Genomic DNA, 109,723 nt, shown 5'->3' with positions numbered 1-109,723 from the left:
CGCATCGGTATGAGACCCCGATTCGTCGGTCGGTTGGGCCCCGCCGACGTGGTCACCGCCGGGAACGCGGCGCTCGGGTTCGTCGCGGCGGTGCTGACCGCGGTCGACGTGCGCCTCGCGGCCAAGGTCATCCTGTTGGCCGCGATGGCCGACGGTCTCGACGGCGTGGTCGCCCGGCGCTACGGGGGAACCGACGCGGGGCCGTACCTCGACTCCCTCGCGGACGTGGCCTCCTTCGGCGTCGCTCCCGCCCTGCTCGTCGTCACCGTCGTCCGCGAGATGTGGGGCTTCGACCGGCTTCGGGTCGGTGCCGGCGTCGCCGTCGCCGCGCTGTTCGTCGCGGCCGCGGTCGTCAGACTGGCGCTCTACACCGCCTACGACAGCGGGTCCGACGAGACGGTCGGCGTGCCGACGACGCTCGCCGCGACGATTCTGTCGGCGGGCGTCCTCGTTGGCTTCGTCGAGCCGATGTTGCTCGTCGCTCTCTCGGCGATTATGGCCGCGCTGATGCTCTCGGACGTGACCTACCCGGACCTCCACGCGCAGGACGCGCTTGTCATGGGCGTGGTGCAGGGGCTCGCAATCCTCTGTTCCGGGACGCTCGGCGAGGGATTCTCGTTCGGCCTGCTGTTCTTGGCGCTCGGCTACCTGTTTTTGGGCCCGCGCTTCTACTGGGGCTAATCGGTGCGGCGGCGCGAGACGCGTCCGGTCCGGGCTACATCCCCATGTCGGCCGCGTCTTCGGGGACCGGCAGGTCGTGCGGCGAGACGCCGAGGAGTTCCGCGGCGTGGTCCAGCGCCATGTCGAAGCCGTAGTAGCGTTCGAGTTCGTCGCCGTCCGCGGTCGGGCGGACCTTCAGCATGGCGTAGCCGTCGATGTTCTGAGCCACGGCGGCGGTTCGGCCGTCGCGGTCGAATTCGAGGACGCGCTCGGAGTCGGTGACGTAGTACCGCGCGGTGACGCCGTTCGCTTCTGCGGTTGCGTCGGTCATGCGAGGCGCTAGGGAGTAGGGCCTGTCTAAACTACCGGTTCCGACGGGCGGGTCGGCACGGCGGGCCGCCGGAACGAAAGTGACGTGTGTCTCTCAGCCGAGGGGTGAGCTATGTGGTTTCAGAGCGGCCGCCGGCGCGACCTGTGTGCCATCCTCTACGACGCGGGCGAACTCCGCGGACAGAAACTGAAGACCCGACTGGAACGCTACTACGACCTCCGAATCGACCCCCAAGCGTTCTACGGCACGCTCGACGCGCTCGTGGAAGCGGGCCATCTCCAACGGCGCACCGAGGGAATCTACGACGTGTACGGCCTCACCGACGCGGGCGCAGAGCGGGTCGAATCGTACCACGCGTGGCTCGCAGAGCGGATCGAAAACGGGGCGCATCGGGCGGCCGACGCGGACGAATCGGTCGTCGACTGACGGTTACTTCTGGAGCCAGTCGCCGATGGTGTTGCGGAGAATCTCGCTCGTCCCCTCGTAAATCTCGTTGAGCTTCGCGTCGCGGTAGTAGCGCTCGGCGGCGAAGTCCTTGGTGTAGCCGTAGCCGCCGTGAATCTGGATGCCCTCGTTCGCCACCTCGCGGCTGATTTCGCTGGCGTAGAGCTTCGCCTGTGCGGCCTCCTTGATGAACGTCTCGTCGCGCATCTTCAGGTCCGCGGCCTTGTGCATGAGGAGCGTCGCGGCCTGTATCTTCGTGTCCATGTCGGCGAGTTTGTGCTTGATGGCCTGGAAGTCGCCGATGGGCTGGTCGAACTGCTCGCGCTCGCCGGCGTACTTCACGGCGTCGTCGAGGGCGGCGCGGGCGATGCCGATAGAGCGCGCCGCGATGGTGATTCGGCCGCCGTTGAGCGTCTTCAGCGCCTGCACGAAGCCGTCGCCCTCGTCGCCGAGAAGCCGGTCTTCGGGGATGCGCATGTCGTCGAAGCGGAGTTCGGCGGTCGGACAGCCCTTGTCGCCGAGTTTGTGCTCCGTGCCCTCGACGACGAAGCCGTCGTCCTCCTCCGGGCGGACGACGAACGACGAGATGCCCTTGTTGCCCGCATCGGGGTCGGTCTTGGCGAAGACGACGACCGTGTCCGCGACCGAGCCGTTCGAAATCCAGAGCTTCCCGCCGTCGACGACGTACTCATCGCCGTCCTTGACGGCCGTGGTCTCCATGGCCGGCACGTCGCTTCCCGCGCCGGGTTCGGAGAGCGCGAACGCGCCGATGTCGGTGCCCTCGTTGAGCGGCGTCAGGTAGGTCTGCTTCTGGTCTTCGTTCCCGAACTCGTAGAGCATGTTGCCGGCGAGGCTCGTGTGGGCGGCGACGATAGTTCCGAGGCCGCCGGAGCCGCGGGAAATCTCCTCGAGGCCGATGGCGTAGGAGTGATAGTCGAGGCCGGCACCGCCGTACTCCTCGGGGAAGGGCATGCCCATCAAGCCGAGTTGGCCCATCTCGCGCACGAGGTCGGCGGGGAACTCGTCGGTCTCGTCTATCTCCGCCGCGCGAGGTTTGACCTCCTCGTCGACGAACTCCGAGACCATGTCCTTGATTTGCTTCTGCTCCGCAGTAAGCGCGAAGTCCATACGTGAGTCTGTCATCGACTATGCTTATGATTTTCTCCTGCGCCGTCACGGGGTGCGCTCCCCCACGAGACTTTTTATCCCCCCTTCCGTAATACCGGTACGCTTCGAATGTCTCGACACGCCGATGCCCGGCCACCGGCAACTGATGACGACCTCGATTGGTGTCACGATGCAGTTCAGGGGGTCTCTCGAACCTTCGCCCTCACGGTCGACGTCCTCGACGAACCGATGGCGTCGCACATCTGTATCGGATATCTCCTCTGTCGAATCGCCGACACCGTGGAGGATTCGTCTTCAATCGCGCCCGACGAGCAGGCACACCTCCTTCGACTCTACGACCGCGCGCTCGACCCCGACGACGACACCACCGTCGACGAGTTCGTGACCGCAGTACAGCCGCACCTCCCCCCGGAGGGCGAACAGTCCGACGACTGGATGGTCGTCGCCAACACCGCTCGGGTCTTCCGGACGTTCGAGGCGCTTCCGGAGGACGTGCGAGAGGCGGTCACGCCGCCGGTCCGCGAACTCGTCTCGGGCATGGCGATGTTCGTCGAACGCTACTCCCAGACCGGCGGGCTCCGCATCCAGTCCCGCGAGGAGTTAGAGGAGTACTGCTACTACGCCGCCGGCACCGTCGGCAACCTCATCACGAACCTCGTGACCCGCGGCAACATCGACAGCGAGCGCCGCTCGCGGCTCTACGACACCGCCGAGGAGTTCGGCCTGCTCCTCCAACTCGTGAACATCGCCAAGGACGTTCACGACGACTACACGGCGGAGAACAACGTCTACCTCCCCGCCGACTGGCTCGCCGACGCCGGCGTCCCCCAAGAGGAAGTCGTCGACCCCGAGCACAACGACCGGGCGGCCTCGGTGGTCAAGCGGACCGCCGACCACGCCAAGTCGTTCCTCGACGACGCTCAGACCTACTTGGAGACGGTGCCGCTCCGCGAGGGCAACACGCTCGCCGCGTGGGCGATTCCGTTCCTGCTCGCGGTCGGCACGCTCCGCGAACTCGTCGCCAACCCCGAACACGCGGTGACCGGCGAGGGCGTCAAAATCTCCCGCCAAGAGGTGTTCGCCGTCGTCTCCGAGATGAACGGCGCGAGCTCCGAGTCGCTCGCCGAGATGCGCGAAATCATCTCGCGCAAACCGTTCCACCGGGCGACCACGAACGTCGACTGAAGACGCCGCCGCGCCGTCGGCCGGGCCTCGGTTCCGCTTTCTGTTCTCTTCTCCGTCTGTCCGCTTCGAGCGCCGCCGAACGCGGCGGTCGGGCCGTCTCTCGCGAACGCCGCGCGTCGCGCCCGCCGCGTCCCCGTCGGAACCGAGTTCGAGGGCCATGCGGTCCCGTGACGAACGCAGTTTGGGAGGATTTTTAGTAACCCAAGCATAACGGGCGTCTATGAGTACCGAAGAAGCACACGACGACCACGGCCATCACCTGCCGGCGGTTCAGGACTGGCCGCGCGGCTTCGGCGAGGCGAGCTGGTGGCCGTTCGTCACCGCCGTCGGGGGCGCGGGCATCTACGCCGGTGCCGGGCTGTACGTCATGGGACAGGACGGAATCGTCGGCCAGACGGCGGGTCCCGCCGTGTTCATCGGCAGTATCTTCCTCTTCCTGGCCGGGCTCTACGGCTGGTTGTACCACGCGTTCGTGAGCCACTTCTGGTCGCGCGACGCGAGCCAGAAGAGCGCATCGAAGCTCCGCTGGGGCATGATTGCCTTCCTCGGCTCCGAACTCGGGACGTTCGGCGCGCTGTTCGCGTACTACTTCTTCATCCGCGCGGGGACGTGGCCGCCGCAGGAACTACCGCACCTCACGGGCTCGTTGGTGTTAGCCAACACCGCCATCCTCATCGTGTCCAGTTTCACGCTCCACTGGGCGCACGTCGCCATCCGCGAGGAGAACCACCGTAACTTCATCCTCGGCCTCGCCGTCACGCTCCTGCTCGGCGCGGTGTTCATCGGCGGGCAGGTCTACGAGTACTACGAGTTCATCGTCCACTCGAACTTCTCCATCACCGACGGCATCTTCGGCTCGGCGTTCTACGGCCTCACCGGCCTGCACGGCCTCCACGTCAGCCTCGGCGCGGTGCTTCTCGGTATCGTCTTCGTCCGCGCGCTCCGCGGGCAGTACTCCGCCGAACGCCACGTCTCCGTCAGCACGGCCTCGATGTACTGGCACTTCGTGGACGTCGTCTGGATCTTCCTCGTCGTCGTTCTCTACGTCGGCGCGGAAGTCGGCGCGTAACTGTCCGTCGCCGCGACGCGACGCAACCGATTCTTTTTAGCCGACTCCTCCGAGAGCCACGGACGCCGGCACGTCCTGTCGAGGGACGGTAACGGGCGTCCACTGCCATGGGTTGTTCGGTCCACGTCCCGGACGCGACGTGGACGTGTCGGACTTCTCGACCGCCGAGCGGCGGGTCCGCTACACGACCGAGAGCCGCGACCGCGTCCGAATCATCGCTGCACCTGAATCCTCGGTCACATCCGAATCCTCGGCCGCATTCGAATCATCCCCGCATCCGAACCCCGCCAGCGGCCGCTCACCCGAACTGTTCGTTGAACCGGTAGATGTCTTCGTCCACGCCGGCGACGACGAGGTCGTCGTCGGCTTCGACGCGGAACTCCGGCCCGATTTCGGTGACGAGCGTCCCGTTTCGCTCGACGGCGATGATGGTGCAGTTCGTTCGGGCGCGAACGTCGGCCCCGGCGAGCGTCCGCCCCACGAGGCCGGGCGCGTGGGTCCGGACGATTTCTATCTGGGACTGCGGCGCGATGACCTCCTCGTCGAGCACCGTCGAGGCGAGCATCCGGCCGGCGACCGTCGACAGCGCGAGCACGTAGTCAGCGCCGGCGCGGTAGAGTTTGGCGATGCTCTCGGTCTCGTTGGCGCGGGCGATGACCTCCGTCTCCTCGGAGACGCGCTCGGAGACGAGCGTGGCGAAGACGGCCGTGGTGTCGTTGTCGAGCGCGAGGAGGACGCCGCGGGCCTCCGAGACGTTCGCCTCGGTGAGCGTCTGGGGTTCGGTGATGTCGCCCACGAGGTCGACGCCGGGCTTGTCCTGTTTGTCGACGACGAGGTGCGGGACGCCGGCGCTCGCCAGCGTCTCGGCCGCGGTCGACCCGACCTCCCCGTATCCGGCGACGATGACGGTTCCGCGGCGGAACCGCCGCGCCGACGACAGCGTCAGCGCGCGGAGTTCTTCGAGTTGCTTCTCGCGGCCGACGACGAGCAGGATGGTGTGTTCGTCGATGACGGCGTCCGGTGCGGGCGGCGAGACGAACTCGCCGGTGAACCACGCGCCGATGACGTTGACGCCGGTGACGCCACCGATGCCGCTTTCGGCGATAGTCCGGCCCTCGACGGGGCTTCCGCGCTGGACGAGCAGTTCCGCGACTTCGAAGTCCTCGCCGATTTCGATGGCGTCGCCGAGTTCCGAGGAGATAGACGTGGTCGCCTTGCTGGCGAGGCTCTCGCCGAGGAGCCGGCGCGGTGAGACGACCCGGTCGGCCCCGGCGTAGCGGTGGTAGTCCGCGACCTCGGGGTCCTCGATGAGGCTGACCACGCGGGCGTCCGGCGCGGCCTGCTTCGCGGCGAGGATGATGCTCGCGTTCGTCTCGTCGTCGTCGTCGGCGACGATGGCGAGCGCCTCGGCCGCGTTCGCCGCGTCGAGCGACTCGATGGCCTCGGGGTCGCCGTGGACGACCTCGTAGCCCTCGCCGTGCAGTTCCTCGGCGCGGTCGCGGTCGGCTTCGAGAATCACGTAGGGAACGTCCATCGAGTCGAGTTCGTCCACGAGGGCGTCGCCGCGGGGGGTGAACGTACAGATGACGACGTGGTCCGTGTGGGTCGAGGTCGTCGGCGGCGCGGTCCGCAGGGCGTCTTCGACGAGCGGGACGAGAAACAGCGGGAGCGTGAGGAAGACGGTCGTGACGCCCGTGAGTTGCATCAGAATCGACAGAATGAGCAACGGCGGGTGGTCGACCCAGAACCGGGTCTGTTCGCCGTAGCCCGTCGTCGTGAACGTCTCGACGACGACGTGGACCGCCTGCAGGAAGGTGATATCTTCGCCGGCGAAAAAGCCCGCCGCCCACTGGTAGGCGATGGAGAACGCGAGCATCAACAGCCCGGCCCCCGTGAGATAGCGACCGAGTCGTCGCTTCGCCTTCGACAACCCGGGGCCGTCGCCCGAAATAGACATAGTCGGGCTATGTGCGCCGGTGGCTAAAAGCGTCCTGACACGGTAGTGCTCTCATGACTCGCCGACGGGACGCCGCGCTCGCGGGAGTGGTTCTTGTCCCCGTCGCGACCGCGGCGGCGCTCCTGCGAACGCCGGTGACGCTCGAACCGGTCCTCGTCGGCGTCGCCGGGGCGCTCGCACTAGAAGCGGCGCTGTCGCTTCGGGCGTCGGTCGTCCGCAGACTGTGGGAGCGGCGGGGTGTCCGAGCCGCGTCCGTCGTGCTCGCCATCGTGGGGACCGTCCTCGGCGTCGCCGTCTTCGGGCCGGCGTCGTTACTCGTCGTCGCGGCCGGACTCTCGACCTATCTGCTCCTCCTCGGCGCGGTCGAACTTCGGAGCCGCAACCCCGACCACACGCGCCGTCCGTGATTCGGCCGCGGACCTGTTACCCGAGGAATACTTAACCGACATCCGTCCCCCAGTACGGGTATGTGTAGCACACCGTCCGACCGCCGAGGCGACAGTCGGCGACCGTGACGCTCTCGACCGACGGCGGGACCTCGCCGACGACCCGCCGAACGAGACGCCGCGTGCTCGAAACCGGCGGCGCGGCGGCCGCGGCCACGCTGGTGTCCGGCGTGCTCCTCGCGACCGAGTGGGTGTGGCTCGTCTCGTGGGCCGACCCCTCGCCCGAGACGGCCGCGGCGACGTGGGCCGCCGGGACCCTGCTCGTCGTCGTCGGACTCTGCGCGTACGCCTACGCGAACGCGGACGAGAACGTCGCACCCGAGGGTGGTCGCGCGTCCGAGTCGGCGGAACCGGGTCGCCCTTACGACGGCCTGGGCGTGCCGACCGCCGTCACGCTCGCCCGCGGATTCCTCGTCGCGGGCGTCGCGGGCATCGCCGGCGTGGCGCTCCACGGCCCGCTGAGTCCGTCGTGGGCGTGGGCCGCCGCCGTCGGCTACGGGGTCGCCGCCGCGCTCGACGCGCTCGACGGGGCGCTCGCCCGCCGACTCGACCGCGTCAGTCGCCTCGGCGCGCGACTCGACACCGCGGTCGACGCCTTCGGCCTCCTCGTCGCCCCCCTCGCGGGCGTCCTCCTCGGAGAACTCGCGTGGTGGTACCTCTCGGTCGGGGCGGCGCGGTACGTCTTTCTCCTCGGGCTCAGGGTCCGCGAGCGGGCGGACCGGCCGACGTTCGACCTTCCGCCCCGCGCCTCGCGGCGCGTCCTCGCCAGCGTCCAGATGGCTGTCGTTCCACTCGCGCTCGCACCCGGCGTCTTCGACTCGTGGATGCCCCTCGTGACCGGGGTCGCGGCGGCGGCGCTCCTGCTCGGGTTCGCTCGGGACTGGGGCTACGTCTCGGGACGACTCGGGAGCGAGGGCGACGGAGACGCGTCCGCCCCGGAATAATCAGTCGAGTTCGGCCAACACGTCGAGGTTGTGAGCGACGTACGCGAGTTCGTCGCCCGCGAGGGCGTCGTGTCGGGCGTCGAGCCAGCCGTTGAGCGTCGCGCGGTCGACCGCGCCCGACGCGCCGACGGACTCCTCGACGAAGCCGAGGATGCGGTCGAGGAAGATGCGCGCCTCGTCGTCGTGCGGCGGGTGGACGACCCAGTCGGAGCCGCCGGCCGCGACGACCGGCGCGCCGAGTTCCGGGAGGGTAGAGAGGAGGTCGGAACCGGTGTCCGGCCCCGCGCGGTCGTCGCCCCGCATCGTCCCGTGGTACGCGCTGAGCACCACGTCGTCGGCGGGGTGCCTCGGGCGGAACGCGGTTCTCCCGTCGAACGTGATGGGCGCGTAAAAGAGGCCCTCGTCGGTCAGCCGCGAGAGGAGCGCGTCAACCGCGCGGCGGAGCGGGAGCACGTCGAGGACCGCGTGCGCGACCACGAGGTCGATCGCCTTCGGGAGGACCGTCATCGCCTCGAAGATGTCGCTCGTCACGTAGGTGAGCGAGACGCTTCGACCGTGGCGGTCGATACGGAAGCCGTCGGGTGTCGGCTCGGCGGTCCAGCCGGCGGCGCGCGCCCACTTGGCGAACGCCGCGGCCGCGTGGTCGGCCATCCCGCGCGTCCGGTCGACCATGACGTACTTTATCTCGTCGTGCGCGTCGAAGACGCCCCACGAGAGGAGCCGCCGACACATCGCGCCCGTCCCCGCGCCGACCGAGACGACGCGGAGCGGCTCTCCCGACCGCGACTCGGCGCGCGCCTCCAGCCGGTCGATGAGGCTCGCGAGGGTCGGTCGGTGGAGCGCGCGGTCGTCCACGGACTCCTTCGCGCGGAGGTAGTGGACGAACCGGTCGTCGTGACTGGTCACGACCGCCCCGTCTCGGCGGACTCGTATAACCGTTCTCCCGAGGACGGCCCGACCTGACCCGACTCGGTCGAACCGGTCTGACCGACTCAACCCGAATCCGAACCGACCGGCCCGACAGACGTGGCAGACGCGAGCGAATCGGTCACAGCGGGCACGCTGAAATGTGAACTGTGCGAAACGTTCGCTCGATTCGCCCGGAAAGTATTTGATTCGGTTCCGGTGATGTAACGCCAAATGGATAGCGAGATTATCGACGCGGTGACCGGGTGGGATTCCGCGCCCGCCGAGCGAGGCTACGGTGGCCTCCGGTCGCTCGCGGACGGCGGCTTCACAGGAGCCGTCGTCGCAGGCATGACGTGGGGATTCATGCTCAACGGCCGTCTCCTCGGGGTTTTCGACGGGATGGTCGCCGATTTCGAGGGTGAATCGTTCGAGGCGCACCGCGCACCGGACCCGGCGCTGCCGCTTCTGTACGCGATGCGGGAGACCGGCGGCGACATCCGCGCGCAGTACTACACCGAGGAGACGCCGCTCGAGGACGCCGACGGAACGCTCTCGGCGGGCGGCTTCACGGGCTACGTCGAACTGTCCGAGAACGTGCTCTCGGGCGACTACTTCGTCGTCTACCACGGGGGGAAGTCGATGAGCGCCGCCTTCGTCGGCAACAGCAAGCGGCTCATCACCGGCGACGAGGCGTTCGAGCGCGCGAGCGACGAGATTGGCATCTACAAGGTCTACGACGTCGACATCGACCTCGTCGATATCCCCGAGCCCGAATCCGACGAGGAAGACGACGACACGGCCGGAGTCGCCGCCGCGGGCGGCGTTTCGGGGTTGGAGGACGAAGCCAACGCCACGGACCCATCCGACGACACGGCCGCGGCGACCGCGACCGACGAATCGGGGTCGACCGGCGCGACCGACGACGCGGCGTCCGAGACGACCGCCGACGCCGATGTTGACGGCGACAGCGACGGCGGCGAACCCGTCGGCGACGAGCCGACGGTCACGGACGTTCCGGCGGACGACGACCCGAGTCCCGCGGAGGCCTCGGCCGACGCGGGTGTCGACGACGCGGAGCCATCCGCGTCGGCAGAGCCGGACGACGGCTGGACCGAGACGACCGCCGACCCGTCTGCGGCCCCGGCCCCGGCCGAATCGCAGGCCTCGGAGTCAACCGAGTCGGAGACGGCGGCATCGAGGGCGGCCGAGGGGCCGGTCGTCACCGACGCCCCGAAGAAGAACGGCGAGGCGGCGGCTCCGGACCCGCTCGCCGAGGACGGCGCAACTGGCGACGACGTGTTCTCCGCCGAGGCACAGTGGCGAAACGCCCGGTCGATTCCCTCGCTCGACCCCCGCGACGCCAAGGGCGAGTCCGTGGACGACCGCCCCGGAACGCCCCGAAGCCACCGAGGGAACACGACGCAAGCGACGCATCACCGTCCCTCGCGGGGCGGAGCGGGCGGCGAGTCGCGGCCGTCGCCGAACGACCAGAGCCAGCGGTCGAACCAGCGGCAGGCTCAACCGTCCGAACAGACGCCGAGCGAGTCCGCCGTCGACCCGGCCGAGGCCGAGTCGCTCAAAGAGCGGGTCGAGGCGCTGTCGTCCGAGCGCGACCGGCTCGAATCCGAACGCGACGCCCTCCGCGAGGAGCGGGACGAACACCGCTCGCGCGCCGAGGAGCTGGAAGACCGCGTCGCCGAACTCGAATCCGAGGTCGAACGGCTCCGGGGACAGCTCGACGAGGCGGGCATCCGGTCGACCGACCGGACCATGTCGGCCGACGAGGCGCTCCGCGGGACGAACCTGTTCGTCCGCTACGCCCGCAAGGGCGAGGCGACGCTGGAGAAGGCCCACGACGGGCAGGCCTCCCGCGAGGAGGTCGTCGAGAACCTCCGGCTGGAACACCACACCACGTTCGACGCGGAGGGGCTGGGAATCGACGGCCAGCCCTACGAGGAGTTCCTCCACGAGACGCCCGAGTACGGCTTCGCCAAGTGGGTCGTCACCGACCTGCTCTACGAAATCGGCGAGACGGGCAACCGGTCGAGCCTCGCCGGCGTCTTCGACTCGATTCCGAAGGCCGACCGAATCGAACTGTACGGGAGCGTCTCGGTTCCCATCGGCGACGGCGAAAGCGAGTCACGGCAGTTCGACGTCATCGTCCGCGACCAGATGGGCGAGCCGCTGTTCGTGGCGAACCTGAACGACTCGCGGGACCCGGCGACCCAGCCGATGGTCACCCAACTCATCAAGGACTCGAAGGCCGTCGCCGACGCGAAAGAGACGCTCGGCTCGGCGTTCATGGTCACGAAGAGCTTCTTCGAACCGGGGGCGCTGGAAGCCGCCACCGAGGAGACCGGCGGCGGTCTCTTGAGCCGGTCGAAGCGCAAGAGCTTCGTGAAACTCTCGCGGAAGCAGGGCTACCACCTCTGTCTGGTGGAGGCCCGCGGCGGCGAGTTCCACCTGAACGTCCCCGACCTCTGAGTCGGGAGTCGGCGGCCGCTCGCGTCGGGCGGCGCTGTCGCTGTTTTGCTGTCTTTGTCTGCCGGTCGCGCGCGGAGCGCCGCGGCTGTCGGCGTTACTGAGCGATAGTGAAACGACCGCGGGGCTCGGAGAGCGACCGCGGCGAGTGTCCGTGGTGTCGTGTCGGAACTGTTCGGTGCCGACCGCATCGAAGCACGGCTAACGCGGTCGGTCCGATGTCGTGCCCGGAAAGACTCGTCGGACGAAACAGGATAGAACGACCGCGTGCGCCTGAAGTGTGGTTAGTTCTCGATTTCGGCCGCTTCCTCGATCTTCATCGATTCGAGCTTGCCGACGATTTCGTCGAGCTTGTCGTCGAGTTCGTCGACGAACTCCTGGGTGCGCTCGGTGGTGATTGCGCCCTGGCTGGAGGGTTCGATGAGGTTCTCTTCTTCGAGAACGCGGAGGGAGTAGCGGACCTTGTGGTGCGGGTAGCCAGTCTCGTTGGACATCTTTACGATGCCGATTGGCTCACTTTCGATGACCATCTTCAGGACCTGGAGATGGCGCTCCAACATATCGACTTCCTTCTCAAGTCGGTCTATCATGCCATTTGTTAACTCTTCTTGGGAGGCTTTAAGCCTTGCCCTCCCGGTCGGCGAATAATGAGATAACGCGACCTTAACGAGGACACTAATTAACCGTTGTGTTATCCGTCGCCACGCCAATGCGTGTTCATGGCGTATTTCTCGGCGACGCCGAGAGAATTAGGCACAAACGTGCATTGGTCGTCGGCCGCGACCGTAATCTGTTTAGTCCGGCGCGGGGAACGGCCGACGTATGACTGTTACCATCGTCGGTTCGCAACTCGGCGACGAGGGCAAAGGCGCGCTCGTCGACCTGTGGGGCGGCGACGCTGACATCGTCGTCCGCTATCAGGGCGGCGACAACGCCGGCCACACCGTCGTCGAAGACGGCGAGGAGTACAAGCTTTCGCTCGTCCCGAGCGGGGCCGTCCGCGACAAGGTCGGCGTCCTCGGAAACGGCTGTGTCATCAACCCTCGGACGCTGTTCTCCGAGATTGACGACCTCCGCGAGCGCGGCCTCGACCCCGACGTTCGCCTCGCCAAGCGCGCGCACGTCATCATGCCGTACCACCGCCGCCTCGACAACATCGAAGAGGAGGCGAAGGCCGACTCGGACCTCACCGTCGGCACGACCGGTCGCGGCATCGGCCCCACCTACGAGGACAAGGCGGGCCGCCGCGGCATCCGCGTCGGCGACCTGCTCGACCCCGACGTGCTCCGCCAGCGACTGGAGTACGTGGTTCCCCAGAAGAAGGCGCTCATCGAGGACGTGTACGGCCTCGAAGCCGGCGAGGAGTGCGACGTCGAAGCGCTCGTCGAGGAGTACACCGAAATCGGCCGCCGCCTCCGCGAGGACGACATGGCCGTCAACTGCGGCGACTTCCTCGCCGAGCGCCGTGAGGCCGGCGACAACGTGATGTTCGAGGGCGCACAGGGCACCCTCATCGACATCGACCACGGGAGCTACCCGTACGTGACTTCTTCGAACCCGACCGCGGGCGGCGCGGCCACCGGCACCGGCGTCGGCCCGACCGTCGTCGGACAGGGCGAGGTCGTCGGCATCGTCAAATCGTATCTCTCCCGCGTGGGCGAGGGCCCGATGCCGACCGAACTGAAAGACGACGAGCGCGAGGAGGAACTCGCGGACTTCATCCGCGAGAAAGGCGGCGAGTTCGGCACCGTCACCGGCCGCCCGCGCCGCATCGGCTGGCTCGACATGCCGATGCTCCGCCACGCCGCCCGCGTCAGCGGCTTCACCGGCATCGCCGTCAACCACCTCGACGTGCTCGCCGGTCTCGACGAGGTCAAAGTCGGCCACGCCTACGAACTGGAAGGCGAAGAACGCCTGACCATGCCCGCGACGACCGAGCGCTGGGGCGAGTGCGAACCCGTCGTCAAGGAGTTCGACACGTGGCCGGAAGTGGACTGGGCGGCCGTCGCCGAGGAGGGCTACGACGCCATCCCCGACGCCGCACAGGACTACCTCGAATACCTCTCGGACGAACTCGACGTGCCGATTTACGCCGTCGGCGTCGGCCCGGGCCGCGAGCAGACGGTCCACATCGAAAACCCGTTCGACAACTGAGCGCCGAGCAGTCGGCCGACCGATGACGGCCCGCCGCCGTCCACCGAGCACCGCGGCGACGGCGGCGAACCCGTACGCTTTTACTTCGCGCAATCCACCGTCACGACAATGAAAGAATCCCTGATGGACATCCTCTGTGACCCCCTCGACAAGAGCGAACTCGAGCTGGAAGTCGACGAGCGCGACGGCGACGAAATCCTCGAGGGGCGGCTCATCGGTACGGTCACCGGCGAGGTGTACCCCATCGAGGACGGCATTCCGAACCTCCTGCCGCCGGACATGCGCGACTGAGACGCGGCACCGCACCTCGTCGGACCTGAACGTTTTTCTATTCTCGTATCGACGGTGAAGCCGTGTCGAACGCGCCGCTCACCGTCACGCTGAACGACGAGCGCCCCCACGACCTCTCGGTAGCGCCGTCGTTCTCAACGAACGGCCCGTTCTCGGTCGAACTCGCGAACAGCGGACAGGCGGTGCACGTCCACCTCCACATCGACGACGAGCTTTCGCGCGCGGCGAGCCTGTCCGAAGGAAATCACTTCGTCGACGGCGGCCAGACCAAGACCGTCGAGGTGTTCGTCACCCCGCCGCCCGAGCCCGTCTCGGGGAAGCTCAAAATCGTCTCCGGCCACGGCTCCGAGACGAGGTACGTCGACGTGACCGTCGAACCCGGCTCGGGCGGCAAACCGCCGGTCGACGTGGACGAGACGCTGTCGAAGCCCAAGCAACCCGAACCCGAGCCGAGCGTGACCGAAAGCATCGCCGACGTGTTCCCGAGCGTCGACCCGCGGGCCGCCCCGCTTTTCGGCCTCGCGCTCGTCGCGCTCGTCCTCGCGGTGGCGCTCGCCTCGGTGTTCGAGAGCTTCGCCATCACCCTCGGTGCCGGCGTCGTCGTCGGCGGCGTCCTCGCGGCGCTGGTGCTGACGATGCGGTGACGGCATCGGAAAACGAAACGCGGAGCGCCCGCGGCACGACCTACTCGTCGTCGGACGCGTCGGTCGGGACGCCGCCGAGGTTGCTCTCGTCGTCGAACAGTTTCGCGCGCAGGAACCGCGCCCGGTAGCGGTTCGCACCCTCGTACACGTCGGCCTCGCGGATGTCGTCGGTGCGGTCGTCCGCGACGGCCTCGATGATGTCTTCGACCTGTTCCTTCTCGGAGGGCGTGAGTTCGAACTCGTAGGTCTGGGTCTCTTCGCCCTCCAGCCGCGTCCACTTGCGGGACGCCGCGATGACGACGGAACACGGCTCGCGGCACGGGAACGCGCCGTCGCCGCCGTCCACGTCGAGGTCGGTCTCGTCGTCGTACTGCCACTCGCGGCGCTTGACGCACTGACTGTCGTCGCAGCAGGCCTCCGCGACCCAGTTGACGTGTTCGTGGCCGTCGCCGCGGTTCCACGTCTTCACGACGCTGTACATCCCGGTCTGGCGGCCGATGGCGTCCTCCCAGTGGGCCACGTCGAGTTCGCCCCGGCGCTCGCGGTACCAGTTCGGCACCGACGCGGGGTAGAACGTCTCGACGGTTTCCACGAGGTCGCGGCCGTCGAGGTCGGGGAACACCCAGCCGCCGGCGAGGTTGTTGCCGGTCTTCAGCGGGCGGTACCGCCCTTTCTCGTCGTAGGTCGCCAACTGGCGGGCCGCGAGCGGTTCGTGGTAGGGGTCGAGGTCGTCGCGGTCGGCGTCGGCCTCGTCGGCGTGGCGGAGTTCGTAGGACCGCTCGCCGTGGTCGTCGACGGTAACCGTGACGAGCAGTTGGCCCCACTCGCGGCTGACGCCGTCTCGGAGGGCGTCGTAGCGCTCGGGGACGGAAGCGGCGTCGTTGTCGCCATCGACGTCGTTGTCGCCGCCGGCTTCGTCTCCATCGCCGTCACCGCCCGCATCGACGGACGCGCCCTCGACCCAGCGGAGGAACGCCCGGCGCTGGGGGCTGGACTCGCCGACGACTTCGGACCAGAAGTACCAGTTCGTCGCGTAGTCGTCGCAGTCGGCGAGGGCCTCGCGGAGACCGCCTTCCGTGAGTCCCGAAAGCGTCGAGTCGGGCGTTTCGAGGCGGAAGCCGGCGTCGTCGTGGACGACGGAGAATCCGTCGAGCGAGACGCCGTCGCCGGTCGCCGCGGCGTCGACGAGGGCGTCGAGATGGTGTCCCATCAGTTCGCCTCCTGCGGCGTCTTCCGAGTGCGTTCGCGCACGACTTCGAGGCTGTTACCGATGTCGGCACCCGCGTCGGCGGCGCGTTCGAGCACCACGTCGGCCATGAGGCCCTCGGTTCCGACCGCGCCGGCGTACCAGAGGCGGTGGCCGTCGACCTCGGCGGGCACGTCGTAGCCCGTGCGGTAGTCGTCGGTCAGGCCCATGTCCTCCGGGATGTCCTCTTGGGTGTGGAAGCCGTCGGCGATAAACAGCGGGACGACGACCACGTCCTCGGAGTCGAAGTAGTCGGTCACGTCGTCGACCTCCGGTTCCTCGTCCATGTAGAGCGCCTGCACCTCGTCGAAGCGGTCCATCTCCCGGATTCGGTCGGCGTGGTACTCGATGGCCTTCGCGGAGTTCTCGTTGCGCTCGGTCCCGTGGCCGACGACGGCGAGGCCGAAGCCCTCGCCGACGTTCGGGTCGCCGGTGACCGTCTCGGCGCGGCGGACCAACACGTCTGTCATCGCCGCGTGGGTTCCGACCGGCCCGCAGTAGTGAATCGTCTTCTCGGGCACGTCCGTCGCGGTGAGCGTGACGTGCGACGCCGACAGGCCGTCGGAGTCCCAGTCGGCCACGTCCCACCCCTCGAGGCGGAGTTCGCGCGGGATGACCTGCTCCGTGAAGTAGCCCTCGCTGATGAAAAGCGGGACGACGTACACCTCGTCGGCCTCGACGGTCCGGAGCACCTCGCGAATCGACGGCTCTTCCTTCCAGAAGCCGGTCCGCACCTCGTCGAACGCACCCACCTCGCGGACCGTGTCCGCGTGGTCGTAGGTGGGGGCGCTCGAATCCGGGTTCAGGTGCGACCCGTGCGCCACGATGACCAGGGCTTGCATGTCCGGGGGTTACGAGGCGACTGTCTTATGAACTTCGCATCGAAGAAAGGAATCTTCGGGTTCGGCCAACTCGCGTTCACCACTCGTTCAGGGAATACGACGCGGCACGCGGAGGGTCGCGACCCGGGGACGACCGCGACAGCGCCCGGCGAGCGGCGCTTTTTTGCGCGCGCCCGACGACCCGGAAGACATGTCCCTCGCCGCCGACGCGCGCGACGCAGTCCGCGAACGACCGTATCTCCTCGCCGCGCTCCGCGCGGGCGTCGTCAACTACGCCGCCGCCGCGGCCGAACTCGACCTCGGCGACGACGAGGCGGTCGCGGCCGCGCTCCGCCGGTTCGCCGACGACCTCCCGCCGCTCGAAGCCGACCCCCGAGACGCCGCCGTGACGATGCGAAGCGGCGTCGGCCTCGTGGGCGAGGACGTCGAGGAGACCGACGGGGACCCCGTGCTCTCGGTCGCCGGCGTCGACCTCGCCGGCGGCGGCCCGCTCACGGCTATCATCGCTGAGGGCGAGGTGGACCCGACCGTCCTCACCGCCGTCCTCTCCCGACTCGACGCCGAATCCGTCGTCGTCGACGCCGCGGGCGTCGCGGGCGACGCGCTCGCGGTGGTCGTTCCGCGCCGACAGGGGGCCGCCGCCCTCCGCGTCGTCGAAGCGGCCGTCAGCGATTTACACGTCTGATTCCCGGCTATCAGCCGTGATAGTCGGCGGCCGGCGCTTATTACCCCGGAGCCGGTGAGTACGTCAATGGTTTCGCCCAGCCCCCGCGACGACGACGGCAACATCTCGCGTTCATCCACGGAACTCCTCGCCGAACTCGACCTCGACGCCGACGAGTTGGGCTGGCGGCAGTCGTTCGTCGGCTTCGACGACGAGGACGCCGCGCGTCTCGCCGACCTCCGGGGCGTCGTCGAGGCCCGCGACGAGGCGCTCGTCGACGGCTTCGTCGAACCGATTCTCGCCAACGAGCGGACGACGGACGTCATCGACCGCTCGAAGACCGACGTCGACGGCCTCCGTGCGGTCGTCTCCGGCTACTACCGCTCGTTCACCGACGGGAACTACGACCAGAATCACTACGCGGCGCGCACGCGAATCGGCCTGCTCCACGACAAACTCGACATGCCGCTGCACTACTTCGGCGGGATGTTCGCCAACGTCACCGGCATCTTCGCGGACGAACTCCGCGGCCGCGCCGTCGCCGACGCCACCGAGTCGCTGTCGGGCGAGGACGCCGACCGCGTCGAACACGCCGTCGAGGAGGCGTTCGCGGACATGATGGCGGTCGTTCGCGGGCTCAACCTCGACCGGCAGGTCGTCAACGCGACCTACCTCTACTCGTACTCGCTGGACGTCCGCGAGGAGGTCCGCCGGGCAAGAGAGAGCCGCGGGGACCTGGAGTCGGTCGCATCCCAGCTCCACGAGGAGACCGCCGGCACGAGCGAGAGCATCGCGGAAATCGAGGGGCTGGCGGCCCGGCAGGCCGACATGACCGAGGAAATCGCCGCAGAACTGTCGAACCTCAGCGCGACCGTCGAGGAGGTCGCGGCCACCGCCGACGACGTGTCCTCGCGGAGCGACGAGGCCACCACGCGGGCCGAGGAGGGCCGCGCCGAGGCCGGCGAGGCAATCGACGCGATGCGGCAGGTCGGCGACGACCGCGACGAGATAACCGTGAACGTCGAGGCGCTCGTGGCCGCCATCGACGAGATTCAGAACATCGTCGAGGTCATCGACGAGGTGGCCGACCGGACGAACCTGCTCGCGCTCAACGCCTCCATCGAGGCCGCCCGCGCGGGAGAGGCCGGTTCGGGCTTCGCCGTCGTCGCGGACGAGGTGAAGTCACTCGCCAACGAGTCGAAGTCACAGGCCGAGCGCATCGGTCAGATGATAGAGGACGTGACCGACCACATCGAGGACACCGCCGAGGCGCTGTCGTCGGCCGACGAGAACATCGACCACGGCATCGAGCGGGTCGAATCGACCGTCGAGAGCCTCGACGAGATAACCGACTCGGTCGCCGACGTGACCGACGGCATCGACGAGGTGGCGCGGGCGACCGACGAGCAGGCGACGCTCACCTCCGACATCGCCACCTTCGTCGACGACGCGGCGACGCAGGTCGACGAGGTGACCGCCGAGATAGACCGCATCTCCGAGAGCGTCTCCGAGCAGGCCGAACAGGCCGCCGACCTCGACACGGCCGTCGAGGACTTGGACCGCGAGGCCGACCTCGAATCGTTCCGCCGGCGCGCGGAGACGACGACCGACGGCGGCGTCGCCACCAGAGGCGGGCACTACGCGCTCGCGTCGGCGGCGAACGCCGACCGCGCGGTCAGCAGAGAGATGGGAGCGACGGGCCCGGCGGGCGACCGAGTCGGCGGCGCGGGTTCCACCCCGACCGACGGCGACGCGACCGACGACGACCCGACCGACCGGATTCCGGCGTTCGTCAAGCGACTGCTCTCGGAGGAGACGCTGGCGAAGATTCGCCGGGGCGAGGCCGACCGCCCGGAGTGGACGAAGTAGCCGCCGAGAGGAGGTGACGTCGGCGCGGCGGTCGCCCCGTGAGGACGGCGGCGAACCGGCCGCGCTTCCGACGGCTTGAAAGTGGTCGCGGGAGTAGCCGAGTGCGATGACCCTGTCCGTGACCAACACCCTGACGGGAGAGCGCGAGGAGTTCGAGTCGCACGGCGACGAAGTGTTGCTCTACGTCTGTGGACTGACGGTCTCGGACCACGCGCACCTCGGCCACGCCCGCCTGTGGATGCACGCCGATCTGATGCACCGCTGGCTCGACTACGAGGGCTACGACGTGCGCCACGTCGAGAACTTCACCGACGTGAACGAGAAGATAGCCGCCCGCATCGGCGAGAACGACCTCGGCGACGACGAGGCGAGCGTCGCCGAGCACTTCGTCGGCGACGTGATTCGCGACATGCGCGGACTCAACCTGAAGCGCGCCGAGGTCTACCCGCGCGTCTCCGAGCACGTCCCCGAGATTATCGACCTCATCCAGACGCTCGTCGACCGCGGCCACGCCTACGAGTCCAACGGCTCCGTCTACTTCGACGTGTCCACGTTCGACGACTACGGGAAGCTCTCGAACCAGAAACTCGAGGAACTGGAGTCGCGGGCGTCGTCGGACGAGCGCTCCGAGAAGCGCAACCCGACCGACTTCGCGCTCTGGAAGGCCGGCGCGGTCGACCCCAAGACGGCCGCCGAACACCGGAACCCCGACCTCGAACCGCTCCACGAACCGTGCGGCGAGACGTGGGAGTCGCCGTGGGGCGAGGGCCGACCCGGCTGGCACATCGAGTGCTCGGCGATGTCGATGACGCACCTCGGCGACACCCTCGACATCCACGTCGGCGGGCGCGACCTCGTGTTCCCGCACCACGAGAACGAAATCGCCCAGTCGGAGGCGGCGACCGGCCAGCAGTTCGCCCGCTACTGGCTCCACGTCGGCCTGCTCCAGACGGAGGGCGACAAGATGAGTTCGAGCCTCGGCAACTTCTTCACCGTCGGCGACGCCCTCGACGAGTTCGGCGCGGACGTGATTCGGACGTTCTACCTCTCGACGGCCTACGGCTCCGAACAGACGTACTCCGAGGAGACCATCGCCGAGGCCGAAGAGCGCTGGGAGCGCCTCGAACGCGCCTACGAGGCTGCCGTCGACGCCGCCGACAGCCCCGACGCCCGGACGAAAGTCGAGGCGACGGACCTCCGCGAGACGGTGCCCGCGACCCGCGAGAACTTCCGCGAGGCGATGAACGACGACTTCAACGTCCGCGAGGCGATGGCCGAACTGCTCGGCCTCGCCGGCGCGGTCAACCGCCACGTCGCCGACGCCGACCACTACGACTACCGCGCGCTCCGCCGGGCGATCGAGGCGTTCGAGGACCTCGGCGGCGAGGTGTTCGGCCTCTCCTTCGGCGACGCGGGCGAGGGCGGCGACGTGTCGGTCGCGGAGGACCTCGTCCAACTCGTCTTGGACGTGCGCGAGGCCGAGCGCGAGGCGGGCAACTACGAGCGCGCCGACGACCTGCGCGACGACCTGACGGCGCTCGGCGTCGACGTCGAAGACGGCCCCGACGGCGCGACGTTCCGGTTCGAGTAGTCAGTCGAACCGAAACAGCACGACTGCGACGTCGTCTCGCGCCGCATCTCGCGCCCCGTCGTCAGTCGCGGTGCGACCGCCGACGGTCTCGGAGATACCGAGTTCGCCAGCCAACAGGCCGTGCGCCGCGGCGTAGCGGTCGAGCAGGTCCGCGGCGAACTCGCCCGTGACGACCTCGCCGGTCGCCTCGCGCCGCTGGCCGCGGTACCACAGGCGGCACGCCATGGGCCGGCGGAAGTTCTTCCACCAGTTGCTCTCCGCCTTCGGCGTGACGGCGACGATGCCGCCGCCCGCGACGGCGTAGGCGACGGGGAACCAGTACCGTCGGCCGCTCTTGGGGCCGACGTAGGAGACGAGCACGAACCAGCGACTGGCGAGTCGATGGAGCGGCGAGCGGAGCACGCGACGCAGAAACGGGTTGGCGAACCGCTGTTCGAGCGTTCGCTGTGCGTCCGAAACGCGGTGAGGGGCGGCGGTCGGGGACATCTGTTCGCGTGTCGTACGCGCCCGTCGGAGAAAAGTCAGTCACACGGCGAACAGGAATGAGGCAGGTCACATCGTGAACAGGTGCGAGTCGTCGGGGATGTCGAACAACCCCATTCTGACGCCCGCGTCGAGCCAACCGTAGCCGTACGAGAACGACGCCAGCGCGTTCACCCAGTCGTCCGCCTCCTTGAAGTGCCGGCCGTCGTCGAGGTAGGACTCGGCCATCTCCAGACAGTCGGCGGCGGCGTCGCCGAGGTGCGTCTCGTCGGGGACGGCCTGCACCGCCTCGTCGAGCGCGTCGGCGAGCATCCCCTCGTAGCGGTTCGTCTTCTCCTGTAGGTCGGCAGCCATGCGGAGTGATGCGTCGGCGACGGATACCGGTCTTTCGCTCTGTGCGCCGTCGGCGCTGTGGCATGCGATATCGTGCCGGTGTTGTAGCGCTCCTCGCAATACAGCGAAACCTTAAGACACCGGTGTAGCGAACTATCGGACATGACAGAGGACGCCGATTCGTTCGTGGAACACAGGAAACTCATCATCGCCGGCTCGGGCATCTCCGGGCTCTCGTCTGCCATCTACGCGGCCCGCTCCAACAACGAGCCGCTGGTGCTTGAGGGCGACGAGCCGGGCGGACAGCTCACGCTCACGACCGAGGTCGACAACTACCCCGGCTTCCCCGAGGGCATCTCCGGGCCGGAGCTCATCAACAACATGAAAGAGCAGGCCGAGCGCTTCGGCACCGAGATTCGCCACGGCATCATCGAAGACGTGGACGCCTCCGAGCGCCCGTTCACGGTCACGCTCAAGAACGGCGACGTGTACACCGCGGACGCCATCATCGCGGCGTCGGGCGCGTCGGCCCGCACCCTCGGCATCCCCGGCGAGGAGAACCTGATGGGATACGGGCTTTCGACGTGTGCGACCTGCGACGGCGCGTTCTTCCGCGGCGAGAAAATCATGGTCATCGGCGGGGGCGACGCCGCCGTCGAGGAGGCCAACTTCCTCACCAAGTTCGCCTCGACGGTCTACCTCGTCCACCGCCGCGAGGAGTTCCGCGCCGAGGACTACTGGGTCGACCGCCTGATGGAGAAGGTCGACGAGGGCGAAATCGAGCTCATGCTCAACACGGAAGCGACGGAGCTTCACGGCTCGCCCGAGGAGGGCGTCGACCACGTGACGCTCGTCCGCAACCCCGAGGGTCACCCGAGCGACAAGCTCGACGACCCCGAGACCGAGGAGTTCGACTTCGACGTGGGCGCGGTGTTCTACGCCATCGGCCACACGCCGAACGCCGACTACCTCGACGGCACGGGCGTCCAGCGCGACGACGACGGCTACATCGTCGCCAAGGGCGGCTCCGGCGGCGGCCAGACCGCGACCGACGTGCCCGGCATCTTCGCGGCGGGCGACGTGGTCGACTACCACTACCAGCAGGCCGCGACGGCCGGCGGCATGGGCGTGAAGGCCGCTCTCGACGCCGACGACTACCTCGAAGAGCTCGAACGCGAGGAGAAGCAGGCGGCCGCGGGCGCGGCCGAATAGGCGGTATCGAGCGCTCGCGCTCGGCGTTCTGTTTTCTGACTCTGCCTTCCGTTCGGTGCTCCCTACGTCAGCGACCGCAACAGCCACGCGAGGATGAAGCTAATCGCCACGAAGACGAGGTAGACGCCCGGCGAGAACCGCACGTCTACGACGCCGGCCGCGTCCACGACCGCCACCGCGAAGAGGACGAGACCGACGCCGACGAGCCCGTTCCCGAGGATGTTCGGGACCCCTCGTTTGGTTTCCATACCCCGCGGTTGGACTCGGCGAAAAATAAGCGTACGGAGCGTTCCCAGCGGGTGAAAGGGTGCGTGGTCGGCTCAGTCGGCCGCGCCCGGGCTCGCGTCGGCACCCGCGCCGCGCTCGTCGGGCGTCAGGTAACACTGCGGGTCGGGCCCGAACAGTTCGCCCGTCGCCGCGAGCGACCGAAGCCGCGAGGAGCCGCGGCAGACGTCCTGATACTGGCAGGTCGCGCACTTGCCGGTCAGGTGTGCTTCCCGCTCGCGGAGTTTGGCGAGAAGCGGGTTCGACTCGTCGTCCCAGATGTCGCCGAACGGGCGGTCCCGGACGTTGCCGAGGCTGTAGCCCTGCCAGAACTGCGTGAGATGGACGTCGCCGCGGTAGTCCACGTCGGCGACGCGCTCGCCGGTCGGGTCGCCGCCGTTGACGCGGAGATACTGGTGAATCCGCTCGGCGTGGTCGCGTCCGAGTTCGTCTTCGGCGTACTCGACCACGTAGGCGGAGTCGGCGTAGTTGCCGACCAGAAGCGTCTCTATCTCCTCGCCCTCGGCGTGGTACTCGCGGGTCATGTCGAACAGCCGGCGGACGGCGCGGCGCTGGGCCTCGTCGTCGAGGTCGGCGTCGGCGATGTCGCCGCCGCGGCCGCCGTAGTCGAGGTGGTAGAAACAGAAGCGGTCGACGCCCACGTCGTACAGCAGGTCAACCACGTCCTCCATGTCGGCGGCGTTGTGCTCGGTGATGGTGTACCGGAGGCCGGTTTTGAGCCCCACGGACAGGCAGTTTTCGATGCCGCGGACGGCGGCGTCGAACGCGCCGTCTTTCCCGCGGAAGCGGTCGTTGCGCTCTTCTAACCCGTCGACCGAGACGCCGGCGTAGGAGAGTCCGGCGTCGCGGAGCGCGCGCGCCTTCTCCTCGGTGATGAGCGTCCCGTTGGTCGAAAGCACCGCCCGGATGCCGGCGTCGGTCGCGTAATCGACGAGTTCGACGAGGTCTTCGCGGACGAGCGGTTCGCCCCCCGAAAACAGGAGCACCGGCACGTCGTAGGCCGCGAGGTCGTCGATGAGCCCCTTCGCCTCGGCGGTCGAGAGTTCGCCCTGCGCGGGGTCGAGGTCGGCCCCGGCGTAGCAGTGTTCGCAGTAGAGGTTACAGCGCCGCGTCGTGTTCCAGACCACGACCGGGCGTTTCTGTTTCTCCTCGCGTATCTGGTCGATGTCGGCGTCGGGGTCGTCGTAGCGGAGGCCGTCACCCTCTGCGCCCTGTCCGCAGAGGAGTTTGCTGATGGAAATCACTCGGCCGACACCCCGTTTTCGGCACCGCGGGCGTCTCCCCCGGCGTCACGGTTCTCCGCCCCGCCGCTCGACCCCTCGCCCTTCGCCGCGAGGTCGTTCCCGCCGAGACGGAGGAACTCGTCGGCCGGCGCGAGCCAGAGGTCCGCGTCGCCGTCGCCGAACAGCGTTCGCGCCTGCTCGGTCGCGAGGTCCTCGGAGGGCGCGCTCACGCTCCCGACGTGGCGCATCGGCTCGGCCGACGCGTCGCGGTAGAACACTTCCCACTGGCGGCTGCCGTCGATTCGCGGTCGTCGCCTCGGGTCGTCGTCGTCCATGCCGTCGCCTTCGGGCGGGACGGCCACGCTCGTTTCGCCCGTTTTCAGCGCGTGGGAATCGAAGCTTTCGACTTGTTCGGCCACTCACTAGCGCCAGCTAATGACGCAACGGGTCTCCCGGCGGTCGTTTCTCCACGCAACGGCGGCTTCGACAGGTATCGCGCTTCTGGCGGGCTGTTCGAGTTCGTCCGGCGACGGCTCCGGCGGCGCGGGCGGGGACGGCGACGGCTCCGCCGACGGGGAAGGCACCTCTGAACACGAGATGCGGGACTTCGACGGCTGGTTCGACCGGACGGGGAACTACGACGGCGTCCACGACCTGACCGGACAGGACACCGTCACGGTCGCGGTCGGCGCGGCCGGCAACGGCGGCGGCTACGCGTTCGCCCCGGCCGCGGTGCAGGTCTCGCCGGGGACGACGGTCGTCTGGGAGTGGACCGGCAACGGCGGCACCCACAACGTCGTCAACCGCGAAGACGGCCTGTTCGAGTCGGAACTCACCGTCTCGGAGGGTCACACGTTCGAGTACACGTTCGAGGAGTCCGGCGAGTACAAGTACGTCTGCGTGCCGCACGAGACGCTCGGCATGGTCGGCGTCGTCGTCGTCGAGTAAGCGTCCGTCGTCGCGCTCGCGTCGTCGCGGGCGAGTGAACCCCTCAGTCCGCGGGCAGGCCGGCCGGCGTCGGCGTCACGCGGACCGGAGGGCGTCGTTCAGCGGCGCGGTACAGAGGACACAACCGGTCTCCCGGAGTGTCCGCATCATCGGCTCGTTGACCCGGTAGCGCTCGCCGCACTCGGGACAGGTCACGTCGAACTCGCGCATCGTTGCTCACCGGTTAGTGGTACGCCGCGGAGGCCCGAGGGGGCGCACCCTGCATTCGGGGGGGACTGATACCCCATCGACACGTCTCATCTCGTCACTCCTGGAGAATGGCACCCATGAGCTTCTTTTGCGCCATGGCGAGGTGCTCGGAGAACGTCGAGGTCGTGATGCCGAGTTCGGTGGCGACCTCGCCTTTGTTGGCGCGCCGCGGGTGGTCGAAGTAACCCATCTCGTGGGCCGTCTCCAACACCTCGCGCTGGCGGTCGGTGAGTTGGCCGCGTTCGACCAACACGAGGTCCCGCGACTCGTCGGACGACGACTGGAGCAGTCGGCGCACGTCCACGGAGCCCGACGACTCCCGGAGGGAGGCGACCACGTCGCGGAGCGTCTCCACGTCGGGCGCGTGGAAGGTCAGAAACAGCGCGCCGTCGCGCGTCTGCACGTCCACGACCGGGCAGTCGAACGCCTCGACGCGCTCGCAGGGACAGCCGATGCCCCCCTCGCGGTCGAACCGGTAGACGCTGCCGTCGCCGTACTCGAACAGCTGTTCCATCTCCTCGGGGACGTCGGTGTCGTCGTCGAAGACGAACTCCTCTATGACCGACCCGCGCTCGTTTGGAGCCATGCTCCGCGAGAGCGCGTAGCCCGAGGTGTCGCCCTCGGAGACGGTCGCGACGGGACAGCCATCCGGCCCCGTCACCTTCAACTCCGCTCTGATACCCGCTGCGCTCGTCATAAGAGTATGCAGTCGCTCCAGCCCCTGATATAAACACCCCCGATACACCGGGCCTTTATATTGTGGTTCGTTTCCCCCGCCCCTCGTCGCCACGCGGCCCGCGGCCGGTCGCCGAGGCTATAAAGCGCCCTGTATATTCTGGGTGCCCTTCGACGGGCGACGCGGGCGAATCTACGGGTGAGCATGCAGACCGGCCTCAGACGCAAGCCGACCGGACCGAAGCCCGCCGAACTAGAGGCGGAACAGGTGCTGGAAGCGCTCTCGGACCGCGCGTGCCGGCAGATTCTCACGACCCTGCAGGGCGCGACCGAGCCGATGACCGCACAGGACCTCTCCGAGGCGTGCGACGTGCCGCTGTCGACGACCTACCGGAAGGTCGAACAGCTCTCGGAGGCGGCGTTGCTCGACGAGACGCTCCAACTGCGGGCGAACGGGACGCACACCAACCAGTACCGGTCGAACGTCGAGTCGGTCACAGTCTCGCTGAGCGACGACCGGGGGCTGGAAGTCGCCCTCGGCGGGGACCGCTAATGGGGTCAGAACCAGCACATCCGCCGGATTCGGGGAGGGAACACCCCGTGCGCCCGCGGCTCGCGTCTCGGCTGACTACCCATCCCGACGGCCGCGAGGAGTGCACGATTTACCCGGTCGACGCGACGCCCGAAGAACAGCTGACTCGATGGATTTCGGCGTTCGAGGGGAGCTTCGTCGAACTCGACTCGATGGAGTAAGCGCGGCGTTACAGTCGGTCGGCGTCGACGCCGTCGTCGTTCCTGCTCCACGGGCGCGGACTGTCGAGCGCCATGAGGTACTCTTCTAAGAGGGTCGGAAACGCCCGCCCGCGGAGGTTTCGAAGGCCGAAGTCGGCGGCCCAACTGATGATGCCGGTGTCTTCGGTGACGACGCCGGCGTTGAGTTCGCGGGCGAGGATGAGGAGGTCGAAGTCCTCGCGGGAGTCGAGGACGCCCTGTCTGAGCGCGCCGCGGTAGTCCTCGCGGAGGTCGGAGATGACCTTGTCCACGTCGGAGAGCTTCGACCCCCCGTTGGACCGCTGTTTCGACTCCTCGGCCTTGCGGACGGCCTTCTCGGAGACGCGGAGGCCGCGGTTGACCCGGTCGGACATCTCGTCGATGAAGCGGTAGACGACCTCCGCGGGGATGTACACCTCGTAGCGGTCGGGGTGTTTCTTGATGACCCACGTGTCGAGTTTGCCGAGTACGTCCTCCGAGACGCCGCGCTCGCGCAGGATGTGTTCCAGTTCCGCGGCGATGGAAGGCGGCATGTAACACGAGATGTTCAGGTCCAGCCGCGCGGCGGCGATGGTGTCGAGGAGCCGTTCGATTCCCTCCTCGAACGTCTCGTCGTCGTCTCGAATCTCCTCGGAGAGAAACAGCGAGGTGTCGAGCACGAACCGTTGTTTCAGCGGGTACTCGGCCATCGTTCGTCAGTTGGTACCGCGGCACTATGACCCTTCCCCGTCGCCGGGGGCGAGAGAAACCGCGCCCGAGAGGCTCAGAACAGCGGGTCGATGTGGTCGTCGCCGGTCGAAATGAGGTCGTCGAGCGACGCCGCGCTCGACTCGCGCTTGGCGAGCATGTCGCGTTGGGTCTCGATGGCGACCGCCTGCAGTTCCTTCACCCGCGGCACGTCGTAGACGCCCGACAGGAGCACGACCGCGGCGACGAAGTTCGACCCGACGGGGTAGTCGCCGCCGCGAATCTCCATCGTCCCGGTCTCGTCTTCGAGCCACGTCCGCGCGCGCTCGATGCCGCGGCGCGAGAGCACGTCCGACGGGCCGGCGACGACGACGAGGCCGCGCTCAGCGCCGGCAATCTCGCAGGGCATCGTGAGCCGGCCGAGCGCGGCGCGGCGCACGAGGCTGGTGATTCGGTTCGTCGAGTCGCCGCCGTCCTCGGCGTCGGCCTTCCCGCCGGAGAGCCGGGAGAACAGGCCGCGCTTCGGGCGGTCGAGTTCGACGGCGGCGTAGCCGATAGTCGAGATGCCGCCGCTCCCGAGCGTGTTGATTATCTCGGAGGCGTCCACGACGGACTCCGCAACCGCGCCGGAGCCGTCGCCCTCGCCGGCGCTGAACAGCACGCCGAGACGGCGGGCGAGTTCGGCGTTGAGACTGCCGTAACCGGCTTCGAGCGACTCGCCGGTCTTCCGCCAGGCGTCGTTGTCGAAGACGATGAGGTTGTCCACCTCGCGGACGAACGTCTGGAGCGACCGCGCGGCGTTCAGCGTGTAGATGCCGCCCTCGTCCCGCGCGGGGAGGATGCCGAGCCCGTAGACGGGTTCGGTGTAGATGTGCTTCAGTTCGCGCGCGACGACGGGCGCGCCGCCCGACCCAGTGCCGCCGCCGAGGCCGGCGACGACGAGAAAGGCGTCTATCTCGTGGACCGGGAGGTCGTCGACCATCGAAAGCACGTCGCCCACGTCCTCCGCGGTCACCTCCGCGCCGAGTTCGTTGTCCGCGCCGACGCCGTGGCCCTTGACGCGCGTCAGGCCGACGAGCACCTGCCGCGACTCGGGGACGTTTCGGAGCCCTCGGAGGTCCGCGCGAGCCGTGTTGACGGCGATGGCGTCCACGACGAACCCCGTCTTCGCCTGTCGCTCGTAGTCGACGAGGGCGTCGACGACCTTGCCGCCTGCCTGTCCGATACCGATGAGTGCGAGTTTCATGTCCGTGTTCCTCTCAGAAATCGAACCACTAGACGCGCGCTCACGCCTTGAATATGCTGTGCGTAGCGCTGTGCAACGACAGCTTAACCGGAGAACAAGTCGGCCGCTCGGCCGTCGCCGACGGCGTCGTCGTCGGTCGATTCGGCGTCGGTTTCGGGGGCGTCGTCGGCGCTCGAACCGCCCTCGCCGGAATCGGAGTCGGAGTCGGGGCCTGAGCCGGAGCCGGAGTCGGCCGTACTGTCATCGCGCTCGCGGAACGAGTCACAGGCGAGTTCGCCGACGACCGAGAGCAGGTCGTCCGGTTCGACCACCTGCCCGTGCTCCCGCAGGCGCTCGTAGACCGCGAAACCGTCGTCCCCGGCGTAGTTCCGCTCGGTGAACGGGCGCTCCTCGACGAGGACGAGGCGGTCGGCCTCGGCCGCGGCTTCGAGGTTGGCGAGGTTGCCGTCTCCGACTTCCACGTCGGCGACGACGGTCACGTCGGCGGCTTCGACCCGCGATTCGACCGCGGCCCGCGCGGCGTCGTCGACCGGCGAGTACGGCGGCACGGTCACGAGGTCCGCGCCGACCCGGCGGGCCGCCTCGGCGTCGGTGTCGCCCTCGTTGAGCGCGCCGGCGGACAGCGCGTAGCCGGCGGCCGACAGCAGGTGAAGCGCCCGCGCGCCGGTGCCGCCCCCGCCGACGACGTGGACGCGGCCGTTGGCGTCGTCCGAAGACGGCGGGAGGGCGGTCACGTACACCGAACCGGTGACGGGGTGCCGCGAGACGACCGCCTCGGCGTCGAACGCCTCCCGCAGGTTCCCCTCGGTGAGCACCGTCGCGGGGTCGCCCGCCGAGAGGATGCGCCCGCCCGACAGGAGCACGAGCGCGTCGCAGTAGTGGGCCGCGAGGTTGAGGTCGTGGATGGCCGCGACCGCGGTCGTCCCGTCCGCGACGAGGTCGGAGACGAGTTCGAGCGTGCGGACCTGGTGGTTGATGTCGAGGCTGGCGGTCGGTTCGTCGAGGAGCAGGACGGGCGTCTCCTGTGCCAGCGCGCGGGCGATGAGGACGCGCTGGCGCTCGCCGCCGCTGACCGCCGTGACGGGCCGGTCGGCGAGCGACTCGACGGCGGTCCGGCGCATGGCGGATTCGACGGCCGCGTCGTCGCGCTCGCGCCAGCCCTCGAAGCGCCCGCGGTGCGGGGTCCGGCCCATCTTGACGACCTCGCGGACGGGGAAGTCGAAGGTGACGCTCGTGGTCTGGGGGACCGTCGCCACGAGCCTGCTCGCCGCCTTCGACGACAGGGCGTGCACGTCCTCGCCGGCGACGCGGACCGCGCCCTCGTCGGGCGCGAGCGCGCCGTTGAGCGTCCGGAGGAGCGTCGTCTTCCCCGCGCCGTTGGGGCCGATGAGTCCGACGAAGGAGCCCTCGCCCACGTCGATTGAGACGGAGTCGAGAATCCGGGTGTCCCCGAGCGAGAGCGAGACGCCGTCGAGGCGAATCGCCGGGTCGGCGTCGCTGAAGGGGCCGGAACCGGAGTCGGAGTCGCTCACGGCGAACGCACCTCCCGCGTGCGGAGCAGGTAGAGGAAGAAGGGCGCGCCCACGGCGGCGGTGACGACGCCGACCGGTATCTCCGCGCCGCCGGAGCGGGCGACGGTGTCGGTGGCGACGAGGAACGACGCGCCCGCCAGCGCCGACGTCGGGAGCAACACCCGGTGGTCGGGGCCGACGAGGAGCCGAAGCATGTGGGGGACGACGAGGCCGACGAAGCCGATGACGCCGGAGACCGAGACGGCCGCGGCGGTGACGACGCTCGCGGTGGCGAGGAGTAGCTGTTTCGTCCGCTCGACCTCGATGCCGAGGGCGTGGGCGTCCTCCTCGCCGAGCAGCAGGACGTTCAGGTCGCGGGCGTGGACCACGAGGAGGAGAAAGGGAAGCGGCAGGACGAGGGTGAGCATGCCGACCTCGCTCCACGTCGCGCCCGCGAGGTGGCCCATGAGCCAGAAGACGACCTGTCGGAGGCTCTCGCCGCTCTGGAGGAGGAGAAACGAGATGACTGCGCCGAGGAACGTCTGGACGGCGACGCCCGCGAGAAGCAGGGTCGCCACGGGCGTCCGGCCGTCCTCGCTGGCGAGGAGGTAGACGACGAAGGCGGTGACGACGGCGCTGACGAAGGCCGCGCCCTCGAGACCGAACGGAATCGAAAGCGACAGCACGATGGTCGCCACCGCGCCGACGGCGGCCCCCGAGGAGACGCCGACGATGGAGGGGTCGGCCATCGGGTTGCGGAAGAAGCCCTGCATCACGGTTCCCGCGGTGGCGAGCGCGAAGCCGACGAGCGCCGCGAGGAGGATGCGCGGCAGGCGGACCGAGAGGACGATGATGCGGGCGGGCCTCGGCACGGAGAACGCGAACGGGGAGACGAACTCCAGCGTCGGCGTCGGGACCGCCCCGAGGACGGGGAGGACCGTCGCGCCGCCGAAAGAGACGCCGACGGGGACGGGAACCGCGTCGGCGAGGATGGCGGCGACGGTCCGGGGCGGGATGGTCACGGCCCCGATGCCGGCGCTCACGACGACGACGAGAAGCAAGAGCCCGGAGAGGCCGAGCGACCACGTGGTCGCCCGCGTTCGAACGCTCATTGAACACAACCGCGCTTTCAGTAGGTAAATATTTATTGAACAGTCGCTGAGGCCACTACCGTGAACCGACAACTCGTCGTCGCCCTACTCGCGTTCGCGACCGTGCTCGCCGGGGTTCCGGCACCGGCCGCGGCCGCGGTAGACCAGACCGCACAGCAGCAGACCACACAGTGTACGTTCCCGATGACCGTCACCGACGCCACCGGGACCGAGGTCACCATCACCGACGACCCCGAGCGGGTCGTCACGACCAACCCGAGCGCCGCCCAGACCATGTGGGAACTCGGCGCGCGCGACGAGGTCGTCGGCGTCTCGCAGTACGCCATGTACCTCGACGGCGCGTCGGAGAAGGGGAACGTCTCCGGCTCCGGCGGCCTCAACGTCGAGGCCGTCATCGGTCTCGAACCCGACCTCGTGCTCGTCCCGAACTCCTCGTACAACGCCGAGCCCGACCGCATCGGTCAACTTCGCTCGGCGGACATCTCGGTCGTCGTCTTCGAGTCCGGCGAGTCCCTCGGCGCCGTCGCCAACAAGACCGAGCGCATCGGTCGCATGACCGGCAACTGCGAGGCCGGCGTCGAGCGTGCGGGCGAGATGCGCGATTCGATGGCTCACATGGAGCAGGCGCTCGACGGCGTTGAGCGCCCGGTCGGCCTCAACTCCTTTTTCGGCTACACCTCCGGCTCCGAGACGTTCATCTCCGACCTCATGACGACGGCCGGCCTGCGTAACGGCGCGGCCGAGGCGAACCTCACCGGCTTCGCCCCGATTAACGAGGAACTCGTCGTCGAGATGAACCCCGAGTACATCGTCGTCCCCGACCACGCGCCGGTACCGAGCAGTCCGGCGTACAACAGCACGACGGCGATACAGGAGGACAACGTCATCGTCATCGAGGCGCACAAGCTCCAACAGCCCGCCCCGCGGGCCATCGAGGCGAGCGAGGAGATTCTCGAAGTCGTTCACCCCGACGCCTACGAGCGCTACCAGCAACTCGAAAACGAGTCGGCGACGGAGTCCACCGAGGACGCAACTGAGACGACCACAGCCACGGACGCGACTGAAACCGACGCCGCAGGATCGACCGCGACGACTGAGTCGTCTGAGTCCACGACAGAAAGCGACGCACCCGGATTCGGCGTCGTCGCCGGCCTCGCCGCCATCGGCGCGGTCGTCCTGCTCGCGCGTCGCCGATAACCGCGCAGCGACCCACGCCGTCTCCGTTTTTCTACCGCACGCTCTCGGCTCCGTGAGACCACAACCGTATTACCGTCGGGTGGCAGACACACGGGTATGGTCGAGAACGTCATCTACCCCGCCTACCTCGACGCCTCTCTCTCGCGCAGCGAGGGTCGGCGGGTCGCCGAGTCCGCGGCGGTCGAAGAACCGACCGTCGACGAGATTGCGAAGGCCGTCCAGCAGGTCGGCTACGACGCCGTCATCGAACGGGACAAGCGGTACTCCCGCGAGTTCGAAACCCGCGGGCGCGTCCTCGTGAACAACGCCGACGACGCCACGAAAAACGACATCGTGCAGGCGGTCGCCGCCTACGTCGGAATCCTCCGCGACTAATGCGGCGAATCGGCACGGTCTCCCGGACGGCGCAGGGCCTCGCTATCGTCCGCCTCGACGACGACGACATGCCGGACATCGGCACGATGGTCCTCGACGAATCGCTGTCGACGGTGGGTCGCATCGTGGACGTGTTCGGTCCGGTCGACCGCCCCTACGTCGCCGTCACGGCGGACGACGGCTCGCCCGCCCGCCTCGTCGGGAGCAAGCTCTACGCTCGCTGACGACTCCAGAGCGCAACCCCCATACCCCTCGGGTGGGAACGCCCCTGCATGTCACGCCGCGCCTATCGGGGGGTCGCCCTCGCCGCCCTCATCTTCCTCGTCGTGCAGGTGGGTGCGCTCGCCCTCGTGCCGACGTTCTTCGAACAGGGGTACCAGACGGTCGAAGACCCCACCGACCCGACGAACAGCCTCCTCTACATCGGCGCGATTCTCGCCATGACCGCGTTCATGCTCGCGGCGTTCAAGTACGACCTCGACCAGGTCATCCGCCTCGTCATCGTCTTCACGAGCGGCCTGCTCGCGTGGTACGTCTTCGCCGTTCTCGTCCCCAACGGCCTCGTCGCCATCGCTCTCTCGGCGGGCGTCTCGCTCGCCTTGCTCGTCTACCCCGAGTGGTACGTCATCGACGCCGCTGGGGCGCTCATGGGCGCGGGAGCAGCCGCCCTGTTCGGCATTAGCTTCGGCCTGCTGCCGGCCATCGTGCTCCTTTCCGTCCTCGCCATCTACGACGCCATCAGCGTCTACAAGACGAAACACATGCTCGACCTCGCGGAGGGCGTGATGGACCTCCGCATCCCGGTCGTGCTCGTCATCCCGACGACGCTGTCGTACTCGCTTCTCGACGACGACTTCGCCCGCGACGCCAACGAGGTCGGCGACGGCGAGAACGCGACAGACGGCGGCGAGCCGGCGGAGACGGTCGATACCGATACGGAAACTGAAACGGCCGACGCCAATGACGCCGCCGATGCCGACGACTCCGACCCCGCCGACCGCGACGCCTTCTTCATCGGTCTCGGCGACGCGGTCATGCCGACCGTGATGGTCGCCTCGGGCGCGTTCTTCTCCGAAGCGCCGTCGCTCGGCTTCGGTGCGCTCCCGGCGCTCAACCTCCCGGCGCTTCTCGCCATGGTCGGGACGTTCGCCGGGTTCAGCGGGCTGATGTGGGCCGTGATGAAGGGCCGGGCGCACGCCGGCCTGCCGCTTCTCAACGGCGGCGCAATCGGCGGCTACCTCGTCGGCTCGGTCGTCGCGGGCGTCCCGCTCGTCTCCGCGCTCGGCCTCGCGCCGTACCTCTGAAACGCGGGTCCGTCGAAGTTCTCTGGCGGTGATTGTTTGTTGCGGCTGTGCTGAATAGAGCGCGAATCGGTCATGGGAACTTGCCGGGCTTCGGCCGTCCGAATCGGTAGATAGAGAGCGCTATTCTTCAATCGTGAGTGTATAGCTCCACTCAAACTCTTCCCATGTCGTGTCTGCTCTAACTTTCGGCACAAATGATTCGGTAAAGTGGTGTTCCCCTGCGGGAAGACAGCCCATATCTTCGGGCCGATTGCTCACCCACTTGTCCATCGTGGTCTCCAATATTTCCTGCTCCGGGTAATGCAGTACAGTATAATCGGTCTGAATGCACTCCCCCGCATCGAGTGACTTCCATCTAAGCACGTCAGGAAGAACGAAGTGGACAAGATTTGTCTGCCAGCAACCCTCGATCGGGCGGTCCGGAATAATCTGTTCGTCTGTTCCGAAGGCGAGTTTCTGTACCTGACGGTCACTCGGAATGAGAACAAGCCATCCTTGGCCTTCACTCCAAATACTGGAGTACGGCTGGATTGAGCCGAAGCCAACTGTTTGCTCTTCAGAGGAAAGATTCTCAAATGAACCCCGAATCTGAGCAGGTGCATCGGATGAGAAATCGCGTAGCTTCTCCATAGTGAGCTGGAAGGGTTTCTTGCTGGGTTGAGGGCCTTCAGTAACCGTGATACGGGGGTAGCGCCCAGAAGCCATAGAAAATCACGACGCCCCAATCAAGTAACATTATTGAACCGATTTGGGCGAAATCAGTACGCTAAGACGGTAGTTGATACGGACCCCAACTGAATGAGAGGTTTAGAATGTGGTCTGTGGGTAGAGCCTCTTTGTCGTGCTGAACTCACCCTCTACGTCTCACACCCCATCTCTCCCACCTCTCTAGAATCCCAACAGCGACGTACCGCCCGAGTTCCCCGACTTCACCTCACACTTCGTCTGCGCCTTCGCGGACGCGAACCGCCATCCCCGCGTCGAAATCGAGCATCGCGTCCGCGGAGAGTTCCGCGCGACCGACCCCCAGCAGGTCGCCGTCGGGGCCGACGACGCACACCTCGTCGCCCGAGCGAACCGCCGGGTCGGCGTCGGTGACGAACTTCGCGAACGCGTTCTTGCCGTCGCGGACGAACGGAACCGACTCGTCGCCGACGCGGACGACGTAGGCGTCCCCGTCGAGAGTGTCGTAGAGGCGTCGGCCGCCGGCGAAGCCGAGAGTGAATCGGCCGTCGGTGCCGTAGGAGGTGACGCGGTCGCCCTCGACGTACACCTGTCGCGGGCGGCCGCTCCGCGAGCGGGAGAGTTCGATGTCCGCGTCGGCTGGGAACAGCGCGTCGCCCGCGCCGGCCCCGAACTGGTAGTCGGCGACGACCCGGAGGTCGTCCAAATCGGTCGCGTGGCCTTCGGTCATACCCCGCCGTTCGACCCGCCGGCTAAAGTGGGTCGCGGTCCCGTTCGAGCGCGTGCGCCGAGCTACCACGCACGTTCGAGACGGAAAGCCCTAAGTACGGGACAGACCGCCCTCGGAGTATGTCTGTGGACGTTCGACTCGCCGCCGTGGGAACCGTGCTGCTGCTCGCGAGCAGTATGCTTCTCACGCAGACGGCGCTCGACTGGCGGCTCCCGACGGTGCTCGCCGCCATCGCGGCGCTCGGCGCGGTCGCCACCGTCGCCCGACTGGCGACGCCGACGGCCTGACTTCCGCTCGCGGACCCGGATACGGACCCGACCACGCCGGCGTCTCGACCCTCCCGTTTTACGTATTATCGCATCGACAGGTCGAGGTATGGCCGCGATTAGCTCCCTCCAGACCGCCCTCCGTGGCATCCGGTCGAATCCGGTGTTGTTCCTCGGCGGGCTCGCGCTGGGCCTCATAGCGCTCCCGCAACTCGCCACGCAGTTGGCGCAGATACCGTTCGTCCCGACTATCCTCACGGCGGTGATGTTCTTCGTCACGCCCTTCGTCGCCGCCGGCCTCTACGGGATGGCCGACGAGGCGGTCGACCGCGATGGCGGAGGCTCGACCTCGCTGTCGACGCTCACGGCCGTCGGCCGCGAGAAGTACGTCCCGATGCTCCTGGCGAACATCGTCCAACTCGGCATCGTCCTCGCCTTCGGTATCGTGTTCCTCATCGTCGCGGTCGTCATGGCCATCTCGCTCGGTCTCGGCGGCCTCGCAGCCGGCGGCGACGTCTCCAACCTCGCCCTCGGCGGCGGCTTCCTCGTCGGCATCGCCGTCCTCGCCCTGCTCGGACTGGTGTACGTCGTCGTCATGTTCCTCGTCCAGTTCTACCCGGTCGCGGTCGTCGTCGGCGACAAGGGCGCAATCGAGTCGTTCGGCGAGAGCTACCGACTCGTCCGCAACAACGTCGTCCCCTCGCTCGGTTACTCGGTCATCCGGTTCGTGGTCGGCCTCGTCGTCAGCATCCCCGTCACGGGGTTCATCGTCTTTCGGACGTTCCAGAACGTCCAGCAGATACAGGGCGCGGCGAACCCGGCGGCGGCACAGGCCGGTCTCGGCTTCTCGCCGACTGAAATCGCCGCTATCGCCGCCATCTCCATGGCGACGCAGATGATTCTCGCGACGTTCCAGTACGTCTACGCGGTCGCCTTCTTCGAGGCCCACGACTCGGGCGGAGCGGGTCCGGCCGGGACGGCCGGCCCCGACATCGACGGCGACTCGGTGATTCCGCAGTTCGAATAGCCGGCGGAGATTACAGCAGGAACGTCTCTTTTCGCTCGGAGAGGTCGATGAACGTGTCCGCCGCCTCGACGAGTTCCTCGGCGGTGGACTCCTTGAACGCCATCACCTCGACGCGGACGCCCTCGTGGCGGAGGTGGGTACAGAGCCGCTCGAAGTCGCCGTCGCCCGAACAGAGGACGACCGTGTCGACGTGGTCGGCGAGGCTGACCGCGTCGAGCGCGATACCGAGGTCCCAGTCGGCCTTCTTCGACCCGTCGCCGAACGTCTTGATGTCCTTGATTTTCGTCTCGAAACCGATGTCGACGAGTGCATCGAAAAAGCTCACCTCGTCGGGCGAATCCGCCCGGATGACGTAGGCGATGGCGCGGGTGAGCGCGCGCCCTGCCGTCCCTTTCTGGAGGAGCGACGAGTAGTCGATGTTCCGCGAGTACAGGCTCTGTGCCGTATGGTAGAGGTTCTGCGCGTCGGCGAGGATGGCGACGCGTTGGTCGGGGTGAATCTCGGTCATTCGTACGACGCTTGGGCGGCGCGGGCTAATAACCGTCCGGGGAGACGGGGGGTGCGGCGGACGGGCGTCCACCGTCGCGGCCGGGAACCGGACGGAGAGCGCCGCGAATCGTGCCTCAGCCCGCCCGTCGGGTCCGGCAGGTCCTGCAGACGACGCAAGTTATATTACGCTTCCAGCACCTGCATCCGGTGTGAACGACGCGACGCGGCTCTCGCAGGTCACCACACCCTCGACAGCGTCGCGTGCCGCTTTCTTTTCGAAAAAACGTGCGTACTGAATCGCTCGTTGCGGGAGTAGCGACCCCGTCTCGGGCGGCCTTCGGCTGACGCACATCCCGGTCACACGACCGATATCGACGCTCCCACGACCGTTACCACACCCACCAACGACACATGACATCACTCGACTTCCGCGGCGTCTATCCCGCGATGACCACGCCGTTCCACGAGGACGGCAGTATCGACTTCGAACAGTTCCAAGCCGACGTGCGACGCCTCGAAGAAGCCGGCGTCGACGGCATCGTGCCCGTCGGTTCGACCGGCGAGTCCGCGACGCTCTCGCACGACGAACACGTCGAGGTCGTCGAGGCGGCCGTCGAGGCCGTCGAGGACGTGCCCGTCATCGCCGGCTCCGGTTCGAACTCGACCCGCGAGGCGCTCGAACTCTCCCGGCGCTCCGCCGACGCCGGGGCCGACGCGCTGCTTCTCATCTCGCCGTACTACAACAAGCCCGAGCAGAGCGGTCTCGTCGAGCACTACCGGACCATCGCCGACGAAATCGACCTGCCGCAAATCGTCTACAACGTCCCCGGCCGCACCGGGAGCAACATCCTGCCCGAGACGGCCGCGACGCTCGCCGAGCACCCGAACATCACCGCGTACAAGGCCGCCAGCGGCGACCTCGGACAGATTTCTGAGGTCGTCGAGCGAACCCGCGACGAGGAGTTCGCGGTGCTGTCGGGCGACGACGCGCTCACGCTCCCGATTCTCTCGGTCGGCGGCGTCGGGGCCATCTCGGTCACGGCGAACGTCGAACCCGCGCGCGTCGGCGCGATGGTGCACTCCGCCCTGCAGGGCGACTACGAGCGCGCCCGCGACATCCACCACGACCTCGCCCCGCTGAACCGACACCTGTTCTCCGAGACGAACCCCATCCCGGTCAAGGAGGCCATGGAGATTCGGGGCTACGGCCCGGCGCGCCTGCGTCCGCCGCTCACCCGCCTCACCGAGGAGAACACCGAGGAACTGCGTCGCCTGCTGTCCGACCTCGAAGCCGAACAGGCGATTCCGGACGGGGGTGCTGCCGAGTGACGGTCTCCATCGGCGTCACCGGCGCGACCGGCCGCATGGGCGGGGAAGTCCTCGCCGCGGCCGCCGACCGCGACGACCTGTCCGTCGCCTTCGCGGTCAGCCGCTCGCCCGGCGACGAGGTCGAAGGCGTCGCCGTCGAAGACGCGGCCGACTTCGCCGACCTGCTCGCCTCGCACGACCCCGACGCCGTGGTCGACTTCACCGGCCCGGCGTCCTGCATCGAGTACGCGTCGGCCTGCGCGGAGGCGGGCGTCGCCTTCGTCACCGGCACGACCGGCCTGAGTGAGGGCGGTTTCGACGCGCTCCGCGAGGCCGCGTCCGAGGCTCCGGTGCTGTACGCCTCGAACTTCTCGCGCGGCATCGCGGCGCTCCGCCGGGCCGTCCGCGAGGCGGTCCCGGCCCTCGACGGCTACGACATCGAACTCACGGAGACGCACCACAACGCCAAGCGCGACGCCCCGAGCGGGACGGCGCTGACCATCCTCGACGACATCGACGACGTGCGTGGCGACTCCGAGCGCGTTCACGGCCGTGAGGGCGAAGCGCCCCGGTCTGAGGGCGAAGTCGGCGTCCACGCTCGCCGGGCGGGGGATATTGCCGGTGAGCACGAGGTATTACTGGCTGGAAATCACGAGTCTCTTTCACTCACGCACCGCGCGGGGTCGCGGGGGGTCTTCGCCGCTGGCGCACTCGACGCCGCGGCGTGGCTCGCCGACCGCGACGCCGGGTGGTACGACTTCACCGAGGTACTCGAATGAATCTGGAATCCGACGTACGAGACCTGTGGCAGCGATACGACGACGGCGACGTAGACGCCGCGTCGGCGACCGTCGACGAACTCGACACGCTCGACGCGTTCCTCGACGCCCTCGAGGCGGGCGAGGTGCGCGCCGCCGAGAAGACCGGCTCCGACGTGACCTCGTGGGAGGCCAACGAGTGGGTCAAGCGGGGCATCCTGCTCAACTTCGGCCTGCGCGAGACGCTCGCCCGCGAGTACGGCGACGTCCGCTACCACGACGTGCTCCCCCTGCGCGACACCGAGGACCTCGGGGAGCGCGGCACGCGCAACACTCCCGACGGAACCGCCATCCGCCGCGGCGCGTACCTCGGCTCCGACTGCATCATGATGAGCCCCTCGTTCGTGAACGTCGGCGCGTACGTCGGCGACGGCACGCTCGTGGACTCCTGTGACACCGTCGGCTCCTGCGCGCAAATCGGCGCGAACGTCAAGCTCGGCGCGAACACGCTCATCGGCGGCGTGCTCGAACCCGTCGAAGATGCGCCAGTCGTCGTCGAAGACGGCGCGGCGCTCGGCGCGGGCTGTCGCGTCACCTCCGGCTTCGTCGTCGGCGAGAACTCCATCGTCGGCGAGAACACCCTTCTCACGCCCCGCATCCCCGTCTACGACCTCGTGGACGAGGAGATTTACTACGGCCACCTGCCCGCGAACCGCCGCGCCTTCACGCGCTTCGTGGAGTCGTCGCTCGGCGACCACGACCTCTTTGCCGGCGGCGCGTACAAGCCCGCGGTCGTCGCCCTCGACATCGAGGACGACACCCTCGACGCCACCCGTCGGGAGGAGGCGCTGCGCGAATGAGCGGCGGCGGGCCGGCCGTCCGGCGGCTCTCGGACTGGGACCGCGAGCACCTGCTGTCGCTCGCCGACGAGTTCGGCTCGCCGCTGTACGTGACCGACCTCCGTCGCGTCCGCGAGAACTGCGTCCGACTCCGCGAGGCGTTCCCCGAAGCGCACGTCAGCTACGCCGTCAAGGCCCATGCCGGCCGGGCGGTGCTCGAAACCGTCCGCGAGGCCGGCGTCGACGCCGAGTGCGCCTCTGCCGGCGAAGTCGAGCGCGCCCTCGACGCCGGCTTCCCCGGCGAGCGCGTCCGGTACACGGCGGTCAACCCGCCGGACGCCGACCTCGACCACGTCGTCTCGCGCTGGGAGTCGAACCCCGAGATGACCGTCACCGTCGGCGCGGCGGACACTATCGACCGCCTGCGCGAGCGCGGCTTCGACGGTCGGCTCTGCCTCCGGGCGAACCCCGGCGTCGGTGCGGGCCACCACGAGAAGGTCACGACCGGCGGGCACGCGAAGTTCGGCATCCCCATCGACCGCGTCCCCGACCTCGCCGCCGACGTGCGCGACGAGTTCGACCTCGTCGGCATCCACGCCCACGCGGGAAGCGGTATCTCCGGCGACGACCTCTCGGCGCACCGCGAGTTGGTCCGCCGGATGGGCGACCTCGCCCGCGAGGTCGGCGACCTCGAATTCGTCGACGTGGGCGGCGGCTTCGGCGTCCCGTACCGCGAGGACGAACCGCCGCTCGACCTCGACGCCGTCGCCGACGCGACCCGCGAGGCGCTCGGCGAGGTGGACGCACAACTCGCAATCGAACCCGGCCGCTACGTCGTCGCCGACGCCGGCGTGCTCCTCTCGCGGGTCAACACCGTGAAGGAGGTCCCCGAGACGACCGTCGTCGGCATCGACGCCGGCATGACGACTCTGCTCCGACCGGCGATGTACGACGCGTACCACGCGATTTCGAATCTCTCTCGGCCCGACGCCGACCCGGTTTCGACCATCGTCGCGGGCCCCGTCTGCGAGACGAGCGACGTGTTCGCCGACGGCCGCGAACTCCCCGAACCCGAGCGCGGCGACTGTCTCGCGCTCGGCAACGCGGGGGCGTACGGCTACGAGATGGCGAGCACCTACAACTCTCGACCGCGCCCCCCGGAAGTCGTCCTCGACGCCGACGGCCCCCGACTGGCCCGCCGGCGCGAGACCCTCGACGACGTCACCGCACTCGAACGAACCGCATCCGAGCACATCCCCAACTGACCAAGCACCCACACAGAACCATGAGCGTACTCAACACCGTTCCCTTCGAAAAGTTCCACGGCACTGGAAACGACTTCTTCGTCGTCGACGCCGACGACCCGGTCCCGGACCGCCCCGCCTTCGCCCGCACCCACTGCGACCGCGAGGCCGGAATCACCATGAGCGAGAGCGAGCGACGCGGCGCAGACGGCGTCCTGTTCCTCGCGCTCGAATCGCGCTACGACCCGCCGCGGGTCGTCATGACCCTCGTCCAGCCTGACGGCTCGGTCGCCGCCATGTGCGGTAACGGCGCTCGCGTCGCGGCCGCGTGGGCCGCCGAGCGAACCGGCACGGACGAAGTCATGATAGACACGCCCGCCGGCACCCGCCGCGCGAGCCTCGACGGCACCGACGTGACCGTCGAGATGGGAGAGCCCTCCTTTTCGCCCCGCGACGTGCCGCTCGCGGCCGACGACGAACTCGTCGAGACCGACGTCGAGGGCCTGACCGTCACGGCCGTCAACACGGGCGTCCCCCACGCCGTCGCCTTCGTCGACGACGTGGACGCCGTGGACCTCGAATCCGTCGCGCCGGCGGTCCGCCACGCGTCGGTCTTCCCGGAGGGCGCGAACGTCACGCTCGCCTCCCCCGACGGCGAGGGCGGCTTCCGCCAGCGCACCTTCGAGCGCGGCGTCGAAGGCGAGACGCAGTCCTGCGGCACCGGCGCGGTCGCCGTCGTCGCCGCCGCGAAGCGACTCGGTCACGTCTCCGGCGACGACCCCGTAACCGTCACCCCGCCGGGCGGCGCGCTCTCCGTGACCGTCCCCGACGGGGGGGCGGCGCTCCTCGGCGGCCCGGCCGTCTACGAGGGCGACGGCGAAGCCGACATCGTCTTCCGCGAGCGATGAGCGGCGACGCCGACGGGTTCGACCCCGTGGCGTTCCTCGAACGGGCCGTCCCCGTCGCGTCGAACGACGACGTGGGCGAGATGCGCGACCTGCTGGTCGAGACGCTCGAAGCCGAGGGTGCCGACCCGACCGTGGACGACGCCGGCAACACCGTCGCCTCGAAGGGAGCGACGGAGCCGACGACGCACCTCGTCCTCAACACGCACATCGACACCGTCTCGCCGCACGTCCCGTACGAACGCGACGAGGGCGTCATCCGCGGCCGCGGCTCCTGCGACGCGAAAGGGCCGCTCGCGGCGCTTCTCTCGGCGTTCTTCGCCGCCGACCCCGGCCCCGACGCCCGAGTGACGCTGGCAATCACGCCCGACGAGGAACTCCTCTCGACGGGCGCGGCCGCCCTCGACGTAGATGGCGACATGTACATCGTCGGCGAGCCGACCGGCCTCGACGTCTGTACGGCCGCGAAGGGTCGGTTCGAGGGAACGGTGTCGCTGTCGGGCGTCGCCGCGCACGCGGCCGAACCGCAATCCGGGAGCAACGCCGTGGACGCGCTCGCGCCGGTCCTCGACGCCCTCCGGTCGTTCGACGACGACCGGGAGGTGCACCCCGACCTCGGTCCGGCGACGCTGACGCCGACGATGGTCGACGGCGGGGCGAACTCGAATCAGGTGCCCGCCGACTGCCGACTCGTGGTCGACCGCCGGAGCGTCCCGCCGGAGACGGCCGACGGCTTCCGCGAGGAACTCCAATCGACGCTTCGGGCCGTCGTCCCCGACGACGTCGGCGTCGACTTCGCGCTCACGGAGCGCCCGACGCCGTTCCTCGAAGCGTTCGCGACCGACCCCGACCACGAACTCGTGACGACGGTCGCCGACGCCTCCCGAGACGCCGGCGGCCGGGCGGACGTTCGGCCCTTTACGGCCGCGACCGAAGCCTCCTACTTCTCGCCCGCGCCCGTCGTCGTCTTCGGTCCCGGCGACCTCGCGGACGACGAGGGCGCAGTCGCGCATGCCGACAGGGAGTACGTGCGCACCGACGACGTGCGAACCGCGGCCGCCGCGCTCCGCGCCGCGGTCGCCGCGCTCGTCGCCTAAATGTCGACTAATCAAAACGTACTTGTTGTCCGAACGATACGTTTCGGACGATGCGCCCTCCCCACCTCGTCGTCGCCCTCCTCGTCGTGGTCGCGCTCTCGCTTCCGGGAGCCGCCGCCGACGGCACCGTTATCGACCACTCCGGCGAGGGACTCACACTCGACGCGGCCGATGGCGAGCACATCCACGGGTCGACCCCCTTCGAACCCGGGACGCTCATCGGCGTCCGCGTGCAGTCCGTCGGTGACACCCACTCGTTCCTCATCTCGAAGGTCGTCCGCGTCGGCGAAAACGGCACGTTCGACGTGACGTTCGACCTCTCCGAGTTGGCCCAACTCCGCGGCGGTCCGGTCCGAGTCTCGATTCGCCGCAATCAGCAGCCAATCTACCAAGAAAACGCGACGCTCGTGACGTACGACATGCCCGCGAACTCGACGCTCACCCCCGACGTCGAAGACGCCGAGACGACGACCGAAACGCAGCAACCGTCGACGACGACGACCGAAACGCCCGATTCGCGGTCCGGGTTCGAGGTGCCCGGATTCGGTGTCGGCGCGGGCATCGCCGCGCTCCTCCTCGCGTCGCTCGTCGCGTACGCCCGCTTCTGACACTCGGGCTCTCGGCCGCCCACCCCGTCCATCCCGCCGCCCCGGAACGCAACGCCCTTTTCCCACCCGTTCTTGTGTCGGCGTATGTACGAGGCGGTCTACGCCCATCCCGACGGCGAGAGCACGGCCAGTCGCGCCGCCGTCGCCGCCGGTCGGTACGACTACGACGGCGTCGTCGTCCGCGCGCTCGACGCCAGCCCCGACTACGACCGCCTCCGCGAGGCGCTCGACGTCGACCTCGTCGACGCCGTCGAAATCGACGCGTCGAACCCGGAGCGCGCCAGCGGCGCGGTCGGCAATTACCGCCCGCAGCGCGAACTACTCATCCTCCGCGGCGGCACGAACGCGCTCAACCGTTTCGCCGTCGAACAGCCCCGAGTGGACGTGCTCTCGCGCCCCATGGAGGGCAACGGCAACTTCAACCACGTCCTCGCCAAGGCCGCCCGCGACAACGGCGTCCGCGTCGAGTTCGACTTCGGGCCGGTGCTCCGAAGCGACGGTGGGACCCGCGTGCAGGCCATCTCGGCCCTTCGGAAGCTCCGCGAACTCGTCGAGTACTACGACGCCCCCTACGTCGTCTCCGCGACCCCGTCGTCGCACCTCCAACTGCGGAGCCCCCGCGAGCTGGCGGGACTCGGCGAGGTCATCGGCTTCGACCGCGAGCAGGTACTCGACGGCCTCCGCGAGTGGGGCCGCCTCGCGGCGCGCAACCGCGAGCGCATGTCCGAGTCGTTCATAGCCCCCGGCGTCAAACGGGGACGGTATGAAGAAGACGATTGAGGAACACGCCGCCCGCTTTTCCCACATCGCCGCGGAGTACGACGATTCGCAAGACAGCGATGAGTACCGCGCGTGCGTCTCGCTCGTCGTCCACTACGCCGACCCCTCCCCCGAGGACGTGGTCCTCGACCTCGGCACCGGCACGGGCGCTATCGCCCTCGCGCTCGCGCCCGACGCGAAGCGCGTCATCGGCCGCGACATCAGCGAGGGGATGCTCGAACAGGCCCGCACCAAGGCCGCCGAAGTCGGCATCGAGAACGTCGAGTTCGGCGAAGGCCGGTTCCGCGAACCGAACGTGGACGACGACGAGCAGGTGGACATCGTGGTCACGAACTTCGCCATGCACCACCTCTCCGACGAGGAGAAACGCGAGGCCATCGGCGTCATCGCCGACCTCGAACCGCGCCGGTTCGTCCTCGGCGACGTGATGTTCTTCGGGACGCCCGACCCCGACGAGCCGTTCTACTCGCCCGAGGTGGACGACCCCGCGACCGTCGGCTTCCTCGCCGACGCGCTCACGGACGCCGGGTTCGTCCTCACGGCCGTCGAGTCCGTCCACGAGCAGGTGGGCGTCCTCGTCGCCGAGCGAGCGCCGAACCCCGACGAGTGAGCTGAGCCGATGAAACACCTGCCCAAACACCTCCGGCCGCGACGACGCTACCTCGCCGTCGAAATCGAGACGTGGCCCGACGCCGACCTCGCCCGCGGGCCGTTCCAGCGCGAACTCTGGTACGCCGCCCAGAACCTCTACGGCGACGCCGGGAGCGCCGACGCCGACCTGACCGTCCTCGGGTTCGACTACGCCGACGGCATCGCCGAGACCATCGTCCGCGCCCGGCGCGGTCACGTCGAAGACGCCCGGGCCGCGCTCGCCTGCATCGACGCCGTCGGCGGCGACCCCGTCGGGGTGAGAGTGCGAGGCGTCTCAGGGACAGTGCGTGCCTGTTCGGAAAGGTATTTACACGGCCGGGCCGGAATTTCTGAGGAGAGAACCGTCGTGTTCGAGAACGAATCCCGAACCGCTGTCGTCCGCGACTCACTCTTGGACGTCGGCGGCTCGGACGGGTTCACGGGCGCGACGCAACTCGATTTCGAGTGATATTCCATGCAGGGACAAGCGCAACAACAGGCGTACGACCGCGGGATTACGATCTTCTCGCCGGATGGTCGACTCTATCAGGTCGAATACGCTCGTGAGGCCGTCAAGCGCGGCACCGCGAGCATCGGCGTGCGAACGCCCGAGGGCGTCGTCCTCGCGGCGGACAAGCGCTCTCGCTCGCCGCTGATGGAACCGACGAGCGTCGAGAAGATTCACAAGGCGGACGACCACATCGGCATCGCGAGCGCCGGCCACGTCGCCGACGCCCGCCAGCTCATCGACTTCGCCCGCCGCCAGTCGCAGGTCAACCGCCTCCGCTACGGCGAACCCATCGGCATCGAGACGCTGACCAAGGAAGTCACCGACCACATCCAGCAGTACACGCAGGTCGGTGGCGCGCGCCCGTTCGGCGTCGCGCTCCTCATCGGCGGCGTCGAAAACGGCACGCCCCGCCTCTACGAGACGGACCCCTCGGGGACCCCCTACGAGTGGAAGGCCGTCTCCATCGGGGCCGACCGCGGCGACCACCAAGAGCACCTCGAAGAGAACTTCCGCGAGGACCTGACCCTCGACGAGGGCATCGAACTCGCGCTCGAAGCCATCGCCTCGACCAGCGAGGAGGGCACCGCGCCCGACGGCGTCGACGTGGCGACTGTCTCCGCGGAGACCGAACGCTTCGTCGAACTGTCTAACGACGAAATCGAGAGCTACCTCGAAGCCAACGACCTGTTGGCGACCGAGGACGACGAACAGTCCGAAGAGTAAGCCGCGTCCCGCGGTTTCCCTTCTCGCGCGTTCTTCTCCGACCCCCGCCCGGCGAGCGACCGCGCCGTCGTCTCGGACGTGACGGGGAGCGGTCGCGTCGCTCGCGGCCGGAAACCGAGGCGGGAACGGGAAAAACAAAAACCGAAACAGAATCGGGAAAGCGGTCGTCTATCGAGCCACAGAGAGACTGCGGGCGGCTCAGTACTCCTCGTAGGCGAGGTTCATGAGCCACTGCGAGAAGGCGTTGCTGTTGGCGTTAATCTCCTCTTCACCGATGAGCGGCGAGAGCATGTCGCCCGCCATCAGCATCGAGAAGTCGAGGTCGCGCGCGGCGGGTTCGAGGTAGTAGGTGGTGTGGCCGTTGTAGACGGTCTCGGTCCGCTTGATGAGACCGAGCGACTCCAGCACCTCGGCGATGCGGCTCCCCTTCCGGGAGGAGATGTCGAGTTCTTTCCAGAAGTCGCTCTGGTGGATGCCGCCCGACTCGCGGATGAGTTCCAGTCCCGCGTGCTCGTCGGAAGAAAGGTCTTGCTCGGCTTCGCTCGCGCTCATACCACGTACACGTCGTGCGAGCGGTTTAATCCTGACGTTCGACCGGTTCGAAGGCGGTCTGACACGGCGGGCCGTCGGCGAATTCGTACGCGAATTCCGCCTCGCCGAGCGTGATGACCGACGACGAGCGCGTGCCGAACCGACCCTCCGGGTCGTGGACGCAGACGCCGAAGTCGTGGTCGCCCAGCGCCGCCTTCGCCCGCTCGCGCCACGCCGTCACCGACTCGCTCGGCTCGGGCTGAAGTGCCTCCTCCAGCCGCCGGGCGTTGTCGGCCTGCGTCTCGCCTACTTCGGGGCGCCGCTCGGGGACGAACCACGAATCGGGCGTGCCGACGTTGACGACGACGCGGACGCCCGGGTCGAAGTTCCGAACCGACAGGCTCCCGTCCCACTCGAGGAACAGCGCGGCGTTCTCGTCGGCGACGACGAGGTTGAAGCCGTCGTAGGTGTGGTCCTCGACCGCCCGCTCGACGAACCGGGCGGCGTCTTCGGCGGTCTCGCGGCGGAGCGCGTCGCGGACGAGGTGGCCTCGGGAGCGCTCGCCGCCGCCCGCGACCTCGACCCAGCGGTTGGTGATGCCGACGAAGACGCCGGCGTCGTTGTAGCCGACCCACGTGCCGCCGGCCTCGGCGTCCCGCGGAGCGACGACTGCCGGGCCGTCGCCGTTTTCCCACCGCCGGGGCGGTTCGGCGGGCCTGCCGAGTTGCTCGTCGCGGTTGGCGGCGACGACGACCGGCGCGTCCTCGAACACCCGCCACGCGAGGATGAGTGTGCACACGAGGTGGGGGTAGGCACTCGGCGCAGAAAAACATCGGTTTCACCCCGACGCGCCGGGCGTCGGTTCTCAGTCCTCGCGCTCGGAGCCGTCTTCGAACCGACTCGGGTCCCGCGAGGCGAGCGCGACGTTCACGGCCGCGACGTTCTCCGGCACGTCGTGGACGCGGACGATGTCGGCCCCGCGGTCGGCGGCGATGGCCGTGCCCGCGACGGTCGCCGCGAGGTTGTCGCCGGGCTCCTCGCCGACGAGCGAGAACATCGACTTGTGGGAGTGGCCGACGAGAATCGGACAGCCGAGCGCGGCGAACTCGTCGGTGCGCCCGAGGAGTTCGAAGTTCTCGGCCTTCGACTTCCCGAAGCCGAGACCGGGGTCGACGATGATGTTCCGCCGCGGGATGCCCGCCTTCTCGGCGAGCAACACCAGTTCGGTCAGTTCGTCGATAACGTCCTCGACCACGTCGTCGTAGTCGACTTCGCGGTCGGGGTCGACCGGCGCGTCGATGCTGTGCATCACGATGACCGGCGCGTCGCGCTCGGCCGCGAGGAAGCGCATCTCGGGGTCTTCGAGGCCGGTCACGTCGTTGAGGATGTCCGCGCCGGCGTCGAGGGCGGCCTCGCCGACGGCCGCCTTGCGGGTGTCCACGGAGACGAGCACGTCGAGGTCGGCAATCGCCTCGATGACGGGCGCGACGCGGCGAATCTCTTCGTCGACCGGGACCTCGTCAGCGCCGGGGCGGGTGCTCTCGCCGCCCACGTCGATGATGTCGACGCCGGCGTCGACCATCGCCCGCGCCTGCTCGACGGCGTCGTCGATGTCGTAGAACTCCCCGCCGTCGTGGAAACTGTTCGGCGTCACGTTCAGGATACCCATGACCGCTGTGCCGTCGTCCCACGGGTAGTCGTCGGTGTCGTCGCCGCCTGCACCGAACTCGAGCGTCTCGCGAATCTCCTCGGCGACCCCCGCGAGCGCGTACGGCCGGTCTTCGAGGCTCGCCGTCAGCCGTTCGAACTGGTCGAGCGTCCCGGTCAGGACCACGTCGACGAGTTCGCCGCCGAACTCGTGGCCCGAGACGGCGCAGTCGCCGCCGACGGACAGCAGTTCCTCGCGGAGAACCCGGGCCTGTCGGCGCTGGACGCGGGTGTGGACCGTTCGGTTGACCGCCCGCTTCGCGCGCTCGCACCGGTCGGCGGCGTCGGCGACGTTCGCGCGGGCGAGGGTCCGACGGGCGTCGTCGAGAGTGCGGTGGGCCTTCGGGACGACCGCCCGCGTCCACGTGGTTCGCGCCTCGGCGACGACGTACAGCGAGCCGACGACGAGCACGCAGTCGTCGGGGTCGGCGCGGGCGCGCGCCTGTTCGAGCGCCGAGGCGACCGCGCCGCCGGTCTCGACTGCGGGGCCGTCGAGTCGCTCGAAAACGGACGACAGTATCTCGGGGTCTTCGCCGCGCGAGATGTCTGCCTTGCAGGTGACGACGGACGCGACCTCCGGGAGCGCCCCGACCATCTCGCCGTGGTCCTTGTCGTGCATCGCGCCGTAGACGAGGTGGAGGTCGTTGTAGTCGAACTCGTCGAGGACGGTGGCGACCTGCGCGCAGGCGTCGGGGTTGTGCGCGCCGTCGAGGACGACCGTCGGCTCCGTGCCCATGACCTCGAAGCGACCCGGCCAGTGGGCGTTTCGGAGGCCGCGGTGAATCGCCTCTTCGCCGATGTCCGGGCGGACCTGTCGGGCGAGCGAGACGGCGATACCGGCGTTTCGTGCCTGATACGCGCCCAAAAGCGGGATTCGAACGTCGAGCGCCTCGGCGTCGGTCTCGACGGTGACGGCGGCCTCCTGGTGGTTGACGCGGCCGCCGTAGGAGGCGCGAACGTCGGCGTCTGAGTCGGCGTCGCCGACGGTCAACACGTCGCCGACCTCCTCGCGGATGACCGACAGCGCCTCGCCGGTCGTCCCGGTCACGAGCGGCGCGTCGGCGGGCGCGACGGCGGCTTTCGTCTTCGCGATTTCCGCGACGGTGTCGCCGAGGACGGCGGTGTGTTCGAGCGAGACGTTGGTGACGGCGCTGGCGATTGGGTCGACGGCGCTCGTCGCGTCGAGTTCGCCGCCCATCCCGACTTCGAGGACCGCCACGTCCACGTCCGCGCGGTCGAAGTACCACAGCGCGAGCGCGGTCACGGTCTCGAAGAAGGTCAGCGGCTCGCCGTCGGCGGCCCGCTCGACGAGGTACGGCTTGGCTTCGGCCACGAACGCCGACAGCGCGGACTTCGGAATCTTCCGGCCGTCGACGCGGATTCGCTCCCGCACGTCGTCGAAGTGCGGCGAGGTGTAGAGGCCGACGTGCGCGCCCGACTCGCGCAGCATCGCGTCGACCATCCGGGCGGTGCTTCCTTTGCCGTTCGACCCCGCGACCTGCACGAACGACACGTCTTCGTAGGGGTCGCCGAGGTGAGAGAGCAACCGCTGAATCGACTCAGTCCCCGGCTTGACCTGAAACCGCCGGAGGTCGAAAAGGAAGTTCACCGCCTCGTGGTACTCCATACGCGTGAGAAACCGGACGGTGGGCTTAGGCCTAACGCTCCACGTCACTCCTGCGACACGACGCCGGCCGGGGTCACCCCCGGTGGCCGCCGCCGACGCTCCGATACCCGCTCGATAGCGCCGCGCTCAGTCGATATGAACGACGAGCACCGGTCGCTTCGCGTTCTCGATGACGCGCTCCGTGACGCTCCCGAGCGAGGTGAGTTTGTCGCGGCCGGTCCGCCCGTGGGTCCCCATCACGACCACGTCGATGTCGTGTTCGTCGGCGTAGTCGAGGATGACTCGGTGGGGCACGCCGTCTCGGACCGCCGTCGTCGACGAGGCCTTCCCCTCGCACTTCTCGGCGCACCGCTCGACCGCCTGTACCGCGTCGTCGCGGAGCGACTGGATGACGGCGTCTTGCTGGTCGCCGCCGGCGGCGAGGTAGACCCGCTGGTCGACGACCGACAGTACGTGGACCGTCGACTCCGCCCCGGCGAGTTCGAGCGCGTGCTCGATTGCTTGCATCGTTCCCTCGCTCCCGTCAGTCGGCACCAGGATATCTTCGTACATATCTCTGTGTTCGTCTCGCCGACACTTGAAGGGACACCGTCGGTGTTAGGACGTGGGAACGGTCTCGGGGCGTCTCAAACCGTGTCCGGGTTACACCCGGCCACGAGTTTCAGGCACTAATCGTGACGGAAATCGCGTGAGACTCACTTCGTTCGTCTCACTGACTTCCGCAACTCCTTCGCTTCGCTCAGTCGTGACGGAAGCACCGTGTCCGCGCTACGCGCGGCCACGAGTTTCCGGCACTAATCGTGACGGAAACACCGAAGCACTCCCTCCGGTCGTGCTTCGAGCTTTAGACTCTCCTTTGCTTCGCTCAGTCGTGTCTAAAGCACCGCTGCCCGGTGAACACCATCGCAATCCCGCGCTCGTCGCAGGCTTCGATGACGTCCTCGTCGTTCACCGAGCCGCCGGGCTGGATGACCGCCTCGATGCCCGCGTCGGCCGCCTTCTCCACGCCGTCCGGGAACGGGAAGAACGCGTCGGAGGCCATCACGGCACCCTGCGCGTCCTTGCCCTCGGCGTGTTCCTCGGCCTTCATCGCGGCGAGTTCGACCGCGTCGACGCGGGAGACCTGCCCCATGCCGACGCCGACCGTCTCGGTGCCCTTGGCGAAGAGAATCCCGTTGGACTTCACGTGCTTCAGGACCTTCCACGCGAACAGCATCGTCTCCAACTGCTCGTCCGTGGGTTCGGTCTCGGTGACGACTTCGAGGTCGTCGAGCGTCGGCGTCCAGAGGTCGCGCTCCTGGACGAGTCGCCCGCCGACGAGCGCTTTTTCCGTGTACGTCTCGGTCCGGTCGCCGAGTTCGCCAACATCGCCAGACTGCGTCTGGCTGCCCGGCAGATGTAATCTGCCGACGTCGAGAACGCGGAGGTTCTTCTTCTCGGTCAGCACGTCGAGCGCGTCGTCGGTGTAGCCGGGCGCGACGACGACTTCCTTGAACGAGTCGATGATGAGTTCGGCCGTCTCGGCGTCGCACTCGCGGTTGAGCGCGACGATGCCGCCGAAGGCGCTCATCGGGTCGGTGGCGAGGGCGTCGGCGTAGGCCTCCGCGAGGGTGTCGGCGGTGGCACAGCCGGCGGGGTTCGTGTGCTTGATGACCGCCGCGGCGGGCTCGTCGAACTCCTTGATGATGTTCAGCGCGCCGTCGGCGTCGTTGTAGTTGTTGTACGACAGCCCCTTCGCGCCCTCGTTGAGCTGGGGCGCGCCGACGACCGACGCCTCGTCGCACGTCTCGTCCACGTAGACCGCGGCGTCCTGGTGCGGGTTCTCGCCGTACCGGAGCTCGTCGTAGCGGTCCTCGGAGGTGACGCGACGCTCGGGGAGGCCGGCGTCAACGTCGCCCTCGACGGTGACGGAGCCGTCTTCGACCGTCACGCGGTCCTCGGCGAACCAGCGGACCGCGCGCGGGTAGGCCTTGAACTCGGCGTCGTAGAGAACGCGCGATTTGAGGTCGTCGGCGTCGTCGTCGGTGTAGACCGGAACAGCCTCCTGCGTGACGATGGGACCGGCGTCGACCTCCTCGTTGACGACGTGGACCGTACAGCCGGTCGTCTTGACGCCGGCGTCGAGCACCTGCTCGTGGGCGTCCATGCCGGGGAACGCGGGGAGCAGCGACGGGTGGACGTTGAGCGTCGTCGGCGCGGCGTCGAGGAACGTCGAAGTGAGCACGCGCATGTAGCCGTCGAGACAGACGATGTCGAAGTCGTAGTCCGCGAGGGCGTCGAGGATGCGCTCCTCGTGGGACTCGCGGGACTCGTCGTCGCCGCGTTCGACGACTTCGCTGGGGATACCGTGTTCGTCCGCCCAATCGAGGACGGGCGCGTCGGCGCGGTTCGAGACGACGACGCCGAGTGCCGCCCCGCCGGGGGCGCGGTCGGCGATGTTGCGCAGGTTTCGTCCACGGTTGCTCGCGAGACCGGCGATGGTGACCATGTGGTGAGAGCGTCCCGCGGCCCTCAAAGTGGTTGCGGTCCTCGACGCCGACATATACTCAATTGTGTATATGTGCTCCCAGACTCGACCGGAGAACGCCGCTGAGTGCGCACAGTCGTGCCTAACTGTCGGACTCGCGGCGGCGACGAACCCCCGGCGTTTAACCTCCCCCATCGTGACGACTCAGACATGACCGACGCCGACCGGAACGACCCGCTGTACGCGGTGTCCCCGCTCGACGGGCGATACGCCTCCCGAACCGCATCCCTCGCGCCGCACGTGAGCGAGGCCGCGCTCATGCGCGCCCGCGTAGAAGTCGAAGTGGAGTACCTCCTCGCGCTCGCCGACCTCGACGCGACGCCGCTTTCGTTCGCCGAGAGCGAGCGCGCCGACCTCCGAGCGCTCTACGAGGAGTTCGACGCCGACGACGCCGACCTCGTGAAGCGGCTCGAAGTCGAGGGCGCGGAAGGCTTCTCGGCGACGAATCACGACGTGAAGGCCGTCGAGTACTTCATCCGCACCGAGACCGACGAGTCGGTCCACCCGTGGATTCACTTCGGCCTCACCTCCGAGGACGTGAACAACCTCGCCCAGCGCCTCATGGTGAAGGGCGCGGTCGAGGAAGTCATCGTCCCCGAACTCCGCGACACCCGCGACGAACTCGTCGCGCTCGCACAGGAGTTCCGCGACGTGCCCATGCTCGCGCGGACCCACGGCCAGCCCGCGACGCCGACGACGTTCGGCAAGGAGATGGCCGTCTACGCCGCCCGCCTCGGTCGGACGCTCGCCCGCGTCGAGGCCGCGACCGACGACCTCGCCGGCAAACTCGCGGGCGCGTCGGGTGTCTACGCCGCCCACGTCGCCGCCTACCCCGACGTTGACTGGCGGGCGTTCTCCCGCGAGTTCGTCGGGTCGCTCGGCCTCGACCACACCGCGCTCGCCACGCAGGTCAACCCCTGTGACGACCTCGCGGCGCTGTTCGACGCCGTCCGCGGCGTCAACAACGTCCTCGTCGACCTCGACCGCGACGCGTGGCTGTACGTCTCCGACCGCTACCTCGGACAGGAGGCCGTCGAGGGCGAAACCGGCTCCTCGACGATGCCGCACAAGGTCAACCCCATCGACTTCGAGAACTCCGAGGGCAACCTCTCGAAGGCCAACGCGGACCTGACGTTCCTCGCCGACTACGTGACGACCTCGCGCCTCCAGCGCGACCTCTCGGACTCCACGGTCAAGCGCAACGTCGGCGCGGCGTTCGCCCACTGCCTCATCGGCTACAAGAAGACCCAGACCGGCCTCGGGAAAGTCGTCCCGAACGAGCAGGTCATGCGCGACGAACTCGACGACACGCCGGCCATCATCGGTGAGGCCGTCCAGACGATTCTCCGCCGCGAGGGCGACACGCAGGCCTACGAGCGGGTGAAGGAACTCACCCGCGGCCGCGAGGTGACCCTCGACGACTTCCACGACCTGTTTGCGGACCTCGACGTGGACGAGGAGACCCGCGAGGAACTGCTCGCGCTCACGCCCGCGACGTACGTCGGCCTCGCGGACGAACTCGTGGACGACATCGACAACTGAACCACCAGCCGGGTCGTCGGGTCGGCAGGTAGCGCCCCGACGAAGCGACGCGCCCTTTTTCTGCGGTCGGTCGAACGCGCCGCTGAGTCGAGCGAGCGTCAGGAGAAAACCGAAACCGCCTCAGAAGCCGACGGGCACGGGATATCGGCCTCGGTGCGGTTCAGGCACGGGTTCGGCGAGCGCCGGCACGGTTGGGCTGGACAGGCTGGTCCGCGCGGTGCGGTTCGTCATGGGCTGGTGCGACGACGCAGGGCGCTCACCGTGGCTGAATTATTTACTCATCATAGAATAAGTCTTTTGGTGGGGTGGTGCATTGGTGGGGGTATGAAAGCAATCGCCGTCAAGCGCGGGGAAGACAAGCCGGTCGTCATCGAGAAGCCGCGACCGGAACCCGACGCCGGGGAGGCGCTCGTCCGAACGCTTCGGGTCGGCGTGGACGGGACGGACCACGAGGTCATCGCCGGCGGCCACGGCGGGTTCCCCGAGGGCGAAGACCACCTCGTGCTCGGCCACGAGGCGGTCGGCGTCGTCGTCGACCCGAACGACACCGAACTGGAGGAAGGCGACATCGTCGTGCCGACAGTCCGCCGCCCGCCGGCGTCGGGGACGAACGAGTACTTCGAGAAGGACCAACCCGACATGGCCCCCGACGGGATGTACGCCGAGCGCGGCATCGTCGGCGCGCACGGCTTCATGTCCGAGTACTTCACCAGCCCGTCGGACTACCTCGTCCGCATCCCGCGCTCGCAGGCCGAACTCGGCTTCCTCATCGAGCCCATCTCCATCACCGAGAAGGCGCGCGAACACGCCTACGCGAGCCGCTCCGCGTTCGACTGGAACCCCTCGTCGGCGCTCGTCCTCGGCAACGGGAGCCTCGGGCTCCTGACGCTCGCCATGCTGAGAGCCGACGACAAGGGCTACGAGAACCTCTACTGCCTCGGTCGGCGCGACCGCCCCGACCCGACTATCGACATCATCGAGAAACTCGGCGCGACCTACGTCGACTCCCGCGAGACGCCGGTCGAAGAGATTCCGGGCGCACACGAGGACATGGACTTCATCTACGAGGCGACCGGCTTCCCCAAACACGCCATCCAGTCGGTGCAGGCGCTCGCGCCGAACGGGGTCGCCGCCCTCCTCGGCGTTCCGAGCGACTGGGAGTTCGAGGTCGACGCCGGCGCGTTCCACCGCGAGATGGTGCTCCACAACAAGGCGCTCGTCGGGAGCGTCAACTCCCACGTCAAGCACTTCGAGGCCGCGACCGTGACGTTCACCAAGCTCCCCCGCTGGTTCCTCCGCGACTTAGTCACCGGCGTCCACCCGCTGTCCGAGTTCGAAGCAGCATTCGAAGACGACGACACCACTATAAAAACCGCCATCGAATTCGGTACTGTATGAAGAACGTCGACGACCTCATCGCCAGCGCGGCTGAGCTCGCGGACCGTGGCCTCTCGAAAGGCGAGATTGCCGACGAGCTGAACGTCTCCCGCGAGACCGCCAGCTGGCTGGTCGAACGGAGCGGCGCGGCGACCGAACCCGAACCCCGTGCGGAACCCGAGGGCCCCGACGACATCCACGTCGATTGGAACGCCATCGGGAGCGGCGGCAAGCGCCTCACGTACGTCGGGCGCGCGCTCGCCGACCTGCTCATGGAGACGAACGGCGAGGCCGACGTGACCGTCGGTATCGAGAAGGCGGGCGTCCCCCTCGCGACCTCCGTCTCGCGCGAACTCGAAACGACCCTCGCCGCCTACTCGCCCGCGAAACACCAGTGGGACGAAGGCGACATCGAGGACCTCGGCGGCGGCTTCTCCCGGAACTTCTCGCCCGTCGAGGGACGCAAGTGCTTCATCGTCGACGACACGGTGACGAGCGGCACGACCCTCCGCGAGACCATCGACGCCATCCGCTCCGAGGGCGGCGAGCCCCTCGCGTGCGTGGTCATCGTCGACAAGCAGGGCGTCGAAGAGATTGACGGCGTCCCCGTCCACTCCCTCATCAACGTCGTCCGCGTCGGCGAGCAGTAAGCCGTCGTCACCGCCGGCACAGCACGGCGGCACCGACCCGACCGCGACGCAACTCCTTTGTCCGCCCGGCCGTTACTTGGGAGCATGACTTTCCAACCGGAGAGCCTCGACCCCGAGGAAGTACAGTCCCGCGTCGACGAGGCGGTCGGGAACAACCACGTCGTCCTGTTCATGAAGGGCAACCGCCTGATGCCGCAGTGCGGCTACTCCGCGAAGGCGGTCGACCTCATCTCTCAGTACGTCGACGAGTTCGAGACGGTCGACGTGCTGCCCGCGCTCCCGCACTACCGCGAGGCGCTCAAGGAGAAAAGCGACTGGGAGACCATCCCCCAGACGTTCGTCGACGGCGAGTTCGTCGGCGGCAGCGACATCCTCGAAGAACTCGACGAGCGCGGCGACCTCGAAGCGACGCTGACCGGCGCGAACTGACCCCCGAAGCGTCCCGACAGACCGCCGGACCGCGGCCCGACGCCGACTTCTTATCTCTCGCCTAACGAGAAGGGGAGGCCATATAAGCCTCGAACTCGTACATGCACACAGGTATCGCCATCCGGGTGCGCCCGCACCGTGGCTCTCGTCGATACCGAAGCCAACAATGTCAGGCCGCGTATATCGACTCCATTCGACGTTGGAACTGCCACTCGAAGACGTGATGGACTACTTCGAAAACGACCCAGAACTTCCGCCTGAGGTCGAGAACGTAGACATCACCCGCCGAAACAACACTCTCATCATCAAAGCCGTCTCCGCCGACGACAACCTCAGCAAGTACACGCCGACGGCCCAGTTGAAAGCGAGCGTAACGGAAAACCGCGTCTACGAAGAAGAGCCACCCCGCGCGGGTGCGCCCAACTGGGGAGATGAAGAAGAAGAGGAGATTCCCTCCGAACTCGTCGAGTTCGCCTGCTTCAAAGGCGACCTCGAAACCGTGCTCCAGAACACGGCGCTCCAGTACCCGATGTTCCTCGTCCTCCGCGAGATTGCGATGCTCTCGGAGAAGGGGACGCTGACCGCGATCACCGAGGAAAGCGACGAACTGCAGGCGACGCGCATCGTCGAAGGCGAGGTGCGTGCCGCCTCCGTCGAAGTCGTCGAGAATCCCCAGCAGAACGGTTCCTCGGACAGCGGAATCAACTGGCGCGACAACAAGTTCATCTCCTAAACGCGTCGTATCTCCTCATCCCGTCACCGCCGAGCCACGTGAGTCAGCGGCCCAAATCGTGTTCGGCGGTATCACGCGTCACACTAGTCCTCGGGCAAAAAGCATTTACACCGCCTAATTAGATGTAATTACACATCATGTCGGAAGCCGAATCCTTCCCGGACTACCTCGACGTCGACTACACCGACGGCGAAGGTGAGACGCCGGAGGACTACCCGAGTATCGAGGACAAAATCGAGAAGGCCATCGAGGTCACGAAGCAGGGTCTCGAGCAGTACGAGAACCCCGCCGTGATGTGGACCGGTGGCAAGGACTCGACGCTCACGCTCTACTTCATCAAGGAGGTCGCAGAGCGCTACGACCTCGAAGTCCCGCCGGCAGTCTTCATCGACCACTACCAGCACTTCGACGAAATCATGGATTTCGTCAAGCACTGGGCCGACGAGTGGGACCTCGACGTCATCTGGGCGCGTAACGAGGACGTCGGCGCGTACGTCGACGAAAACGGCCTCGAACCCGGCGACGACATCCCGGTTTCCGAACTCTCGGAGCACAACCAGCACCACATCCGTAACATCCTCGAGTACGAGGAGGACACGTTCCCGTTCCTGCTGGACACCTACGTCGGCAACCACCTGCTGAAGACCGTCGCGCTCAACGACACCCTCGAAGAGTACGACATCGACGGCGTCATCTCCGGCGTCCGCTGGGACGAACAGGAGGCCCGCGCCGACGAGACGTTCTTCAGCCCCCGTCACAACCCCGACATCTACCCCCCGCACGACCGCATTCAACCCATCCTCCAGTTCGAAGAGAGCGCCGTCTGGGACGCCTTCTGGTACTTCGCGGTCCCGGACACCGTCGAGAACTACCCCGAGGACGGCTACGTCCCGACGAGCGACACCGACCTCCCCGAGGGCGTCACGCAGGAGGACGTGCCCGTCTCGCCGAAGTACTTCGCCGGCTTCCGGAGTCTCGGCAGCGAGGTCTCGACCGACAAGTCCGCCGAGGAACCGGCGTGGCTGCAGGACATGGAGAACACGACCGAGCGCGCGGGCCGCGCCCAGGACAAAGAGGACCTGATGGAGCGCCTGCGCGACCTCGGCTACATGTGAAGTCGGCCGAAATCTGACGCGAACATCGCGCCGCGGCCACTTTTTCGCGGACTCGATTCCGACAGCGACAGCGACTGTCTCGCATCGGAAACAGGGATATCCTCCGCGAGCGACGCCTGTCGTATGAGTCTCACGTTCCCCGACTACCTCGACCTCAACTACGCCGACGGCCGCGAGGGGACCGCCGCCGACTACCCGACGCTCGAAGACAAACTCGAAAAAGCGGTCGCAGTCACTACGACTGCGCTCGAACAGTACGAGCGCCCGGCCGTGATGTGGACCGGCGGCAAGGACTCCACGGTCGTCCTCTACGTCGTCCGCGAGGTCGCCGCCGACATGGGCGTCCCCGTGCCGCCCGTCGTCTTCATCGACCACTTCGAGCATTTCGACGAGACCGAGGCGTTCGTCCGCGAGTGGGCCGACCGCTGGGACCTCGACCTCGTCGTCGCCCGCAACGAGGACTTCGCGCGCCTCGGCGCGTCGCCCGGCGACGAGATTCCCCTCTCGGCGCTCGGCGACGACACCCGCCGCGAACTCGACCGCCTCGGCTACGAGGGCGAGACCGTCGTCCTCGACGCCGACAGTTTCGAGGGCAACCACCTCTTGAAGACCGTCGCGCTCAACGACACCCTCGAAGCGCGCGGTTTCGACGGCGTCTTCTCGGGCGTCCGCTGGGACGAACAGGAGTCCCGCGCCGACGAGACGTTCTTCAGCCCCCGCCACGACTCCGAGAAGTACCCGCCGCACGACCGCGTCCACTCCATCCTCCAGTTCGAGGAGACCGACGTGTGGGCGGCGTTCTGGAACTACATCGTACCCGACTCGGTCGAGGGCTACCCCGCGGGCCACGTCCCCACGTCCATCGACGACCTCCCCGACGGCGTCGAACCCGCGGACCTGCCCGTCTCGCCGAAATACTTCGAGGGCTACCGCTCGCTCGGCACCGAGTCCGGGTCCGCGAAGTCCGACGACCGCCCCGCGTGGGTGCAGGACCTCGGCGCGAGCGCGGAACGCGAGGGGCGCGCACAGGACAAAGAGAACCTGATGGGTCGGCTTCGCGATTTGGGCTACATGTAATCACGGGGGTCGATCGAAACGAGTCCGCGGCGCGCACACCGTAGCGCCTAACTCCTCCAACACGCTATCGCCTCCATGACATCCGAGTGGGTCAGCCTCTTCTCCGGCGGAAAGGACTCCTCGTGGGCGCTCTACCGCGCGCTCGAAGCGGGTCTGAACGTCACCCGCCTCCTGACCGTCCACCCGAGCGACGACTCGTACATGTACCACGTCCCGGCGACCGACCTCGCCAGTCTCGCCGCCGAAAGCACCGGCATCGAACTCGTCGAGGTCCACCCCGGCGACCTCGAAGCGACCGACGCCGACGACTCGGGCGCGCAGGGCGACGCCGAACTCGAACCCCTCGAAGCGGCGCTGTCGGACCTCCAGTCGGAGATCGACCTCGCGGGCGTCACCGCGGGGGCCATCGAAAGCGAGTTCCAGACCAACCGGATTCAGGCGATGTGCGACCGCCTCGACATCGACCTGTTCGCCCCGCTGTGGCAGGAAAACCCCCGCGAACTCGGCGACGCCATGCTCGAGGCGGGCTTCGAAATCACCATCATCCAGGTCGCGGCCCACGGCCTCGACGAGTCGTGGCTCGGCCGGACGCTCGACGCCGACGCGCTCGACGAACTCGAAGCGCTCAACGAGCAGTACGGCGTCCACATCCTCGGTGAGGGCGGCGAGTTCGAGACGCTCGTCACCGACGGCCCGCACATGGACCGCCCCATCGAACTGGAGTACGAGACGGAGTGGGAGGGAACCCACGGCAGACTCCGCATCACCGACGCGTACCTCGGCTGAGAAAAAGCGCCCGAGGTCCGAGTTGCGGTTCGAACCGAACCGCGTTACTGGCCGTTCGTCAGCCGCGAGTGCGCCCCGATGAGGGCGTTCGAGAGGTCGAGGCTCTCGATGTGCGTCTCCTCGTCGACGATGGAGCTTTTGAGCTCCGCGTTTCGGATGACCGCGCCGGGGAACACCACGGACTCTTCGAGGACGGAGTCTTCGACCACCGCGTTGGCCATGACGTGGACGTTGGTGCCGACTTCGGTGTTCGTGAGCGTCGCCGACTCGTGGACGAAGTTCTCGCCGTCGAGGTACCACGCCACGGCGTCGAGGTAGCTCTGGGGCGTGCCGATGTCGAACCACGCGCCGTCGAACGTGTAGGCGAACACGTCGCCGTTCTGCTGGAGCCACTGCATGAACCAGCCGGGCTCGTCGGGGTTGTTGTCACCGGAGAGATACTCGTCGAACTTGGGCAGGTCGTCCGCCGGGAAGGCGTAGCAGGCGATGGAGACGAGCGTGCTCTTGGGGTCTTCGGGCTTCTCCTGGAAGTTGATGACGCGGTCGCCGTCGAGTTCGACGAGACCGTAGGACTTCGCGCGCTCTTTGTCACCCACGTCGTAGGCGGCGAGACACGGCTCGTTTTTCTCGTAGAAGAAGTCCACGAAGTCGCCCACGTCGAAACTGATGAGGTTGTCACCCGCGATGACGACGAGGTCTTCTTCGACCTCCTCGCGGTCGATGAGCTGGGCGAGTGCGCCCACGACGCCGAACTTCTCGTCTTCTTCGCTCGTGTCTTCGACCGACAGCGTCGGCTTTTCGAACGGCGACTCGTCGATGTACTCCTCGAACGCACCGGCGAAGCGCTCGTTCGTGCTCACGAACACCTCCGAGACCCGGTCGTCGGCTTCCAAGTCTTCGAAGATAGTGTCGATGACCGTCTGGTCACCCACGGGCAAGAACATCTTGGGTCGATGTTTGGTAATCGGCCACAGACGCGTCGCGTAACCACCGGCAAGGACGACTGCCTTCATACACCCCAAATCCCCCCACGTGGACAAGGCCTTTTTGCATCCTCTCTATCTTGCTGACATTTTTTGACGCGAGGCGGCGCAAGGGATTTTCCCTTCGACTCCCAATCGAGCGATATGACCACCCGGGAGTCCGACACCACGGCCCGCCAACGCATCGCCGACGCCCTCCGCGACGACCCCGCGACGGCCTCCGAACTCTCGTCGAGCGTCGGCGTCTCGGTGTCGTCGGTGTACGGCCACCTCCAGCACGTCGCCCGAACGGTCCGCGGGGAGGACGGCGAGCAGTTCCTCGTCGCGCCGCCGGAGTGCAAACACTGCGGCTTCACCGCCTTCGACGACCCCGTGAACTACCCCTCGCGGTGTCCGGAGTGCCGAAGCGAGGGCATCGAAGAGGCCGTGTTCAAAATCGAGTAACTCGATGCAGTCGCGCCGAGTCGCGACCGAACTATCAGCGAATTTCGGTTCTACAGTTCGTCTAAGAGCGTCTGCGCCGCCGCGGCCGAGGAGCCGGGACCGCGCGCGGTGATGAGGTCGCCGTCGACGGTGACGCTGGTGTCGCTGTCGAGTTCGGCGTCCCAGACGCCGCCCGCGGCCTTCACCTCGTCTTCGACCCAGTACGGGAGCTTTCGGCCGTCGGGCATCAGGTCGTTCTCGTCGACGATGCCCTCCTCCCACTCGTTGGGGAAGCCGGTGACCTCGCGGCCCTCGACGAGGAACGAGCCGTCGGCCTCGCGGGTGAACCCGAGGATGCCGACGGCGTGGCAGACGACGAGCGCCTTCGAGCCGTCGCCGGCGACCGCCTGCAGGAGCGCCTGTCGGGCGTGTCGGTCCTGATTTACGTCCCACGCGGTGCCGTGACCGCCGGGGAACACCACGGCGTCGTACTCGCGGGCGTCGACCTGCGCAATCGGTTCCGGGTCCTGCAGTCGCTCGTCGTTCTCGTGGACCTCGACGACGCGCTCGGCGAGTTCCTCGCCGACCTCGTCGGGGTCGATAGAGCGCTCGTCGACGACCGGCGCGCCGCCCGTCGGCGTCGCAACCGTCACGTCCACGCCGGCGTCGGTCAAAGTCGTAAGCGGCTCGATGCACTCTTCGCCCCAATAGCCGTCTTCGCTGACGATGAAAAGCGCCGATGTCATCGCTCCCGGGTACGGACCGGTCACAAAAAGGCCCCGCGGAGGCGGAAATCCGCGGAAGCGAGCGACGCGACGGTGAGGCGTCGCGGCCGCGTGTTCGTCGACTCAGTCGTCGCCGTGTTCGTCGACGATGACGACTTCGCCGTCTTCGACGGTCACGTTGATGAGCGTCTTGACGTGGTGGTCCGAGTCGTCGAGTTCGTTCGGGCCGGCCTTCTTGATGATGGCGACGGTGTCGACCACGTCCGCGCCGATGTGGTCGAGCGCGTCGAGGACGGCCTTCATCGTGCCGCCGGTCGAGAGCACGTCGTCGAGGACGAGCACGCGGTCGCCCTCGTTCACGTCGTTGATGAACATGTCGCCCTCGGAGTAGCCCGTCTGCTGGTGGAGCGAGACCTCCCCGTCGAGGCCGTACTCGCGCTTGCGGATGACGACGAGCGGGATGTCCGTCATCAGCGAGACGGCCGTCGAGATGTGGATGCCCATCGCCGCGGGCGTGACGATTTTATCGACGTTTTCGAGGTTCGCCTTGCGGATGATCTTGATGACGATCTCGCGGAGGAGCCCCGGCTTCAGCATCGGAACCCCGTCGCTGATGGGGTGGACGAAGTACTCGTAATCTCCTTTTTCGATGATCGGCGCGTCGAGGAGAGACTGCCGCAACTGGTCCATGGCGCTCGTTCCCCCGGTCGGGCATAAAATGTGGCGGTTCGAAGCCTCACGGACACGCCGACCCACGCCGTGCGGTATCGCCTACCGCGCTCGAAGGCCGCAGAGCGCCACCGCTCTCCGGCCGGGTTCTCGGCTCGGAGCGCGACGCTCCGAGGGCGGTTACATCCCGCCGAGAAGTTGTGACGCGGTCTTCACCAGCGGCTCGACCGTCTCGTCCGGTTCGACGAAAAGCAACATGCCGCGGCCGCCGCAGTAGACCTGCAACACGCCGTAGCCGTCGCGTTCCTCGAACCGATACTCGACGCTGTTTTGCACCGGACTAAGCCCGGAGAACAGTCCGCGCTCCATGAACTCGCGCCGAGTCTCCTCGGCAAGCGAACTCAGGTGCGTCACGAGTTCGCCGCGGCTCCCGAAATCCTCTCGGACGGCCTCGCCGACGTGGAACAGGTCGAACGCCGTCGCACCGTAGACGGCGACCAGAGAGACTGCCCCCTTCGCAGTCCCCCGGAGCGCGTCCATCGCGACCTCGCTGTCGGGTCCCGGTCCGTTGACGGATGCCATCCGTGACGGGTCGATTATCATTCGTTTCCCCCCTTGCCCTGACGCTGCGCGTCTCCCTGCCCGGAGCGCGCGCCTGGACGTATCATGAGTGTCCGAATGCAAGTCAGTATTATAAATTTGAGGGTCACACTATAGGTAATAATGAAATACCGGCAAATCAGGCGGTAGCGGCCCTGACACCTGCGTCTGGTGTGAAATATGAGTTTCTGATTTCGAGTCCGGTCTCGAGGAAGGCGTTTCGACCCACATGGCTAGTAAGAACCGTTGAAAAACATGTTCGTGGGCGCTAGAATCCATAATATCTTTAATTTTTGTTAAGTACTTCTGCCCATATTTCAGTTATCTCGCCCCAAAACCAACAGACGGCGTCGCAATTCAGGTGCAGTTCCCGCTCACCCAGTATCCGAGGACGCTTCAACAAATATCGTCGCTACATTTTGTCGATTAGCTACAAAATCCGATTGAAATATATGCGTTCGTCCCATAGGTAGTGTGAGTGACCGAACGCTGCATCCAGCGTGAGTCACCACCATACCCATGATACACCAACCACTCGTACTCGGTGGAGAGCACGCGGGTCGCGCGCTCGCCGAGCGACTGCTCGAGGAGTACGAATCCGTCACGTTCATCGACGAGAACGAGGCAGTAGTCACCCACGCAATCGAACGCGGTATCGACGCGCGAGTCGCGGCGTTCGACGAGCCACAGTCCCTCCGAGCCGCGTGGAACGCAGACGCGGACGCGGTCATCGTCGTGGGACGAATCGACCCGACGAACCTGCTTCTCACGCAGGCCTCGCGGACGACGTTCGACGTCGATCGGGTCACAGTACTCGTTAACGACCCGCAGAACACGGACGTGTTCGAGGACCTCGGTGTCGAAGTGATATGCGTCACGTCGCTCGTCACCGACATGGTCGTCGGGTCGCGCGCCGAACCGGCTGGGGACGCGCGGGCGGGTGGATAACCCGTGGAAAAGACGCTCGAACGAGACCTCGGTCTCTTCTCGGTGCTCGCGATCAGTATCGGGGCGATGGTCGGCAGCGGAATCTTCATTTTGCCGGCGCTTGCGGTCGATATCGCGGGTCCCGCGGTCATCTTGGCGTACTTGCTCGCCGGCGTTCTCGTGCTCCCCGCGGCGCTGTCGAAATCCGAGATGGCGACGGCGATGCCCGAAGCCGGCGGCACCTATCTGTTCATCGAGCGGGGCATGGGTCCACTACTGGGCACCATCGCCGGTATCGGAACGTGGTTCTCGCTCTCGTTCAAGGGCGCGCTCGCACTCGTCGGCGGCGTGCCGTACCTGCTGTTGCTGTTCGACGTTCCCTCCACCGTCGTCACGCCGGTCGCGCTCGCGCTCGCGGCGCTCCTCGTCGTCGTCAATCTCGTCGGTGCGAAACAGACCGGGAGGCTGCAGGTCGGAATCGTCGCCATCATGCTCGTCGCGCTCGTCTGGTTCGTCCTCGGTGGGACGCCGACCGTCGAGTCGACGAACTTCCGCCCGTTCTTCGACGGCGGGGTCGGCGGCTTGCTCGCCGCGACCGGCCTCGTGTTCGTCTCCTATGCGGGCGTGACGAAAGTAGCGAGCGTCGCCGAGGAAGTCGAAGACCCAGACCGGAACATCCCGCTCGGTATCCTCGGGTCGCTCGGGTTCACCACGGTCCTCTACGTCCTCATCGTCGCCGTGATGGTCGGAGTCACCGACCGCGGCGTGCTCGCCGAGAGCGCGACGCCGATGGCACTCGCCGCGGAGGCCTCGCTCGGAACCGCCGGCGTCGTCGCCGTCGTCGTGGCTGCGGTCCTCGCACTGGTCAGTACCGCGAACGCCGGGGTTCTCTCCTCGTCGCGGTACCCGTTCGCCATGAGCCGTGACAAACTCGCCCCGCCGTCGTTATCGACGATTAGCGACCGGTTCGGAACCCCGAGCACGTCGATTACCCTCACGGGCGTCGTGCTGTTGCTTCTCATCGCGTTCGTTCCGCTGCTCGACATCGCGAAGCTCGCGAGCGCGTTCCAGCTCCTCGTGTTCGTTCTCATCAACCTCGCCGTCGTCGCGTTCCGGGAGGGACACGTCGAGTACGAACCGTCGTTCACCTCGCCGCTGTACCCGTGGATGCAGGTGTTCGGCGCGCTCAGCGGTCTCGTGCTCCTCACGCAGATGGGCACGCTCCCGCTCGTCGGCGCGGTCGTCCTCACAATCGCGGGCGTCGTCTGGTTCTTCGCGTACGCCCGGTCTCGCGTCGACCGCGAGGGCGCGGCCGCCGACGCTGTTCGCCAAGAGGTCAGCCGCAACGCGGTCGAACGAGCCGAAGCGGCCATCCAAGCCCACCGCGACGAGTACCACGCCCTCGTGGCGATTTCGAACGACATCTCGAAAGCCAGAGAGCGGGCGCTAGTTCAGGTGGCTTCGACGCTCGCCCGCGCCAACGGCGGACGGGTCACAGTCGCGCGGTTCGAGACGGTGCCGGACCAGACGTCCTTGGCCTACGCGTCAGCGGTCGAATCGCCAGCCGACGTCGAGTTCGAACGACAGACCGACGAGCTCGACGACGAGTTCGGCGTGCCGATACGGTGCGGCACCATCGTCACCCACGACACGCGACACGCGGTCGTCAACTACGCCGCCAATCAGGACGTCGACTTCCTCCTCGTAGAACACCCGACGGGGACAAAACGCGTGAGCGAACGCCTCTTCGGGACCGATACGTCGTGGATTCTCCGTCACGCACCCTGCGAAGCCGGTCTACTCAGAGGCTCCGACCTCGACGGGATTCGAACCGTCGAACTGCTCGCGAGCCAGGGGCCGTACGACCCGACGAAAGTCGCCGTCGCGGACGCGCTGGCGAGCGAGTCCGAAGGCCGAATCCACCTGAGTCACTGCGGGGACACCACCGACTCGGCGGCCCGGCGACGGTCCCTCGAACAGTACAAAGCGGACATCGCCGAGTTGTGTAGCGCTCCCGTCGAGATGGGGACGCTCTCTACGGACGGTGGCCCCCACACCCCGCCGACCGAGAGCGACCTCCTCGTCGTGGCCGCCGACGAGTGGAACGGGCGGTCGGACGCGAAGGCGGTCATCGACGAGTGGAACGGTTCGGTGCTCGCGGTTCACGGTCAGGACGCGACTCGACGCGGGCCGCTCATGCGCGCGCTCGACCGTCAGCTGTTCTGACCTCGGCGGGCGGCTCACCGCTCTCCGTGCGTTCATCGGCGGTTCACGCGACCAAAACACATATTTTCGGGAGCCCCATTGGTCGGCTCATGGCGTCGACATCCATCGACGAGCTCGATAGATACATCCTTTATGCGCTGCAGAAAGACGCGCGACACACGTCGGGAAACGATATCGCGTCGGCACGTAACGTCTCTTCGAGTACGGTTCGAAACCGGATTTCGAAGCTCGAATCGAGCGGGATTATCCGGGGGAGTCACCTCGACATCGACTACGAGGCGCTCGGCTACCAGCTCCACACCATCATCTTCTGTACGGCGCCGATTTCGAAGCGAGAAGAGCTCGCGAAGAACGCCCTCTCGGTCGAGGGAGTCATCTCGGTTCGGGAGATTATGTCCGGCGAGAAGAACGTCCACATCGTCGCGCTCGGTCGGAACAGCGACGACCTGAGTCGCATCGGGCGCGAACTCAGCGATATGGGCTTCGAGATTGCGGAAGAAGAGATAATCCGCAACGAGTACACCTGCCCCTACAGCCCGTTCGCCGGAGACTCGACGAACGAGGCGTAACCCCGGATGCCGACGCCGTTTCGACGGTCTCGATTGGACACCGCGACCCGCGTCTGACCGTCGGATAGCGGAAAGGGTTTTGCTTGGCTTTCGCTACAGACACGTAGTACCAATGAGCCAGTATCGAACGTCCCGACGAATCGTCCGGTCCGACTTCGGAGGTGGCTGATGCCCGATACGAGTTCCCGAATTCTCGTTCCGGTCGGAGAGTCGTCCACGTTCCGGAACACCGTCGCATACGCGGTCCGCGAGGCGCGGCGCATCGCCGCGGAGACCGGCGAAGAATCGACCGTTCACTTCGTGTACCCCGTCCGGTGGCAACTGGTCGACGAGAGCGAGCGTTCGGCGGCCGACGCCGTCGCCGACACCCTCGAACGGGCGCGCGTCTGGGCGAACGACGACCTCGACTACGACGACGACGGTGACCTCGCCGCCGAGGACGTCTCGGTCTCTATCGAGACCGCCGTCGTCGGTGAGGACCGATACCTCTTTTCACCGAACGATTTCGCCGAAGTACTCCTCGAGTACGCTCGTGACCGCGGCCTCGACCGCATCGTCCTCGACCCGGAGTACCAACCCGGCGGGAGCGCTCCGATGCTCCAGCCGCTCGAGTTCGAACTCGCGCGGTCGGGGTTAGTGGTCGAGGAAGCGCCGGTCGACCGCGTCGTCGAGCGCGGCCGGCTTCCCAGCCGAGCGAACGTCTCGAAGGCCCTCGCGATGTTCGGCGTCTCGTTCGGATTCTACCTCCTCCTCGCGGGCGTCTTCGACACGTTCAACCTCGTCACCGGCGCGGTCTCCGCCGGCGTTGTGACGGCGGTTTTCGCACGCATCTCGTTCGTGAACACGCCGTCCGTGACCGGAACCGCCGCCCGGATTGCCCGCTTTCTCCTCTACGTTCCCTACCTGTTGTGGGAAATCGTGAAGGCCAACTTCTCCGTGGCCTACATCATCCTCCACCCGGACCTCCCCATCGACCCGGAGATGCAGCGGTACCGCGCGGCGATTTGGGGCGACCTCTCGGTGACGACCCTCGCGAACAGCATCACGCTCACGCCGGGGACGCTGACCGTCGATATGGACCGGGACAGCCTTATTATCCACTCGCTCACCGGCTCCGCCCGAGACGGACTCGCGGGCGGCTCACTCGAACGCGCCGTTCGGTTCGTCTTCTACGGACGCTCGGCGGCGCGCATTCCGACGCCCGCCGAGCGCGGGACGATAGCCTCGTGGACCGACGACGACCAAACGGACGGTGATGAGTGATGGTGCTCGGACAGCTCTCGACGTTCGAGACGGTGTTACTCGGTGCCGCGGGCGCGTTCATCACGTTCGCGGTCGTCCTCCTGTACCGCGTCGTCCGCGGACCGACGATGGAAGACCGCGTCATCGCGATCAACGCCATCGGGACGAACACGGTGGTCGTGTTGGCACTCGTCGCCGCGGCGTTCGGTCTCTCCGGGTTCCTGGACGTCGCGCTCGTGTACGCGCTCTTGAACTTCCTCGCCAGCATCGCCATCTCCAAGTTCATCGTCGAGCGCGGGGGTGTCCTCTGAGATGACGCCGCTCGAATATCTCATCGTGGGGCTCGTCCTCGCGGGCGTCTTCTTCAGTTTCGTCGCGGTCGTCGGAATCATCCGACTGCCCGACCTCTACACCCGCGCCCACGCGACTTCGAAGAGCGATACGCTCGGAACGGTACTCTCCCTCGGCGGCATCGCGCTCCTGTTCGGCGCGGAGGTCTCCGCCGTCAAGACGGTCTTGCTTCTGTTGTTCATGCTCATCACCAACCCGACGGCCGCTCACGCCATCGCACGGGCGGCCCACGACCAAGGTATCGAACCGTGGACCGCGAGCGATGAGGAGGGCGACTAAACGTGCAGCTACTCCTCTACGGGGTGTTGCTGACGTTCGTCGTCTTCGCCGCGCTCGCCGTGGCCTTCCTCCGAGACATCCTCAGCGCGATTATCGCGTTCGCCGGGTTCAGTTTCGGCGTCGCAATCGTCTACATCCTCCTCAGAGCGCCCGACGTCGCGCTCACGGAAGCGGCCGTCGGGGCGGGTGTCACGACGGTGCTGTTCCTCTTGGCAATCGTCCGGACGGTTCGTCCGGGAGGGGACCGTCTCTTCGAGCGCGTCGCGTGGGGCCCCGCGATAATCGCGACCGGTCTCGTGGGCGTGTTGCTCACGACGGTTCGGTCGCTCCCCACCATCGGCGACCCGAACTCGCCGGTCGCGAGCTCGGAGATCACCCGGTACTACCTCGAAAACGCCTATCCGCAGACCGATGTCGAAAACGTCGTGACGGCGATTCTGGCCGCCTACCGTGGGTTCGACACGCTCGGAGAGGCCGCGGTCGTTCTCGCGGCGGGGCTCGCAGTTCTCGTCGTCCTCCGCAAGGAGGTGTACGTATGAGCGCCGCCGACGGCTCTCTCAGCGCGTACGTCGAGAGTACGATTATCATGACGACGGTTCGCGTCGTGAGCCCGTTCGTGTTCACCTTCGGGCTGTTCGTCATGTTCCACGGCGCAGAGTCCGCCGGTGGCGGGTTCCAGGGCGGCGCGATTGTCGCGTCGAGCATCATCATGCTCGCGTTCGCGTTCGGTATCGAGCCGACGCGCGAGTGGCTCGACGACAGCGTCATCCGGCTCCTCGTCGGCGTCGGCGCGACGACGTTCGTCGGTATCGGCATCGGCGCGCTCGCGTTCGACGGGGCGTTCCTGGAGTACGCCGCCTACGGAATCAGCCACGGCGTGAAGTACGGTATCGAACTCGTCGAACTCGGTATCGGCGCAATCGTCGCGGGCGTTATCGTCTCGCTGTTCATGAACCTCGCGGGTGGATTCAACCACGACTCCGGAGGTGACGACGCATGATGGACCTCCTCACGACGCACTACAACTACGTCGCGAGCATCCTGCTGTTCGGCATCGGACTCTACGTCGTCATGGGCAGTCCGAACCTCGTCAAGAAGATTATCGGTATGAACATCTTCCAGGTCGGAATATTCCTGTTTTTCGTGACCACCGGGTACGTCGACGGCGGGGCTCCGCCCGTGGTCGGTCACGGCGAGGAGACGTTCGTGAGCCCGCTTCCGCACGTGCTTATCCTGACGGCTATTGTCGTCGGGGTGAGCCTGACGGCAGTCGCGCTCGCGCTCGTCATCCGCATCTACGACGGCTACGGTTCGCTGGACGAAGACGTCATCAAGGAGGTGCAGGTCGATGACTGACGCGCTCGTCCTCCTCGTGGTCGTCCCCATCGCCGCGTCGCTGTTCCCCGTCGCTCTCGGGGGGCGGTTCGAGCGAATCGGTTGGTTCGTCGCGGCCGCGATGGGCCTCGTCCACCTCGGACTCTCCGCGACCGTCGCGGCTCGCGTTCTCGAGGGCGGCTCCATCTCGTACGCCGTCGGTGGGTTCGAACCGCCGTTCGGTATCGAACTCGTCGCCGACGGCGTCTCCGCGCCGCTGCTCGTGCTCGTGTCGCTTTCGACGCTCGGCGTGCTCGCCTACGCCCGCCGCGCGGGGCCGCACTCGAACGCGTTCTACAGCGAACTCGCGCTGCTCACGGCCGGTATCTCCGGCGTCTTCGCGACTGCGGACGTGTTCAACCTGTACGTCTTCCTGGAGATTACGGGGCTCGCGACCTACGCCCTCGTCGCCAGCGGTCGGTCGCCGAGGGCGGCGCTGGCGAGCCTCAAGTACCTGTTCGTCGGGACCATCGGCGCGTCCCTCTACCTGCTCGGCGTCGGGTACCTCTACATCATGACGGGGACGCTCAACATGGCGGACCTTACCGGAGCGGTCGCGTCGGTCGGCTACACCTCGCCGGCGATACTGACGAGCTTCGGGCTCATCGTGACGGGCCTCCTGGTCAAGGTCGCCGTCTTCCCGCTGCACACGTGGCAGCCCGGTGCCTACGCCGAGTCGCCCGACACCGTCAGCGCGTACATCTCCGCGCTCGTCTCGACGGCGGCCGCGTACGCACTCGTCCGCATCATCTACGCGGTGTACACGACCGAGTTCCTCGACGCGGTCCCGCTCGCCGGCGACGCCCTCGTGGCGCTCGCGTCGGTGAGTATCGTCGTCGGGGCGGTCCTCGCGGTCATGCAGTCCGACCTCAAACGGATGCTCGCGTACTCCTCGGTCTCGCAGTTCGGTCTCGTCGTCGCCGCAATCGGCCTCGCGAACGAGACGGCGCTCGTCGGAGCGGTCGTCCACCTCGTCGGCCACGCGGTGATGAAAGGCGGGCTGTTCCTCACCGTCGGCGTATTCGCCACCGGTCTCGGCGTGCGGACGGTCGAGGACTTCGCGGGGCTCGCCGCGAAGGCACCGGTATCGAGCGCGGCGTTCGCCGTGCTCGCCTTCTCGATGGTCGGCATCCCGCCGGCCGTCGGATTCGTCGGGAAGTGGAACATCGTCGTCGGTGCGGTCGAAGCCGGCGCGTGGCCGGTCGCGGCCGTCGTCGTGGTGAGCACACTGCTCACGCTCGCGTACTTCGGCCGGGTTATCGAGCGAATGTACTTCACCGCGCCCGAACCCGAGGCGGACGCCGTCTCGACCGACGGCGGAAACGACACCGTGGAAGTGTCGTTCGGCATGCGCGCGGTCGTCGTCGTCTCGGCGGTCGCCGCGGTGGTTCTCGGCGTTCTCGGCTCCGACCTCATCGCCGTCGTCCAACCGGTACTGGAGGTGTACTTTTAAATGACAGACGTCCTATCACTGAGGCCGCTCGCGGCGGTGCTAGCCGCGGCGGTCGGTATCGTCACTATCGTCGCATCGAGACGCAGCCCCAACGTCAGAGAGGGCTTCACCGTTCTCTCTGCGGTCTCCGCGCTGGGTATCGTCGCGAGCATGGTTCCGGGGGTTCTCAACGGGACGACGTACGTCACCGACCTCGGGACGTTCGTCCCCGGGGTTCGGTTCGTCCTCCGGGCCGACCCGCTCGGGATGATATTCGCCCTGCTCGCGAGCCTCCTGTGGCTCATCACGAGCTTCTACAGTATCGGCTACATGCGCGGGCTGGACGAACACGCCCAGACGCGGTACTTCGCGGCGTTCGCGGGGAGCGTCAGCGCCGCCCTCGGCGTCGCGTTCGCCTCGAACCTCATCGTCCTGTACGTCTTCTACGAGCTGTTGACGGTGGCGACGTACCCGCTCGTCACGCACGACGAGACCGACGAGGCCCGAAAGGCCGGTCGGAAATACCTCGCGTACACCTTCGGTGGCGGGGTCGCCGCCCTCGCCGGGACGGCGCTCGTGTTCTGGACGACCGGGACCGTCGAGTTCTCCGCCGGCGGCATCGCCGCGCTCGCGAACGCCGACCCCGTCGTCGCGCGGGCCGCGTTCGCGCTGCTCGTCACGGGATTCGGCGTGAAGGCCGCGCTCATGCCGGTCCACTCGTGGCTTCCCGACGCGATGGTCGCCCCGACGCCGGTCTCCGGGTTGCTCCACGCCGTCGCGGTCGTCAAAAGCGGTGTGTTCGGTATCGCACGCGTCATTCTCGACGTGTACGGTCCCGACGCCGTCGGCTCGCTCGGAGTCGGCCTTCCGCTGGCCGCGGTCGCCGCGTTCACCATCGTCGTCGCGAGTATCATCGCTCTCCGACAGGACAACCTCAAACGGCGGTTGGCGTACTCGACGGTCAGCCAACTCTCGTACATCGTTCTCGGGTTGGCCTTGCTCTCCCCCGCAGCGCTCGTCGGTGGGCTACTCCACATCCCCGCCCACGCGTTCATGAAGCTCACACTGTTCTTCTGTGCGGGCGTGATTCACGTCGAGACGCACACCGACGACATCAGCGACATGGCTGGAATCGGCCGACGGATGCCGCTGACGATGATCGCGTTCACCGTCGCGAGCCTCGGGATGGCCGGCCTGCCGCTGGTCGCCGGGTTCGTCAGCAAGTGGTACCTCCTCATCGGGAGCATCGAGGCGGGACAGACGGTCTTCGTGTTCGTGCTCTTGGCGTCCGGCCTGTTGAACATCGGCTACTTCTGGCCGGTCATCTACCAGGCGTTCTTCCAGACGCCGGAGGACTCGGACGCGAAGCCGCTCATCGAGTTCCCCATCGGCGGCGTGCGAGCAGTCACCGACGGCGGGTCGAAAGACCCGGTCGCCGAGGGTGAGCAGTACGCCGTCGACCGGTACCCGAGCGACCACGTCGCCGTGGCCGACGGCGAATCCGACCACTCCGCCGCCGCGACCGGCGATGAGTCCGACCACGACCACCACCACGGCGGTGCGCCCGCCGGCGGGTGGGAACGTCGTCGACTCGGCACCGAGAGCACGTGGTTCATGATGGCCCCGATTACGATTGCCGCGGCCGGTGCAATCGTCCTCGGGGTCGTTCCCCAGACGGCGGTGTTCCTCGCGCTCGTCCAGCGCGTCGTCGCCGACGTGACGGGGGTGGTGTTCTGATGTCGACAGCGACACTCCTGCCGCCGGCGTTCGTCGTGCTCGCGGTCGCGCTCGTCATGCCGTTCGTCTCGCGTCGGGTCGGGCACGCGCTGGGCGTGCTCTCGACCGGCGGAGTGGCCGTCTGGTCGCTTCTCGCCCCGGCCGGCGCACACCTCCCGGTGACGTTCCTCGGCTTCGACGCCGTGTTGTTCAACGTCGACGAGTTCTCCCGGTTGATGGGGATTATCTTCGGCCTCATCGGCGCGGCCGCCGTCCTCTACTCGTACTCGTCGGCCGCGCGGAACGTCCAGACGGCCTACGCCCTCGGCTACGTGGGGACGAGCCTCGGCGCGGTCTTCGCCGGCGACTGGCTCACCATGGTGTTCTTCTGGGAGCTCATGGCGGTCACGAGCACGCTTCTCGTCTGGGACTACGGCGGGAAAGCGGTGCGTGCGGGCTACCGCTACGCGATTGCCCACGGACTCGGCGGCAGCCTGCTCATGGGCGCTATCGTCTGGCACTACGTCGAGGTGGGGTCGTTCCTCTTCTCGGCGACCGACGGTATCGCGGCCGGCGTCCCGGCCGCGCTCGCGGCGCTCGGTATCGGCGTCAACGTCGGGTTCGTCGGGCTGCACACGTGGCTTCCCGACACGTATCCGCGTCCCCACTTCGCCGCGAGCGTCTTCCTGTCGGTCTACACGACGAAGACCGGGGTCTACGGTCTCGCTCGCGCGTTCCCCGACGGGAACCTCCTAATCGCGTACATGGGGACCGCGATGGCCGTCGTCGGCGTCGGCTACGCGCTCATGCAAAACGACATGCGGCGGCTCTTGGCGTACCACATCCAGTCGCAGGTCGGGTACATGGTCGCCGGCGTCGGTATCGGCACGGCGCTCGCGACCGCCGGCGCATTCGCACACGTCTACAACCACATCCTCTACAAGGCGCTGTTGTTCATGACCGCCGGCGTCGTCCTCTCGCGGACCGGCGAAGAGAACCTCAAGTACCTGGGGAACCTCCGCGGGGCGTTGCCGGCGACCGCGCTCGCGTTCACCGTCGCCGCCCTCTCGATTAGCGGCTTCCCCGGATTCAACGGGTTCGTCAGCAAGGGCATGATTACCGCCGCCGCCCACAAGGAGCATCTGGACGGCATCTTCTATCTCCTCCTCGCCGGAGGCGTCGGAACGTTCATGTCGTTCATCAAGTTCGGCTACTACGCGTTCTTCCGCGATGCGGACCGCGACTGGTCGCTCGACCGCGCTGGGACGGGCCAGTCGGTCGCGATGCTCGGCGTCGCGGGGCTCTGTGTCGCCTTCGGGCTGTACCCCGACGCGCTGTTCGCGATACTGCCCGGAAGCACCGCCGACGCGCACCCCTTCACGCTCAGCCACCTCGGCGAAGGGTTCGCGCTCGCCGTTCTCGGCGTCGTCGGCTTCGTGGTCGTGAAGAAGCCGCTGTCGAAAGTCGGCGACGTGCCGGACGTTGACACCGTGTTGAATCCCGCCGTCTTCTACGGCACCCGTGGACTCGTTCGCGGCGCGACCGGCCTCTTCGCCGCCGTCGACCGCGTCGTCTCGGCCGCGGCCTACGACGTCGCGGGTACGATTGCGAATCCGTACCCCGCGCTGCGTCGGGTCGCCGGCGGCCTCGGTCGGTCCGAGGCGGACTCGATTACCGTCGGGAGCCTTCGCGCGACGATTGCGACGAGTATCGCGCTCGTCGTGTTGATACTCGGCGGCGTGCTCGTCGGACTACTCGCGTAGTCCCGAGCCGCCTCGGGTCGTTTTTTACGAGAGTTCCGGTTTCAGTTCGTCGGCCACGCGAGCGCCGAGTCCGTCTTTCGACCCGACGTACTCGCTCGTCTCGTCGTCGCGGACGACGAGCGCGCGGGTCTCGTCCGCGCCCATCACGGAGGCGTCGTTGGCGACGACGAACGCGAGGCCGACGCGGTCCATGATGCGGCGGGCTTCGCCGACCATCGCCTCGTCGTCGCCGGTCGTTTCGGCCTTGAAGCCGACGATGGGGAGGTCGGGGTTCGACTCGCGGACGGTGTCGATGAGCTTCGGCGCGGGTTCGAGGTCGAGCGTGCGCGCCTCGCCGGAGCGAATCTTCTCGTCGACCGCCTCGACGGTGAAATCGGAGATTGCGGCCGCGGAGACGAGCGCGTCGGCGTCGGCGTCGACCGCGGCCTCGACGGCCTCCAGCATCTCGGCGGCCGACTCGACGGCGAGCACGTCGGCGTAGTGCGCGTCGTCGCCGTCGTGGACGAGCGTCACGTCCGCGCCGCGAATCGCGAGCGCGCGGGCGACGGCGCGGCCCGTTCGACCGGAGGCGCGGTTCGAGAGGGTTCGGATTGGGTCGATGGACTCGGTCGTCGCGCCGGCGGTGACGACGACGGACTTCCCGGCGAGCGTCTGTTCGGTCGTCGCTTTCGCCACGCCGGTGACGATGGCCTCCTCGGTGGCGATCTTCGCCTTTCCTTCCTCGATGCGCGGGTCGACGAACTCGACGCCCCACGACCGCACCCGCTCGATGGCGTCGAGGACGCCGGGGTGGTCGTACATGGGTTCGTGCATCGCGGGCGCGACGACGACCGGGACGCCCGCGCCGAGGGCAGTGGTCGCGGTGGTCGTCACGGGAGAGTCGTCGACGGCGGCGGCTATCTTGCCGACCGTGTTGGCCGTCGCGGGCGCGACGAGGAACACGTCGGCCCAGCCGTCGCGGCCGCAGAGTTCGACGTGTTCGACGCGGCCGGTAATCTCGGTCACAACGTCGTTGTCAGTAGCGAACTCGACCGCCCACGGGTGGATGATTCCCGTCGCGGCGTCGGTCATCACCGCGCGGACCGACGCGCCCCGGCGGCGGAGTTCGTGCGCCAACTCGACGACTTTCACGGCCGCGATACTCCCCGTCACCCCGAGCGCGACGTTCACACCTTCGAGCATTCACTCGTCTCTGCGCCCGCTATCGGTTAAAAGGATTCGCGTCCACGAGCGGGACCGGCGGCCGGTCCACCCGCGGTGTGAGTGGTTCGGCTACTCGTCCAGTCGGCCGAGTTCGTCGTCGACGAGGCTCGGGTGAGTACGCTGGGGCTCCTCGTGGGGTTCGGCGAAGAACTCGCGCATGACTTCGCGGGACTCGCGCTCGCGTCGGTCGCGCTCGTCGGCGTCTATCTCCTCGCAGGCCGGCGGCACCTCGCGGCCGCGGTCGGTGAAGTAGCCGGTCGGCGCGACCCAGTCGTTGTAGAACGCCGTCCCCGAGTCGTGGACCAGCGTGATGGCCGTCTCCGCGGCGTCGCCGGCGGCGACGACAGCCTGGTGGTAAATCTCGGTCAGTCGCCCCGCGGCGTAGATGCCGGGGACGGCGGTCCGGCCGAGGTCGTCCACGTCGACGTAGGTCTTCGACCCGGCGGCCCGGAGGTCGACGCCCGTGTCTTCGAGATAGGACGCGTCGGACCACGAGGCCGCGACGACGCGGGACGCCTCGATGGTCTCTTCGCCGTCGTCGGTCTCGACGGTCGCGCGGAACAGCGGGTCCTCGTCGTCGCCGAGCACGACGAGGTCGGTCACGCGACCGGCCAGTCGGTCCGCGCCGTTTCGGTCCGCCTGTTCGGAGAGGAGGTCGGTGAACAGTCGGCTGTTGACGCCCGCGGGGAAGCCGGGGACGTTTTCGAGGTGGGCGTTTCGGCGAACGATTGGCTCGTCGTCGTTGACGACGAGAGTGTCGAGGTCGGCGCGGGCGAGGAACGTCGCGGCGGTGAGGCCGGCGACGCCGCCGCCGACGACGAGCGCGTCTCGTGGAGTCGTCTCGCTCATATCGTCCGATAGCTCAGCGGCGAGTAAAACCGTGCGGATGTCGCTGAAGTCTGCCGAATTTCCGTCGAGCGGCGCGCGCTACCGCCCCAGCGACGCGCTCGGGTCGTTGAGCCAGCGGTTCTCGACGGCCTCGACGCTGATGAGGCCCGCGGAACTCCCCTTGGGCGTCATCCGGAGACGAAGCCGCCAGCGCCCGTCCGAGAGCGCCTCGCCGTCGATGAACCGCACGGCCCGGTCGGGGGTCCGTCGGAGGAGCGACACGGCGATGGGGAGCGTCGGAATCCGGCCGGTCCGCTCTGCGAGCGCGTAGTCGCCGAAGGTGAGTTCCCACGTCCGGGACGTGTCGTCGCCGTCGGTTCGTGCGTCGGTTCGCGTGTCCGCCCGGGCGTCGGTTTCGGACGCTCCGTCGGCCTCGATATCGGCCTCGGAGTCGGGAATCGGCCGCACCGAGTACCCCTCGACGAAGCCGACCGTTTCGAGGTGTCGGAGCGTCGCCTCCACCGGATTCGGCGTCGGAGTCGGACAGAACAGCCCGGCGGCCGCCTCGACGACCGCCCGCTGTTCGGCGGTCGAGAGGCGAACGTCCAGTTCGCTCATCAGGCTCCACACCAGCGTGAGACAGAAGTCGTCGCGGTCGTCGACGACCTCGGCCAATGTGAGGTACGTCTCCATCGCGGCGGTCTCGGCCTCCCGGTGGCCGAGTTCCGACAGCGCCTCGAACAGCGCGCCCGCGGTGTCGTGACAGAACGCGCTGTAGCGGGTGTAGTCGTCGTCAGACTCCGCCGTGGCCGACCGAGGCGGCCCCTTTGACACCTCGTACACCTGCGGGTCGTCGTACGGACTGTTCGGGTCGTATCGCCGGAGCGCGGCCCGGTAGTCCCGCGTCAGTTCCGCGGCCTCTCCGGCGACGCGCCGGTCCGGAAACCGCTGGCCTGTCGCGGCCCCGGGCGGCGAACCCGTGCGGCCGCACACGACTGCGTAGTCGCCGTCGGAACGCGCCAGAGACCGAATCTCGGCTCTGATGTCCCGAAGCGTCCCCCCCACCATCTCGGTTCTAGGTGGTGAGACCGGCCGATTATAGGTTGCGATTGTATCGGTGGCTGACAGCCGAAGCGACGTGCCCCGGCCCACAAGGCTTTGGTCCCGCCGACCCCATTCGACGCTCGTGGACGAGATAGCCGTCAGCACCGTCGTCTACCTGCCGCCCGAGGAGATATACGAATTTCTCGTGGACTTCCCGCGGTACGCCGACTACTCGAAGCACCTGCGAGACGTGCGACAGTCCGGCGACGGGTCGCCGGGGACGCGGTACGCCCTGTACTTTTCGTGGTGGAAGCTCACCTACACCGCCGAGTCGAAGGTGACGGACGTCACCCCGCCAACGCGCATCGACTGGACCATCACCAAGGACGTACACGCCGTCGGCCGCTGGCGAGTGGAAGAACTCGACGACCTGCCCGCCGATGCCCCGTCGGACGCCGACACCGCCTGTCGCGTCTTCTTCGAGGTCGAGTACGACCCCGACAGCGTCTCCGCGGGCGACATCGACCTCCCGCGGTTCGTCTCGCTCGGATGGGTCATCGACAAGCTCCGGCCGGTACTCCAGAAGGAGGCGGAGCGAATCGTCGAGCGAATCGTCGCCGACATCGAGGGACAGCCGCGGCGCGTGGAACTGACGATACACTCGAAACCGGGGTCGTGACCGCCGATGGACGGGGTATTCGTGAAGGGAAATGCACATACGCGCCCGCGGTCCAAACCAGACGTATGACAGGGGCTGGTCTCTGGTGCGCGTGATAATCATCGGTGCCGGACAGGTCGGGTCGTCCATCGCGGCCGACCTCGACGAGACCCACGAGGTCGTCGTCATCGACTGCGACCCGGAGCGCGTCGACGAACTGAACTACTCGCTCGACGTGCTGGCGCTCCACGGCGACGGAACCTCCGTGGACACGCTCGAAGAGGCCGACGTGGAGCGCGCCGACATGGTCATCGCCTCGACCGACGACGACGAGACGAACATCGTCGCCTGCGCGACCGCCAAGGCCATCTCGGACGCCTTCACCATCGCCCGCGTCAAGAACACGGAGTACCTCCGGACGTGGCAGCGCTCCGAGAAGGCGTTCGGCATCGACTTCATGGTCTGTACGAACCTGCTCGCCGCGGAGTCCATCGTCCGCGTCGTCGGCCTCCCCGCCGCACGCGACGTCGACCCCTTCGCGGGCGGGCAGGTCCAGATGGCCGAGTTCGAAGTCGACGAGGAGAGCCCCGTCGCCAACCAGACCGTGAGCGAGGCCGACCGCTTCGACTCGCTGACCTTCGCGGCCATCCTCCGCGACGGCGAGGTCACTATCCCCCGCGGCGACTCCGTCATCGGGCCGGGCGACCGCGTCGTCGTCATCGGCAGTCCCCAGAGCGTTCAGGGGTTCGCAAGCTCCGTCTCGCCGGGCGAATCGCCGGGAACCGCGGAGGAAGTCGTCGTCGTCGGCGGGAGCGAAATCGGGTACCACGTCGCCCGTCTCCTCGAAGAGCGCGGCTTCAAGCCCAGACTCATCGAGCACGACGCGGAGCGCGCCCGCGAACTCGCGGAGATGCTTCCGGGGACCATCGTCATGGAGAGCGACGCGACCGACGTGGACTTCCTCGAACGCGAGCACATCGGCGACGCCGACCTGCTCGTCTCGGCGCTCGACTCCGACGAGAAGAACCTGCTCGTGTCGCTTCTCGCCGCCCGGCTCGGCGTCGAGCGCACCGTCGCCGTCATCGACACGACGCCGTACGTGGACCTGTTCGAGGCCGTCGGCGTCGACGTGGGCGTCAGCCCCCGGGAGGTCGTCGCCGAGGAGATCACCCGGTTCACCCGCGAGGGCGGCGCGGAGAACGTCGCGCTCATCGAGTCTGACAAGGCCGAGGTGCTCGAAATCGAGGTGGACGCCGAGAGCGTCCTCGCGGGCAAGCCGATTCGGGAGTCGGTCACGACGCTCCCCGAGGGCGTCGTCATCGGCGCGATAACCCGCCGCCGCGAGTTCATCACCCCCCGCGGTGACACCGTCATCGAACCCGGCGACCACGTCGTCGTCTTCGTCGATAGCTGTGTCATCGACGACGTAACACCTAATCTGTAGGTCGGTCCGTCACCGCACAGCCACCATTCTGCGCCGAAAACTCCACCACGTCACGATGTCGCGCGCCCGACCGCGAACCCGAACAGGGAAGAACCCGGCGCTCGGTACGTTAGTCCACGGATGAAATTGCGGGTCGATTACAGAGCCAGCCTGCGTCTCGTGGGGACCGTCCTGAAGTATCTCGCTGTCCCCCTTTGTTTCCCGCTCGTGGTCGCGCTGTACTACGGCGAGTCGGTGCTCCCGTTCGTCGTCACGATGGCCGTCACGGTCCTCGTCGGGACGGGGCTCGAACGGCTCACCGACGACCCCGACATCGGGTCCCGAGAAGGGTTCCTGATGGTCGCGCTGACGTGGTTAGCGGTCACAATAGTCGGCGCGATACCGTTTCTCATCGAGGCCCACGGCATCCCCTTCGTCGCGTCGCCCATCCACCCCGAGTCGACCCTCGGCAACCCGGTGAACGCGCTGTTCGAGACGATGAGCGGGTTCACCACGACCGGGGCGACGGTGCTGGGCGACATCTCGTTTAACTCGCACACCCGCGGCATCATGATGTGGCGACAGCTCACCCAGTGGCTCGGCGGGATGGGTATCGTCGTCCTCGCGGTCGCCATCCTCCCCGAACTCTCCGTCGGTGGCGCACAGCTGATGGACGCGGAGGCGCCCGGTCCCGGCATCGAGAAGCTCACCCCCCGCATCGCCGAGACGGCCCGCGCGCTCTGGGGCGCGTACCTCGGCCTCACCGTCCTCGAAATCGTCCTCCTCTACGGCCTGCACGTCACCGGCAACGCCCCGAACATGGACGTGTACAACGCCATCGCCCACGGGCTGACGACGATGCCGACCGGCGGGTTCTCGCCGGAGGCTCGGAGCATCGAGGCCTTTTCGGCGGCCGCGCAGTGGGTCGTCATCCCGTTCATGGTCGCCGCCGGGACCAACTTCGCGCTCTTCTGGCACGTGCTGACCGGCGACCCGAAGCGGCTGTTCCGCGACACCGAGTTCAAGTCTTACCTCGGCGTCATCGGCGTCATCTCGGCCATCCTCGCCGGGATTCTGTTCCTCGGCGACGGGCTCATGTCCGTCGCGCCCGCGGGCGAGACCTACGACCAACTCTACCTCGAAGGCATCCGCACGGCCATCATCGGCAACGTCGAGCCCGCGGTTCGCCAGTCGGTGTTTCAGGTCGTCTCCATCGTCACGACGACCGGCTACGCCAGCATCGACTTCAACGCGTGGAGCGCGCCGGCGCAGTACGTCCTGCTGTTCGCGATGTTCATCGGTGGCTCCGGCGGTTCGACCGGTGGCGCGGTCAAAATCGTCCGCTGGTACGTCATCGTGAAGTCGCTCCGCCGAGAGCTGTTCACGACGGCCCACCCCGAGGCGGTCCGCCCCGTCAGGCTCGCCGGCCGCGCGGTCGACGAGCGGGCCATCCGCGGCATCTACGCCTTCACGCTCCTGTACCTCGTGCTGTTTTTCGTGTCGACCGGCCTGCTCCATCTCGACGCCGCACGTATCGGCTTCGACGTGAGCATCCTCGAAACCATGAGCGCCGTCGCCGCGACCCTCGGGAACGTCGGGCCGGGCTTTGGGATTGTCGGCCCGATGGGGAGTTATCTCGACTTCTCCGACGGTTCGAAACTGTACATGGTGCTTCTCATGTGGGTGGGCCGACTGGAGATTCTGCCCGTGCTGGTCATCTTTACGCCGGAGTACTGGCGGCGATAGCGCCGAAAAAACCGTCCGCTTTTGCTCAGGGATTCAGCCCGTAGATGACCGACCGGGCGAACACCAACACCGGGATGATTTCGAGGCGGCCGACCCACATGTTGAAGAGGAACATCGTCTCGACCCACGGGTTCATCCACGGGCCGGTGATGCCCGTCGAGATGCCGACGTTCCCCTGCGCGGACGCGACTTCGAACAGCGCGTCGGCGTAGGTGAACTCCGGCCCGGCGAGGTTCACGAGCAGGACGCTCGACCCGACGAGCAACAACAGCCAGAGCATCGAGACGATGGCCGCCTCGGAGAACTCGCGGTCCATCTCGGTCCGCGAGAGGCGACGACCGTTCATCTCGATGTTGACGATTGCGCTCTCGGGGAGGAACACGCGGGAGAACTGCCAGCGGATGCCGCGGGCGATGGTGTAGCCGCGGATGATTTTGATGCCGCCGACGGTCGACCCGGCGGCCCCGCCGAGGGTCATCGCCCCCGACAGGAGAATCTTCCCGCCGTCGGACCACTCGCCGAGCGGCGCGGCCTGAAAGCCGGTGCAGGTGAGCGCGCTCACCCAGTGGAAGGCGGCGTCGCGGACGGCGTCCGACCCCGGCCCGCCGAGGACGCCCGAGAGTCCGAAGTAGTCCGCGGTCTCGACGAACGCCGACCCCGCGGTCGTCGGGAGGCTGACGAGGTTCTGGACGGCGAGCGCGGCCGCGCCGACCGCGAAGAGGACGAGGAGCCAGCGCGTCTGGAGGTCGCCCCAGAGCCGGTCGATGTCGCGGTTCTTCAGGACGGCGTAGTGGACGGGGAAGGCGATTGCGCCCAGCGCCATGATGGGGAGCAGCACCGTCTCGATGAGCGGCGAGTCGTACGTGCCGATAGAGCCGTCTGTGACGGCGAACCCGCCGGTCGAGAGGCCGGTCATCGCGTGGTTGAGCGCCTGCCACGCGACCTCCCACAGCGAGAGCGTCGCCCCGTAGTCGCTGGCGCGGATGGCGAAAAAGAGGACGACGACCGACAGGAGCGTGTAGCCGACGAAAATCTTCCAGACGGTCCGGACCGTCGAGACGACGCTCGGGTGAATCTTCTCCTCTCTGGCCTCGCCGCGGTAGAGCGCGTAGCTCCCGCTCCCGGGGCGCGAGAGGATGGAGACGGTGAGGACGATGACGCCCACGCCGCCGACCCACTGGATGAGCGAGCGCCACCACTGAATCGTCCGCGGGAGCGACGGCTCGTGGATGCCCATGGTGAGGCCGCTTCCGGTCCACCCGCTCATGCTCTCGAACAGGGCGTGCAACGGGTCGCGGAAGTAGACGAGGCTCGACTGGCCGTAGTCGACGCCGGCGGGCACGAGCGCCGTGAAGACGCTCTGCGGGGCGAACTGTGCCGTGAGGAAGAAGGGAAGCGACCCGAAGGCGGCGGTGGCGAACCAGCCCGCGGCGGCGATTATCATCCCGTGTTTCATCCGGGGCGCGGGGGCGTCCTTGAACGCCTTCCGGGCGCCAAGCCCGACGAACGCGGTCGCGCCCCCGGCGGCGAGGAACGCGAGCGCGGCGTACCACTCGCCGAAGCCGGCCGCGACGAGGACCGAGGCGGTCATCAGGGCCGACTCCATGGCGAGGAGCGAGCCCACGTCGCGGCCGATGACCGCGAGGTCGGCGGGCCACCCGGAGACGGTTCGTCCGCGGCGGGGCATCAGTGGTCCTCGTAGTGGCCGAACACGTCAGTCACCTCGGGCGTCGCGCCCTTCGCGGAGTAGACCGTCAGGAGGTCGCCCGCACCGATAGTGGTGTTCCCACGGGGCGTCACGGGGTCGTCGTCGCTCTCGCGTTCGACGGCGACGATGAGGGTGTCGCCGTCGAGGAGGTTCTCTCGGGCCGCCTCCTGAATCGTCATCCCCGCAATCGGCGCGTCCTCGTCGACGCGGATTTCGAACACCTCGGCGTGTTCGCCGATGCGCATGTAGTCGACGATGGACGGGCGTTTGACCGCCCGGTAGAGGTATTCCGCGATGAGTCGCTGGGGGTTCTCCATCGTGTTGACGCCGATTTGGCGGTAGAGGCTCATGTGCTCGGGGTTGTGGACGACGGAGACGATGTCGGGGATGGCGAGTTCCTTCGCCAAGAGACAGACCATGATGTTTGTCGCGTCCTTGTCGGTCGTCGTGATGATGGCGTCGGCCCGGTCCGCGCCGGCCTCGTCGAGCGTCTGTTTGACCGTGGCGTCGTCGTTGAGGACGAGACAGTCGAACGTCGCGGCGGCCGCCTCGGCCTTCGCCTCGTCGCGCTCGACGACGACGACCTCGTTGCCGCCCTCGGTGGCGATTTCGATGAGCGGCGTGCCGATGTTGCCCGCGCCGACGACGATGATGTACATGACGTTCCGGCGTGGGCGTGGGGCGGTGGAAAAACTATCGGCATGTCGTTTCGTTGTTCAAAATGGGACTCGCCGCGCAAACGGCTACTGAGTGCGGATTCACCGCGTGTTCGGTCGTCGAATCGGGAGATAGTCGGAGATTTGTCCACCCCGACCCCGCGTTCACGGTGTCTCGGTCGGCTTGACGAACCGGATATTTATCAACAGATGTGGTATATGTGTTCACATGCCACTCCCGACCAGTCGGCCTGGCGGCCAAACGAGGGTCCGCCCGTGAGTCACTCGGGCGGGCGCGAACCGGCCGTGAGTCTCGGTCTGCTTGACGCGACGATGGTCGGAATCGGTGCGATGATCGGCGCGGGAATCTTCGTCTTGACGGGGCTCGCAGTCGACATCTCCGGTCCGGCGGCCATCATCGCGTTCGCTCTCAACGGCGGCGTGACGACCTTCACGGCGCTTTCGTACGCCGAGCTCGCGGCCGCGATTCCGCGGAACGGCGGCGGGTACGCGTACGTCCGCGAGGTGTTTTCCGCGCCCGTCGCCTTCGTCATGGGGTGGACGCGGTGGTTCACGTACATGATTGCGGGGTCGCTGTACGCGCTCGGATTCGCGTCGAACTTCGTCGAGTTCGGCCACATCTACGGGTACGCCCTTCCGGGGCCACCGGTCCTGTACGCGCTCGGTGCCGTCGTGACGCTCGTGGCGCTCAACGCCCTCTCGACGGAAGCCTCGGGACGGGGTGAAACGGCAATCACGCTACTCAAAATCGCCATCCTCGGCGTGTTCGTCGCGTTCGGTCTCACGGCCGCCGACGCCGGGGAGTTCGACCCGCTTTTCACCGAGGGACCGCTGTCGGTCCTCCCCGCGATGGGGCTGACGTTCATCGCGTTTCAGGGGTACGACCTCATCGCCACCGTCACCGAGGAGGTCGAGAACCCACAGGTGAACATCCCGCGGGCCATCCTCCTCTCTGTCGCCGTCACCGTGGTTGTCTACCTGCTCGTCGTCTTCGTCGCTATCGGGACGCTCGGCGCGGACGGACTCGCCGGCGCGGGCGAAACGGCAATCGCGCAGGCGGCGGAGGGCTTCATGCCGACGTTCCCGATACTCGGAACGGGCGCGGCGCTCATCGCCTTCGGGGCGGTCTTTTCGACTGTCTCGGCGCTCAACGCGGTCGTCATCGGCTCGTCGAGGGTCGCGTTCGCGATGGGGCGCGAGCGACAGTTGCCCGCCCGCCTCGGCCGGTTCCACCACCGGTACGGGACGCCGCTCGTCGCCATTCTCGCGTCCGCCGTGGTGATGCTCGTCGCCGTCCTCGTCGTTCCCATCCGCATCGTCGGGAATCTGGCGAGCCTGTTCTCGCTTCTGGGCTTTATCATCGTCAACTACGCGTTGATTCGGCTCCGACGGCGACAGCCGAACCTACAGCGACCCTTCGAGGTGCCGCTGTACCCCGTCACTCCGGTCCTCGGTATCGTCTGTAACGTGCTTTTGGGCCTGTTTATCGACTGGTTCACCTGGGCGCTGGCAATCGGCTGGCTCGTCGTCGGCGGCGGCGTCTACCTCCTCCTGTCGAGACGTGGCGACGTCGGCCCGGTGGGACCGCCCGAGATTCAGGAACCGGAACCGATCGAGTCGACGGAGGGAGCCAACGACTGACCGACGAACCGACAGCGGGGACCACGACTCCCTCGCCGCCGAAATACCGCACCGAGACGACTACTACACACCGACACCAATTCACACGCATGCCCGACCCAGTAACACACGATTTACGCGTCATCGTCGCCGGCGGTGGGGAATTGGGCCTTCGGACGGCCGAACTCCTCTCCGACCGCGGCCACGACGTGGTCGTCGTCGAGACGGACCCGGACCGAATCCCGGACGTCGCCGACAAGTACATCGCCACCGTCATCGAGGGGGACGCCTCCCGCCCGGAGATACTCAGACAGGCACAACCCGAGCGGAGCGACGTCGTCGCCGCACTCACCGACGACGAAGCGACGAACTTCGCCATCTGCCTCGCCGCCCAGCGCATGTCCGACGCCAGAACCGTGATGCGAATCAACGGGACGCCGGACGAGCTCTACGAGGAGTTCGTGGACGGACTCGTCTTTCCCGAGCGACTCGGCGCACGGGCGGCGACCAACGAAATCGCCAACGGCGGCGTTCGGACTATCGAAGACATCGGCGGCAACGTCGAAATCGTGGAGGTCGAAGTCGCCGAAAGCGCCCCCGTCGCCGGCAAGCGACTCGACGAGGTTCGACTCCCGCAGGGGAGCCTCATCATCGTCGATTATCAGGGGAACCGAATCGGCGGCCCCGACACCGTCCTCGAAGCCGGTCACCGCTACGTGCTCGGCGTCGAGTCGGACGTGGCCGACGAAGTGATGAACCTGTTTCGGGGGTAGTCCAACCCTTGCCGGCGACCGACTGGGACGCGCGTCTCGGCCGACGCTCGGGACTGTGAAAAGTCGTTCTCGCGTTAGTTCTCGACCGCAGATGCGGCGCGGACGATGGTCTCCTCGCCGAACTTCGGTCCGATGAGTTGGAGGCCGACCGGGAGGCCGTCGGTCTCGCCCGCCGGAACCGAGATGGCCGGGAGGTTCGCGAGGTTCACCGGCACGGTGTTCGCGTCGGCGAGGTACATCTGGAGCGGGTCGTCGAGGCTCTCGCCGAGTTCGAACGGCGGGACGGGCATCGTCGGCGACGCGACGACATCCACGTCCTCGAACGCCTCGTCGAAGTCCTGTTTGACCCACGCGCGGGCGTCCTGCGCCTTCGCGTAGTACTTGTCGTGGTAGCCCGCGGAGAGGGCGTACGTGCCGAGGAGGATGCGGCGTTTGACCTCGGAGCCGAAGCCCTCCTCGCGGGCGCGGGCGAACGCCTCGTTCCAGTTGCCGTCGTAGCCGCCGGATTTGCCGTAGCGGACACCGTCGAAGCGAGCGAGGTTCGACGACGCCTCGGACATGGCGATGACGTAGTAGGCGGCGACGGCCTTCTCGACGGACGGCATGCTGACCTCGCGGTACTCCGCGCCCTGCGCTTCGAGTTCGTCGAGCGCGGCCCAGAACGCCTCCTCGACGCCCTCGTCCGCGCCCTCGACGAACTCGGTCGGGACGCCGATGGTGAGGCCCTCGACGTCGCCGTCGGCGGCCGCGGCGTAGTTCGAGTCTGCGCCGGCGTCGCGGGTCGTGCCGTCGCGGTCGTCGGGGCCGGCGATGACGTCGAGGAGCGCGGCGGCGTCCTCGACGGTCGGTGCGATTGGGCCGATCTGTTCGAGGGAGTTCGCGTAGGCGACGAGGCCGTAGCGCGAGACGAGGCCGTAGGTCGGCTTGATGCCGACGACGCCGCAGAACGCGGCGGGACAGCGGATGGAGCCGCCGGTGTCGGTGCCGAGCGCGAGGTCGGCCTCGCCGGCGGCGACGGCGGCCGCGGAGCCACCGGAGGAGCCACCGGGGACGCGGGACTCGTCAACGGGGTTCTTGGTCGGGCCGAACGCCGAGGTCTCGGTCGTCGTGCCCATGCCGAACTCGTCCATGTTGGCCTTGCCGACGATGGTCGCGCCGGCGTCCTTCAGGAGTTCGACGACGGTCGCGTCGTACGGCGGGACGTAGTCTTCGAGCATCGCGGAGCCGCAGGTCGTCCGCAGCCCCTCCGTGGAGATGTTGTCCTTGACGGCGACCGTCTTGCCCGAAAGCGGGCCGTCGTCGGAGCCGTCGAGCGTCTCTTTCGTGATGAAGGCGTTCAGCGACATCTACGACACCCGCGGGCCCTTGAAGAAGCCGTCTTCGGTCTCTGCGGCGTTCGAGAGCGCCTCCTCTTGGGTGAGGCCCTCGCGGACCTCGTCGGGGCGCATCACGTTCACCAGTTCGTCCTCGCGGTCGACTTCGGGGACCTCGTCGAGGGCGTCGAAGTAGCCGAGGATGTCCGCGAACTGCGCCGCGAACTCCTCGACCTCGTCCTCGTCGAGGTCGACCCGCGCCAACTCGGCGACGTGTCGAACCTCGTCGGCGTCGACGGGCGTATCGCTCATGTATCGGAGGTGACGGAGACCGGGAGTAAGAGTTTCGGTGTGGGTCGTTTCGTCCGGTCCCCGGTGCGGACCCCACCCGGTCGAGGCCACCGACGAAGCGGCCGGGACCGACCGTGCGAACCCCGCCTATTCCGTCCTTCTGCCGCCGTCAGATATAAGTAACGAGGGTCAATACGAATAGACGGAGAACGACCGTTCCCAGTTGCTTCTCTCGCACACAAATGACAGAAAGTGTCCGACGTTTCACGACCGGTAACGCGCGCGTGCGCAATGAGAATACGAAAGATACCGAGCAGACAGACACCGAGCGGGAGCAGACGCCCTCGTGTCCCGAATGTGGCTCGGAGAGTCTCGTCGCCGACTCCGAACACGGCGAGACGGTCTGCGACGACTGCGGCCTCGTCGTCGAGGAAGACGAGATAGACCACGGCCCCGAGTGGCGCGCGTTCAACTCCTCGGAGAAAGACCAGAAGTCCCGCGTCGGCGCGCCCACGACGAACATGATGCACGACAAGGGGCTGTCGACCAACATCGGCTGGCAGAACAAGGACGCCTACGGGCGCTCGCTGTCGTCCCGCCAGCGCGAGAAGATGCAACGGCTTCGCACGTGGAACGAGCGGTTCCGAACCCGCGACTCCAAGGAGCGCAACCTCAAGCAGGCGCTCGGCGAAATCGACCGCATGGCCTCCGCGCTCGGCCTCCCGGACAACGTCCGCGAGACCGCCTCGGTCATCTATCGCCGCGCGCTCGACGACGACCTGCTCCCCGGTCGTTCCATCGAGGGCGTCGCCACGTCGGCGCTGTACGCCGCCGCCCGCATGGCCGACACCCCTCGCTCGCTCGACGAGATTACGAGCGTCTCGCGCGTCGAGAAGGACGAAATCGCCCGCACCTACCGCTACGTCGTCCGCGAACTGAAGCTCGAAATCAAGCCCGCCGACCCCGAGCAGTACGTCCCGCGGTTCGCCAGCGACCTCGGCCTCTCCGACGAGTCCGAGCGGCGCGCCCGACAGCTCTTGAAGAACGCCAAAGAACAGGGTGTCCACTCCGGCAAGTCGCCGGTCGGCCTCGCCGCCGCCGCCGTCTACGCGGCCTCGCTTCTCACCAACGAGAAGGTGACGCAAAACGAGGTCTCCGAGGTCGCCAACATCTCTGAAGTCACCATCCGCAACCGCTACCACGAACTGCTCGAAGCCGAAGAGCAGGTCCAACTGCCCTAACCCGGCCGGTCTGTTCGTTTCGCGCCGTCGCGTCTCGGCTCGCCTCGTTTCGTTCCGCTCCGTCTCGCCCTGTCTCGCCTCGTTCCGCAACAGCCATGCCGCTCGCTCCGGAGCCACAGCCATGGAGACGACGCGACATTTCACCTCGACCGTGTACATCGTCAACGACGGCGCGGTGGCCCTCCACCGACACGAGCGCCTCGGCATCCGCATCCCGCCGGGCGGCCACGTCGACCGCGACGAACTCCCTCACGAGGCCGGCCTGCGCGAGGTCCGCGAGGAGACGGGCCTCGACCCGGAACTCGTCGATGACACGCCGTCGGTCCCCGCGCCCGCCGGCCAAGCGCTCCCACAGCCCCGCCAGCAGATGCTCTACGACATCAACGTCCACGGCGACGGCTCGGTCGGTCACCAGCACATCGACCACGTCTTCTACGCCCGCGTGGACTCCCGCGACATCGACCCCGCGCCGGGCGAGGCGGACCCCGAGGTCTGGGCGTGGTACGACGAGTCCGACCTCCGCGAGAGCGACCTCGACCCCGACACGGTGCAGTTCGCACTAGAGGCCATCGAGGTCGTCGGCGACGAGACGGAAAACTGAGCCGAAACTGGACCGACGGGCCCGAACGGACCCGACCTACTCCACCAACGATTCGACGTACTGCTCGACGTGGTTCTCCATCCGTCGCTTGAACCCCGCCTGTCGCGCGAGCCGGTCGAGTTCGCGCGAGGCGTAGGTCCCGTACTGGACCGCCTTCTTGTCCGCCTCGGCGACCGACTCGGGGAGCACGTCGCTCGCGGCCTCCCTGAGCGCGACCTTCCGCCGGTCGCCGTCCACGAGTAACGAACTGGGAAGCGGGAGCGCCGCCTCGACCACGCGGTCGTGGAGGAGGGGCGCGACGGGTTCGACCCCGGCGGCGCGGAGGACGAGCAGGTCGCGTTCGAGCTGGTCGGGGAGCGTGAGAACCATCTCGCGGGCGGCCCCGCGGACGGTTTCGGCCTCGACGCGCGGGTCGTCGGGGGCCTTCTGGACCTTCGCGTAGCCGCCGAACAGTTCGTCCGCGCCCTGCCCGACCGCGAGGCGGTCGTAGCCGTCGTCGGCGACCCGCTCGGCGAGCAGGTACAGCGGGAGGACGATTTGCACGTCCATCGGGTTCGTCCGCCCGAGCGCGGCGACGATTTCCGGGACGGCGCGTTCGAGCGCCTCGTGGGTGAGTTCGACCACGGTGAGGTCGCGGTCCATCGCGGCCGCGGCCTCGCGGGCGGCGGCGACGTCGTGGGAGCCCTCGAAGCCGGCGACGTAACAGGGGGCGTCGGGGACGCCGGCCGCGACGACCGCGGAGTCGACGCCGCCGGAGAAGGCCACGGCGAGGCCGTCGTCGTCGACCGACCGGACCGAGTCGAAGACGGCCTCGCGGACGCGTTCGAGCGCGGCGTCGCGGTCGGTCGCGGCCGGCGGGTCGGGGAGCGACCAGACGTGTTCGTCGTCACCGGCGGCGTCACCGGAGGTCTCGCGGGCGTGGCCCGCGGGGACGGCGACCGGGTCGTCGAGGTCGCGGTGGTCGAACGACCACGTCGCGGGGTCGGCGCGCTCGGAGAAGAGCGGTTGGCGACCGAGCACGTCGCGGACGAGTCGGCCGCCGAGTTCGCCCGCGAAGCCCGCGGTTCCGGGGAGCGGGTCGCGGTCGGCGAGGGCGCGCCGGACGAGGTCGGGGGACGCGCCGCGCATCAGAACAGGTCCGTCAGGGCGTGTTTCAGGCGTCGGGTCGCGCCGCCCGCGGCCTGCCGGAACGAGATGCGCCACGGGGTCTTGTTGCCGACGACGCTGGTTCGCCCCTCGGCGACGGCCGAGAGGATGGCGTCGGCGCTTCGGGTGTCGGTGCCGACCTCGGTGACGGCCTGTCCGACCATCTCCGCGATGTGGGCGTCGCTTCCGGCGGTCATCGGGAGGTTCCGCCGCTTGGCGAACCGCTCGGCGCGCTGGTTTGCGATGCCGGTGAGGAGCCGCGAGTTGTAGATTTCGATGGCGTCGGCGCTGGCGAGTTGCGCGCTGGAGATATGCGGGGCGACGCCGTGGCGCGATTTCTGGAACGGGTGCGGGACGACGGCGATGCCCCCGGCGTCGTGGATGCGGTCGAGCGTCTCGTCGTACGACAGCCCCGCGGGAATCAGTTCCTCGACGCCCAAGGCGAGCACGTGGCCCGCGGCGCAGGTGACTTCCATCCCCGGAATGCCGACCAGCCCGTAGTCGCCCGCGAGTTCCGCGGCTTCGAGGCTGGCGTCTATCTCGTCGTGGTCGGTCACGGCGAGGGCGTCCAAGCCGACCGCGACCGCCTGTTCGAGGAGGTACTCGATTGGGTCCCGCCCGTCGTAGGACAGAGACGAATGCGAGTGCAACTCGACCGATAACACATCGTCTCCTAACGATGGAGGCTAAAAAAGCGCCCCGGTCCCGGTGTGATTGGCGTGTGTACCTCACGCACAGTTGTAGATTGACTAGCGAAGCGGCGCACCCCGTCGCCTCACCGCGAGCGACCGACGGCGCACTCGACGCGAGACCGTCACCGCCCGCAGACACTCCGCTCGCGCCGACATACCGCCGAAACTGGATGAAATGTAAGAATACAGAAATAATATCGCGGGCGACGAACGTGTCGAACGGTGGCGTACCCACATCGCGTGGTTCCACCGGGTGAGAGAGATGACCGTACGAGACATCGCACGACCGAGAGACGAACTGGTGACAGCGAGGGAAGACACCCCGATTCGAGAGCTGGCGAAGTTGATGGAGGACCGAAATGTCGGTTCGGTCGTCGTCGCGGACGGCGACGACATCCGAGGCATCGTGACGGACCGCGACATCGCGCTCAAGTGCGTCGCCGCCGGCGGCGACACGAGCGGGATGACGGCCAGAGACGCGATGACAGAGCGACCGTTCACCGTCGACGCCGACGTGGGCGTCTTCGACCTGTTCCGGCAGATGCGGGAACACGGCGTCCGACGCGCGCCGATAACCGACGGCGGCAGGCTCATGGGCATCGTCACGATGGACGACTTACTCGTGTTACTCCAAGACGAGATGCACGAACTGACGGAGATAATCCGCGCCGAGTCGCCGCCGTACACGCCCGCGTGAGTCGGATGACGGCCGCGACGGCGACTCCGACCATATTTTGCGCACGTTCGTGCACATAGAAAGGGTTTACAATGTGCGTTCTGACCATACCAATGAATGACGCTTTCCGACGCGGACCGCGACCTCGTCGTCGCCGAGCTCGGTCGAGACCCGACGCCGGCCGAGGAGATACTCTTCGAAAACCTCTGGAGCGAACACTGCGCCTACCGGTCGTCTCGCCCGCTTCTGTCGGCGTTCGACTCGGAGGGCGACCAGGTCGTCATCGGCCCCGGTGACGACGCGGCGGTCGTCGCTCTGGACGACGACACCTACATCACGCTCGGTATCGAGAGCCACAACCACCCCTCCTACGTCGACCCCTACGACGGCGCGGCCACGGGCGTCGGCGGCATCGTCCGCGACACCCTCTCGATGGGCGCGTACCCCATCGCGCTCGCCGACTGCCTCTACTTCGGCGACTTCGACCGCGAGCACTCGCGGTACCTCCTCGACGGCGTCGTCGAGGGTATCGCCGACTACGGCAACGCCATCGGCGTCCCCACGGTAACCGGGTCGACCTCGTTCCACGAGAACTACGAGGGCAACCCCCTCGTCAACGTCGCCTGCGTCGGCCTCCTGTCGGCCGACCGCCTCGTCACGGCCGAAGCCCAGAAGGCGGGCAACAAACTCGTCCTCGTCGGCAGTTCGACCGGCCGCGACGGCCTCGGCGGCGCGTCCTTCGCCAGCGAGGACCTCGCAGAAGACGCCGAGACCGAAGACCGGCCCGCGGTGCAGGTCGGCGACCCCTACACGGAGAAACTGCTCATCGAGTGCAACGAGGCGCTCATCGACGAGGACCTCGTCGAGTCCGCCCGCGACCTCGGGGCCGCCGGCCTCGGCGGCGCGTCCTCGGAACTCGTCGCCAAGGGCGGCTTCGGCGCGGAAATCGACCTCGAAAAGGTCCACCAGCGCGAGCCGAACATGAACGCCTTCGAGATTCTCCTCTCGGAGTCTCAAGAGCGCATGTGCTACGAGGTGACCCCCGAGAACGTCGAGCGCGTGCAGGAACTCGCCGCGCGCTTCGACCTCGGCAGCGCCGTCATCGGCGAGGTCGCCGAGGGCAACTACGTCTGCACCTTCGACGGCGAACCCGTCGTCGACGTGCCCCCGGAGTTCCTCGCCGAGGGCGCGCCGATGAACGACCTCGACTCGGTCGAACCCGAGTCGGCGGAGCGCGACCTCCCCGCGTTCGACCTCGAAGACGCGTTCGAGGCGGTCGTCGCCGACCCCAACACGGCGTCGAAGCGCTGGGTCTACCGCCAGTACGACCACGAGGTCGGCCTGCGGACCGCCCGCCGGCCCGGCGACGACGCGGCGCTCCTCGACGTGCCCGAAGCCGACACGAAACTCGCGTTCACCGGCGGCGCGGACCCCAACTGGACGACCGCCGCGCCTTACGACGGCGCGCGCGCCGTCGCCTTCGAGAACGCGACCAACCTCGCCGCGAAGGGCGCGTCGCCCCTCGCGACCGTCGACTGTCTCAACGGCGGCAACCCCGAGAAACCCGACGTGTACGGTGGCTTCAAGGGCATCGTCGACGGCCTCGCCGACATGTGTCGGGCGCTTTCGGTCCCGGTCGTCGGCGGCAACGTCTCGCTGTACAACGACTCCGTCTCCGGCCCGATTCCGCCGACGCCGACGCTGGCAATGGTGGGTAAGGCGGACGGCTCCTCGCCCGGCCTCTCGCTTTCGGGCGAGGGCGACCTGTTCCTCGTGGGCTTCCCCGGCGGCGCGCTCGGCGGTTCGGCGGTCCTCGAACACGCCGGCGGCTCCGACGCCTTCCCGGCGCTCCCCGAGGACGCCGACGCCGCGACGGCGGTCGAGACGATTCGGACGGTCGCGGCCGACGAGTCCACGGTCGCGGTCCACGACGTGAGCCACGGCGGCCTCGCGGTCGCGCTGGCCGAGATGGTCACCGACGAGGTCGGCGCGGAGGTGTCCGTCGCCGACTACGTCTCGCTGTTCGAGGAGACGCCCGGTCGCGTCGTCGTCGAGACGACCGACGAGGCCGCGCTCCGCGACCTCGCGGGCGACGTGCCCGTCGTCGAACTCGGGGCGACGACCGACGACGCGACGCTCTCGCTCGCGGTTGACGGCGACGAGGTCGCTTACGGCGCGGCCGACATCGCCGACCTGCGCGACGTGCTCGCGCGTGAACTCGACTGAACCGAAACCTAAACTGCAAAAACGCGTCCGCGTCGCACCACCTCGCTACGGTTCGAGGACGACTTTTCCGCTGCTCTTTCTGGCTTCGATGTACTCGTGGGCCGCCGCGGCGTCTTCGAGGTCGAACGCCTCGCCGACGACCACGTCGAGTTCGCCCGCGGCGAGCAGTTCGGACAGTTCCGGCACCGCGCCGAGGACCGACTCGGGGCGCTGCTGCATGGCGCTTCCGAGGTGGAAGCCGATGACGGACTTGTTCTCGAACAGCAGGCGCGTCGGGTCCGCTTCGGCCGCGTCGCCGGAGGCCGCGCCGTAGGTGACGAGTCGGCCGAAGTCGGCGAGGGCGTCGAGACTGCGCTCGAACGTCTCGCCGCCGACGCCGTCGAGGACGAGGTCGACGCCCGCGCCGTCGGTCTCGTCGGCGACGACCTCACGGAAGTCCTCCTCGGTGTACTGAATGCCGTGGTCGAGGCCGAGGTCGGCCGCGAGGCCGAGTTTCTCCTCGGTGCTGGCCGTGCCGAACGTCTCGACGCCGGCGTGGGAGGCGAGTTGGACCGCCGCGGTGCCGACGCCGCCGGCGGCCGCCTGAATCAGCACGCGCTCGTCGTCCGCGAGGTCGCCCCACTCGTGGAGGCAGTTGTAGGCGGTGAGGAACTGGACGGGGAAGCCGGCGGCCTCGGCGAACGACATCGACTCGGGCACGTCGAACAGCGTCGGGGCCGGCGTGGTGACGTACTCGGCGTACGCCCCGCCGCCGGTCATGGCGACGACGCGTTCGCCGACCTCGCGGTCGACGCCCTCGCCGACCGCGTCGATGGTCCCCGCGGCCTCCATCCCCGGCGTGTACGGCGGCTCCGGTCCGTCACGGTAGGTTCCGCGCCGCTGCATGATGTCGGCGAAGTTGATGCCGGCGGCCTCGACGGCGATGCGGACCTCGCCCGGGCCCGGCTCGGGCGTCTCGGTCTCCTGTAGTTCGAGGCTATCGGAACTGCCGTACTCGGTGACGACGATAGATTTCACACCGGGCCGTAGCCGCGGCGGCCTGAAAAGGGGAGAGAACGCGGAAGTTCGTACGGGTTGTCGGTTTCGAGTGGCTCCGGGGCTCCCGAACGCCTTACGCGAGCGCCAGCGGGAGGCCGAATACGACGACGAGGCCGACGACGAGAACGAGGATACCGGTCGTGACCTGACTCATCGAGAACTCCTGCATCGGAGAGGTGACGCGGGCGTCCTCGTCCGCGTGGTGGTCGTCGTGTCCGTGGCCGCCGTGGTCGTGGTCGTCGCTCATACGCGGGGCGACGGGTTCGCGGTACAAAAACGCACCTAACCGTCGTCCGCGGGCGGCGAGTCGGCGGCCGGTCGCGGGAGCACGTCGCGCCGGACGGGTCAGGAACGGAACCGCACGGTCAGGTCAAGTACAGAGACAGCACGACCAGAAACGCGAGCGCGAGCGGGAGGAACGGAACCGCGGCGTCGAGCGGGACCAGAAGCGCCACTATCACGGCTATCACCACGAACTCGACGACCACCAGCAGGCTGAGTAACTCGGCTGAATCCGCCATCGTTCGAACTGGAACCCGCGTCGGGGTTCTCGCGGACGGGTCATCAAACCCCCTCTGTGCGAGAGACCAACTTAGTGGTACGCTCGTCACCGGACGACTCGGCGAGATGGTCGGAATTCCGCCCACCACCTGCCGTAGTCGAAACGGTGAAACGGCTCTTTCGCCAACGATTCAGTAGCGAATGCTCACGAAGCGCATCATCCCCTGTATCGACGTCGACCTCGACGAGGACGGGAACCCGGCCGTCTACACCGGCGTCAACTTCGAGGACCTGAAGTACACGGGCGACCCGGTCGAGATGGCCAAACTGTACAACGAGGCGGGCGCGGACGAGTTCGTCTTCCTCGACATCACCGCCTCCGCCGAGGGGCGCGAGACGATGCTCGACACCGTCTCGAAGGTCGCGGACGAGGTGTTCATCCCGCTGACCGTCGGCGGCGGTATCCGCACCCGCGACGACATCAAAGAGACGCTCCGCGCCGGCGCGGACAAGGTCTCTATCAACACCGCGGCGCTCCAGAACCCCGACCTCATCGAGGAGGGCGCGCGCTCCTTCGGCAGCCAGTGCATCGTCATCTCGGTGGACGCCCGCCGACGCTACGACGAGGCGGGCGAGCACTACGCCGAGGTGGACGGCGAGTCCTGCTGGTTCGAGTGCACCGTCAAGGGCGGCCGCGAGGGCACCGGCGTCGACGTTATCGAGTGGGCCCGCGAGGCCGAGTCCCGCGGTGCGGGCGAACTGTTCATCAACTCCATCGACGCCGACGGCACGAAAGACGGCTACGACATCCCGCTGACGAAGGCCGTCTGCGACAACGTCTCGACGCCCGTCATCGCCTCCTCCGGCTGTGGCGGTCCCGAGGACATGTACGAGGTGTTCACCGAGGCCGGCGCGGACGCGGGTCTCGCCGCCTCCATCTTCCACTTCGACGAGTACACGATTCAGGACGTCAAGGAGTACCTCGACGAGCGCGACGTGCCGGTACGGCTGTAAGCGTCCGCGACTCCGCGACCGATTCCCGTCTCTCTTCGTCCTCTTCTCGCAGTATTCTCGCCCCGCCCCGACCCGCCGGTCGTGCGACCCCCGCGCAGTCGGAACTAATCTTAACCCGCCGGCGCGCCGTATCTCGACCCGAGATGACCGACGACGCGTGGCTCGACGCCCTCCGTACGCACCGCGAAGAGAAGGACCGCTATCTCGCCGCGGACCGCAACTCACCGATTCCGCCGGACCAGCGGGAGTTTTTCGACGGCCTCGACTACTTCGACCCCGACCCCGACCTCCGGTTCGAACTCGAACTCCGGGAATACGACGACCCCGAGCGCATCACCATCGGCACCTCGACCGACGGCGAGCGCGAGTATCTCGCGTGGGGCCGCTTCGAGTTCGAGGTGGATGGCGAGTCCTACGCACTCAACGCCTACCGCGCCGACGCCGACGAGGACCGCCTGTGGGTGCCGTTCCGCGACGAGACGAACACCGAGGAGACCTACGGAGCGGGTCGCTACCTCGACCTCGAAGCCGCGGACCGGACCGACGACGGCCGGTGGGTGGTCGATTTCAACTACGCGTACAACCCGTTTTGCGCCTACTCGCCGCGCTACGAGTGCCCGCTGGTTCCGATGGAGAACTGGCTCGACGTCCGCGTCGAGGCCGGCGAAAAGGACTACGAGGGACCGGGCGGCGGGCACGAGTAACCGAAGTCGAGAACTGAGAGACGCGCCGCTCACGGCCGGGAGAAACGAGAGAGAACCCGCAGATTACGCGTCGATACCGGCGCGGTAGGCGTCGGTGAAGTCGTCGGCGGTGCGCTGGACGCCGCGGGCGGCCTCCGCGAGCGCGTCGAGGGGGTCGACGCCGGACTCCGTCTTGATAGAGAGGACGGGGTCGGTCTGTCCGCCGGACTGCTCGGGGTTCACGTCGTAGGTCGCGGCCGTGACGGTGTCGGTCTGGAGGAGTTCGCCCTTCAGGACGTTCATGAAGGTGTGGTCCTCGCCGCCGATTTCGATGCGGAGTTCCTCGTCGGTCTTGTCGATGACCCGCAGTTCCATGGCTCTCCGTTCCCTCCAGCGGCGTTTTAACGTTTCGTCTCGGGGACCGCGACCAGTTCGTCGAACTCCGGGTCCGCGTCGAGGAGTTCGTACCGCCCGCCGTCGTCCGGGGGCGCGACGACGCCCTCGGCGACGAGGTGGTCCAGATGGGCGAACGCCTCACCGGGACCGTGGAGGATGTGGATGGCCGAGAGGTCGCCGAACAGGTGCGCGCTCACGGTCCACGCGTCGGCCGGGCCGTGGTCGTCGAGGACCGAGACGACGCGCTCGGTTCGCTCGCGGTGGTGTTGGGCGATGACGCGCGCCCTGCCGGCGGGGTCGTCGATGGGGTCGCGGTGGCCGGGCCACGCCCGCGCGAAGTCGCGGTCGGCGAGGCGCGCGAGGCTGTCGAGGTAGGTTTCGAGCGGGCGGTCGACCCGGAGGTCCGCGCCGCCGACGTTCGGGGTGTACTTCGGGAGGATGACGTCGCCGACGAACGCCTCGCGCCCGCGCTCGCCGTCGAAGGCGAAGGCGCTCAGCCCCGCGGCGTGGCCGGGGAGGTGGACGACTTCGAGGTCGCCGTCGCCGGCGGCGATGCGGTCGCCGTCCTCGACGGGCGTCACGTCGACCCGGTCGCCCCGGAGGTCGTCGTGGCCGTCGAGGAACGTGGTCACTTCGGCGAGCGGTTCGTCGGGGATGTTCCACTCGCCAAAGCGGCGCTCGCGAATCTCGCGCTCGGCCGCGATGGCGTCGGGGTCGCCCGCGACGATGCCCGCGTCGTCGGCGTGGACGTACACCGGCGCGCCGCTTTCGGCCTGTAGCTCGCCGGCGAGTCCGGCGTGGTCGGCGTGCCAGTGAGTGAGGACGATGGCTTCGAGGTCGGCGACCTCGTAGCTGGTCGCGTCGAGTCCCTCGCGGAGGTCTCGGCGGACCGAGTCGGTCGCGACGCCGGCGTCGACCAGCGTCGGCCGGTCGCCGGGGAGGAGATAGGCGTTGTTCAGGCCCTCGAAGACGGTGTTGCCGAGCCGTATCCGTTCCATGCGGCCACCTGACCGCCGAGGTTCATGATTATTCCGAATGGTCGCGGCGGCGCGGCGTCCCGCGGTTTGTCGCGCACTCGCCGGCAGTCGGTCGGTCGCCGACTCGATTCGCCGGGCGAACGCCCGGTACATTCAAAAGCCGGCGTCGCATCGAATCGCACGTCGAATGCCGGTGGACTTCTACGAACTCCTCGGGGTCGAACGCGACGCCGAGACGGCGGAGATAAAGCAGGCCTTTCGTCAGCGCGCTCGGGAGTACCACCCCGACGTCAACGACGACGAGCGAGCGACCGCGCAGTTCACCGTCGTCCGGAAGGCCTACGAAGTCCTCACCGACGACGCCGAACGCGCCGACTACGACCGGATGGGCCACCGGACGTACGTCGAGAAACGCCTCGACGGCCTGACGAAGTTCAAGTTCCCCGGGAAGGCCGGTGAGAACGGCGGTTCCGGCGGGTCGGGAACCGGTGGCCGGTCGGCTTCGGGACGGTCGTCGTCCGCGACGTCGTCCTCCTCGTCTTCTTCCGCTCGGTCGTCTTCTTCGTCTTCTCGGTCGTCCTCGACCTCCCGACGGTCGGCGTCCGGGCGCACGTCGTCTTCCTCTTCGACCGCGAGTTCGTCGCGGTCGGGCCGGTCGAGTCGGTCGCGTACCTCGCGGTCGTCTTCTTCGTCTTCGTCGTCCCGGTCTACGGGTTCCTCGCGGTCGTCCTCGTCGAACTCGTCGTCGCGAACCCGCACCGGAAAATCGCAATCCAGTCGGACGGGGACGACCGGCCGGTTCGAACGCGAGCGCGACGATTCCGAGTCGGCGACCGCGTCAGCGTCGGCGTCCGGGGCGACGAACCCGCTTTGGTACGGGTGGGGCGTCTCGCTCGTCGCGCTCCTCGCCTACTTCGGCGGCTTCGCGTGGCATCTCGCGGGCGACGGCGCGGAATTCGTGACCGCGCTCGCGTCGCTCGATACCGCCGCGCCCGCCGCGGGACTCCTCGCGTCGTCGCCGCTGTCGGTGCCGGGGCTCGCAGCTCTGCAGACCGCAGCGGCGACGCCTTCCCCGACGGTGCTCGTCTTCCCGGTCGCGGCGGCGCTCCTCGCCGTCTCGCTCGTCGCGGTTATCGCCCGGTTCGGCCACGCGTGGACCACGTGGTTCTACGCGCTCGCGGCGGCCGTCCCGCTGGCGCTCGTGGCGGCCGGCGCGGTCGGTGTCGGGCGACCCGTCGCGGTCGACCTCCTCGGCTTCGCCGTCTGCCCGCTTCTCGGGGCCGGCGGCTTCGTCGTCGACGCCGGTCGGTATCTCTTCGCCTCGCGCTGACCGGCGCGGTGAGGGCCGTCCCGGCGGCGCGGTCCGCGCTCGGGAGCCGCGGCCCGCGGGTCGCCGTCGCCCACGATTTTTGTCGCCCGCGTCCGACGGTTCGGTATGACCATCCCGACCGACTCGGTCCGACGGTTCCGACTCCGCGGCGCGAACGCGTACCTCGTCTCCGACGGCCCGGAGACGGTGCTCGTGGACGCCGGGACGCCGTGGGACCGTGACCGACTCCTCCGCGGCCTCGCCCGCGTGGACCTCGACCCCGGCGCTATCGACCGGGTGCTCGTGACGCACTTCGACCTCGACCACGTCGGGACGCTCGCCTCGCTCAGCCTCCGCGACGACGTGCCGATTCACCTCGCAGAGCCGGACGCCTCGCACCTGACCGGCGCGTCGAAGCCGTCGCTCCGGTCGGCGAAGGGCGCAGCGCAGCGCGTGCTCACGTCGTTTCTCGACCGACCGACGAACCCCGTGGAGGTCGTCCGCGACGGCGACGAACTCGGCGGCTTCGTCGCGTACCGGACGCCCGGCCACACCCCCGGCCACACCGCCTTCGTCCACGAGGACCACGGGGTCGCGTTCGTCGGCGACATGGTCCGGGAGTCGAACGGAAGGCTCGGGCTGTTACCGGGGTTCATCGCGACCGACGCCGCGGAGAACAGGCGGAGCGTCCGAGCGTTCGCCGCGCGTTGCCCGCCGGTCGACGTGGTCGCGGTGGGCCACGGCGAACCGGTCACGGAGTACGGGTACGGCGCGCTCAAACGACTCGCGGACAAGCTCTAATCGGAACGCTGTCGCTCTCGGGGAATTATGCGGTTACGTGACGGCGAGACACCGAGCTATCGCTCGTGTCTGAGTTAAGAGCGGGGACCGCGGCCGAGCGCAGGTCCCCGGACTGACCAAGCCACTGTGAGGAGCACCAGTCTCACAGCTGCCTGACGCGCCCGGCGGAAGTGAATCGAACCACGCGCGTCAACACCACGTTGGACACTAGTTGTAAAAAGTCCTTTGTTATCGCCAATTAGAACCACGGCCTCCAGAACGACTGGATAAATATGCTCTTATGTGACGCATTTAGCCGCATCAACTGAACATATGATAACCTTCATGGTTGTTACTGGACGAACGGACGCCAGAATCGTGAAGAATCTATCGAATACGTGGACGACGGTCGAATACGGCCGAAAATAGGCTATCTGACCAGATACGGGTCCGCTCCGGGCATGAAGCGGCCGAGGTCTGACTCCCGACGGAAGTCGGTCGACTGTAGCTCCAGCAGGCCGGCGACGAGTTCGTCGTGGTCTCCGTCGTCCCACTCGGCAGGGTCCTTGATGGGCAACACGAGAAAGCCGCTTCCGCGGAGTTCCTCGCCGTGGAGCTCCTCCATGTCCACGTCGGTCTTCCAGCCGACGGACGTGTAGTTGTTCAGCACGTGCTTGGTCGCCACCGCGCCGACCGGCAGGAGGACGTGCGCGGCGATGGCGCGGAGTTCCGCGTCGAAAAAGCGCTCCATGTCGGTGTAGTCGGCCGCCGACGGCGTTCCGTCCGGCACGCACATGTGCAGGTACGACAAGAACGTGCTGTTGACGGTCGGTTCGTCGCCGGCCTCGGCCAGCAGTTCGCCGTCTTCGAGCGCCGCGAACAGTTTGTCGCCCGCGTCCCCCGAGAAGGGGACGCCGGTCTCGATGCCCCCGTGGACGCCGGGATGGTCGCCGATGACGTGGAAGTCGGCGTTGGCGTCGCCGTAGCCGGGGACGAACCGGTCACACGACGGTCGCATGTCGAACGGATTTCTCGTGCGGTCGGTTACGTTTCTCACGCTACTCTCTGTGGGTGCGGTCGGTAAAGAATTCGTGGTTCGCCCCGATATCGTACACGAACGAGCGTGAGGAACGTATCGAGAGAGAACGTCGTCCGCGCCGTCGGCCGGCGAGCCCCCGCTCAGAGTTCGACGCCCGAGGGGATGAGGCTCTGGCTCCGCAGGAGCGTTCCGTCGCCGTCGTAGACGAGGAACGTCGATTTCTCGAAGGTCTCGAAGTGGTCGCCCTCGATGGCCACGTCGACGCGGTAGCGGCCCTCGTCGTCGCCCGCGGCGCGTCCGTACTCGCGGGCCGCGCGGATGAAGTCCAGCACGTCGTCGGCCCGTGCGTTGAGTTCGAGGACGTAGTCGCCGGTGAGCCGGTCCGTCACGCTCACGACGCCGCGGGCGTCAGAGTCGTCGACGGAGTCTTGCAGCCGAAAGGAGACGTCCAGTTCCTCCGCGGCGAGCACGTCGCCGCTTGTCGAGAGGAACCGCGACCGAAGCTCCTCGGCCGGGCCGTAGAAGTCGATAGATACCGTCGGTTGGCGAGGGTCGCCGTCGTCCTCGTACCAATCGACATCGCGGACATCGAGTTCGAAGTAGTCACGCCGCATTCCGTACTGTTGGTTGTACTGCGCCACCTATTAACGTGACGCCGCTCGGGCGTGGTTCCGGCGTCGAAACCGGCTGATTGCGCCGGTTCGGCGCGCTCCCGTCACAACGGTTATCGGCCGCCGACGCGAGCGAACCGCATGGAACCCGTCAACCTCGACGAGAGCTTCGCGTCGTTCGACGAGACGTGGGCCCCGCGAATCGCCGCGGAGCTGAACGACTACGCGGTGAAGGTCGCGAAGCTCGACGGCGAGTTCGTCTGGCACGCCCACGACGAGACCGACGAGCTCTTTCTCGTCCGCGACGGACGGCTCCGAATCGAGTTCCGCGACCGCGACGACGCGGAACTCGGGCCGGGCGACCTCCTCGTGGTGCCCCGCGGCGTCGAACACCGACCCGTGGCGCTCGAACCGACCGAGGTCCTCCTCGTCGAACCAGCCGAGACGCTCAACACCGGCGACGCCGAGGAGAGCGACCTGACTCACGGCGACCCCGAACGGCTCTCCTGAGGGCTCACCTCTCGGGCGTCGCCCGCGACTCCGCCGTCGGCCGACGTGGCCCGGACTGTCGGTAGTTTTTACCTGTCAGACCGTGCGATTGTCCTATGGTCTGGGTCCGCTCCGAACACGCGGGTGCGCTGGCCGTCGTCTCGACGTGGCTCTGCGCGCTCCTCCCGTGGAACGTCACGTACACGCCGAACCTCTCGGGCGTGAGCCTGCTCTTCGTTCGATTCCCCTTCGCGGAGATTCAGTTCGCGTGGGGACTCTCCAGCCGCGTCGCGGTCAGAAGCCCGCTGTCCGCGCTCTCGCTCCAGTCGGGACAGACCGTCGCCGTCGCCTATCAGGCGTGGGTCGTCGGCGCGGCTGTCCTCGCGCTCGCAGTCCTGTTCTCCATCGTCTACTACCTGCGCGACGAGCGGGTCGAAGCCGGCCCGGTCGACCCCGTTCGGGTCCTCGGCGGCCTCCTCGGCGTCGTCGGCGTCGTCCTCGCCGCGGCGACGTACCTGCTCGTGACGCGCGGCCTCCCCGGGATTCCGCTCCCGCTCGGCGTCGTCATCTCGCTCGTCTTCGCCGGCGTCCTCCTGACCGTCGACCGGACCTGACGGCGAGCCGCGAGCCGGTCGTTCTCGCTGAGTGACAGTCTCCCGCGCGGACCTTTTAAGTAGTGACCCGCCATACCTCCCGACCAACTGACCGGGTGACGATGGCACGAGATACGACGAGCGAGACGAAGGCGATGCGCGACCCGCCGGTGGACCGAGGGGTGTTGAGACTCCTCGCCGACGGGGAGTTCGACGCCGCGACCGCCGAGACCCGACGGCTCCTGCGCCGGACCGCGGAGATGCTTCGGGGGTCGAACCTCGACGTGCTTCCGCTTTCGCCCGACGACACGCCGCTCGGGACCTACGAGATTCCCGAGGGCCACGAGGAGGTCGACCGCTACTGGGTGAACGCCCCCTTCGCCTACGTCGTCGTCACCTACGACACGGACGCGACCGCCCACCAGTACCACACCGTCGAGCCCGACCTCGACGAGTTCGAAGCGGCCCTGCTCGAACGCGTCCGCACCGACGTGCGCGACCCGCTTTTGTACCGCCGCGACACGGACCCGCGGACCGAGACGGCGCTCGTCGAGGAGCTCCAGTCGCTTCTCGAACAGTACGGGCTGGAACTCGACATGAACGCCTTCTACACGCTGTTGTACTACCTCCGGCGCGACTTCCACGGCTACGGCCCGCTGGACCCGCTGATGAAGGACCCGCACATCGAGGACATCTCGTGTGACGGCTACGACCTGCCGCTTTTCGTCTACCACGACGAGTACACCGACATCGCCACGAACGTCTCGTTCGAGGCCGAGGAACTCGACAACTTCGTCATCCGCCTCGCCCAGCGCTCCGGCCAGCACATCAGCGTCGGCGACCCCGTCCTCGGGACGACGCTCCCGAACGGCGCGCGCGCCGAGTTGGCCCTCGGCGAGGAGGTCACCCCGCGCGGGTCGGCCTTCACCATCCGCCTCTACGCCGAAGAGCCGTTCACGCCCATCGACCTCGTGCGCTACGGCACGTTCTCCATCGAGCAGATGGCCTACCTGTGGCTCTGTATCGAACACAACAAGAGCCTCATCTTCGCGGGCGGCACGGCCTCGGGGAAGACCACCTCGATGAACGCGGTGTCGATGTTCGTCCCGCCGCGGTCGAAGGTGCTGTCCATCGAGGACACGCGCGAACTCGCGCTCTACCACGACAACTGGCTGTCGTCCGTCACCCGCGAGCGACTCCACGAGGGGACCGACATCTCGATGTACGACCTGCTTCGCTCGGCGCTCCGACACCGCCCCGAGTACATCATCGTCGGCGAGGTGCGCGGCGACGAGGCCGTGACGCTGTTCCAGGCGATGAACACGGGTCACACGACGTTCTCGACGATGCACGCAGACAGTATCGAGACGGTCATCAACCGCCTCGAAAACGAGCCCATCAACGTCCCGCGCGCGATGGTGCAGTCGCTCGACCTGCTGTGCGTCCAGACGCTCACCCGCCACGACGGCGAGCGCGTCCGCCGCTCGCAGACCATCGGCGAAATCGGTGACATCGACCAGCGGACCGGCGAACTCGACTACTCGTCGGCGTTCGCGTGGGAGCCCGAGACCGACACGTTCAGTCAAAACGACAGCTCGCTGCTCACCGAAATCCAGCGCGAGAACGGCTGGTCGCGGACCGAACTCCGGCGCGAACTCCGGCGGCGCGAGGGGTTCCTCCGGTACCTTCTCGACAAAGGCGTCTCCGACTACCGGCGCTTTACCGCGCTCATCAACGAATACTACGCGGACTCGGAAGACGTGATGCGGCGCGTCGAGGCCGACGAGGACATCGTCGACGCCGGCACGGAGGCCTGAGATGGCCGCCGCGCAGTACCTGTATCTGCTTCCCCTCGCCCTCGCCGTCCTCCTCGTCCTCCCCGTCGTCCTGTCGCCGGTGAGCCGCGCGGCCGACCTCCTCGTCTCGCGGGTCGCGCTCTCCGTCTTCGGCTTCTACGTCGCCAACGAGAACCCCCGTCGAAGGGAACAGCGCAATCAACTGCGGGCGGCGCACGTGAGCGTCACCCACCGGGTGTACGCCTCGCGGACGCTCCTCATGGCGTCCGTCTTCGGCGTCGCCGGGAGCGTCTTCGGCGTCTACCTCGCCGCCGTGACGCTCGAAACGCTCGCCGTTCAGTCCGAGACGATTCGGGAGGTCCTCCCGTCCGCCCTCGGCTTCCTCGGCGGCCTCACGAGCATTCAGGCGCTCCCGCTCCGCGACCTGTTCCTCGCGCTTTTGCTTTCGAGCGCGACCCTCGGGGCGCTCCTCGCGCTCGGCGTCTACTGGGGTCGGTGGTACGTCCTCACCGAGCGCGCCCGAACCCGCTCGTCGGAAATCGAGGCGACGCTCCCGCGGACGGTCGCGTTCGTCTTCGCGCTGTCGCGGTCGGGAATGCCGTTCCCGCAGGTGCTGGAGACGCTGGCCCGAAACGAAGCCATCTACGGCGAGGCGGCGCGCGAGGTCAGCATCGTCGTCCGCGACATGGACGCCTTCGGCACCGACGTGCTCTCCGCCCTCCAGACGATGGCCACGCGGACGCCGAGCCCGAGCCTCGAAGAGTTCGCCGAGAACCTCGCCAGCGTCCTCGGAAGCGGCCGCAACCTCTCGTCGTTCCTCCAAGAGCAGTACGAGCGGTTTCAGGCGGAGGCGGAGGCCCAACAACAGCAGTACCTCGACCTGCTTTCGACGTTCGCCGAGGTGTACGTCACCGTCCTCGTCGCCGGGCCGCTGTTTTTCATCACCGTCCTCGTCGTCATCGGCCTCGTCCTCGCGGACACGCTGACGCTCATCCGAATCGTCGGCTACGTCGGCATCCCGCTGGCGAGTTTCGGCTTCGTCGTCTACATCGACAGCATCACCGAGTCGCTCCGGGGCGCGGCGGTCGCCGACGACGACGGCGACACCGCGGCCGAGTCGGCTCGGCGCATCGAGGCGACCGGCGGCGTCGGCTCGACCCCGGCGACGGACGGCGGAGAGACCGACGCCCGAGGCGACCCGTGGCGCGCGAACCGCGAGCGGCTCGCCGTCTACGACCGGTTCCGCGCGATTCGCGGCTGGTTCGACCGCCCGCTCGAAACCCTCGGCCGCCACCCGCTCGCCACGCTCGCGCTCACCGTCCCGCTGGGGCTCGTCTGGGTCGCTCTGCGGACCACGTTCCCCGCCGACCCGACGCTCCTCGGCGTCGCCGACGCGGTGGACCAACACGTCGTGGAGGCCGCAATCGGCGCGCTCGTCGTCGTCTCGGCGTTCCACGAGCTTCGGAAGCGCCGGATTCGGGCCATCGAGCGGAGCATGCCCGACTTCCTCGACCGCCTCGCCAGCGTCAACGAGGCCGGACTGACGGTCGTCCAGAGCCTTCGCCGGGTGTCGGCGTCCGACCTCGGCCCGCTCGGCGACGAGGTCGAACGCGCCGTCCGCGACATCGACTGGGGGGCCGACGCACAGACCGCGCTCCGGCGGATGGACCGCCGGACGACGAGTCCGATGGTGTCGCGGTCGGTGACGCTCATCACCAACGCGATGAGCGCGAGCGGCGACCTCGCGCCCGTCCTCCGCATCGCGGCCAACGAGGCCCAAGACAGCCGCCGCCTCGCCCGCGAGCGGAATCAGGAGATGGTAACCTACCTCCTCGTCATCTACATCTCGTTTCTCGTCTTCCTCGGCATCGTCGCCGCGCTGACGGTGTCGTTCATCCCGGCGGTCGAGCAGGCCAGCACCGGCGCCATCGGCTCCGGCGAGGTCGCGGGCGTCACCTCCGGCGCGTTCTCCGGCCTGCGCGACGTGAACACGGCCTCCTACACGCTGTTGTTCTTCCACGTCACGGCGATTCAGGGGCTCTGCTCGGGGCTCATCGCCGGACAGCTCGGAGAGGGGCAGGTCGCCGACGGCGTCAAACACGCCGCCGTCCTGCTCGTCATCACCTACGTGACGTTCATGTTCATCTGAGTGCCGCGCCGCCCGCCCCCGCCGCCCCCGCCCCCGC

Annotated in this window: 117 protein-coding genes and 1 pseudogene; 72 read left to right on the top strand and 46 right to left on the bottom strand. The window is 67.7% G+C overall.

What is annotated here, in order from left to right; translation table 11 throughout:
- Nucleotides 1-9 precede the first annotated feature (9 nt).
- Complete coding sequence (locus AUR65_RS12710) at nt 10-681, top strand: protein sorting system archaetidylserine synthase (protein WP_058567221.1); 672 nt, start codon at nt 10-12, stop codon at nt 679-681.
- 34 nt (nt 682-715) lie between these two features.
- On the opposite strand, the gene AUR65_RS12705 is transcribed toward AUR65_RS12710, so the two are convergent.
- Nucleotides 716-991: a DUF7111 family protein gene (locus AUR65_RS12705; RefSeq protein ID WP_058567220.1), complete on the bottom strand. Its 276-nt coding sequence runs from the start codon at nt 989-991 to the stop codon at nt 716-718.
- A 111-nt stretch (nt 992-1,102) separates the two neighbouring features.
- Between AUR65_RS12705 and AUR65_RS12700 the strand changes: the two genes are divergently transcribed.
- Entirely contained in the window at nt 1,103-1,417 is a 315-nt protein-coding gene (locus AUR65_RS12700) for a hypothetical protein (protein ID WP_058567219.1), read from the top strand.
- Nucleotides 1,418-1,420: 3 nt separating this feature from the next.
- Here the strand turns inward: AUR65_RS12700 and AUR65_RS12695 are convergent, their stop codons facing one another.
- Nucleotides 1,421-2,563: an acyl-CoA dehydrogenase gene (locus AUR65_RS12695; RefSeq protein ID WP_058567218.1), complete on the bottom strand. Its 1,143-nt coding sequence runs from the start codon at nt 2,561-2,563 to the stop codon at nt 1,421-1,423.
- Between the two features lie 108 nt (nt 2,564-2,671).
- On the opposite strand from AUR65_RS12695, the gene AUR65_RS12690 reads away from it, so the two are divergent.
- Together AUR65_RS12690 and AUR65_RS12685 are read left to right on the top strand one after the other, a co-directional pair.
- Nucleotides 2,672-3,748, top strand: a complete 1,077-nt coding sequence (locus AUR65_RS12690; protein ID WP_058567217.1) for a phytoene/squalene synthase family protein — start codon at nt 2,672-2,674, stop codon at nt 3,746-3,748.
- A 220-nt stretch (nt 3,749-3,968) separates the two neighbouring features.
- Nucleotides 3,969-4,817: a cytochrome c oxidase subunit 3 gene (locus AUR65_RS12685; protein ID WP_058567216.1), complete on the top strand. Its 849-nt coding sequence runs from the start codon at nt 3,969-3,971 to the stop codon at nt 4,815-4,817.
- 298 nt (nt 4,818-5,115) lie between these two features.
- Here AUR65_RS12685 and AUR65_RS12680 read toward each other — a convergent pair whose 3' ends face one another.
- Nucleotides 5,116-6,774 carry a potassium channel family protein gene (locus AUR65_RS12680; RefSeq protein ID WP_058567215.1) on the bottom strand — a complete coding sequence of 553 codons (1,659 nt, stop codon included), beginning with the start codon at nt 6,772-6,774 and terminating at the stop codon, nt 5,116-5,118.
- Nucleotides 6,775-6,827: 53 nt separating this feature from the next.
- On the opposite strand from AUR65_RS12680, the gene AUR65_RS12675 reads away from it, so the two are divergent.
- Together AUR65_RS12675 and AUR65_RS12670 are read left to right on the top strand one after the other, a co-directional pair.
- On the top strand, nt 6,828-7,181 hold the full coding sequence (locus AUR65_RS12675) for a hypothetical protein (protein WP_058567214.1): 354 nt from the start codon (nt 6,828-6,830) through the stop codon (nt 7,179-7,181).
- Between the two features lie 161 nt (nt 7,182-7,342).
- Entirely contained in the window at nt 7,343-8,164 is an 822-nt protein-coding gene (locus AUR65_RS12670; protein ID WP_058567298.1) for a CDP-alcohol phosphatidyltransferase family protein, read from the top strand.
- On the opposite strand, the gene AUR65_RS12665 is transcribed toward AUR65_RS12670, so the two are convergent.
- A complete protein-coding gene (locus tag AUR65_RS12665; protein ID WP_058567213.1) occupies nt 8,165-9,070 on the bottom strand; it encodes a methyltransferase domain-containing protein in 906 nt (301 codons plus the stop codon).
- 234 nt (nt 9,071-9,304) lie between these two features.
- Between AUR65_RS12665 and AUR65_RS12660 the strand changes: the two genes are divergently transcribed.
- Entirely contained in the window at nt 9,305-11,557 is a 2,253-nt protein-coding gene (locus AUR65_RS12660; RefSeq protein WP_058567212.1) for a DUF7527 domain-containing protein, read from the top strand.
- Nucleotides 11,558-11,838: 281 nt separating this feature from the next.
- Here AUR65_RS12660 and AUR65_RS12655 read toward each other — a convergent pair whose 3' ends face one another.
- Nucleotides 11,839-12,144, bottom strand: coding sequence for a hypothetical protein (locus tag AUR65_RS12655; RefSeq protein WP_004043804.1), 306 nt, complete (start codon nt 12,142-12,144; stop codon nt 11,839-11,841).
- Between the two features lie 232 nt (nt 12,145-12,376).
- Between AUR65_RS12655 and AUR65_RS12650 the strand changes: the two genes are divergently transcribed.
- The 3 genes from AUR65_RS12650 to AUR65_RS12640 all read left to right on the top strand — a co-directional run bounded on the left by AUR65_RS12650 (nt 12,377) and on the right by AUR65_RS12640 (nt 14,643).
- Nucleotides 12,377-13,708 (top strand): adenylosuccinate synthase, encoded by a 1,332-nt coding sequence (locus AUR65_RS12650; RefSeq protein ID WP_058567211.1) that lies wholly within the window; start codon nt 12,377-12,379, stop codon nt 13,706-13,708.
- A gap of 108 nt (nt 13,709-13,816) precedes the next feature.
- Nucleotides 13,817-13,999, top strand: coding sequence for a methytransferase partner Trm112 (locus tag AUR65_RS12645; RefSeq protein ID WP_058567210.1), 183 nt, complete (start codon nt 13,817-13,819; stop codon nt 13,997-13,999).
- Between the two features lie 62 nt (nt 14,000-14,061).
- Nucleotides 14,062-14,643 carry a DUF7524 family protein gene (locus AUR65_RS12640; RefSeq protein ID WP_058567209.1) on the top strand — a complete coding sequence of 194 codons (582 nt, stop codon included), beginning with the start codon at nt 14,062-14,064 and terminating at the stop codon, nt 14,641-14,643.
- Nucleotides 14,644-14,683: 40 nt separating this feature from the next.
- Here AUR65_RS12640 and AUR65_RS12635 read toward each other — a convergent pair whose 3' ends face one another.
- The gene (locus AUR65_RS12635; protein WP_058567208.1) at nt 14,684-15,853 is read right to left on the bottom strand and encodes a DR2241 family protein; all 1,170 of its coding nucleotides are present in this window, start codon (nt 15,851-15,853) and stop codon (nt 14,684-14,686) included.
- Nucleotides 15,853-16,731 (bottom strand): CbiX/SirB N-terminal domain-containing protein, encoded by an 879-nt coding sequence (locus AUR65_RS12630; RefSeq protein ID WP_058567207.1) that lies wholly within the window; start codon nt 16,729-16,731, stop codon nt 15,853-15,855. The genes AUR65_RS12635 and AUR65_RS12630 overlap by 1 nt, the downstream gene beginning before the upstream one ends.
- Nucleotides 16,732-16,921: 190 nt before the next feature.
- Between AUR65_RS12630 and AUR65_RS12625 the strand changes: the two genes are divergently transcribed.
- The 3 genes from AUR65_RS12625 (at nt 16,922) to cysS (ending at nt 20,855) form a co-directional block, all read left to right on the top strand.
- Complete coding sequence (locus AUR65_RS12625; protein ID WP_058567206.1) at nt 16,922-17,416, top strand: DUF7523 family protein; 495 nt, start codon at nt 16,922-16,924, stop codon at nt 17,414-17,416.
- Nucleotides 17,417-17,482: 66 nt separating this feature from the next.
- On the top strand, nt 17,483-19,264 hold the full coding sequence (locus AUR65_RS12620) for a globin-coupled sensor protein (protein ID WP_058567205.1): 1,782 nt from the start codon (nt 17,483-17,485) through the stop codon (nt 19,262-19,264).
- Between the two features lie 106 nt (nt 19,265-19,370).
- Nucleotides 19,371-20,855, top strand: coding sequence for a cysteine--tRNA ligase (gene cysS, locus AUR65_RS12615; protein WP_058567204.1), 1,485 nt, complete (start codon nt 19,371-19,373; stop codon nt 20,853-20,855).
- On the opposite strand, the gene AUR65_RS12610 is transcribed toward cysS, so the two are convergent.
- Nucleotides 20,856-21,341 (bottom strand): hypothetical protein, encoded by a 486-nt coding sequence (locus AUR65_RS12610; RefSeq protein WP_058567203.1) that lies wholly within the window; start codon nt 21,339-21,341, stop codon nt 20,856-20,858.
- 66 nt (nt 21,342-21,407) lie between these two features.
- Nucleotides 21,408-21,692, bottom strand: a complete 285-nt coding sequence (locus AUR65_RS12605; RefSeq protein ID WP_058567202.1) for a DUF357 domain-containing protein — start codon at nt 21,690-21,692, stop codon at nt 21,408-21,410.
- Nucleotides 21,693-21,833: 141 nt separating this feature from the next.
- On the opposite strand from AUR65_RS12605, the gene AUR65_RS12600 reads away from it, so the two are divergent.
- Nucleotides 21,834-22,883: an NAD(P)/FAD-dependent oxidoreductase gene (locus AUR65_RS12600; protein ID WP_058567201.1), complete on the top strand. Its 1,050-nt coding sequence runs from the start codon at nt 21,834-21,836 to the stop codon at nt 22,881-22,883.
- A gap of 62 nt (nt 22,884-22,945) precedes the next feature.
- Here the strand turns inward: AUR65_RS12600 and AUR65_RS12595 are convergent, their stop codons facing one another.
- The 3 genes from AUR65_RS12595 to AUR65_RS12585 form a co-directional block, all read right to left on the bottom strand.
- Nucleotides 22,946-23,131, bottom strand: coding sequence for a hypothetical protein (locus AUR65_RS12595; protein WP_058567200.1), 186 nt, complete (start codon nt 23,129-23,131; stop codon nt 22,946-22,948).
- A 72-nt stretch (nt 23,132-23,203) separates the two neighbouring features.
- Nucleotides 23,204-24,412, bottom strand: coding sequence for a TIGR04347 family pseudo-SAM/SPASM protein (locus AUR65_RS12590; RefSeq protein ID WP_058567199.1), 1,209 nt, complete (start codon nt 24,410-24,412; stop codon nt 23,204-23,206).
- Nucleotides 24,409-24,726, bottom strand: coding sequence for an Htur_1727 family rSAM-partnered candidate RiPP (locus AUR65_RS12585; protein ID WP_058567297.1), 318 nt, complete (start codon nt 24,724-24,726; stop codon nt 24,409-24,411). The genes AUR65_RS12590 and AUR65_RS12585 overlap by 4 nt, the downstream gene beginning before the upstream one ends.
- A gap of 100 nt (nt 24,727-24,826) precedes the next feature.
- On the opposite strand from AUR65_RS12585, the gene AUR65_RS12580 reads away from it, so the two are divergent.
- Entirely contained in the window at nt 24,827-25,339 is a 513-nt protein-coding gene (locus AUR65_RS12580) for a halocyanin domain-containing protein (RefSeq protein ID WP_058567198.1), read from the top strand.
- A 75-nt stretch (nt 25,340-25,414) separates the two neighbouring features.
- Here AUR65_RS12580 and AUR65_RS20455 read toward each other — a convergent pair whose 3' ends face one another.
- Nucleotides 25,415-25,549: a DUF7560 family zinc ribbon protein gene (locus tag AUR65_RS20455; RefSeq protein WP_004977481.1), complete on the bottom strand. Its 135-nt coding sequence runs from the start codon at nt 25,547-25,549 to the stop codon at nt 25,415-25,417.
- Nucleotides 25,550-25,643: 94 nt separating this feature from the next.
- On the bottom strand, nt 25,644-26,285 hold the full coding sequence (locus AUR65_RS12575; protein ID WP_058567197.1) for a helix-turn-helix domain-containing protein: 642 nt from the start codon (nt 26,283-26,285) through the stop codon (nt 25,644-25,646).
- Nucleotides 26,286-26,468: 183 nt separating this feature from the next.
- Between AUR65_RS12575 and AUR65_RS12570 the strand changes: the two genes are divergently transcribed.
- Together AUR65_RS12570 and AUR65_RS12565 are read left to right on the top strand one after the other, a co-directional pair.
- Nucleotides 26,469-26,816 (top strand): winged helix-turn-helix domain-containing protein, encoded by a 348-nt coding sequence (locus AUR65_RS12570; RefSeq protein ID WP_058567196.1) that lies wholly within the window; start codon nt 26,469-26,471, stop codon nt 26,814-26,816.
- Complete coding sequence (locus tag AUR65_RS12565) at nt 26,816-27,016, top strand: DUF7511 domain-containing protein (RefSeq protein WP_058567195.1); 201 nt, start codon at nt 26,816-26,818, stop codon at nt 27,014-27,016. The genes AUR65_RS12570 and AUR65_RS12565 overlap by 1 nt, the downstream gene beginning before the upstream one ends.
- Nucleotides 27,017-27,024: 8 nt before the next feature.
- Here the strand turns inward: AUR65_RS12565 and AUR65_RS12560 are convergent, their stop codons facing one another.
- The 4 genes and pseudogenes from AUR65_RS12560 to btuC all read right to left on the bottom strand — a co-directional run bounded on the left by AUR65_RS12560 (nt 27,025) and on the right by btuC (nt 31,590).
- A complete protein-coding gene (locus tag AUR65_RS12560; protein WP_058567194.1) occupies nt 27,025-27,723 on the bottom strand; it encodes an RNA ligase partner protein in 699 nt (232 codons plus the stop codon).
- 74 nt (nt 27,724-27,797) lie between these two features.
- Nucleotides 27,798-28,967, bottom strand: coding sequence for a tubulin-like protein CetZ3 (gene cetZ3 / locus AUR65_RS12555; RefSeq protein WP_058567193.1), 1,170 nt, complete (start codon nt 28,965-28,967; stop codon nt 27,798-27,800).
- 83 nt (nt 28,968-29,050) lie between these two features.
- Nucleotides 29,051-30,355 (bottom strand): annotated as a pseudogene (locus tag AUR65_RS12550) (ATP-binding cassette domain-containing protein); the annotation flags it as partial.
- A gap of 140 nt (nt 30,356-30,495) precedes the next feature.
- On the bottom strand, nt 30,496-31,590 hold the full coding sequence (gene btuC, locus AUR65_RS12545; RefSeq protein ID WP_058567191.1) for a vitamin B12 ABC transporter permease BtuC: 1,095 nt from the start codon (nt 31,588-31,590) through the stop codon (nt 30,496-30,498).
- A 60-nt stretch (nt 31,591-31,650) separates the two neighbouring features.
- On the opposite strand from btuC, the gene AUR65_RS12540 reads away from it, so the two are divergent.
- The 4 genes from AUR65_RS12540 (at nt 31,651) to AUR65_RS12525 (ending at nt 34,466) form a co-directional block, all read left to right on the top strand.
- Nucleotides 31,651-32,787, top strand: coding sequence for a PGF-CTERM-anchored ABC transporter substrate-binding protein (locus AUR65_RS12540; RefSeq protein ID WP_058567190.1), 1,137 nt, complete (start codon nt 31,651-31,653; stop codon nt 32,785-32,787).
- A 96-nt stretch (nt 32,788-32,883) separates the two neighbouring features.
- Nucleotides 32,884-33,162: a signal recognition particle subunit SRP19 gene (srp19, locus tag AUR65_RS12535; RefSeq protein WP_058567189.1), complete on the top strand. Its 279-nt coding sequence runs from the start codon at nt 32,884-32,886 to the stop codon at nt 33,160-33,162.
- Nucleotides 33,162-33,386 (top strand): H/ACA ribonucleoprotein complex subunit GAR1, encoded by a 225-nt coding sequence (locus tag AUR65_RS12530; protein WP_058567188.1) that lies wholly within the window; start codon nt 33,162-33,164, stop codon nt 33,384-33,386. Before srp19 ends, AUR65_RS12530 begins: the two co-directional genes overlap by 1 nt.
- A 48-nt stretch (nt 33,387-33,434) precedes the next feature.
- Nucleotides 33,435-34,466 carry a presenilin family intramembrane aspartyl protease PSH gene (locus AUR65_RS12525; RefSeq protein ID WP_058567187.1) on the top strand — a complete coding sequence of 344 codons (1,032 nt, stop codon included), beginning with the start codon at nt 33,435-33,437 and terminating at the stop codon, nt 34,464-34,466.
- 120 nt (nt 34,467-34,586) lie between these two features.
- Here AUR65_RS12525 and AUR65_RS12520 read toward each other — a convergent pair whose 3' ends face one another.
- Together AUR65_RS12520 and AUR65_RS12515 are read right to left on the bottom strand one after the other, a co-directional pair.
- A complete protein-coding gene (locus tag AUR65_RS12520; RefSeq protein ID WP_233194368.1) occupies nt 34,587-35,096 on the bottom strand; it encodes a hypothetical protein in 510 nt (169 codons plus the stop codon).
- Nucleotides 35,097-35,400: 304 nt separating this feature from the next.
- Entirely contained in the window at nt 35,401-35,880 is a 480-nt protein-coding gene (locus AUR65_RS12515; protein WP_058567185.1) for a PUA domain-containing protein, read from the bottom strand.
- Between the two features lie 119 nt (nt 35,881-35,999).
- Here AUR65_RS12515 and AUR65_RS19750 point away from each other — a divergent pair, with 119 nt between their 5' ends.
- A complete protein-coding gene (locus AUR65_RS19750) occupies nt 36,000-36,167 on the top strand; it encodes a hypothetical protein (RefSeq protein ID WP_008092747.1) in 168 nt (55 codons plus the stop codon).
- Between the two features lie 88 nt (nt 36,168-36,255).
- Nucleotides 36,256-37,173 carry a DUF7847 domain-containing protein gene (locus tag AUR65_RS12510; RefSeq protein WP_058567184.1) on the top strand — a complete coding sequence of 306 codons (918 nt, stop codon included), beginning with the start codon at nt 36,256-36,258 and terminating at the stop codon, nt 37,171-37,173.
- A 10-nt stretch (nt 37,174-37,183) separates the two neighbouring features.
- Here AUR65_RS12510 and AUR65_RS12505 read toward each other — a convergent pair whose 3' ends face one another.
- Complete coding sequence (locus AUR65_RS12505) at nt 37,184-37,681, bottom strand: LabA-like NYN domain-containing protein (RefSeq protein ID WP_058567183.1); 498 nt, start codon at nt 37,679-37,681, stop codon at nt 37,184-37,186.
- A gap of 392 nt (nt 37,682-38,073) precedes the next feature.
- Here AUR65_RS12505 and dapA point away from each other — a divergent pair, with 392 nt between their 5' ends.
- From dapA to psmA, 11 genes are all read left to right on the top strand, one after another.
- On the top strand, nt 38,074-38,991 hold the full coding sequence (gene dapA / locus AUR65_RS12500; protein WP_058567182.1) for a 4-hydroxy-tetrahydrodipicolinate synthase: 918 nt from the start codon (nt 38,074-38,076) through the stop codon (nt 38,989-38,991).
- Entirely contained in the window at nt 38,988-39,749 is a 762-nt protein-coding gene (dapB, locus tag AUR65_RS12495; RefSeq protein ID WP_058567181.1) for a 4-hydroxy-tetrahydrodipicolinate reductase, read from the top strand. Before dapA ends, dapB begins: the two co-directional genes overlap by 4 nt.
- Nucleotides 39,746-40,588 (top strand): 2,3,4,5-tetrahydropyridine-2,6-dicarboxylate N-succinyltransferase, encoded by an 843-nt coding sequence (locus AUR65_RS12490; protein ID WP_058567180.1) that lies wholly within the window; start codon nt 39,746-39,748, stop codon nt 40,586-40,588. The genes dapB and AUR65_RS12490 overlap by 4 nt, the downstream gene beginning before the upstream one ends.
- Nucleotides 40,585-41,832: a diaminopimelate decarboxylase gene (lysA, locus tag AUR65_RS12485; RefSeq protein WP_058567179.1), complete on the top strand. Its 1,248-nt coding sequence runs from the start codon at nt 40,585-40,587 to the stop codon at nt 41,830-41,832. The genes AUR65_RS12490 and lysA overlap by 4 nt, the downstream gene beginning before the upstream one ends.
- Nucleotides 41,833-41,852: 20 nt before the next feature.
- Entirely contained in the window at nt 41,853-42,719 is an 867-nt protein-coding gene (dapF, locus tag AUR65_RS12480) for a diaminopimelate epimerase (RefSeq protein WP_058567178.1), read from the top strand.
- On the top strand, nt 42,716-43,813 hold the full coding sequence (locus AUR65_RS12475; protein ID WP_058567177.1) for a M20 family metallopeptidase: 1,098 nt from the start codon (nt 42,716-42,718) through the stop codon (nt 43,811-43,813). Before dapF ends, AUR65_RS12475 begins: the two co-directional genes overlap by 4 nt.
- Nucleotides 43,814-43,863: 50 nt before the next feature.
- Nucleotides 43,864-44,421: a BGTF surface domain-containing protein gene (locus AUR65_RS12470; RefSeq protein ID WP_058567176.1), complete on the top strand. Its 558-nt coding sequence runs from the start codon at nt 43,864-43,866 to the stop codon at nt 44,419-44,421.
- Between the two features lie 84 nt (nt 44,422-44,505).
- Complete coding sequence (locus tag AUR65_RS12465) at nt 44,506-45,201, top strand: RNase P subunit p30 family protein (RefSeq protein WP_058567175.1); 696 nt, start codon at nt 44,506-44,508, stop codon at nt 45,199-45,201.
- A complete protein-coding gene (locus AUR65_RS12460; protein WP_058567174.1) occupies nt 45,185-45,811 on the top strand; it encodes a class I SAM-dependent methyltransferase in 627 nt (208 codons plus the stop codon). Before AUR65_RS12465 ends, AUR65_RS12460 begins: the two co-directional genes overlap by 17 nt.
- A 9-nt stretch (nt 45,812-45,820) precedes the next feature.
- On the top strand, nt 45,821-46,300 hold the full coding sequence (locus AUR65_RS12455; protein ID WP_058567173.1) for an Rpp14/Pop5 family protein: 480 nt from the start codon (nt 45,821-45,823) through the stop codon (nt 46,298-46,300).
- Between the two features lie 6 nt (nt 46,301-46,306).
- A complete protein-coding gene (psmA, locus tag AUR65_RS12450; protein ID WP_058567172.1) occupies nt 46,307-47,065 on the top strand; it encodes an archaeal proteasome endopeptidase complex subunit alpha in 759 nt (252 codons plus the stop codon).
- A gap of 198 nt (nt 47,066-47,263) precedes the next feature.
- Here the strand turns inward: psmA and AUR65_RS12445 are convergent, their stop codons facing one another.
- The 5 genes from AUR65_RS12445 to purH all read right to left on the bottom strand — a co-directional run bounded on the left by AUR65_RS12445 (nt 47,264) and on the right by purH (nt 53,418).
- A complete protein-coding gene (locus AUR65_RS12445) occupies nt 47,264-47,617 on the bottom strand; it encodes a helix-turn-helix transcriptional regulator (protein WP_058567171.1) in 354 nt (117 codons plus the stop codon).
- Between the two features lie 25 nt (nt 47,618-47,642).
- Entirely contained in the window at nt 47,643-48,395 is a 753-nt protein-coding gene (locus AUR65_RS12440; protein WP_058567170.1) for an NRDE family protein, read from the bottom strand.
- A 66-nt stretch (nt 48,396-48,461) separates the two neighbouring features.
- Nucleotides 48,462-50,930: a dihydropteroate synthase gene (folP, locus tag AUR65_RS12435; protein WP_058567169.1), complete on the bottom strand. Its 2,469-nt coding sequence runs from the start codon at nt 50,928-50,930 to the stop codon at nt 48,462-48,464.
- Between the two features lie 126 nt (nt 50,931-51,056).
- Nucleotides 51,057-51,482 (bottom strand): universal stress protein, encoded by a 426-nt coding sequence (locus AUR65_RS12430; protein WP_058567168.1) that lies wholly within the window; start codon nt 51,480-51,482, stop codon nt 51,057-51,059.
- A 313-nt stretch (nt 51,483-51,795) separates the two neighbouring features.
- Nucleotides 51,796-53,418 (bottom strand): bifunctional phosphoribosylaminoimidazolecarboxamide formyltransferase/IMP cyclohydrolase, encoded by a 1,623-nt coding sequence (gene purH / locus AUR65_RS12425; RefSeq protein WP_058567167.1) that lies wholly within the window; start codon nt 53,416-53,418, stop codon nt 51,796-51,798.
- A 189-nt stretch (nt 53,419-53,607) separates the two neighbouring features.
- On the opposite strand from purH, the gene purB reads away from it, so the two are divergent.
- From purB to AUR65_RS12385, 8 genes are all read left to right on the top strand, one after another.
- Nucleotides 53,608-54,999 carry an adenylosuccinate lyase gene (purB, locus tag AUR65_RS12420; protein WP_058567166.1) on the top strand — a complete coding sequence of 464 codons (1,392 nt, stop codon included), beginning with the start codon at nt 53,608-53,610 and terminating at the stop codon, nt 54,997-54,999.
- 324 nt (nt 55,000-55,323) lie between these two features.
- Nucleotides 55,324-56,397, top strand: a complete 1,074-nt coding sequence (locus tag AUR65_RS12415; RefSeq protein WP_058567165.1) for a glucose 1-dehydrogenase — start codon at nt 55,324-55,326, stop codon at nt 56,395-56,397.
- On the top strand, nt 56,394-57,026 hold the full coding sequence (gene gfcR, locus AUR65_RS12410; RefSeq protein WP_058567164.1) for a transcriptional regulator GfcR: 633 nt from the start codon (nt 56,394-56,396) through the stop codon (nt 57,024-57,026). Before AUR65_RS12415 ends, gfcR begins: the two co-directional genes overlap by 4 nt.
- An 84-nt stretch (nt 57,027-57,110) precedes the next feature.
- Complete coding sequence (locus tag AUR65_RS12405) at nt 57,111-57,455, top strand: glutaredoxin family protein (RefSeq protein WP_058567163.1); 345 nt, start codon at nt 57,111-57,113, stop codon at nt 57,453-57,455.
- 166 nt (nt 57,456-57,621) lie between these two features.
- Nucleotides 57,622-58,188 (top strand): DUF7110 family protein, encoded by a 567-nt coding sequence (locus AUR65_RS12400; RefSeq protein ID WP_004043858.1) that lies wholly within the window; start codon nt 57,622-57,624, stop codon nt 58,186-58,188.
- 137 nt (nt 58,189-58,325) lie between these two features.
- On the top strand, nt 58,326-59,303 hold the full coding sequence (locus tag AUR65_RS12395) for a phosphoadenosine phosphosulfate reductase family protein (RefSeq protein ID WP_008092707.1): 978 nt from the start codon (nt 58,326-58,328) through the stop codon (nt 59,301-59,303).
- A gap of 123 nt (nt 59,304-59,426) precedes the next feature.
- Nucleotides 59,427-60,380 carry a phosphoadenosine phosphosulfate reductase family protein gene (locus AUR65_RS12390; protein ID WP_058567162.1) on the top strand — a complete coding sequence of 318 codons (954 nt, stop codon included), beginning with the start codon at nt 59,427-59,429 and terminating at the stop codon, nt 60,378-60,380.
- Between the two features lie 75 nt (nt 60,381-60,455).
- On the top strand, nt 60,456-61,166 hold the full coding sequence (locus tag AUR65_RS12385) for a diphthine--ammonia ligase (RefSeq protein WP_058567161.1): 711 nt from the start codon (nt 60,456-60,458) through the stop codon (nt 61,164-61,166).
- 44 nt (nt 61,167-61,210) lie between these two features.
- Here the strand turns inward: AUR65_RS12385 and AUR65_RS12380 are convergent, their stop codons facing one another.
- Entirely contained in the window at nt 61,211-62,179 is a 969-nt protein-coding gene (locus AUR65_RS12380; RefSeq protein ID WP_058567160.1) for a sugar phosphate nucleotidyltransferase, read from the bottom strand.
- A 114-nt stretch (nt 62,180-62,293) separates the two neighbouring features.
- On the opposite strand from AUR65_RS12380, the gene AUR65_RS12375 reads away from it, so the two are divergent.
- Nucleotides 62,294-62,593 carry a transcriptional regulator gene (locus AUR65_RS12375; protein ID WP_058567159.1) on the top strand — a complete coding sequence of 100 codons (300 nt, stop codon included), beginning with the start codon at nt 62,294-62,296 and terminating at the stop codon, nt 62,591-62,593.
- 50 nt (nt 62,594-62,643) lie between these two features.
- Here the strand turns inward: AUR65_RS12375 and AUR65_RS12370 are convergent, their stop codons facing one another.
- The 3 genes from AUR65_RS12370 to AUR65_RS12360 form a co-directional block, all read right to left on the bottom strand.
- A complete protein-coding gene (locus tag AUR65_RS12370) occupies nt 62,644-63,318 on the bottom strand; it encodes a type 1 glutamine amidotransferase domain-containing protein (protein WP_058567158.1) in 675 nt (224 codons plus the stop codon).
- A gap of 102 nt (nt 63,319-63,420) precedes the next feature.
- Nucleotides 63,421-63,987 (bottom strand): hypoxanthine/guanine phosphoribosyltransferase, encoded by a 567-nt coding sequence (hpt, locus tag AUR65_RS12365; RefSeq protein WP_008092696.1) that lies wholly within the window; start codon nt 63,985-63,987, stop codon nt 63,421-63,423.
- Between the two features lie 159 nt (nt 63,988-64,146).
- On the bottom strand, nt 64,147-64,548 hold the full coding sequence (locus AUR65_RS12360; RefSeq protein ID WP_058567157.1) for a hypothetical protein: 402 nt from the start codon (nt 64,546-64,548) through the stop codon (nt 64,147-64,149).
- 537 nt (nt 64,549-65,085) lie between these two features.
- Here AUR65_RS12360 and AUR65_RS12355 point away from each other — a divergent pair.
- From AUR65_RS12355 to AUR65_RS12300, 12 genes are all read left to right on the top strand, one after another.
- Nucleotides 65,086-65,514 carry an NAD-binding protein gene (locus tag AUR65_RS12355; RefSeq protein ID WP_058567156.1) on the top strand — a complete coding sequence of 143 codons (429 nt, stop codon included), beginning with the start codon at nt 65,086-65,088 and terminating at the stop codon, nt 65,512-65,514.
- A gap of 3 nt (nt 65,515-65,517) precedes the next feature.
- Nucleotides 65,518-67,719: a universal stress protein gene (locus AUR65_RS12350; protein ID WP_058567155.1), complete on the top strand. Its 2,202-nt coding sequence runs from the start codon at nt 65,518-65,520 to the stop codon at nt 67,717-67,719.
- 89 nt (nt 67,720-67,808) lie between these two features.
- The gene (locus AUR65_RS12345; RefSeq protein WP_058567154.1) at nt 67,809-68,288 is read left to right on the top strand and encodes an Lrp/AsnC family transcriptional regulator; all 480 of its coding nucleotides are present in this window, start codon (nt 67,809-67,811) and stop codon (nt 68,286-68,288) included.
- Nucleotides 68,289-68,456: 168 nt separating this feature from the next.
- Nucleotides 68,457-69,551 (top strand): monovalent cation/H+ antiporter subunit E, encoded by a 1,095-nt coding sequence (locus tag AUR65_RS12340; RefSeq protein ID WP_058567153.1) that lies wholly within the window; start codon nt 68,457-68,459, stop codon nt 69,549-69,551.
- Nucleotides 69,551-69,841: a cation:proton antiporter gene (locus AUR65_RS12335; protein ID WP_058567152.1), complete on the top strand. Its 291-nt coding sequence runs from the start codon at nt 69,551-69,553 to the stop codon at nt 69,839-69,841. The genes AUR65_RS12340 and AUR65_RS12335 overlap by 1 nt, the downstream gene beginning before the upstream one ends.
- A 1-nt stretch (nt 69,842) precedes the next feature.
- The gene (mnhG, locus tag AUR65_RS12330; RefSeq protein WP_058567151.1) at nt 69,843-70,160 is read left to right on the top strand and encodes a monovalent cation/H(+) antiporter subunit G; all 318 of its coding nucleotides are present in this window, start codon (nt 69,843-69,845) and stop codon (nt 70,158-70,160) included.
- Between the two features lie 2 nt (nt 70,161-70,162).
- Nucleotides 70,163-70,699 carry a DUF4040 domain-containing protein gene (locus AUR65_RS12325; RefSeq protein WP_058567150.1) on the top strand — a complete coding sequence of 179 codons (537 nt, stop codon included), beginning with the start codon at nt 70,163-70,165 and terminating at the stop codon, nt 70,697-70,699.
- Nucleotides 70,696-71,160 carry an MnhB domain-containing protein gene (locus AUR65_RS12320; RefSeq protein WP_042662264.1) on the top strand — a complete coding sequence of 155 codons (465 nt, stop codon included), beginning with the start codon at nt 70,696-70,698 and terminating at the stop codon, nt 71,158-71,160. The genes AUR65_RS12325 and AUR65_RS12320 overlap by 4 nt, the downstream gene beginning before the upstream one ends.
- Nucleotides 71,157-71,516 carry a cation:proton antiporter subunit C gene (locus tag AUR65_RS12315; RefSeq protein WP_042662265.1) on the top strand — a complete coding sequence of 120 codons (360 nt, stop codon included), beginning with the start codon at nt 71,157-71,159 and terminating at the stop codon, nt 71,514-71,516. Before AUR65_RS12320 ends, AUR65_RS12315 begins: the two co-directional genes overlap by 4 nt.
- A complete protein-coding gene (locus tag AUR65_RS12310) occupies nt 71,509-72,987 on the top strand; it encodes a monovalent cation/H+ antiporter subunit D family protein (RefSeq protein ID WP_058567149.1) in 1,479 nt (492 codons plus the stop codon). Before AUR65_RS12315 ends, AUR65_RS12310 begins: the two co-directional genes overlap by 8 nt.
- Nucleotides 72,988-74,703, top strand: coding sequence for a cation:proton antiporter (locus tag AUR65_RS12305; RefSeq protein WP_058567148.1), 1,716 nt, complete (start codon nt 72,988-72,990; stop codon nt 74,701-74,703).
- Nucleotides 74,703-76,445 carry a Na(+)/H(+) antiporter subunit D gene (locus tag AUR65_RS12300; RefSeq protein ID WP_058567147.1) on the top strand — a complete coding sequence of 581 codons (1,743 nt, stop codon included), beginning with the start codon at nt 74,703-74,705 and terminating at the stop codon, nt 76,443-76,445. Before AUR65_RS12305 ends, AUR65_RS12300 begins: the two co-directional genes overlap by 1 nt.
- Before the next feature lie 24 nt (nt 76,446-76,469).
- On the opposite strand, the gene coaBC is transcribed toward AUR65_RS12300, so the two are convergent.
- The 3 genes from coaBC to AUR65_RS12285 form a co-directional block, all read right to left on the bottom strand.
- Entirely contained in the window at nt 76,470-77,627 is a 1,158-nt protein-coding gene (gene coaBC, locus AUR65_RS12295) for a bifunctional phosphopantothenoylcysteine decarboxylase/phosphopantothenate--cysteine ligase CoaBC (RefSeq protein ID WP_058567146.1), read from the bottom strand.
- A 90-nt stretch (nt 77,628-77,717) separates the two neighbouring features.
- The gene (locus tag AUR65_RS12290) at nt 77,718-78,497 is read right to left on the bottom strand and encodes an FAD-dependent oxidoreductase (RefSeq protein ID WP_058567145.1); all 780 of its coding nucleotides are present in this window, start codon (nt 78,495-78,497) and stop codon (nt 77,718-77,720) included.
- A gap of 78 nt (nt 78,498-78,575) precedes the next feature.
- Nucleotides 78,576-79,544 carry a DUF7551 domain-containing protein gene (locus AUR65_RS12285; protein ID WP_058567144.1) on the bottom strand — a complete coding sequence of 323 codons (969 nt, stop codon included), beginning with the start codon at nt 79,542-79,544 and terminating at the stop codon, nt 78,576-78,578.
- Nucleotides 79,545-79,662: 118 nt separating this feature from the next.
- Here AUR65_RS12285 and AUR65_RS12280 point away from each other — a divergent pair, with 118 nt between their 5' ends.
- The 3 genes from AUR65_RS12280 (at nt 79,663) to AUR65_RS12270 (ending at nt 83,347) form a co-directional block, all read left to right on the top strand.
- Nucleotides 79,663-80,199, top strand: coding sequence for a type II toxin-antitoxin system RatA family toxin (locus tag AUR65_RS12280; protein ID WP_058567143.1), 537 nt, complete (start codon nt 79,663-79,665; stop codon nt 80,197-80,199).
- Nucleotides 80,200-80,284: 85 nt separating this feature from the next.
- Nucleotides 80,285-81,622 (top strand): Trk system potassium transporter TrkA, encoded by a 1,338-nt coding sequence (trkA, locus tag AUR65_RS12275; protein ID WP_058567142.1) that lies wholly within the window; start codon nt 80,285-80,287, stop codon nt 81,620-81,622.
- Nucleotides 81,623-81,742: 120 nt separating this feature from the next.
- Nucleotides 81,743-83,347 (top strand): TrkH family potassium uptake protein, encoded by a 1,605-nt coding sequence (locus AUR65_RS12270; RefSeq protein ID WP_058567141.1) that lies wholly within the window; start codon nt 81,743-81,745, stop codon nt 83,345-83,347.
- Between the two features lie 25 nt (nt 83,348-83,372).
- Here AUR65_RS12270 and AUR65_RS12265 read toward each other — a convergent pair whose 3' ends face one another.
- Both AUR65_RS12265 and AUR65_RS12260 read right to left on the bottom strand, forming a co-directional pair.
- Nucleotides 83,373-85,034 (bottom strand): TrkH family potassium uptake protein, encoded by a 1,662-nt coding sequence (locus AUR65_RS12265; protein ID WP_058567140.1) that lies wholly within the window; start codon nt 85,032-85,034, stop codon nt 83,373-83,375.
- Nucleotides 85,034-85,714 carry a potassium channel family protein gene (locus AUR65_RS12260; protein ID WP_058567139.1) on the bottom strand — a complete coding sequence of 227 codons (681 nt, stop codon included), beginning with the start codon at nt 85,712-85,714 and terminating at the stop codon, nt 85,034-85,036. The genes AUR65_RS12265 and AUR65_RS12260 overlap by 1 nt, the downstream gene beginning before the upstream one ends.
- Nucleotides 85,715-85,987: 273 nt before the next feature.
- Between AUR65_RS12260 and AUR65_RS12255 the strand changes: the two genes are divergently transcribed.
- Nucleotides 85,988-87,373: an APC family permease gene (locus tag AUR65_RS12255; RefSeq protein WP_058567138.1), complete on the top strand. Its 1,386-nt coding sequence runs from the start codon at nt 85,988-85,990 to the stop codon at nt 87,371-87,373.
- Between the two features lie 89 nt (nt 87,374-87,462).
- On the top strand, nt 87,463-88,125 hold the full coding sequence (locus AUR65_RS12250; protein WP_058567137.1) for a potassium channel family protein: 663 nt from the start codon (nt 87,463-87,465) through the stop codon (nt 88,123-88,125).
- Nucleotides 88,126-88,199: 74 nt separating this feature from the next.
- Here AUR65_RS12250 and gatA read toward each other — a convergent pair whose 3' ends face one another.
- Both gatA and gatC read right to left on the bottom strand, forming a co-directional pair.
- A complete protein-coding gene (gene gatA / locus AUR65_RS12245; protein WP_058567136.1) occupies nt 88,200-89,471 on the bottom strand; it encodes an Asp-tRNA(Asn)/Glu-tRNA(Gln) amidotransferase subunit GatA in 1,272 nt (423 codons plus the stop codon).
- Complete coding sequence (gatC, locus tag AUR65_RS12240; RefSeq protein ID WP_004977559.1) at nt 89,472-89,750, bottom strand: Asp-tRNA(Asn)/Glu-tRNA(Gln) amidotransferase subunit GatC; 279 nt, start codon at nt 89,748-89,750, stop codon at nt 89,472-89,474.
- A gap of 263 nt (nt 89,751-90,013) precedes the next feature.
- On the opposite strand from gatC, the gene AUR65_RS12235 reads away from it, so the two are divergent.
- The gene (locus tag AUR65_RS12235) at nt 90,014-90,970 is read left to right on the top strand and encodes a transcription initiation factor IIB (RefSeq protein WP_199180602.1); all 957 of its coding nucleotides are present in this window, start codon (nt 90,014-90,016) and stop codon (nt 90,968-90,970) included.
- Nucleotides 90,971-91,091: 121 nt separating this feature from the next.
- Nucleotides 91,092-91,571 carry an NUDIX hydrolase gene (locus AUR65_RS12230; RefSeq protein WP_058567134.1) on the top strand — a complete coding sequence of 160 codons (480 nt, stop codon included), beginning with the start codon at nt 91,092-91,094 and terminating at the stop codon, nt 91,569-91,571.
- A gap of 36 nt (nt 91,572-91,607) precedes the next feature.
- Here AUR65_RS12230 and AUR65_RS12225 read toward each other — a convergent pair whose 3' ends face one another.
- Both AUR65_RS12225 and AUR65_RS12220 read right to left on the bottom strand, forming a co-directional pair.
- On the bottom strand, nt 91,608-92,699 hold the full coding sequence (locus AUR65_RS12225; protein WP_058567133.1) for an asparagine synthase-related protein: 1,092 nt from the start codon (nt 92,697-92,699) through the stop codon (nt 91,608-91,610).
- Nucleotides 92,699-93,382, bottom strand: a complete 684-nt coding sequence (locus AUR65_RS12220) for a PHP domain-containing protein (RefSeq protein ID WP_058567132.1) — start codon at nt 93,380-93,382, stop codon at nt 92,699-92,701. The genes AUR65_RS12225 and AUR65_RS12220 overlap by 1 nt, the downstream gene beginning before the upstream one ends.
- Nucleotides 93,383-93,671: 289 nt before the next feature.
- Here AUR65_RS12220 and AUR65_RS12215 point away from each other — a divergent pair, with 289 nt between their 5' ends.
- Nucleotides 93,672-94,106 carry a CBS domain-containing protein gene (locus AUR65_RS12215; RefSeq protein WP_058567131.1) on the top strand — a complete coding sequence of 145 codons (435 nt, stop codon included), beginning with the start codon at nt 93,672-93,674 and terminating at the stop codon, nt 94,104-94,106.
- A 96-nt stretch (nt 94,107-94,202) separates the two neighbouring features.
- Nucleotides 94,203-96,311 (top strand): phosphoribosylformylglycinamidine synthase subunit PurL, encoded by a 2,109-nt coding sequence (purL, locus tag AUR65_RS12210; RefSeq protein ID WP_058567130.1) that lies wholly within the window; start codon nt 94,203-94,205, stop codon nt 96,309-96,311.
- A gap of 45 nt (nt 96,312-96,356) precedes the next feature.
- Here purL and AUR65_RS12205 read toward each other — a convergent pair whose 3' ends face one another.
- From AUR65_RS12205 to AUR65_RS20025, 3 genes are all read right to left on the bottom strand, one after another.
- Nucleotides 96,357-97,328 (bottom strand): quinone oxidoreductase family protein, encoded by a 972-nt coding sequence (locus AUR65_RS12205; RefSeq protein WP_058567129.1) that lies wholly within the window; start codon nt 97,326-97,328, stop codon nt 96,357-96,359.
- A gap of 94 nt (nt 97,329-97,422) precedes the next feature.
- Nucleotides 97,423-97,596, bottom strand: coding sequence for a DUF7550 family protein (locus AUR65_RS20030; protein WP_172795723.1), 174 nt, complete (start codon nt 97,594-97,596; stop codon nt 97,423-97,425).
- 118 nt (nt 97,597-97,714) lie between these two features.
- A complete protein-coding gene (locus AUR65_RS20025; RefSeq protein WP_199180601.1) occupies nt 97,715-97,870 on the bottom strand; it encodes a hypothetical protein in 156 nt (51 codons plus the stop codon).
- 181 nt (nt 97,871-98,051) lie between these two features.
- Here AUR65_RS20025 and hisF point away from each other — a divergent pair, with 181 nt between their 5' ends.
- Nucleotides 98,052-98,864: an imidazole glycerol phosphate synthase subunit HisF gene (gene hisF, locus AUR65_RS12200; protein ID WP_058567128.1), complete on the top strand. Its 813-nt coding sequence runs from the start codon at nt 98,052-98,054 to the stop codon at nt 98,862-98,864.
- A gap of 143 nt (nt 98,865-99,007) precedes the next feature.
- The gene (locus AUR65_RS12195) at nt 99,008-99,568 is read left to right on the top strand and encodes a DUF1684 domain-containing protein (RefSeq protein WP_058567127.1); all 561 of its coding nucleotides are present in this window, start codon (nt 99,008-99,010) and stop codon (nt 99,566-99,568) included.
- A 63-nt stretch (nt 99,569-99,631) separates the two neighbouring features.
- On the opposite strand, the gene AUR65_RS12190 is transcribed toward AUR65_RS12195, so the two are convergent.
- Together AUR65_RS12190 and AUR65_RS12185 are read right to left on the bottom strand one after the other, a co-directional pair.
- A complete protein-coding gene (locus tag AUR65_RS12190) occupies nt 99,632-99,922 on the bottom strand; it encodes a DNA-directed RNA polymerase subunit L (protein ID WP_004043899.1) in 291 nt (96 codons plus the stop codon).
- Nucleotides 99,923-99,948: 26 nt separating this feature from the next.
- Entirely contained in the window at nt 99,949-100,941 is a 993-nt protein-coding gene (locus AUR65_RS12185) for an MBL fold metallo-hydrolase (protein WP_058567126.1), read from the bottom strand.
- A gap of 166 nt (nt 100,942-101,107) precedes the next feature.
- Here AUR65_RS12185 and AUR65_RS12180 point away from each other — a divergent pair, with 166 nt between their 5' ends.
- Together AUR65_RS12180 and AUR65_RS12175 are read left to right on the top strand one after the other, a co-directional pair.
- The gene (locus AUR65_RS12180; protein WP_058567296.1) at nt 101,108-102,250 is read left to right on the top strand and encodes a J domain-containing protein; all 1,143 of its coding nucleotides are present in this window, start codon (nt 101,108-101,110) and stop codon (nt 102,248-102,250) included.
- 105 nt (nt 102,251-102,355) lie between these two features.
- Nucleotides 102,356-103,030 carry an MBL fold metallo-hydrolase gene (locus tag AUR65_RS12175; protein ID WP_058567125.1) on the top strand — a complete coding sequence of 225 codons (675 nt, stop codon included), beginning with the start codon at nt 102,356-102,358 and terminating at the stop codon, nt 103,028-103,030.
- Between the two features lie 409 nt (nt 103,031-103,439).
- Here the strand turns inward: AUR65_RS12175 and AUR65_RS12170 are convergent, their stop codons facing one another.
- Both AUR65_RS12170 and AUR65_RS12165 read right to left on the bottom strand, forming a co-directional pair.
- A complete protein-coding gene (locus AUR65_RS12170; RefSeq protein WP_058567124.1) occupies nt 103,440-104,066 on the bottom strand; it encodes a uracil-DNA glycosylase family protein in 627 nt (208 codons plus the stop codon).
- A gap of 122 nt (nt 104,067-104,188) precedes the next feature.
- Nucleotides 104,189-104,662 carry a DUF5793 family protein gene (locus AUR65_RS12165; protein ID WP_004977575.1) on the bottom strand — a complete coding sequence of 158 codons (474 nt, stop codon included), beginning with the start codon at nt 104,660-104,662 and terminating at the stop codon, nt 104,189-104,191.
- Nucleotides 104,663-104,800: 138 nt separating this feature from the next.
- On the opposite strand from AUR65_RS12165, the gene AUR65_RS12160 reads away from it, so the two are divergent.
- The 4 genes from AUR65_RS12160 (at nt 104,801) to AUR65_RS12145 (ending at nt 109,686) form a co-directional block, all read left to right on the top strand.
- Nucleotides 104,801-105,169: a cupin domain-containing protein gene (locus tag AUR65_RS12160; protein WP_058567123.1), complete on the top strand. Its 369-nt coding sequence runs from the start codon at nt 104,801-104,803 to the stop codon at nt 105,167-105,169.
- 95 nt (nt 105,170-105,264) lie between these two features.
- Nucleotides 105,265-105,762: a DUF7549 family protein gene (locus AUR65_RS12155; protein WP_058567122.1), complete on the top strand. Its 498-nt coding sequence runs from the start codon at nt 105,265-105,267 to the stop codon at nt 105,760-105,762.
- A gap of 134 nt (nt 105,763-105,896) precedes the next feature.
- Complete coding sequence (locus AUR65_RS12150) at nt 105,897-107,558, top strand: type II/IV secretion system ATPase subunit (RefSeq protein ID WP_394337343.1); 1,662 nt, start codon at nt 105,897-105,899, stop codon at nt 107,556-107,558.
- 1 nt (nt 107,559) lies between these two features.
- Entirely contained in the window at nt 107,560-109,686 is a 2,127-nt protein-coding gene (locus AUR65_RS12145; RefSeq protein WP_058567120.1) for a type II secretion system F family protein, read from the top strand.
- Nucleotides 109,687-109,723 lie beyond the last annotated feature (37 nt).

This window comes from Haloferax marisrubri (assembly GCF_001469875.2).
GTDB classification, from domain to species: Archaea; Halobacteriota; Halobacteria; order Halobacteriales; family Haloferacaceae; genus Haloferax; species Haloferax marisrubri.
The sequence above is the reverse complement of the archived record's forward strand: the minus strand, read 5'-3'. Positions and strand labels throughout refer to the sequence as shown.

Coding starts and splice junctions, on each gene's coding strand:
- AUR65_RS12675 (WP_058567214.1), top strand. CDS start 6,828: ATGACTCGCCGACGGGACGCCGCGCTCGCGGGAGTGGTTCTTGTCCCC.
- AUR65_RS12335 (WP_058567152.1), top strand. CDS start 69,551: ATGGTGCTCGGACAGCTCTCGACGTTCGAGACGGTGTTACTCGGTGCC.
- AUR65_RS12470 (WP_058567176.1), top strand. CDS start 43,864: ATGCGCCCTCCCCACCTCGTCGTCGCCCTCCTCGTCGTGGTCGCGCTC.
- cysS (WP_058567204.1), top strand. CDS start 19,371: ATGACCCTGTCCGTGACCAACACCCTGACGGGAGAGCGCGAGGAGTTC.
- AUR65_RS12415 (WP_058567165.1), top strand. CDS start 55,324: ATGAAAGCAATCGCCGTCAAGCGCGGGGAAGACAAGCCGGTCGTCATC.
- AUR65_RS12395 (WP_008092707.1), top strand. CDS start 58,326: ATGTCGGAAGCCGAATCCTTCCCGGACTACCTCGACGTCGACTACACC.
- AUR65_RS12525 (WP_058567187.1), top strand. CDS start 33,435: ATGTCACGCCGCGCCTATCGGGGGGTCGCCCTCGCCGCCCTCATCTTC.
- AUR65_RS12530 (WP_058567188.1), top strand. CDS start 33,162: ATGCGGCGAATCGGCACGGTCTCCCGGACGGCGCAGGGCCTCGCTATC.
- AUR65_RS12430 (WP_058567168.1), bottom strand. CDS start 51,482: ATGTACGAAGATATCCTGGTGCCGACTGACGGGAGCGAGGGAACGATG.
- AUR65_RS12570 (WP_058567196.1), top strand. CDS start 26,469: ATGCAGACCGGCCTCAGACGCAAGCCGACCGGACCGAAGCCCGCCGAA.
- coaBC (WP_058567146.1), bottom strand. CDS start 77,627: ATGCTCGAAGGTGTGAACGTCGCGCTCGGGGTGACGGGGAGTATCGCG.
- AUR65_RS12455 (WP_058567173.1), top strand. CDS start 45,821: ATGAAACACCTGCCCAAACACCTCCGGCCGCGACGACGCTACCTCGCC.
- AUR65_RS12505 (WP_058567183.1), bottom strand. CDS start 37,681: ATGACCGAGATTCACCCCGACCAACGCGTCGCCATCCTCGCCGACGCG.
- AUR65_RS12520 (WP_233194368.1), bottom strand. CDS start 35,096: ATGGAGAAGCTACGCGATTTCTCATCCGATGCACCTGCTCAGATTCGG.
- AUR65_RS12290 (WP_058567145.1), bottom strand. CDS start 78,497: ATGAGCGAGACGACTCCACGAGACGCGCTCGTCGTCGGCGGCGGCGTC.
- AUR65_RS12340 (WP_058567153.1), top strand. CDS start 68,457: ATGCCCGATACGAGTTCCCGAATTCTCGTTCCGGTCGGAGAGTCGTCC.
- AUR65_RS12690 (WP_058567217.1), top strand. CDS start 2,672: ATGTCTCGACACGCCGATGCCCGGCCACCGGCAACTGATGACGACCTC.
- AUR65_RS12180 (WP_058567296.1), top strand. CDS start 101,108: ATGCCGGTGGACTTCTACGAACTCCTCGGGGTCGAACGCGACGCCGAG.
- AUR65_RS12185 (WP_058567126.1), bottom strand. CDS start 100,941: ATGGAACGGATACGGCTCGGCAACACCGTCTTCGAGGGCCTGAACAAC.
- AUR65_RS19750 (WP_008092747.1), top strand. CDS start 36,000: ATGTCTGTGGACGTTCGACTCGCCGCCGTGGGAACCGTGCTGCTGCTC.
- dapF (WP_058567178.1), top strand. CDS start 41,853: ATGAGCGTACTCAACACCGTTCCCTTCGAAAAGTTCCACGGCACTGGA.
- AUR65_RS12465 (WP_058567175.1), top strand. CDS start 44,506: ATGTACGAGGCGGTCTACGCCCATCCCGACGGCGAGAGCACGGCCAGT.
- AUR65_RS12625 (WP_058567206.1), top strand. CDS start 16,922: ATGTCCCTCGCCGCCGACGCGCGCGACGCAGTCCGCGAACGACCGTAT.
- AUR65_RS12375 (WP_058567159.1), top strand. CDS start 62,294: ATGACCACCCGGGAGTCCGACACCACGGCCCGCCAACGCATCGCCGAC.
- AUR65_RS12225 (WP_058567133.1), bottom strand. CDS start 92,699: ATGCGCGGCGCGTCCCCCGACCTCGTCCGGCGCGCCCTCGCCGACCGC.
- AUR65_RS12370 (WP_058567158.1), bottom strand. CDS start 63,318: ATGACATCGGCGCTTTTCATCGTCAGCGAAGACGGCTATTGGGGCGAA.
- AUR65_RS12700 (WP_058567219.1), top strand. CDS start 1,103: ATGTGGTTTCAGAGCGGCCGCCGGCGCGACCTGTGTGCCATCCTCTAC.
- gfcR (WP_058567164.1), top strand. CDS start 56,394: ATGAAGAACGTCGACGACCTCATCGCCAGCGCGGCTGAGCTCGCGGAC.
- hisF (WP_058567128.1), top strand. CDS start 98,052: ATGCTCACGAAGCGCATCATCCCCTGTATCGACGTCGACCTCGACGAG.
- AUR65_RS12645 (WP_058567210.1), top strand. CDS start 13,817: ATGAAAGAATCCCTGATGGACATCCTCTGTGACCCCCTCGACAAGAGC.
- AUR65_RS12150 (WP_394337343.1), top strand. CDS start 105,897: ATGCGCGACCCGCCGGTGGACCGAGGGGTGTTGAGACTCCTCGCCGAC.
- AUR65_RS12320 (WP_042662264.1), top strand. CDS start 70,696: ATGAGCGCCGCCGACGGCTCTCTCAGCGCGTACGTCGAGAGTACGATT.
- AUR65_RS12585 (WP_058567297.1), bottom strand. CDS start 24,726: ATGGACGACGACGACCCGAGGCGACGACCGCGAATCGACGGCAGCCGC.
- AUR65_RS12310 (WP_058567149.1), top strand. CDS start 71,509: ATGACTGACGCGCTCGTCCTCCTCGTGGTCGTCCCCATCGCCGCGTCG.
- AUR65_RS12190 (WP_004043899.1), bottom strand. CDS start 99,922: ATGGAACTGCGGGTCATCGACAAGACCGACGAGGAACTCCGCATCGAA.
- AUR65_RS12155 (WP_058567122.1), top strand. CDS start 105,265: ATGGTCTGGGTCCGCTCCGAACACGCGGGTGCGCTGGCCGTCGTCTCG.
- AUR65_RS12265 (WP_058567140.1), bottom strand. CDS start 85,034: ATGCCCCGCCGCGGACGAACCGTCTCCGGGTGGCCCGCCGACCTCGCG.
- AUR65_RS12380 (WP_058567160.1), bottom strand. CDS start 62,179: ATGAAGGCAGTCGTCCTTGCCGGTGGTTACGCGACGCGTCTGTGGCCG.
- dapA (WP_058567182.1), top strand. CDS start 38,074: ATGACATCACTCGACTTCCGCGGCGTCTATCCCGCGATGACCACGCCG.
- AUR65_RS20025 (WP_199180601.1), bottom strand. CDS start 97,870: ATGGCGGATTCAGCCGAGTTACTCAGCCTGCTGGTGGTCGTCGAGTTC.
- AUR65_RS12390 (WP_058567162.1), top strand. CDS start 59,427: ATGAGTCTCACGTTCCCCGACTACCTCGACCTCAACTACGCCGACGGC.
- AUR65_RS12360 (WP_058567157.1), bottom strand. CDS start 64,548: ATGGCATCCGTCAACGGACCGGGACCCGACAGCGAGGTCGCGATGGAC.
- AUR65_RS12565 (WP_058567195.1), top strand. CDS start 26,816: ATGGGGTCAGAACCAGCACATCCGCCGGATTCGGGGAGGGAACACCCC.
- AUR65_RS20455 (WP_004977481.1), bottom strand. CDS start 25,549: ATGCGCGAGTTCGACGTGACCTGTCCCGAGTGCGGCGAGCGCTACCGG.
- AUR65_RS12705 (WP_058567220.1), bottom strand. CDS start 991: ATGACCGACGCAACCGCAGAAGCGAACGGCGTCACCGCGCGGTACTAC.
- AUR65_RS12490 (WP_058567180.1), top strand. CDS start 39,746: ATGAATCTGGAATCCGACGTACGAGACCTGTGGCAGCGATACGACGAC.
- AUR65_RS12300 (WP_058567147.1), top strand. CDS start 74,703: ATGTCGACAGCGACACTCCTGCCGCCGGCGTTCGTCGTGCTCGCGGTC.
- AUR65_RS12460 (WP_058567174.1), top strand. CDS start 45,185: ATGAAGAAGACGATTGAGGAACACGCCGCCCGCTTTTCCCACATCGCC.
- AUR65_RS12175 (WP_058567125.1), top strand. CDS start 102,356: ATGACCATCCCGACCGACTCGGTCCGACGGTTCCGACTCCGCGGCGCG.
- AUR65_RS12600 (WP_058567201.1), top strand. CDS start 21,834: ATGACAGAGGACGCCGATTCGTTCGTGGAACACAGGAAACTCATCATC.
- AUR65_RS12165 (WP_004977575.1), bottom strand. CDS start 104,662: ATGCGGCGTGACTACTTCGAACTCGATGTCCGCGATGTCGATTGGTAC.
- gatA (WP_058567136.1), bottom strand. CDS start 89,471: ATGTCGCTGAACGCCTTCATCACGAAAGAGACGCTCGACGGCTCCGAC.
- AUR65_RS12145 (WP_058567120.1), top strand. CDS start 107,560: ATGGCCGCCGCGCAGTACCTGTATCTGCTTCCCCTCGCCCTCGCCGTC.
- mnhG (WP_058567151.1), top strand. CDS start 69,843: ATGACGCCGCTCGAATATCTCATCGTGGGGCTCGTCCTCGCGGGCGTC.
- AUR65_RS12260 (WP_058567139.1), bottom strand. CDS start 85,714: ATGTACATCATCGTCGTCGGCGCGGGCAACATCGGCACGCCGCTCATC.
- AUR65_RS20030 (WP_172795723.1), bottom strand. CDS start 97,596: ATGAGCGACGACCACGACCACGGCGGCCACGGACACGACGACCACCAC.
- AUR65_RS12270 (WP_058567141.1), top strand. CDS start 81,743: ATGAAATTGCGGGTCGATTACAGAGCCAGCCTGCGTCTCGTGGGGACC.
- AUR65_RS12595 (WP_058567200.1), bottom strand. CDS start 23,131: ATGGAAACCAAACGAGGGGTCCCGAACATCCTCGGGAACGGGCTCGTC.
- AUR65_RS12475 (WP_058567177.1), top strand. CDS start 42,716: ATGAGCGGCGACGCCGACGGGTTCGACCCCGTGGCGTTCCTCGAACGG.
- psmA (WP_058567172.1), top strand. CDS start 46,307: ATGCAGGGACAAGCGCAACAACAGGCGTACGACCGCGGGATTACGATC.
- AUR65_RS12400 (WP_004043858.1), top strand. CDS start 57,622: ATGTCAGGCCGCGTATATCGACTCCATTCGACGTTGGAACTGCCACTC.
- AUR65_RS12515 (WP_058567185.1), bottom strand. CDS start 35,880: ATGACCGAAGGCCACGCGACCGATTTGGACGACCTCCGGGTCGTCGCC.
- AUR65_RS12635 (WP_058567208.1), bottom strand. CDS start 15,853: ATGGGACACCATCTCGACGCCCTCGTCGACGCCGCGGCGACCGGCGAC.
- AUR65_RS12695 (WP_058567218.1), bottom strand. CDS start 2,563: ATGGACTTCGCGCTTACTGCGGAGCAGAAGCAAATCAAGGACATGGTC.
- AUR65_RS12560 (WP_058567194.1), bottom strand. CDS start 27,723: ATGGCCGAGTACCCGCTGAAACAACGGTTCGTGCTCGACACCTCGCTG.
- cetZ3 (WP_058567193.1), bottom strand. CDS start 28,967: ATGAAACTCGCACTCATCGGTATCGGACAGGCAGGCGGCAAGGTCGTC.
- AUR65_RS12195 (WP_058567127.1), top strand. CDS start 99,008: ATGACCGACGACGCGTGGCTCGACGCCCTCCGTACGCACCGCGAAGAG.
- AUR65_RS12285 (WP_058567144.1), bottom strand. CDS start 79,544: ATGGTGGGGGGGACGCTTCGGGACATCAGAGCCGAGATTCGGTCTCTG.
- AUR65_RS12630 (WP_058567207.1), bottom strand. CDS start 16,731: ATGCAAGCCCTGGTCATCGTGGCGCACGGGTCGCACCTGAACCCGGAT.
- AUR65_RS12620 (WP_058567205.1), top strand. CDS start 17,483: ATGGTTTCGCCCAGCCCCCGCGACGACGACGGCAACATCTCGCGTTCA.
- AUR65_RS12655 (WP_004043804.1), bottom strand. CDS start 12,144: ATGATAGACCGACTTGAGAAGGAAGTCGATATGTTGGAGCGCCATCTC.
- lysA (WP_058567179.1), top strand. CDS start 40,585: ATGAGCGGCGGCGGGCCGGCCGTCCGGCGGCTCTCGGACTGGGACCGC.
- btuC (WP_058567191.1), bottom strand. CDS start 31,590: ATGAGCGTTCGAACGCGGGCGACCACGTGGTCGCTCGGCCTCTCCGGG.
- AUR65_RS12250 (WP_058567137.1), top strand. CDS start 87,463: ATGCCCGACCCAGTAACACACGATTTACGCGTCATCGTCGCCGGCGGT.
- AUR65_RS12405 (WP_058567163.1), top strand. CDS start 57,111: ATGACTTTCCAACCGGAGAGCCTCGACCCCGAGGAAGTACAGTCCCGC.
- AUR65_RS12230 (WP_058567134.1), top strand. CDS start 91,092: ATGGAGACGACGCGACATTTCACCTCGACCGTGTACATCGTCAACGAC.
- AUR65_RS12305 (WP_058567148.1), top strand. CDS start 72,988: ATGACAGACGTCCTATCACTGAGGCCGCTCGCGGCGGTGCTAGCCGCG.
- AUR65_RS12445 (WP_058567171.1), bottom strand. CDS start 47,617: ATGAGCGCGAGCGAAGCCGAGCAAGACCTTTCTTCCGACGAGCACGCG.
- hpt (WP_008092696.1), bottom strand. CDS start 63,987: ATGGACCAGTTGCGGCAGTCTCTCCTCGACGCGCCGATCATCGAAAAA.
- AUR65_RS12680 (WP_058567215.1), bottom strand. CDS start 6,774: ATGTCTATTTCGGGCGACGGCCCCGGGTTGTCGAAGGCGAAGCGACGA.
- purH (WP_058567167.1), bottom strand. CDS start 53,418: ATGGTCACCATCGCCGGTCTCGCGAGCAACCGTGGACGAAACCTGCGC.
- gatC (WP_004977559.1), bottom strand. CDS start 89,750: ATGAGCGATACGCCCGTCGACGCCGACGAGGTTCGACACGTCGCCGAG.
- AUR65_RS12710 (WP_058567221.1), top strand. CDS start 10: ATGAGACCCCGATTCGTCGGTCGGTTGGGCCCCGCCGACGTGGTCACC.
- AUR65_RS12385 (WP_058567161.1), top strand. CDS start 60,456: ATGACATCCGAGTGGGTCAGCCTCTTCTCCGGCGGAAAGGACTCCTCG.
- folP (WP_058567169.1), bottom strand. CDS start 50,930: ATGGAGTACCACGAGGCGGTGAACTTCCTTTTCGACCTCCGGCGGTTT.
- AUR65_RS12575 (WP_058567197.1), bottom strand. CDS start 26,285: ATGACGAGCGCAGCGGGTATCAGAGCGGAGTTGAAGGTGACGGGGCCG.
- AUR65_RS12605 (WP_058567202.1), bottom strand. CDS start 21,692: ATGGCTGCCGACCTACAGGAGAAGACGAACCGCTACGAGGGGATGCTC.
- AUR65_RS12315 (WP_042662265.1), top strand. CDS start 71,157: ATGATGGACCTCCTCACGACGCACTACAACTACGTCGCGAGCATCCTG.
- AUR65_RS12580 (WP_058567198.1), top strand. CDS start 24,827: ATGACGCAACGGGTCTCCCGGCGGTCGTTTCTCCACGCAACGGCGGCT.
- AUR65_RS12610 (WP_058567203.1), bottom strand. CDS start 21,341: ATGTCCCCGACCGCCGCCCCTCACCGCGTTTCGGACGCACAGCGAACG.
- AUR65_RS12650 (WP_058567211.1), top strand. CDS start 12,377: ATGACTGTTACCATCGTCGGTTCGCAACTCGGCGACGAGGGCAAAGGC.
- purL (WP_058567130.1), top strand. CDS start 94,203: ATGACGCTTTCCGACGCGGACCGCGACCTCGTCGTCGCCGAGCTCGGT.
- AUR65_RS12345 (WP_058567154.1), top strand. CDS start 67,809: ATGGCGTCGACATCCATCGACGAGCTCGATAGATACATCCTTTATGCG.
- AUR65_RS12355 (WP_058567156.1), top strand. CDS start 65,086: ATGATACACCAACCACTCGTACTCGGTGGAGAGCACGCGGGTCGCGCG.
- AUR65_RS12160 (WP_058567123.1), top strand. CDS start 104,801: ATGGAACCCGTCAACCTCGACGAGAGCTTCGCGTCGTTCGACGAGACG.
- srp19 (WP_058567189.1), top strand. CDS start 32,884: ATGGTCGAGAACGTCATCTACCCCGCCTACCTCGACGCCTCTCTCTCG.
- AUR65_RS12510 (WP_058567184.1), top strand. CDS start 36,256: ATGGCCGCGATTAGCTCCCTCCAGACCGCCCTCCGTGGCATCCGGTCG.
- purB (WP_058567166.1), top strand. CDS start 53,608: ATGACCGACGCCGACCGGAACGACCCGCTGTACGCGGTGTCCCCGCTC.
- AUR65_RS12215 (WP_058567131.1), top strand. CDS start 93,672: ATGACCGTACGAGACATCGCACGACCGAGAGACGAACTGGTGACAGCG.
- AUR65_RS12685 (WP_058567216.1), top strand. CDS start 3,969: ATGAGTACCGAAGAAGCACACGACGACCACGGCCATCACCTGCCGGCG.
- AUR65_RS12660 (WP_058567212.1), top strand. CDS start 9,305: ATGGATAGCGAGATTATCGACGCGGTGACCGGGTGGGATTCCGCGCCC.